85 protein-coding genes, 1 pseudogene and 1 riboswitch are annotated in these 115,343 nt (G+C 53.4%); of the genes and pseudogenes, 48 read left to right on the top strand and 38 right to left on the bottom strand.

What is annotated here, in order from left to right; all coding sequences use genetic code 11:
- Positions 1-68: 68 nt before the first annotated feature.
- Together PXG97_RS09095 and PXG97_RS09090 are read right to left on the bottom strand one after the other, a co-directional pair.
- The gene (locus PXG97_RS09095; RefSeq protein ID WP_276497447.1) at positions 69-779 is read right to left on the bottom strand and encodes an SIMPL domain-containing protein; all 711 of its coding nucleotides are present in this window, start codon (positions 777-779) and stop codon (positions 69-71) included.
- A gap of 160 nt (positions 780-939) precedes the next feature.
- Positions 940-2,244 carry a M20/M25/M40 family metallo-hydrolase gene (locus PXG97_RS09090; RefSeq protein ID WP_276497446.1) on the bottom strand — a complete coding sequence of 435 codons (1,305 nt, stop codon included), beginning with the start codon at positions 2,242-2,244 and terminating at the stop codon, positions 940-942.
- 86 nt (positions 2,245-2,330) lie between these two features.
- Between PXG97_RS09090 and PXG97_RS09085 the strand changes: the two genes are divergently transcribed.
- Positions 2,331-3,383 carry an AI-2E family transporter gene (locus PXG97_RS09085; protein WP_276497445.1) on the top strand — a complete coding sequence of 351 codons (1,053 nt, stop codon included), beginning with the start codon at positions 2,331-2,333 and terminating at the stop codon, positions 3,381-3,383.
- Positions 3,384-3,630: 247 nt separating this feature from the next.
- On the opposite strand, the gene PXG97_RS09080 is transcribed toward PXG97_RS09085, so the two are convergent.
- Both PXG97_RS09080 and PXG97_RS09075 read right to left on the bottom strand, forming a co-directional pair.
- Entirely contained in the window at positions 3,631-6,228 is a 2,598-nt protein-coding gene (locus tag PXG97_RS09080) for an ATP-dependent Clp protease ATP-binding subunit (protein ID WP_276497444.1), read from the bottom strand.
- Positions 6,229-6,346: 118 nt separating this feature from the next.
- On the bottom strand, positions 6,347-6,952 hold the full coding sequence (locus PXG97_RS09075) for a WbqC family protein (protein WP_276497443.1): 606 nt from the start codon (positions 6,950-6,952) through the stop codon (positions 6,347-6,349).
- Between the two features lie 221 nt (positions 6,953-7,173).
- Here PXG97_RS09075 and PXG97_RS09070 point away from each other — a divergent pair, with 221 nt between their 5' ends.
- Positions 7,174-8,076: a lysophospholipid acyltransferase family protein gene (locus PXG97_RS09070; RefSeq protein ID WP_276497442.1), complete on the top strand. Its 903-nt coding sequence runs from the start codon at positions 7,174-7,176 to the stop codon at positions 8,074-8,076.
- Positions 8,077-8,231: 155 nt separating this feature from the next.
- Here PXG97_RS09070 and PXG97_RS09065 read toward each other — a convergent pair whose 3' ends face one another.
- Both PXG97_RS09065 and PXG97_RS09060 read right to left on the bottom strand, forming a co-directional pair.
- The gene (locus PXG97_RS09065) at positions 8,232-8,861 is read right to left on the bottom strand and encodes an L-threonylcarbamoyladenylate synthase (protein ID WP_276497441.1); all 630 of its coding nucleotides are present in this window, start codon (positions 8,859-8,861) and stop codon (positions 8,232-8,234) included.
- A 60-nt stretch (positions 8,862-8,921) separates the two neighbouring features.
- A complete protein-coding gene (locus PXG97_RS09060) occupies positions 8,922-9,497 on the bottom strand; it encodes a GNAT family N-acetyltransferase (RefSeq protein ID WP_276497440.1) in 576 nt (191 codons plus the stop codon).
- 129 nt (positions 9,498-9,626) lie between these two features.
- On the opposite strand from PXG97_RS09060, the gene PXG97_RS09055 reads away from it, so the two are divergent.
- Genes PXG97_RS09055 through PXG97_RS09045 form a run of 3 tightly spaced genes read left to right on the top strand, consistent with a single transcriptional unit; the run spans position 9,627 to position 10,788 of the window.
- Entirely contained in the window at positions 9,627-9,800 is a 174-nt protein-coding gene (locus PXG97_RS09055) for a hypothetical protein (protein WP_276497439.1), read from the top strand.
- 6 nt (positions 9,801-9,806) lie between these two features.
- On the top strand, positions 9,807-10,220 hold the full coding sequence (locus PXG97_RS09050; RefSeq protein ID WP_276497578.1) for an outer membrane beta-barrel protein: 414 nt from the start codon (positions 9,807-9,809) through the stop codon (positions 10,218-10,220).
- Positions 10,221-10,239: 19 nt separating this feature from the next.
- Positions 10,240-10,788 carry an RBBP9/YdeN family alpha/beta hydrolase gene (locus PXG97_RS09045; protein ID WP_276497438.1) on the top strand — a complete coding sequence of 183 codons (549 nt, stop codon included), beginning with the start codon at positions 10,240-10,242 and terminating at the stop codon, positions 10,786-10,788.
- An 807-nt stretch (positions 10,789-11,595) separates the two neighbouring features.
- Here the strand turns inward: PXG97_RS09045 and PXG97_RS09040 are convergent.
- From PXG97_RS09040 to fabG, 5 genes are all read right to left on the bottom strand, one after another.
- Complete coding sequence (locus PXG97_RS09040) at positions 11,596-12,273, bottom strand: pseudouridine synthase (RefSeq protein WP_276497437.1); 678 nt, start codon at positions 12,271-12,273, stop codon at positions 11,596-11,598.
- A gap of 24 nt (positions 12,274-12,297) precedes the next feature.
- Entirely contained in the window at positions 12,298-12,885 is a 588-nt protein-coding gene (locus tag PXG97_RS09035) for a GNAT family N-acetyltransferase (RefSeq protein ID WP_276497436.1), read from the bottom strand.
- Positions 12,886-13,088: 203 nt separating this feature from the next.
- A complete protein-coding gene (locus tag PXG97_RS09030; protein WP_276497435.1) occupies positions 13,089-15,167 on the bottom strand; it encodes a vWA domain-containing protein in 2,079 nt (692 codons plus the stop codon).
- A 23-nt stretch (positions 15,168-15,190) separates the two neighbouring features.
- On the bottom strand, positions 15,191-15,820 hold the full coding sequence (locus PXG97_RS09025) for a hypothetical protein (RefSeq protein ID WP_276497434.1): 630 nt from the start codon (positions 15,818-15,820) through the stop codon (positions 15,191-15,193).
- 44 nt (positions 15,821-15,864) lie between these two features.
- Entirely contained in the window at positions 15,865-16,611 is a 747-nt protein-coding gene (fabG, locus tag PXG97_RS09020) for a 3-oxoacyl-[acyl-carrier-protein] reductase (RefSeq protein ID WP_276497433.1), read from the bottom strand.
- 281 nt (positions 16,612-16,892) lie between these two features.
- On the opposite strand from fabG, the gene PXG97_RS09015 reads away from it, so the two are divergent.
- The gene (locus PXG97_RS09015; RefSeq protein ID WP_276497432.1) at positions 16,893-18,230 is read left to right on the top strand and encodes a peptidoglycan DD-metalloendopeptidase family protein; all 1,338 of its coding nucleotides are present in this window, start codon (positions 16,893-16,895) and stop codon (positions 18,228-18,230) included.
- 772 nt (positions 18,231-19,002) lie between these two features.
- On the opposite strand, the gene PXG97_RS09010 is transcribed toward PXG97_RS09015, so the two are convergent.
- Positions 19,003-19,611, bottom strand: coding sequence for a tetratricopeptide repeat protein (locus PXG97_RS09010; RefSeq protein WP_276497431.1), 609 nt, complete (start codon positions 19,609-19,611; stop codon positions 19,003-19,005).
- 203 nt (positions 19,612-19,814) lie between these two features.
- Here PXG97_RS09010 and lpdA point away from each other — a divergent pair, with 203 nt between their 5' ends.
- The 6 genes from lpdA (at position 19,815) to PXG97_RS08980 (ending at position 28,330) form a co-directional block, all read left to right on the top strand.
- Positions 19,815-21,209 carry a dihydrolipoyl dehydrogenase gene (gene lpdA, locus PXG97_RS09005; protein WP_276497430.1) on the top strand — a complete coding sequence of 465 codons (1,395 nt, stop codon included), beginning with the start codon at positions 19,815-19,817 and terminating at the stop codon, positions 21,207-21,209.
- A gap of 436 nt (positions 21,210-21,645) precedes the next feature.
- Complete coding sequence (locus tag PXG97_RS09000; protein ID WP_276497429.1) at positions 21,646-22,758, top strand: fatty acid desaturase family protein; 1,113 nt, start codon at positions 21,646-21,648, stop codon at positions 22,756-22,758.
- A 78-nt stretch (positions 22,759-22,836) separates the two neighbouring features.
- Positions 22,837-23,955 (top strand): fatty acid desaturase family protein, encoded by a 1,119-nt coding sequence (locus PXG97_RS08995; RefSeq protein ID WP_276497428.1) that lies wholly within the window; start codon positions 22,837-22,839, stop codon positions 23,953-23,955.
- Between the two features lie 128 nt (positions 23,956-24,083).
- Positions 24,084-24,605 (top strand): GNAT family N-acetyltransferase, encoded by a 522-nt coding sequence (locus tag PXG97_RS08990; RefSeq protein WP_276497427.1) that lies wholly within the window; start codon positions 24,084-24,086, stop codon positions 24,603-24,605.
- 505 nt (positions 24,606-25,110) lie between these two features.
- Positions 25,111-26,091, top strand: a complete 981-nt coding sequence (locus PXG97_RS08985) for a YpdA family putative bacillithiol disulfide reductase (RefSeq protein WP_276497426.1) — start codon at positions 25,111-25,113, stop codon at positions 26,089-26,091.
- 895 nt (positions 26,092-26,986) lie between these two features.
- The gene (locus tag PXG97_RS08980) at positions 26,987-28,330 is read left to right on the top strand and encodes a DEAD/DEAH box helicase (protein ID WP_276497425.1); all 1,344 of its coding nucleotides are present in this window, start codon (positions 26,987-26,989) and stop codon (positions 28,328-28,330) included.
- Positions 28,331-28,718: 388 nt separating this feature from the next.
- Here PXG97_RS08980 and PXG97_RS08975 read toward each other — a convergent pair whose 3' ends face one another.
- Positions 28,719-29,615, bottom strand: coding sequence for a DMT family transporter (locus PXG97_RS08975; RefSeq protein WP_276497424.1), 897 nt, complete (start codon positions 29,613-29,615; stop codon positions 28,719-28,721).
- 63 nt (positions 29,616-29,678) lie between these two features.
- Here PXG97_RS08975 and PXG97_RS08970 point away from each other — a divergent pair, with 63 nt between their 5' ends.
- The 5 genes from PXG97_RS08970 to PXG97_RS08950 all read left to right on the top strand — a co-directional run bounded on the left by PXG97_RS08970 (position 29,679) and on the right by PXG97_RS08950 (position 36,331).
- Positions 29,679-30,821, top strand: coding sequence for an AI-2E family transporter (locus tag PXG97_RS08970; RefSeq protein WP_276497423.1), 1,143 nt, complete (start codon positions 29,679-29,681; stop codon positions 30,819-30,821).
- Positions 30,822-31,746: 925 nt separating this feature from the next.
- Positions 31,747-33,015, top strand: a complete 1,269-nt coding sequence (locus PXG97_RS08965; RefSeq protein WP_276497422.1) for a replication-associated recombination protein A — start codon at positions 31,747-31,749, stop codon at positions 33,013-33,015.
- A gap of 96 nt (positions 33,016-33,111) precedes the next feature.
- Positions 33,112-33,315, top strand: a complete 204-nt coding sequence (locus PXG97_RS08960) for a hypothetical protein (protein WP_276497421.1) — start codon at positions 33,112-33,114, stop codon at positions 33,313-33,315.
- A 157-nt stretch (positions 33,316-33,472) separates the two neighbouring features.
- On the top strand, positions 33,473-35,233 hold the full coding sequence (gene sppA / locus PXG97_RS08955) for a signal peptide peptidase SppA (RefSeq protein WP_276497420.1): 1,761 nt from the start codon (positions 33,473-33,475) through the stop codon (positions 35,231-35,233).
- Positions 35,234-35,518: 285 nt separating this feature from the next.
- A complete protein-coding gene (locus PXG97_RS08950; protein WP_276497419.1) occupies positions 35,519-36,331 on the top strand; it encodes a purine-nucleoside phosphorylase in 813 nt (270 codons plus the stop codon).
- 70 nt (positions 36,332-36,401) lie between these two features.
- Here the strand turns inward: PXG97_RS08950 and PXG97_RS08945 are convergent, their stop codons facing one another.
- The 9 genes from PXG97_RS08945 to PXG97_RS08905 form a co-directional block, all read right to left on the bottom strand.
- Positions 36,402-37,181 carry a CPBP family glutamic-type intramembrane protease gene (locus PXG97_RS08945; protein ID WP_276497418.1) on the bottom strand — a complete coding sequence of 260 codons (780 nt, stop codon included), beginning with the start codon at positions 37,179-37,181 and terminating at the stop codon, positions 36,402-36,404.
- 242 nt (positions 37,182-37,423) lie between these two features.
- Complete coding sequence (locus tag PXG97_RS08940; RefSeq protein WP_276497417.1) at positions 37,424-38,242, bottom strand: DUF4249 domain-containing protein; 819 nt, start codon at positions 38,240-38,242, stop codon at positions 37,424-37,426.
- Positions 38,242-40,542 carry a TonB-dependent receptor gene (locus PXG97_RS08935; RefSeq protein ID WP_276497416.1) on the bottom strand — a complete coding sequence of 767 codons (2,301 nt, stop codon included), beginning with the start codon at positions 40,540-40,542 and terminating at the stop codon, positions 38,242-38,244. Before PXG97_RS08935 ends, PXG97_RS08940 begins: the two co-directional genes overlap by 1 nt.
- Positions 40,543-41,242: 700 nt before the next feature.
- On the bottom strand, positions 41,243-42,595 hold the full coding sequence (locus PXG97_RS08930) for a TolC family protein (protein WP_276497415.1): 1,353 nt from the start codon (positions 42,593-42,595) through the stop codon (positions 41,243-41,245).
- A gap of 49 nt (positions 42,596-42,644) precedes the next feature.
- Positions 42,645-44,525 (bottom strand): M61 family metallopeptidase, encoded by a 1,881-nt coding sequence (locus PXG97_RS08925; RefSeq protein ID WP_276497414.1) that lies wholly within the window; start codon positions 44,523-44,525, stop codon positions 42,645-42,647.
- Between the two features lie 267 nt (positions 44,526-44,792).
- A complete protein-coding gene (locus PXG97_RS08920) occupies positions 44,793-47,201 on the bottom strand; it encodes an ABC transporter permease (protein WP_276497413.1) in 2,409 nt (802 codons plus the stop codon).
- Positions 47,202-47,227: 26 nt separating this feature from the next.
- Positions 47,228-49,657, bottom strand: a complete 2,430-nt coding sequence (locus tag PXG97_RS08915) for an ABC transporter permease (protein ID WP_276497412.1) — start codon at positions 49,655-49,657, stop codon at positions 47,228-47,230.
- A gap of 141 nt (positions 49,658-49,798) precedes the next feature.
- Entirely contained in the window at positions 49,799-50,500 is a 702-nt protein-coding gene (locus tag PXG97_RS08910) for an ABC transporter ATP-binding protein (protein ID WP_420851760.1), read from the bottom strand.
- A 150-nt stretch (positions 50,501-50,650) separates the two neighbouring features.
- A complete protein-coding gene (locus PXG97_RS08905) occupies positions 50,651-51,937 on the bottom strand; it encodes an efflux RND transporter periplasmic adaptor subunit (protein WP_276497410.1) in 1,287 nt (428 codons plus the stop codon).
- 257 nt (positions 51,938-52,194) lie between these two features.
- Between PXG97_RS08905 and PXG97_RS08900 the strand changes: the two genes are divergently transcribed.
- Positions 52,195-53,583 (top strand): sigma-54-dependent transcriptional regulator, encoded by a 1,389-nt coding sequence (locus PXG97_RS08900; protein WP_276497409.1) that lies wholly within the window; start codon positions 52,195-52,197, stop codon positions 53,581-53,583.
- The gene (locus PXG97_RS08895; RefSeq protein WP_276497408.1) at positions 53,573-54,952 is read left to right on the top strand and encodes a sensor histidine kinase; all 1,380 of its coding nucleotides are present in this window, start codon (positions 53,573-53,575) and stop codon (positions 54,950-54,952) included. The genes PXG97_RS08900 and PXG97_RS08895 overlap by 11 nt, the downstream gene beginning before the upstream one ends.
- A 74-nt stretch (positions 54,953-55,026) precedes the next feature.
- On the opposite strand, the pseudogene trxA reads toward PXG97_RS08895, so the two are convergent.
- Positions 55,027-55,335: pseudogene (trxA, locus tag PXG97_RS08890) on the bottom strand (thioredoxin); the annotation flags it as partial.
- Between the two features lie 215 nt (positions 55,336-55,550).
- On the opposite strand from trxA, the gene PXG97_RS08885 reads away from it, so the two are divergent.
- From PXG97_RS08885 to PXG97_RS08830, 12 genes are all read left to right on the top strand, one after another.
- Complete coding sequence (locus tag PXG97_RS08885) at positions 55,551-55,877, top strand: hypothetical protein (RefSeq protein ID WP_276497407.1); 327 nt, start codon at positions 55,551-55,553, stop codon at positions 55,875-55,877.
- A complete protein-coding gene (locus tag PXG97_RS08880) occupies positions 55,877-56,539 on the top strand; it encodes a hypothetical protein (RefSeq protein WP_276497406.1) in 663 nt (220 codons plus the stop codon). Before PXG97_RS08885 ends, PXG97_RS08880 begins: the two co-directional genes overlap by 1 nt.
- On the top strand, positions 56,536-57,351 hold the full coding sequence (locus tag PXG97_RS08875; protein WP_276497405.1) for a sensor histidine kinase: 816 nt from the start codon (positions 56,536-56,538) through the stop codon (positions 57,349-57,351). Before PXG97_RS08880 ends, PXG97_RS08875 begins: the two co-directional genes overlap by 4 nt.
- A gap of 22 nt (positions 57,352-57,373) precedes the next feature.
- Positions 57,374-57,790 carry a response regulator gene (locus PXG97_RS08870; protein WP_276497404.1) on the top strand — a complete coding sequence of 139 codons (417 nt, stop codon included), beginning with the start codon at positions 57,374-57,376 and terminating at the stop codon, positions 57,788-57,790.
- A gap of 233 nt (positions 57,791-58,023) precedes the next feature.
- Positions 58,024-58,452: a CsgE family curli-type amyloid fiber assembly protein gene (locus tag PXG97_RS08865; protein ID WP_276497403.1), complete on the top strand. Its 429-nt coding sequence runs from the start codon at positions 58,024-58,026 to the stop codon at positions 58,450-58,452.
- 38 nt (positions 58,453-58,490) lie between these two features.
- The gene (locus PXG97_RS08860; RefSeq protein WP_276497402.1) at positions 58,491-58,919 is read left to right on the top strand and encodes a curli production assembly/transport component CsgF; all 429 of its coding nucleotides are present in this window, start codon (positions 58,491-58,493) and stop codon (positions 58,917-58,919) included.
- 59 nt (positions 58,920-58,978) lie between these two features.
- Positions 58,979-60,385, top strand: a complete 1,407-nt coding sequence (locus PXG97_RS08855) for a CsgG/HfaB family protein (protein WP_276497401.1) — start codon at positions 58,979-58,981, stop codon at positions 60,383-60,385.
- A gap of 200 nt (positions 60,386-60,585) precedes the next feature.
- Complete coding sequence (locus PXG97_RS08850; RefSeq protein WP_276497400.1) at positions 60,586-61,785, top strand: hypothetical protein; 1,200 nt, start codon at positions 60,586-60,588, stop codon at positions 61,783-61,785.
- Between the two features lie 255 nt (positions 61,786-62,040).
- On the top strand, positions 62,041-63,459 hold the full coding sequence (locus tag PXG97_RS08845) for a hypothetical protein (RefSeq protein ID WP_276497399.1): 1,419 nt from the start codon (positions 62,041-62,043) through the stop codon (positions 63,457-63,459).
- A 76-nt stretch (positions 63,460-63,535) separates the two neighbouring features.
- Positions 63,536-64,108 carry a hypothetical protein gene (locus tag PXG97_RS08840; RefSeq protein WP_276497398.1) on the top strand — a complete coding sequence of 191 codons (573 nt, stop codon included), beginning with the start codon at positions 63,536-63,538 and terminating at the stop codon, positions 64,106-64,108.
- A 263-nt stretch (positions 64,109-64,371) separates the two neighbouring features.
- Positions 64,372-65,829, top strand: coding sequence for a carboxypeptidase-like regulatory domain-containing protein (locus PXG97_RS08835; protein WP_276497397.1), 1,458 nt, complete (start codon positions 64,372-64,374; stop codon positions 65,827-65,829).
- 154 nt (positions 65,830-65,983) lie between these two features.
- Positions 65,984-66,274, top strand: a complete 291-nt coding sequence (locus PXG97_RS08830) for an HNH endonuclease (protein ID WP_276497396.1) — start codon at positions 65,984-65,986, stop codon at positions 66,272-66,274.
- A gap of 40 nt (positions 66,275-66,314) precedes the next feature.
- Here the strand turns inward: PXG97_RS08830 and PXG97_RS08825 are convergent, their stop codons facing one another.
- Positions 66,315-67,781, bottom strand: a complete 1,467-nt coding sequence (locus PXG97_RS08825; protein ID WP_276497395.1) for a nicotinate phosphoribosyltransferase — start codon at positions 67,779-67,781, stop codon at positions 66,315-66,317.
- 147 nt (positions 67,782-67,928) lie between these two features.
- Between PXG97_RS08825 and PXG97_RS08820 the strand changes: the two genes are divergently transcribed.
- The gene (locus tag PXG97_RS08820; RefSeq protein ID WP_276497394.1) at positions 67,929-68,984 is read left to right on the top strand and encodes a DUF6687 family protein; all 1,056 of its coding nucleotides are present in this window, start codon (positions 67,929-67,931) and stop codon (positions 68,982-68,984) included.
- 983 nt (positions 68,985-69,967) lie between these two features.
- Here PXG97_RS08820 and xseB read toward each other — a convergent pair.
- Positions 69,968-70,231, bottom strand: coding sequence for an exodeoxyribonuclease VII small subunit (xseB, locus tag PXG97_RS08815; RefSeq protein ID WP_276497393.1), 264 nt, complete (start codon positions 70,229-70,231; stop codon positions 69,968-69,970).
- The gene (xseA, locus tag PXG97_RS08810; protein ID WP_276497392.1) at positions 70,224-71,780 is read right to left on the bottom strand and encodes an exodeoxyribonuclease VII large subunit; all 1,557 of its coding nucleotides are present in this window, start codon (positions 71,778-71,780) and stop codon (positions 70,224-70,226) included. The genes xseB and xseA overlap by 8 nt, the downstream gene beginning before the upstream one ends.
- Positions 71,781-72,833: 1,053 nt before the next feature.
- Positions 72,834-72,943: riboswitch (SAM riboswitch) on the top strand.
- A 297-nt stretch (positions 72,944-73,240) separates the two neighbouring features.
- On the opposite strand from xseA, the gene PXG97_RS08805 reads away from it, so the two are divergent.
- The 4 genes from PXG97_RS08805 (at position 73,241) to PXG97_RS08790 (ending at position 77,765) form a co-directional block, all read left to right on the top strand.
- Positions 73,241-74,563 carry an O-acetylhomoserine aminocarboxypropyltransferase/cysteine synthase family protein gene (locus PXG97_RS08805; protein WP_276497391.1) on the top strand — a complete coding sequence of 441 codons (1,323 nt, stop codon included), beginning with the start codon at positions 73,241-73,243 and terminating at the stop codon, positions 74,561-74,563.
- Between the two features lie 8 nt (positions 74,564-74,571).
- Positions 74,572-75,633, top strand: coding sequence for a homoserine O-acetyltransferase MetX (gene metX, locus PXG97_RS08800; protein ID WP_276497390.1), 1,062 nt, complete (start codon positions 74,572-74,574; stop codon positions 75,631-75,633).
- Positions 75,614-76,873, top strand: coding sequence for a homoserine dehydrogenase (locus PXG97_RS08795; protein ID WP_276497389.1), 1,260 nt, complete (start codon positions 75,614-75,616; stop codon positions 76,871-76,873). The genes metX and PXG97_RS08795 overlap by 20 nt, the downstream gene beginning before the upstream one ends.
- A 367-nt stretch (positions 76,874-77,240) precedes the next feature.
- On the top strand, positions 77,241-77,765 hold the full coding sequence (locus PXG97_RS08790; protein ID WP_276497388.1) for a hypothetical protein: 525 nt from the start codon (positions 77,241-77,243) through the stop codon (positions 77,763-77,765).
- A 67-nt stretch (positions 77,766-77,832) separates the two neighbouring features.
- Here PXG97_RS08790 and lysA read toward each other — a convergent pair whose 3' ends face one another.
- From lysA to PXG97_RS08735, 11 genes are all read right to left on the bottom strand, one after another.
- On the bottom strand, positions 77,833-79,002 hold the full coding sequence (lysA, locus tag PXG97_RS08785; RefSeq protein WP_276497387.1) for a diaminopimelate decarboxylase: 1,170 nt from the start codon (positions 79,000-79,002) through the stop codon (positions 77,833-77,835).
- Entirely contained in the window at positions 78,980-80,299 is a 1,320-nt protein-coding gene (locus PXG97_RS08780) for an aspartate kinase (protein WP_276497386.1), read from the bottom strand. The genes lysA and PXG97_RS08780 overlap by 23 nt, the downstream gene beginning before the upstream one ends.
- A gap of 150 nt (positions 80,300-80,449) precedes the next feature.
- On the bottom strand, positions 80,450-84,787 hold the full coding sequence (locus tag PXG97_RS08775; protein ID WP_276497385.1) for a T9SS type A sorting domain-containing protein: 4,338 nt from the start codon (positions 84,785-84,787) through the stop codon (positions 80,450-80,452).
- 510 nt (positions 84,788-85,297) lie between these two features.
- Positions 85,298-86,566, bottom strand: coding sequence for a beta-ketoacyl synthase N-terminal-like domain-containing protein (locus PXG97_RS08770; protein ID WP_276497384.1), 1,269 nt, complete (start codon positions 86,564-86,566; stop codon positions 85,298-85,300).
- Positions 86,567-86,618: 52 nt separating this feature from the next.
- Positions 86,619-87,935, bottom strand: coding sequence for an adenosylmethionine--8-amino-7-oxononanoate transaminase (gene bioA / locus PXG97_RS08765; RefSeq protein WP_276497383.1), 1,317 nt, complete (start codon positions 87,933-87,935; stop codon positions 86,619-86,621).
- A 48-nt stretch (positions 87,936-87,983) separates the two neighbouring features.
- Positions 87,984-88,547 (bottom strand): hypothetical protein, encoded by a 564-nt coding sequence (locus PXG97_RS08760; RefSeq protein ID WP_276497382.1) that lies wholly within the window; start codon positions 88,545-88,547, stop codon positions 87,984-87,986.
- A gap of 194 nt (positions 88,548-88,741) precedes the next feature.
- Positions 88,742-89,356, bottom strand: coding sequence for a dethiobiotin synthase (gene bioD, locus PXG97_RS08755; RefSeq protein WP_276497381.1), 615 nt, complete (start codon positions 89,354-89,356; stop codon positions 88,742-88,744).
- A complete protein-coding gene (locus PXG97_RS08750) occupies positions 89,353-90,489 on the bottom strand; it encodes an aminotransferase class I/II-fold pyridoxal phosphate-dependent enzyme (protein ID WP_276497380.1) in 1,137 nt (378 codons plus the stop codon). The genes bioD and PXG97_RS08750 overlap by 4 nt, the downstream gene beginning before the upstream one ends.
- 72 nt (positions 90,490-90,561) lie before the next feature.
- A complete protein-coding gene (bioB, locus tag PXG97_RS08745) occupies positions 90,562-91,563 on the bottom strand; it encodes a biotin synthase BioB (RefSeq protein ID WP_276497379.1) in 1,002 nt (333 codons plus the stop codon).
- A 261-nt stretch (positions 91,564-91,824) separates the two neighbouring features.
- On the bottom strand, positions 91,825-92,610 hold the full coding sequence (locus PXG97_RS08740; protein ID WP_276497378.1) for a DUF4349 domain-containing protein: 786 nt from the start codon (positions 92,608-92,610) through the stop codon (positions 91,825-91,827).
- Between the two features lie 182 nt (positions 92,611-92,792).
- Positions 92,793-93,428, bottom strand: coding sequence for a hypothetical protein (locus tag PXG97_RS08735; protein ID WP_276497377.1), 636 nt, complete (start codon positions 93,426-93,428; stop codon positions 92,793-92,795).
- Positions 93,429-93,657: 229 nt separating this feature from the next.
- Here PXG97_RS08735 and PXG97_RS08730 point away from each other — a divergent pair, with 229 nt between their 5' ends.
- From PXG97_RS08730 to PXG97_RS08675, 12 genes are all read left to right on the top strand, one after another.
- The gene (locus PXG97_RS08730; protein ID WP_276497376.1) at positions 93,658-96,555 is read left to right on the top strand and encodes a ligand-binding sensor domain-containing protein; all 2,898 of its coding nucleotides are present in this window, start codon (positions 93,658-93,660) and stop codon (positions 96,553-96,555) included.
- 274 nt (positions 96,556-96,829) lie between these two features.
- The gene (locus PXG97_RS08725) at positions 96,830-99,808 is read left to right on the top strand and encodes a SusC/RagA family TonB-linked outer membrane protein (protein WP_276497375.1); all 2,979 of its coding nucleotides are present in this window, start codon (positions 96,830-96,832) and stop codon (positions 99,806-99,808) included.
- A 22-nt stretch (positions 99,809-99,830) separates the two neighbouring features.
- Positions 99,831-101,297 carry a RagB/SusD family nutrient uptake outer membrane protein gene (locus tag PXG97_RS08720; RefSeq protein WP_276497374.1) on the top strand — a complete coding sequence of 489 codons (1,467 nt, stop codon included), beginning with the start codon at positions 99,831-99,833 and terminating at the stop codon, positions 101,295-101,297.
- A gap of 171 nt (positions 101,298-101,468) precedes the next feature.
- On the top strand, positions 101,469-103,010 hold the full coding sequence (locus PXG97_RS08715) for a glucoamylase family protein (RefSeq protein ID WP_276497373.1): 1,542 nt from the start codon (positions 101,469-101,471) through the stop codon (positions 103,008-103,010).
- Between the two features lie 60 nt (positions 103,011-103,070).
- Positions 103,071-104,453, top strand: a complete 1,383-nt coding sequence (locus PXG97_RS08710; protein WP_276497372.1) for a glucoamylase family protein — start codon at positions 103,071-103,073, stop codon at positions 104,451-104,453.
- 190 nt (positions 104,454-104,643) lie between these two features.
- Positions 104,644-106,377 carry a family 43 glycosylhydrolase gene (locus tag PXG97_RS08705; RefSeq protein ID WP_276497371.1) on the top strand — a complete coding sequence of 578 codons (1,734 nt, stop codon included), beginning with the start codon at positions 104,644-104,646 and terminating at the stop codon, positions 106,375-106,377.
- A 124-nt stretch (positions 106,378-106,501) separates the two neighbouring features.
- Positions 106,502-107,158 (top strand): SGNH/GDSL hydrolase family protein, encoded by a 657-nt coding sequence (locus tag PXG97_RS08700; protein ID WP_276497370.1) that lies wholly within the window; start codon positions 106,502-106,504, stop codon positions 107,156-107,158.
- Positions 107,159-107,173: 15 nt separating this feature from the next.
- Positions 107,174-109,528 (top strand): beta-glucosidase BglX, encoded by a 2,355-nt coding sequence (bglX, locus tag PXG97_RS08695; protein ID WP_276497369.1) that lies wholly within the window; start codon positions 107,174-107,176, stop codon positions 109,526-109,528.
- Between the two features lie 81 nt (positions 109,529-109,609).
- On the top strand, positions 109,610-111,130 hold the full coding sequence (locus tag PXG97_RS08690; RefSeq protein ID WP_276497368.1) for a sulfatase family protein: 1,521 nt from the start codon (positions 109,610-109,612) through the stop codon (positions 111,128-111,130).
- 250 nt (positions 111,131-111,380) lie between these two features.
- The gene (locus tag PXG97_RS08685; protein WP_276497367.1) at positions 111,381-113,123 is read left to right on the top strand and encodes a family 43 glycosylhydrolase; all 1,743 of its coding nucleotides are present in this window, start codon (positions 111,381-111,383) and stop codon (positions 113,121-113,123) included.
- Positions 113,124-113,132: 9 nt separating this feature from the next.
- Positions 113,133-113,948 carry a carboxylesterase family protein gene (locus PXG97_RS08680; protein WP_276497366.1) on the top strand — a complete coding sequence of 272 codons (816 nt, stop codon included), beginning with the start codon at positions 113,133-113,135 and terminating at the stop codon, positions 113,946-113,948.
- Positions 113,949-114,311: 363 nt separating this feature from the next.
- Positions 114,312-114,581, top strand: coding sequence for a hypothetical protein (locus tag PXG97_RS08675; RefSeq protein ID WP_276497365.1), 270 nt, complete (start codon positions 114,312-114,314; stop codon positions 114,579-114,581).
- A gap of 44 nt (positions 114,582-114,625) precedes the next feature.
- On the opposite strand, the gene PXG97_RS08670 is transcribed toward PXG97_RS08675, so the two are convergent.
- A complete protein-coding gene (locus PXG97_RS08670; protein ID WP_276497364.1) occupies positions 114,626-115,288 on the bottom strand; it encodes a YczE/YyaS/YitT family protein in 663 nt (220 codons plus the stop codon).
- Positions 115,289-115,343 lie beyond the last annotated feature (55 nt).

Below are 115,343 nucleotides of genomic sequence, written 5' to 3'. Positions count from 1 at the left end.
TGTTATGGTGAAGCGCTGGTAAAGCCTGTGCGGGTTAGGCTCAAGCAGGGCCAATCGACTGAGAACTGCTATTCTAATTTAAACTTTACGTTTACACTGCTCTCTACTTTGATTTTTTCAAACTGGATATCAGCTGGTTTGGGCTCTGATTTACTTGCAGTACCGTAACCCCTTACCACAATTCCGGCAACCCGACCCTGAAGGTCGTTATGTACGGCGTTATCGCTTTGGTCGGAGATATAGAGAGCAGCCCCCACTTTCTGGTTTAAGGGGGAGACTAAGTACTCTGCCTGCATTTTGGCTTTTGCAATAGCTTTGGATTTGAGCGCCAATTTGAGTTGATCAATGCCTGAGAACTCTGTTCGGTCGAGGTGAATATTGGATATTTCGATTTTCTCCAGCTCCAGAATAACCAGACCCGCTGTTTGCGCATCCTTAACCTTCAGCGAGTAAACTTTGGTCTTCAAAACATCCTGCCCTTTAAGGAAGTATTTTTTGAAATTACTTCCCAGGTCATTAAGCGATAGGCTTTCCTCTGTGTTGACCCCTAACTGCTGCAGCCTTGCTTCCATCTTGGACTCTAACTCCTCGATAGAAATTTTACCTTTCGTGTCCTTTTCATTGATCAAGATGCTCAGGTAAATCTCATCAGGAGTTACCAGTGTATCCACCGATGCGGCTGTTTCTATAAAAGGTTGGTCTATGAAATTCTTTGTCTGCCCAAAGCTCATCATGCACTGAAGCATGGCAGGGATGATAAGGAAGTATAATTTATTCATGCGGCCAGTGTTTTGTGATGTGTTTGGTTTCCAAAGCCAGTTCTATTGCCTAAACCGATTTGCCAACTCTTATCGATGAGCCAAAGCTACCTTCACCCCAGCGCAGGCGGACGCCTGCGCTGGGATAAAAGTTAGTGCTAGTCTATCAATCGTGAAGGTTCTACCTCACCTGCGACTTATCCACCCTTGTAGGCGTATCCTCCCCGTTCACCACACCTTCAGAAGCCAGGGCTATGGCCCGGATCATATTGGTCAGGTGCTCCATGTTTAGCTGAGAAAGCTCGTCCTTAACGGTGTGGTAGGTTTTATCCTGGTCTATCTGCACCGAGGAGATAGTATGGGCCGGCACGCCAAGGCGGGCCAACGTGGCGTTGTCGGAGCGGTAGAACAGGTTCTGCTCCGGGTATGGGTCGGGGTGGATGCTGTAGGTGGTGCCTTTCAGTCGCTTTTGCATCAACGGGCCCAGGTCAGAGCGCTCGAAGCCGGTGAGATAAGCGCTGTTGGGGCCGAACTTGGATGGCTTGCCCACCATTTCGATGTTGAACATGGCCACGATCTGGTCGGGGTTCAGCTGCTCGGAGAAGTATTTGGAGCCGAAACCACCCATTTCCTCAGCCGTGAAGGCCACAAACAGCAAGGTACGCTCCGGCTGCGGCTGTTGCTTGTAGTAGTCGGCCAGTAGCATCATGGCCGTGGTGCCGGCTGCATCGTCGTCGGCGCCGTTGGCAATGCTGTCGCCCTCCACCGGGTCTTGTATGCCAATGTGGTCATAATGGCCCGAGAACACCACGAACTCATCCTGGCGCTTACCCTCGATCATGCCGCCCACGTTGGTCAGCTGCAGCTGCTCTACCTTGTTCTCCACCTCCAGCTTATACTTTCTGGGGTTGAGCTGATCTGTAAGGATAAACACTTTGCTGCCGCCATCTTTGCTGAGCTGCTGCTTTACGCTGCCGCGGTCCATGTAGTGCTTATAGCGGCCAAAGATGTCAGCATGCTTCGGGTGCACCAGCACCAGCACGTCCTGTTGTTCATTATTCAGTACCGGCTGCAGCGCTTTTCTGAAGTCGTCGTTCTCTCCGATCGTCACTACCTGCTGCTTGCCCTTCTGGCTCCACTCCAGCTCCTGCTTATCTGTCACGGCAAAGAGATGCTCCGGGGCGATTTTAGTTTTCTTCAGCTTCGCCTCCAGCTCCTTCGGGGTAACGCGGTACACGCTGAATGTTTGCAGGTAATCATCCTCACCGGGCAGGGGCTTCAGGCCGATGCGCTCAAACTCAGCCTGTATAAACCTGGCGGCTTTTTCGATGCCGGGGGTAAACGAAGCACGCCCTTGCATGTCGTCGTCGCTGAGGGTGGATACGATGCGGGTAACTTCCTGCTGGGTGATGGTGCCTGCATCCTGAGCAAAGGCAGCAGCCGAGAGCCCGCAGGCAAGGGTAAGCGCGGTAAATTTTAGTTTCATGGGGTAGAGTCTATGGATTCTGAGAAAATAGTAGAATATTGTTAGCGGAGGCTGGCAATGCCTGGCAGAACAAATATAGCATTTCTATGAACAAAAGCGTGGAGGTAAACTGGCTAAAGTGGCTGCAGTATGTGGTGCTGGTTTCAGTGATTTTATACTTTGGGAGCACCTTGTTCATACCGCTTAGCTTTGCCCTCCTCATCAGCTTTGTGCTCTACCCCGTTTGCCGGTGGCTGGAGCAGAAGGGGCTGCCGCGCTGGGCCGCCATTTCGCTGTGCCTCTTCCTGCTGGTGGTGCTGGTGGGTGGGCTGGGCTTCCTGCTGGTGCGGCAGGTGCTGCGTTTCGGGCAGGAGTGGCCACAACTGCAGGGTAAGATAAGCGCAGCCTGGAATGACATCAGCCTTTACCTGGAGCAGCATTTCGACATTGACACCGCCCGGCAAGTAGCCTGGATCGAGAGTATGGCCTCCGATGCGGTAGCCTCGGCTTTCTCCGTGGTGCAAGGGGTTCTCTATACGTCGGCTGTATCGCTGGTGCTTTTTGTGCTGATCCCGATTTACGTGGCGCTTATACTCTACAAGCGCGAGGCGCTGACAAAAGCCCTGTCTTCCTTTTTCCCACAGAGCGAGCATGGCAAAATACGCCAAATCCTGCACGAGACCATCACCACCTATTACAATTTCATAAAAGGCATGGCCATTGTCTATTTGGCTGTGGGTATCCTGAACAGCCTGGGGCTGCTGATCATCGGGGTGCCGCACGCTGTATTTTTCGGGGTTGTGGCCTCTGTGCTCACCTTCATACCTTATGTGGGCATTACGATCGGCGCCATATTGCCTATGGCGGTGGCCTGGATTACGTACGACTCGCTTTGGTATCCGCTGGGGGTGGTGATCGTGTTTGCAGTGGTGCAGTACCTGGAGGCGAACCTGATCTTCCCGTGGGCCGTGAGTGCGCGGCTGCAGGTAAACATGCTCTTCACGTTGCTGGCTATTGTGGCGGGCGGTATACTGTGGGGTGCCTCCGGCATGATTCTCTTCATCCCTTTCCTGGCTATCCTCAAGCTCATCGCTGATAAAAACGAGAGCATGCGCCCGATCTCTCTTTTGTTGGGAAGCGGAGAGAAGGGTAGGGCGTAACAATCTAAGTATAGAAACTCCTGCACGGTTGCGCCATCCTGAACGGTTTGTAAAGTGAGGGTTAAAGATAACACACCTCCGGTTTTTACACTTTTATACTTGGCCTGGATTCTGCGGCGGCTATGACTCACTGTGGCCTGCGCAAGCGGGATTTTATTGTAGCCTTCTTATTGATGCCATCACAGACCCATAGAAGCAAAAAAGGCTACCCATTTGGGTAGCCTTTTCTTTATCTAAAGTCTATACTTTATTCTTTTGTCTTATCAGTGTCGGATGACTTGGTAGGCTCAGTTTCTTCCTCTCCATCGTTTGCCGTCTTGGCTTTTTTGCCGCTAGACTTCTTCGATGTAAAGGTTAGCTTCTCTTCGCCTTCCTTGTAGTCCACCTGGATTACGTCACCCTGGTTTACTTCTGCTTTCAGAATCTCTTCAGCAATCGGATCTTCGATATACTTCTGGATCGCTCTGTTCAGCGGACGCGCACCATACTTCGGATCATATCCTTTCTCGGCCACAAAGTCTTTTGCCTCTTTGGTCAGCTCGATGGTATAGCCCAGTGTCTCCACGCGCTTGAACAGCTTGCCCAGCGAAAGCTCGATGATCTTGTGCATATCCTCACGGTTAAGCGAGTTGAACACGATCACGTCGTCCAGACGGTTCAGGAACTCTGGCGAGAACGTCTTCTTCAAAGCGCTGGCAATAGTGCCTTTCATGATGTCGTCCACGTTCTCCTGCTTGCTCTTCGACATAAAGCCGATACCGGCTCCGAAGTCCTGCAAGTCACGGGCACCGATGTTGGAGGTCATGATGATGATCGTGTTACGGAAGTCAACCTTACGGCCCAGTCCATCCGTCAGAATACCGTCATCGAGTACTTGCAGCAACAGGTTGTACACATCCGGGTGCGCTTTCTCAATCTCATCCAGCAACACCACAGAGTATGGCTTGCGGCGGATCTTCTCAGTCAGCTGGCCACCTTCTTCGTAACCCACGTATCCCGGAGGCGCTCCCACCAAGCGAGACACGCTGAATTTCTCCATGTACTCACTCATGTCGATACGCACCAGCGAATCTTCTTTATCGAATAGGTAAGTAGCCAGCACTTTGGCAAGCTCTGTTTTACCTACACCTGTCGGGCCAAGGAACACAAACGAACCGATTGGCTTCTTAGGATCTTTCAATCCAACGCGCGTACGCTGGATGGCTTTCACCAACTGCTGGATCGCCTTGTCCTGGCCAATCACCTTGCCTTTCAGCTCCTCGCCCATGTTCAGGAGTTTCACACCTTCGTTCTGAGCGATACGCTTCACCGGTATACCTGTCATCATGGCAATAACCTCTGCCACATTTTCCTCTTTTACCGTGTAGCGCTTCTTTTTCGTCTCCTCTTCCCAGTTACGCTTCGCGTTATCCAACTGGTCGATGAGTTTTTTCTCCTTGTCACGTAGCTGTGCCGCCTCTTCATACTTCTGGCTCTTCACCACGCGGTTCTTCTCTACCTTGATGTTTTCGATCTGCTCTTCCAGCTTCAGGATGTCATCCGGCACCACAATGTTGTTGATATGCACGCGCGCGCCAGCCTCGTCCAGGATATCGATCGCCTTGTCCGGAAGGAAGCGGTCGCTCATATAACGGTCCGAAAGCTTCACGCAGGCCTCAATTGCCTTGTCGGTGTAGTTTACGTGGTGGTGGTCCTGGTACTTGTCCTTGATGTTGTTCAGGATCTCGATCGTCTCCTCCGGTGTGGTAGGGTCCACCATAACAATCTGGAAACGACGGGCCAGGGCGCCGTCCTTCTCGATGTACTGGCGGTACTCATCTAGGGTAGTGGCACCGATGCATTGAATCTCACCGCGGGCAAGCGCCGGCTTGAACATGTTAGAGGCGTCCAGCGAGCCTGAGGCGCCACCGGCACCCACGATCGTATGCAGCTCGTCGATGAACAGGATCACGTCCGGAGACTTCTCCAGCTCGTTCATCACCGCCTTCATACGCTCTTCGAACTGGCCACGGTACTTGGTGCCGGCTACCAGCGAGGCAAGGTCCAGGGTTACCACACGCTTATTAAACAGCACGCGGCTCACCTTTTTCTGCACAATGCGCAGGGCAAGGCCCTCGGCAATGGCGGTTTTACCCACGCCCGGCTCACCTATAAGGATAGGGTTGTTTTTCTTGCGGCGGCTCAGCACCTGGGCTACACGCTCAATTTCCTTTTCACGGCCAACGATTGGGTCCAGCTTATCATCCTCGGCCAGCTTGGTTAAGTCGCGGCCAAAGTTATCGAGCACCGGCGTGCGCGATTTCTCACCCGGCTTCTTGCTCGCAGAGCTGCCTGAGCGGGATGATGAGCTACCAAACAGTTTGTCTGAATCATCAGAGTCGTCAGTGTCAGACGATGCCAGCGGATTATTGCTATGATAATCCAAAGAGTCTCTTATTGCTTCGTAGTTCACGTTGAATTTCGCTAAGATTTGAGAAGATATGTTGTCCTCGTCCCGTAGGATGGACAACAGAAGGTGTTCGGTGCCAATGATGTCGCTCTTGAAGATCTTCGCCTCCAAGTACGTTATCTTGAGCACCTTTTCGGTCTGCTTCGTCAGAGGGATACTGCCCGTGATGTTGCTGCTTTGCGACGCTGTATTTCGTGTAGCCTGTTCTAAAGCGTACTTTAACTCATCTATCGAAACGCCAAGCTTCTTGAGCAGAGAGATGGCTGTACCTTCTCCTTCCCGAATCATACCCAGCACCAAGTGCTCGGTGCCGATGTAGTCATGGCCAAGCCGGATTGCTTCCTCACGGCTAAGCGAGATGACCTCTTTTACTCGGTTTGAGAATTTTGCTTCCATGTATACTATACTCCGTGTATTCTTTTAATTCTGAAATGTTATAACTGATTGAGCTTAACAGCTATACCTTTAATCCAAACAAGCTTTTCAGTACAATTGTTCAGCTTGCGGAACGTCTTTAGTGAAGGAAAGAAATCGACGCTGGACCCTGTGTAAACAACAAGTCAATTATACTAAGCTCTGGTACAAATTGTTTGCCAAATACTTGTGTATATGGTATTACGTGCAAATTGTCAGGATAGATTTTAGGATGTATCCTGTTTCTGAGGTCGAGCACGTCTCCCGGGGGCTGAATCTGGTATGAATCTGTCAAACCCAGCGGTTTATTTAGTTTTAGTAATTTAAGATAAAGCTTCAAAAGTTCAACGTTCAGCTCAAACAAAAATTTCGGCTGACGCTCGTACACCTCGCGCAGGTAATCACTGTAAAATTCAAAATAGGGGGCGCGGCCGTATGCCGCCTGTATCGTACGCCAGTGCACCAGCTGCCACTTCTGGCTGTAATCGATCTCGATCTCCTGTATCGGGGTTTTCACCTTGCTGTTGCCGCGTAGCACCGGCACGCTCAGCGGCTGCACCCCATGGGCCGTCAGCACATGGCAGCGGTTGCGGTAGCTTTGCTTCACGTAGTTCTCGTGCGCCTCCAGCTGTATACTCTCACTACGAATAGCGTGCCAGAAGTAGCTTACAGGCGGGTTGTATTGTGTTTCGGTAAGCAGGATCAAGTTGAGGTAGAAAGTTAAAAAGTTAGAGGGTTAGAAAGTTTGTTTTGTGACAAAGGATCATTTGACAAAGGACAAAAGCGGATTGTTTAGCTACATGTCCTTTGTCTTTTGTCAAAAAAACCTTTGTCTGCAGCGACGCTGCTAATTGCTAAATAAGCACAAGTTACGAGATTTCATAATCAGGCTTGATGGTTGTACCTTTGCGCCTGCTCTGTTTGCCTGTGGATAAACGTATAAACATACCCCCGCTTTACTATCCGTTCTGGTTGCTGCTGAAGGCTGTTGCCGCCCTGCCGCTGCCTGTTTTATACCTGCTTGCCGATTTTCTGTACTTCCTGATGTACTACGTGACCGGCTACCGCAAAGCTGTGGTGCAGCAGAACCTGCGCATGGCTTTTCCGGAGAAGAGCGAGCAGGAGCGGGAAGGGGTGGCCAAGGCTTTTTACCGCCAGTTTGCCGACGTGATGGTAGAGATCCTGCACCTGGCGGGCATGCGCCGTGAGGAGATGCAGCGCCGCACCCGCTTCACCAACCCGGGGCTGCTGGCAAAGTATGTGGAGGCTGGTACGCCGGTGCTTATACTTGGCTCGCATGTGGGCAACTGGGAGTGGAGCCTCTCGGCCTCGGCCGTTACATTCGGCTTTCCCTCGGAAGGAGTATACAAGCCGCTCAACAATCCCTTCTTCGAGAGCTTCATGCTGCACACGCGCAGCCGCCTGGGTGCCCACCTGATTAAGATGAAAGACACGCTGCGGGAGTTCGTCGCCAAGCGGGAGGTGCCGCGGGTGGTCGCCCTGCTTTCGGACCAGACGCCGCTGCGTAGCGAAATCACCTTCTGGACGCAGTTCATGCACCAGGAAACCCCTTTCTACACCGGCGCCGAGAAACTTTCCCAGCGCTTCGGCTACCCGGTGCTGTTTCTGGATGTAAAGCGCACCCGCCGCGGACACTATGACCTTACGTTTGAAGAGATTACCGACGGCAAAGCGGTGCCTGTAGGTGTTGCCCCCGAAACAGAGTACCCCATAACGGTAGCCTTTGCCCAAAAACTGGAGGCCGCCCTCCGCCGCGCGCCCGCCGACTACCTCTGGACCCATAAAAGGTGGAAACACAAGCGGGTGTAGACCACAGAGTTCGAGAGTTTAGGCAAAGTATAAAGTATAACCAGTGGCGTATGAAAAAGGGAGAAGAAAGTATAAAACGCGTGTCAGGCAAAGTGTAAATCACGACATCTAAGCCACCACTTTCTGTCTTTTCAGCCTTCTAACTCCCAAAATTCCTAAAGATACTCCTCAATGTCGCCGGCGCCTTCGCGTAGCACCTCGAAGGTATTGTTGGTGGCATCCACCACTGTAGAGGCTATGTTGTTGCCAGGCCCCCCGTCTATCACGGCGTCCACCAGGTTGCGGTACTTCTCATAGATCAGTTCCGGGTCGGTGCTGTACTCAATCACTTCGTCATCATCGCGGATGGAGGTGGAGAGGATCGGGTTGCCGAGCTCCTTTACCAGTTGCAGGGCGATGTTATTGTCAGGCACACGGATACCCACCGTCCTCTTTTTGGCGCTGGCATACTTTGGAGCGTTGCTGGTGGCGTTCAGCACAAACGTAAATGGCCCAGGGAGTGCCTTCTTCATCACCTTATAGGTAGGCGTATCGATTTTGGCGTAGTCGGAGATGTGGGTTAGGTCAGAGCAGATGAAGGAAAAGTTCACCTTGTCGGGCTTCACGCCCTTTATCTGGCACACACGCTCTATGGCGCGGGCGTTATGAATGTCGCAGCCAAGGCCATAGATGGTGTCGGTGGGGTAAATGATGACGCCCCCGTTGCGAAGGATTTCCACGGCCTCAAGGATCTTACGCTCCTGCGGATTTTCGGGGTGTATCTGGATAAAGGCTGCGTTACTCATAGTTTCAGTGTTTAAGATTTAGTGTTAAGGTAGAGATACTGCTTTGGCTACAGAAGCGTTTCAATCTTGGCCGTTGGCACCGGCGCTGAACTCGTGACGCAGCAGGCTGTACACCTCCAGGTCGTGGAAGTGGTCGTTGAGGAACTCCCCGTGCCGCTGCACCCCCTCCAGCGTAAATCCAAGCTTCTTCGGGATGTTGCTGCTGCGCTCGTTGCCCACGCCTACCCGAATCTCAATGCGGTTCATGCGCAGTTTCTCGAAAGCGTACGTTATCAAGGTTTGGCAGGCGCGGCGCATGATGCCCTTGCCCTGCTTGTCCTCGGCCAGCCAATAGCCGATCTCCAGCTTCTTGTTGAGCTTGTCCATGCCTTTAAACCCGATCAGGCCACACACCTTCTGCTCGTGCACAATCACAAAAACCAAGTCAGACATGTTGCCGGGGGCGGTCACATACTTCAGGTAAGCCTCTGTGTCGCCTGGGCCCTGGCTAAAGTCTATAAAAGGAAGCCAACGGCGCAGGTAGGGGCGGTCGCGGTCTATAATATAATACAGTGCCTGGGCGTCGGCGGCCGTGGCACGGCGCAGGTATAGGTCAGGTGCAATAGGCAGTTGCAGGAGAGCGGTAGCAGTATTCATAGTTTTAGCATCACATGGTGTAGGCAAGTTAAGCAAATCAGCTGTATTGGAGGCAGGGAAGCGCAAACAAACCCAAAGCAAGTATAGTTTAAGGAGTATAAACCAGGCTTAGATAAACCATGCATTCCTATGAAAACAATTATACTCTTTGTGTTGATGCTTTGCTGGGGGGGTGCCGCCTTTGCTCAGGACGAGCCAAAGCTGACGATCGGCGCCAAGGCGGGCGTTAACTTCTACAGCCTCAGCAGCGACGAACTGGTGGAGGATGACGACACCGGCGTGAGCTACGAGCTCGGAATTTAGGGGCGGATAGGGGAGCGGCTCTTTGTGCAGCCGGAGCTAAACCTGGTAAGCCACAAAACGCACCTCATTACCCGTGTACAGCCCCGTGTGGGGGAGCGCGACGCGCTAACGGTGCGTTACCTTCGCATCCCCGTCCTGCTGGGTTACCGCACTGATTATGATGGGGGCGTAGCTTCGCGCATCAGGTTTATGGCCGGGCCTTCCATTTCCTACGCCTTCTCCGTGGCCGACAACAACCTCGCCATCGAACGCAGCGATATACACAAGGCGCAGTTTGCCCTCAACGGAGGCGTGGGGTTTGAGCTGTGGCTACTGCACCTGGACCTGCAGTACCATCACTACCTGACCTCCCTGTTCAACGATGGTAGGTCAGAGGGCAAAGGCAGGGCTTTCTCAATTTCTGCCGGATTGGGTTTTTAACACACTTTATACTTCTGCCATGCAGCATAGCACCGTTATACTTGTACCCGGCCTCGGCGACTCCGGCCCGGACCACTGGCAAAGCCTGTGGCAGGAGCAGTTTACAAACTTTGAGCGGGTGCAGCAGCAGGATTGGATAACCCCCAGGCGGGAGGATTGGGTAGAGGAGCTGAAAAGGGCGGTGCAGCGGCACAAGCAAGAGCAGGTGGTGCTGGTGGCGCATAGCCTGGCCTGCATCGCGGTGGCGTTCTGGGCCCAGCAGTATAAACCTAGAATAAAGGGAGCCCTGCTCGTAGCGCCCGCCGACACAGAGGCGCCAGATTTTCCGGAAGAGGCCACCGGGTTTGCCCCTATCCCCGTGCAGCAGCTTCCGTTCAGGAGTATACTCGTCAGCAGCAGCAACGATCCTTACATTTCCGCCAACAGGGCACAGCTACTGGCAAACGCCTGGGGCAGCCGCTACGTGAACATCGGCATGGCAGGGCACATCAACAGCGCCTCCGGCTACGGCCGCTGGGACGAAGGCCAGGAATTGCTCCGCGGCCTCTGCGGCACCCCGCGCTTGTAGTGCTGTAGTTAATTTAGCTTATGTGTAAGTTTTGTGGCTGCTGGTATTCACGACTTGGCACTATAAAGTATAACCCACCCCTAGCCCCTCCGAGGAGGGGAATTGCTCATGAACGATTTTCATCTCTTTATCCCTTCCAGGGAGACTACTAGCCCTACCCTGAAAACAGGGTGGAGTTCGCCTCAATCTCTGTCTGCAGTGGCTATCGAACCAGAACCCAGTCTTTGGGTTGAGCGCCTTCTAGATTTCCGGTGCCCGTAAGGGCATTGCGACAGCAAAGGAAATGTAGACAGCGCGATGCCCGAAGACGAGCCCTCTCGGGCTGGAGAGCACCAAAGCCAGCTATGGAACAAGTTGGTTGTAAAGCCGTGGATGAACAGGGGCTAGTAAGGCTAGCTAGGTTCAAGCTATGAAGCAGTAGCAACAGGAAAAGTACGAGCAACAAGTTCGAACCAGCGGGTGAAGAGCGGCTAAAAGAGGCACAAGCGGACGCTTGCGCCAGAGAAGTATAAAGTATAGCTCAAGTATAAGTGTGGCTTTTCAAGCCAGTTGAGTCTCAGACTCAACATTATTGGGAAGTCACAAATCTGAAGATTTGCGCCAGGAAAGTTAGGGCAGAGGCAGGTATAAAGTACGGCTTACGCGGGTCTAGAAATCCGCAACAGCGAAGGTTCCGGACACGGATGTCCCGGAACAGCGAGCGAGAGGCAATGGCTAAGGCAGGTATAGGCAAATGCGTCCGCTTGCGCCTGGGAAATAAACTGAGGCTAAAGCAGCAGTTGTGGATGTGTAAGCAACGCTCTACAACTAATTAATCTGTTTTCTGAAGCCTCCTTTGCCGCTGCTTTTGCGCCCCTTGCTGCCGGTGCCAAAGCTCTTGCCCCGCACATTGCTCTTACCGCCACTAGTGCCTTTCCCGGCAATGCTTTTCAGCTGCTCCACTTCCTCTGTGGTTAGCTCGCGCCACTCGCCAGGCTGCAGTTCGCCCAAAGAAAGGGGGCCTATGCTCGGGCGGATCAGGCGGAGGGTAGGATAGCCCACGGCGGCAGTCATGCGCCGCACCTGGCGGTTCATGCCCTGCGATATTTTGATCTCCAGCCAGGAAGTGGGAATGTTCTTCCGAAAACGAATCGGGGTGGAGCGCTCCCACACCTGTGGCTCCTCCTCCAGCAGGCGCACTTTGGCAGGCGTGGTTTTGCCTCCTTTTATCTGCACCCCCAGCCGCAGCCTGGTCAGGGCCTCCTCCTTCGGGATGTCATCTACTTGCACCCAGTATGTTTTCTCCACCTTAAATTGGGGGTCGGAGAGGCGGTGCTGTAGTTGTTTGTCGTCAGTCAGAAGCACCAAGCCTTCGCTGTCGTAGTCAAGGCGACCGACAGGGTAAATGTCGGGCACGGGCACAAAGTCCTTCAGTGTGGCGCGGCCGGCCTCGTCGGTAAACTGCGTGAGGACTTCGTATGGTTTATTTACTAGAATGTATCTCAAGGTATCAGAATAGTTGCTGAATGATTACTGCAAGCCGTCTTGCTTCTTGTGCTTTGCCAGCCATGCCTCAAACTCGGGCTTCAGGAGCGAGAATAGCACCGAGTCCTCCAGTTGCCCGTTTACGAGGTAATGGTTGCGCAGCAGCCCCTCGCGCTGAAAATCAAAGTGCTGCACCAGTTGCAGCGATGGCGTGTTGTAGGGCGCGATCAGCGCCTCCACCCGATAAAGGTCCATCTGCCGGAATCCAAAGGTAAGTATACTTTCCAGCGCTTCTGTCATCAGCCCTTGGTTTTTATACTTCTTATCAGTGATGGCGTAACCCACTTCGGCGCGCCGATGGCCGGGCACCCAGGTATGGTAGTCGCAGTGGCCGATTACCTGTTTCGTGTCGCGGAGCAGCAAGTGGAACCCTTTAAAATCGTGAAAGTAGGTCGTGATGCCTTTGGTGTAGCGCTCCTCCATTTCCTCAAACTGCTGGTCGGTCTGCAGGTGCAGGTACGCCATGATCTCCTCCTTCGTCTTTTTCAGGAACAGCTGGTTGAAAATAGCCGGAGTCAGCTCGCGGAGCAGCAGACGCTTGGTAGTAAGTATAAGAGGGGAGGCGCTGAACATGTGACAAAGTATAAACCCGGTCCTCCTTTATACTTCTGCCACAGCCGTACGTTGCCAGGACCAGGTAGCTTTACCTTTGCCATGCTCCCTCCGGCAAGTAAGATTTTTCGGGATGTTAAGTGTTGGTGAAAACACCACAATGGCAGAGGAAGTATAAACCCTGCGGAAGGGTAGAATCGAAACCAACAACGAATAACCGAACATTAATAGCTGCCGTTATACTTGCGCACAAACCACTCCACTATAACCAGGCCCAATAGCAGGAAAAACAGCCACTTCAGGTCTACCAGGTCACTAAGCTCTTCCTGGCTGTAGATCACGTTCTTGTGGTCGGCCTGCAGGATGTCCTGCTCCAGTAGCTGCAGTTGCTGCGGGTAGTACAGCCTGGATCCGCTGTTGCTGGCCAGTTGGAACAGCAGGTTATGGTCGGCTACGGCGTTCAGGGCCTCCAGCTGCAGCTCCTCCACCACAAACTCGCCCTCGTCTTTCTGCTGCTGCCGGTTTATACTTGCCGTGGCGGTGTAGGTATAACGGCCGCCGGGCAGGGTGCCGATGTTCACGCCACTCTGGTTCTCGCCGTTAGCAAAGGTAAAGGTACGCGTTTGCTCATCCTCCCCTGTAACCTTTAAGGTGATGTTCTGGCCATAGATTGGCTCGAGTGCCTCGTTGTAAGCCTCAGCGTTGAAGCGGATTTCATCGGAGCTGGTGTACTCGGTTTGGGTTGGGTACACGTTTAGGCGCTTCTTGTTGCGCGGCGCACTCAGCAGCTGCACCAGGTTTGTGATAAGCTGGTTGTACACCTGCGGCTGCTTGTGGTTGGCAGCCTCCTGCAGGCGCCACTGCCAGGTGCCGGAGGCCAGCAGCACGGCATTGCGCTTGTCGCCGGAGGTTTGCACGGCCAGTAGCGGCTTGTTTGTGCGCACACGCCCCACCTGCTGGTAAAGTATAACCTCAGTGTTTGGGGCAAGTCGCATCTCCCCGAAGGGCACCCGCGCCGGCGGGTACTCCTGCAGCCGCTCCGCCGCGTTCTCGGGCAGCTGAAAATTGCTGAAGCTTGAGTTTGGCACCGCCGTTACCTCGTCGGTTTGCCCGCTGCTGATGAGGGTAACGCCTACGTTAAGGCGGTTGAAGTTGGGCAGATCGCTCTGCGGACCCAGAATATAGAGGGCAGGCAGGTTTTTCTGGCGCACCAGGTTCAGGGCTGGCTCGGCACCGGCCATGCGCCCGGGCAGTTGGTGCAGCACCGCCACGTCATAATCCTGCTGCTGCAGTTCGTTCACGCTGGGTATAAACAGGGTCGTTTCGTAGTTCTCGTTCGATTCTATGGCCGCGCGGATGGCTTTGATGTCGGGGTGTGGGGCAGCAGCGGCGATGAGCACTTTTATCTTGCCTTTCACTACATCGATGTAGGCATGCTTGGTGTTGTTGAGGGTGGTGAACTCGCCCTGCAGCGGCTCTACCTGCACCACGTAATGGCGCTTGCCCAACCCGCTGGCCAACACCTGGAACGGTACCTGCTGCACCGGCTGGTTATCCCTGAAAAGGACTTTCTTGCTGGCGATGGTCTTGCCGTTTTCCTGCAGTATGACGTTAGCCGTTCTGCCGCCAAAGCCGTCGTGCTGCAGCTCCACCTCCAGAGGGAAACGGCTGCCGCTGTAGTTTACCTTGTTATAGCGCAACGAGGCCACCAGCACGTCTTTCTTTGGGATAGTATCGCCTACAGCCACCGGATATAAGGTATAGCCGTAGTTGGCGTAGGTCGGCGACATGCCCTGGTTCACGATGCCATCCGACAGCAGCACCACACCGGCCAGGTTTTGGTCGGCGTAGTTTTCCTGCACTCCTTGCAGCAACTGGCTCAGGTTCGTGGTTTCGGAGCCATACTTCACTTCGTTTATACTTTGTAGTTGCTCCTCACCGAGCGTTCTAACTGCCGTTGTGTAGCCCTCTGCTTCCAACCGCTCCCGCACCTGCTGCAGCCGTTGCTGTGTGGCCTGCAGCGCCGCAGAGTCAGAGAACAGCTCCACCGACTGCGAGTTATCCACGGCAAACACAATGGTGGGCGGCACCGTGGTGTTAGACACGTACCGCACCAGCGGGCCCATCAGCAGAAAACAAAGCACGCTTACCACCACGAACCGCAGGGCCGCCAGCGCATAGTTGAGCGGTTTGGGCCAGGGCGCTTTTTTGCTGTAGAGCAGCCACGCATACAGCGCACCCGCTGCCAGGCAGGCAAGTATAAGCCAGGGTGAGGCGGTGGTGATGAGTTTAAAGGAATTCAATTCTTTTAGTTAAGAATTACAGACTATGACTTAAACTGCAGCGCAGCGTTTCCGAACCTTATCTTGGATTCAGGAATATCCACATATTTGCTGTGGCCAGTGATGATAACTTCTTCCTGTTCATGCCGAACCTCCACCAACTCTGCCCCAAACCAATTGCCGCAGGATCTCAACAGCTTTTTGTCAGACTCCAGTACTGTATTGCTACCGGTTACGGTTTTGGCGCGGAGGCCGTTTTTCTGCAGCAGCTCCACCGCCCAATCAGCCACCTGTGCTGCGTTATCAACACCGTAGATTGTTAGCTGATGCTTACGGGAGGCAAATGCGAAGGAGCCCGCATTAAACAGGGGCAGGAAAAAGTATAGAACAGCTGCCGACCTGAAATACTCTAAAAAAGGTTCTCCCTGATTGAAAATCAAGTAAAGAACCGGGACTAGCACGGATACAAACCCTAGCATCACGGCAAAATACTGTAAGAATGCCTTCAGGCTCGGTTTGTGAGTTATAAGTTCTGTTTTCATGCACAACAGCAAAGGTCTGGGTAAGGGTGGGTGAGCTACTAAAGTTAAAACAAAAAGACCAATGCTACTAACGTAAACGCTGCAACATTGGTCTTTTAGGAGTTGAAAGTTAAAAGCTTTGAGTTGGTTCAAGCTACGCTGATACGAACTTTTAACTCATCACTCTTAACTATTAATTATGTTAACATGCCGCCATCTACCTGCAGCACCTGGCCAGAGATATAGGCCGAGTCATCTGAAGCCAGGAACACGGCTGCTTTGGCCACGTCTTCCGGCGTACCGCCACGCTTCAGCGGAATAGCCTTGCGCCACTCGTCTACCACCTTCTGGTCCAGCTCGCCGGTCATCTCGGTTTCGATAAAGCCTGGGGCAATGGCGTTGCAGCGGATGTTGCGTGAGCCCAGCTCCAGCGCCACCGACTTGGTAAAGCCGATGATGCCTGCCTTAGAGGCCGCGTAGTTGGCCTGGCCCGCGTTGCCTTTGATACCCACCACGGAGGTGATGTTGATGATAGAGCCGCTCTTGGCGCGCATCATGTGCTTGGTGGCCGCCTTGGTCACGGAGAACACCGACTTCAGGTTCACGTTCATCACGGCGTCCCACTGCTCTTCGTTCATGCGCATCAGCAGGCCGTCGCGCGTAATGCCGGCGTTGTTCACTACAATGTCGATCTTGCCGAATTCCTTCACCACGTCCTCTACCAGCTGCTCGGCCTGGGCGTAGTCAGAGGCGTCGGAGCGGTAGCCTTTTACCTTGCCGCCGCCAGCCGCCAACTCCTGCTCCAGCTGCTGTCCTTTTTCCACGCTCGAGAGGTAGGTGAACGCTACCTGTGCGCCCATCTCCACAAATTGTTGTGCAATGGCGCGACCTATTCCTTTTGATGCCCCGGTGATGAGGGCTACTTTTCCTTCTAGTGCTTTCATGGGAGCCAAAGTTAAAAAAGATTTCCGTAAACAGAAGCGGGCGCGGTGCAGGCTACAGAAGTATAAAGAGAAGCCTTTGGGGCAGAGTTTGTTGCTGAGAATATGGTAAAGTAACCATGAAAGGAAAAAAGAGGCTTCTTTGATGCTTTGTGCTATGTATAATTCCGCTGAATCTATTGTAACATATTTATAATCTGAATATTGTGGAGAAATTGACTTTTATTTTTATAGGTTAAAGTCTATTTTCGTGGCGATTATTAACCAAAGGTACCCCAAAAATCATGTTGAAACGCAGAAAAGGACTTACCATCCTGATCGCGTTGTCGTTGTTGATCTGCATTACGGCTGCGCAAGTATTGGACTTTACCCCGGCTGCTTTATTTGGCGCCAGAAGGGTGGAAGCAGCTGCAACTGAGAAGGTTGTGGCAAAAGTTGAAAGGTTGAAATTGCTCGCCCCCGTGGTCTACGGTATCGCTACCGACTCCCTGGAGATAGTGGAAGCAAAGGTGGCGCGCGGCGAGGTACTTTCCGAAATACTGGGACAGTACAACATTGATCCGGCAACGGCTTACAACCTGGCCCAAAAAGCAAGAGACGTGTTCAGTGTTCGAAAGATTGCCGCTGGCCGAAACTACACCATCCTGCACAAGCGCGACGCCGCACAAACCGCCCAATACTTCATTTACGAGCCTAACCAGGTAGAGTATGTGATCTTTGATTTGCGCGACAGCCTGGCCGTTACGCTGAACAAGCGAAAGGTGGAGGTGGTTGAGCGCACAATTGCCGGGGAGATCAACAGCTCGCTGTATGTAAGTATGGTGGAGGCCGGGGGATCACCGCAACTGGTAAACAGCTTTGCCGACATCTTTGCCTGGCGCCTGGACCTGAACCGCCTGCAGCCCGGCGACAACTTTAAGCTGATCTATGAGGAGAAAGTGGTGGACGGCCAGACAATAGGCTTCGGGGAATTGAAGTCTGCCGTGTTTGAGCACGAGGGCGAGGAGATTTACGCCATTGGCTTTGACGAAGGTAACGGGCTGAATTATTTTGACCAGAAGGGGCAGAGCCTGAAGCGAGCTTTCCTGAAGGAACCGCTGGAGTATACGCGCATCAGCTCCCGCTTCTCTAAGCGCCGCTTCCATCCGGTGCAGAAGCGCTACAAGGCCCACCTGGGTACCGACTTTGCCGCGCCGCGCGGCACCCCGATACGAACAGTGGGCGATGGCGTGGTGGTAGCAGCGCACTACACCAGAGGCAATGGCTATTTCGTGAAAGTGCGCCACAACGATACTTATACTACGCAGTACCTGCACATGTCTAAATTTGCGAAAGGCATTCGCAAAGGAACTCGCGTTAAAATGGGACAGACGATTGGCTATGTGGGCAGCACTGGCCTTGCCACAGGCCCTCACCTCTGCTACCGCTTCTGGAAAAATGGCCGCCAGGTGGATGCCTTGGGCGTAAAACTGCCAGCTGCCAACCCTGTCAGCAAAAAGAACCGCGATAGATTTGACCTGGTAAAAGACGAGACCATGCAGCGCATGCAGGCAATCGACATTAAAAGTGTAAAGCAGGAGCTGTTAGCTTCTGGTAAAAACAAAGAGCCAAACGATGCCTAAAACTTTACTTTAGTGAATATTTGATTTTACAGGACAGGAGGCGCTATATATAGTGCCTCTTGTTGTTTTATGTAGCTTAAGGAGGTTATCTCTAATTTCTTGCCTAATGGCGCAAGCGTCCGCTTGTGCCTTTGCTTAGCCGCTGCTTTCTGCCACTGGACACAAGCTATTCTTACTAGCTATCGTTCATCCTCCAGCCCCATAAGCCTACAGTTGCACCTCCTGCTTTGGCTCCCTCCAGGCCGGGAGGCCTCGTCCTCGGGCATCGCACTGTCTACATTTCCTGCCCTCGTGCCTCGGGCTGCCTCGCCTCCAGCTCGTCACCGGAAATCCAGAAGGTGCTCAACCCAAGGACTGGGTGTCATTCCAATAGCTACGGCTTTAGCTGTGCAACAAGTATAAATTATACCCTTGCAAGGGGGCAGGGGGGTGATAATCGTTCACTGATTCCCCTCCTGGGAGGGGCTGGGGGTGGGTTTATACTTCTGCTGATGCTATCCCAGCAGCCATGAAACTTATACTTTAACTGCAGCAGTTACAGAGCTCCCCCCTTAGCGAAGAAGGGGCCGCGGGAAAGGGCAGTACAGGAAAACCGAAGCGAGGACATAAGTGCTAGATCAAAGGAGTATCTCATTTATACTTCATGCGGGTCTGGAGACCGCCAATTGCTATGTGGCACCGGCTGGATTGGGCAGAAAAGAAAAGAGGCGCAACACCTGCGCCTCTTCCAGTATACATTCAGTGTGTCTGTCAATCGCATTGACGAACTGCCTTACTTGCAATACTTCTTCAGGTAAGGTTCTGCCTCTTTCAGGCCTAGTTTCTTGGCTTTGGTCCAGTCGGCACAGGCGCTCGCTTTCTCACCAATGTTGTAGCGGGGGGCGCCGCGGTTATAATAAGCCTCTGCGTAGTTGGCATCCAGTTCAACGGCTTTGCTGTAGTCGGAGATGGCGCCGCTGTTGTCTTTTAAGGCATAGCGCACCAGGCCACGGTTGTTGTAGGCGCGGGCGTCTTTCGGCTTTAGCTCCACCCCCTTGTTAAAGTCCTGCAAGGCTGCTTTGTAGTCGCGCATGTTGTACCTCGACAGGCCCCGGCTCAGGTAAGCCTCAGCATACTTCTTGTCGGCTGCAATGGCTCTGGTAAAGTCATCGATGGCCCCCCGGTAGTCGCGCAGCCTATCTTTGGCCACGCCACGGTTAGTCAGGGTTGCGGCATGGCGCGGCTCCAGCTTCAGGACTTCATCGTATTGCTGTATGGCCTCCAGGTAGCGGCCGGCTTTAAAATGCGCGTTGCCGTTCCTGAAATAGTCTTTTGCCGCCTGCTGTGCGGCAGCGGAGAAGGAGAGCACTAATAAAAGGATAAAGGGTAGAATTCTGAGCATGGGCACTGGTGTTTTATACTTTCAGGGGCTAAAGTACGGCAGCAAGACAAACCCTCAAAATTAAATTAGGACTTTTAAGGTATGAAGTGCTTTCTAAGCGGAAGGTGCGCATCCATCCTGCTAAAAGTCAGTGGGGTAAAAGGTGGTTTTGCAGAGTTGGGATTATCGTTTAATTTTGTCTGAAAACTTATAATAAAGAAACTATGGCATCAAAATACGATTTAGTAGTGCTGGGTAGCGGCCCGGGTGGCTACGTGGCCGCAATACGTGCGTCGCAGCTAGGTATGAAAGTAGGTGTTGTTGAGCGTGAGTCGCTGGGTGGCATCTGTTTGAACTGGGGCTGTATCCCGACAAAAGCACTGCTAAAAAGCGCAAATGTTTTTGAGTACATCAACCACGCCTCGGACTACGGTATTACCATTGGCGATGCTTCGGTTGATTTCGATAAAGTGATCCAGCGCAGCCGCGGCGTGGCAGACGGTATGAGCAAAGGCATTCAGTTCCTGTTCCGCAAAAACAAGATCGATGCGATTATGGGTACCGGCAAAATTGTGGCCAAAGGCAAGCTGGAAGTAACAGATGCCAACGGTAGCAAAACCACGGTAGAGGCCAACAACATTATCATCGCAACGGGTGCCCGCTCACGCGAGCTGCCTAACCTGCCGATCGACGGCAAGAAGATCATCGGTTACCGCCAGGCCATGTCGCTGGAGAAGCAGCCTGAGAGCATGGTGGTGGTAGGCTCTGGCGCTATCGGTGTGGAGTTTGCCTACTTCTACAACGCCATGGGCACGAAGGTAACGATTGTGGAATACATGCCAAACATCGTTCCGGTAGAAGATGAGGAGGTGTCACGCCAACTGTCCAAGTCTTTCCGTAAGGCAGGTATCAACATCATGACGGACTCTTCTGTAGAGCGCGTAGACACAAAAGGCGACCTGTGCAAAGTTACCGTTAAAACGGCCAAAGGCGAGGAAACGCTGGAGGCAGAGGTGGTGCTTTCTGCCGTAGGCATCCAGACAAACCTGGAGGACATCGGCCTGGAAGAGCTGGGCATCAAAGTGGACCGCGGCCGCTTGGTAGTGGATGAGTTCTACAAGACAAACGTGGATGGTATTTACGCAATCGGTGACATCGTGCCGGGCCCTGCGCTGGCACACGTGGCCTCTGCCGAAGGCATCATCTGCGTGGAGAAAATGGCCGGACACGATCCGGAGCCGCTGAACTACGGCAACATCCCGGGCTGTACGTATTGCTCCCCGGAGATCGCTTCAGTAGGTCTTACCGAGAAGGCTGCCCGTGAGCAAGGCCTGGATATCAAGGTTGGCAAGTTCCCGTTCTCCGCGTCGGGTAAGGCAAGTGCCGCCGGTGCCAAGGATGGCTTCGTGAAAGTGATTTTTGACGCCAAGTATGGCGAGTTGCTGGGCGCGCACATGATCGGTGCCAACGTAACCGAGATGATCGCGGAGGTAGTGGTTGCCCGCAAGCTGGAGACAACTGGCCACGAGATCATCAAAGCCGTACACCCGCACCCAACTATGAGCGAGGCCATTATGGAGGCTACTGCCGCCGCTTACGACGAGGTGATCCACCTGTAAGCAGAAAGTATGGCAATATAAAAGGGGTTGGTCGGAAATTCGGCCAGCCCCTTTTTATATTTGCTTTAACCATGCTTATGTCTGCTGCCGGCATCACTACAGCCTTCCGTTGTGTGGGCAGGTGTACTTGTGATTTCTTCAACAACAGGGTTCCAGGCCTGTTTTAGCGAAAAGGCGGCCTGTATTAACAAGATTTGGCTAAATATCGCGTTTGGTATAAAAGTATTGTGTTTAGCTGGATATGCTATATTATATGTAACTTGTACACTTTTTAAGGCAGGCTACGGTCCGGCTGCCGTCTTGGTGCTGCTCAGGTTGGCACTGTTATGGCTCTACTTGCGTTAGCATATACCTGACGGGTGCTTTTACCCTCGATTCACTCTTTTGCTCTTTTAGGCTTTGTGTGAGTTCAGTTTTATCACATTAAATCCCTACTATGAAGCTAAAAGGCAAAGTGAAATTCGTTTCCAAAGATAAAAACCTCTTTTTCGCCACCCTCCGGAAGCGGGTGGACGCCTACTTTACAGAAAATAACCTCACCAAGACTGCTAACGCTGCCATGGTTATAAAGAGCGTGGTGTTGCTGTTAGGCTATGTTCTCCCGTTCATTGCCCTTCTGGCATTCCAGCCGGCGTTTCCACTCAGCTTGCTGCTTTGGTTCGTCATGGGGCTGGGCGTGGCAGGCATTGGCATGAGCGTAATGCACGATGCTAACCATGGGGCGTTCTCCAGCAACAAAAGAATAAATTTTCTGATGGGGCACACCCTGAACCTGGTAGGAGGCTCTGCCTTTAACTGGAAACTGCAGCACAACATCCTGCACCATACCTATACCAACGTGGTGGAGATGGACGAGGATATACAGGACAGGCTGGTGCTGCGATTCTCGCCACACACCAAAGTGAAGTTTTTTCATCAGCTGCAGTGGGTGTATGCGTTCGTTTTCTATGGCCTGCTGACGCTATACTGGGTCGTGGCGAAGGACTTTGTGCAGTATAGCCTCTTTATTAAGAACGGCGTGAATGCTAACTCGGCTGCCGAGAACAAGGTCATGCTCACGAAGATCGTTGTGATGAAGGTGCTGTACTTTTTTGCGGTGCTGGGGGTGCCTGCGCTGTTTTTCGGTATTCCTTTCCTGGAGGTTATACTTGGCTTCCTGCTGATGCACTTTGTGGCCGGCATTATACTTACGGTGGTATTTCAGCTGGCCCACACGGTAGAGGGCACCAGCCATCCAAGGCCAGACGAGCACGGCAACATTGAGAATGACTGGGCCATTCACCAACTGAACACAACCGTGAATTTTTCGCGCCACAATAAGTTGCTGTCGTGGTACGTGGGAGGCCTGAATTTCCAGATCGAGCACCACCTTTTTCCGCGTGTCTGCCATGTGCACTACCCGGCCATTGCCAATATCGTAAAGGAAACAGCCGCTGAGTATGATATACCATACCTGGAAAACGAAACGTTTGGGCAGGCCGTACGCTCCCATATAACTACGCTGCACCGCTTCGGCCGGCTCCCAAACATGAATGAAGCGATCGGCTAGCATTTTTGCCCCGGACACCAGTACTGCTACCCAATAACCCTACACGGAAGCCCATATTATCAACTATCAAAGGATTACATGAAGTTAAAAGGCAAAGTAAAATTCGTTAATAAAGACAAAAACCTGTTTTTCGCCACCTTGCGAAAACGCGTAGACACTTACTTTACAGAAAATAATTATTCAAAGTCAGGTAACGGTAAGTTGCTAACGAAGAGTGTTTTATTGCTGCTCTTGTACCTCGTTCCATTTGCCGGGATTCTGGCTTTTACACCCTCGCTGGGAATTAGCTTAGCACTCTGGTTTGTGATGGGACTCGGCGTAGCAGGCGTGGCGATGAGCGTGATGCACGATGCTAACCACGGTGCTTTCTCGAAGAACAAAACCATTAATTACCTGATGGCCCACTCCGTGAATCTGCTGGGCGCCTCTGCCTTTAACTGGAAACTGCAGCACAACATCCTGCACCATACTTACACCAACGTGGTGGAGATGGACGAGGACATAGACGATATCGTGTTCATGCGTTTTTCGCCACACACCAAGGTGAAGTTCTACCACAAGATACAATGGGCCTATGCCTTCATGTTCTACGGTTTGCTCACGTTGTACTGGGTTATTCTAAAGGATTTTTTGCAGTTCTTCAGGTACATCAATAATGGAGTGAACGCCAATTCAAAAGCAAAGAACAGGGTGGCCTTCTCTAAGATCGTGGCGTTCAAGCTACTTTATTTTTTCTCCCTGCTCGTGGCCCCTACGCTGTTCTTCGGCATCCCGTTCCTGGAGGTGGCGCTAGGTTTCCTGCTGATGCACTTCGTGGCCGGCATTATACTTTCCACGGTGTTCCAGCTGGCCCACACCGTGGAGGGCACCAGCCATCCGTTGCCCAGCGGAAACGGCACGATAGAGAATGACTGGGCCATACACCAGTTGAACACGACAGCAAACTTCTCGCGTAAGAGCAAGCTGCTGTCGTGGTACGTGGGAGGCTTGAACTTTCAGATCGAGCACCACCTTTTTCCGCGCATATCACACGTGCACTACCCGGCCATTGCCGACATCGTAAAAGACACCGCTGTTGAATACGGCATCCCGTACATTGAAAGTGAAACGCTTGTGCAGGCCGTAAGGTCGCACCTGGCCACGCTGCACCGCTTCGGCAGGCTGCAGCTGCCGCACCTGAGCGAGGTAATGGCTTAAAAGCGGTTTTATACTGTTAAGAACGGCAGGAAGGTAACTTTCTGCCGTTTCTGTTTTATACTCCTACCGCACATTTTTCCAGACGTTGGTGTTTTTGAGTATTTTTGCGCAGAAGAACCGCTGTACCCATGCCCGAAACCCGCATCGTTGCCTGCACCCTTGCAGAACTCCATACTTTACAAGACATTGCCATACGCTCTTACAACGACCACTATCTGTACTTGTGGTTTGACGGGGGCGCCTGGTACGTAGACCGCAGCTTTAAGGAAGAGACGCTGCGAGAGGAGCTAACCGACCCCAATGCCGCCTTTTACCTGATCTACCATGAAGCGAAGCTGGTGGGCTTCCTGAAGCTGAACCTGCACAAAGAACTAGAAGGCTATACTGCGGATGAGGCGCTGGAACTGGAGCGGATTTACCTCACCAAGGCAGCCTCCGGCAAAGGCATAGGCCGGGAGGCGGTAACATTTACCAAAGAGGTGGCAGCCAAGTATAATAAACGCGTGATCTGGCTCAAGGCCATGGACAGCAGCCGCTCCGTAGATTTTTACGAACAGAACGGCTTTGAAAAGTGCGGCACCTACACCCTGCCCTTCGAGCAGATGAAGCCGGAGTACCGCGGCATGTATGTGATGAAGCTGGAGCTATAGCTCAAATGGAGCCAAACACTGAAACGGGGCAACAGGATGGCACTGAAGCACAAAATGTACTGGGGGATTGCCGTCGTTGCCGGAGTTGTTGTGATGGAGTTGCTCTCTCGACCAGCTTCGCCTCCATTGTTTGAGGAGATACTGGAGCAGTGTAGGAGGGACGAAGAACTGATGACTTCGATAGGAGGCTACCAGAGCTATACGTATGCGTACAACAGGCATCAGTTAGAAAAAGATACATTTACCACCTGACTGTCTATGGCCGCCACGGCAAGCTTACGTTGAAAGGAGTGGCCGTTAAAAAGAATGATGCATGGCAGGTGATGAAACATGCTTCCGAAACAGAGGATAAGCTGCACTGACAGGTACGATTGCCGAATGTTGAATGCGCCACACCTAGCAGTAAGCTGGAGTCAGTTAAATGTACCTACCTTAAACTTTGCGGACTTGCCGCCTGTTGTAACAAGAACGCACGAAGTGGCGCTTTATCAGAAAAAAATAGAATTTGGAAACAACTTACGATATACTCATTGTTGGAGCGGGGCCTATTGGGTTGGCGGCGGGGCTGGAGGCTAAGCGCGCCGGGCTCAGTTACCTGATCGTGGAGCGCGGCTGTTTGGTGAACTCCATCTATAATTATCCGCTCAACATGACTTTCTTCTCCACTTCCGAGAGGCTGGAGATTGGAGGCATCCCGTTTACGTCACTCAATGCCAAGCCTACCCGTGCAGAGGCCCTGGAGTACTACCGTCGTGTGGCCGATTCGGCAGATCTGAACATCAACCTGTTTGAAGAGGTGCAACACCTGCAGCCGGAGGAGGATGCCTACCGCATTTTCACCAGCAAGGGCGAGTACCTGGCCCGTAAGGTAGTGGTGGCGCTGGGCTTTTATGGTATCCCGAACTTGCTGCACGTACCTGGCGAGGAGCTGCCGAAAGTACGCCACTATTACTTCGACCCGCATTATTACTTCCGCCAGAAGGTAGTGGTGGTAGGGGCCAATAACTCTGCCGCCGATGCCGCCCTGGAAACCTGGCGCAAGGGCGCCGACGTGACCATGGTGGTGCGCCAGCCGGAGCTCGGAAGTATAAAATACTGGACTAAGCCGGACCTGGAGAACCGCATCAAAGCCGGAGAGATTAAAGCTTACTTTAACGCAAGTATCACCGAGATAAGAGCGCGCGAGGTCGATATCCAGACGCCGGAAGGGAAGCTGACGCTGGAGAATGATTTTGTGCTGGCCATGACCGGTTACCAGCCGGACTTCAGCTTTCTGGAGAAAATAGGCGTGAAGCTGGGCCAGGATGAAAAGCGCTACCCGCAGTATGATGCAGAAACCATGGAAACGAACCTGCCGGGCGTGTACCTGGCCGGTGTAGTGTGCGGTGGCATGGATACCCATGTGTGGTTTATCGAGAACTCCCGCGAGCACGCTGTGAAGATCGTGAAAAACATCAAGGAAGAACTGCAGTCGGAGAAAGTATAAACCACCGTGGCGCAAGAATCGGCTAGTGCCTGGATCAGGAGTAGATTTTGCTGTACGCCTTGGTCACGACTCTGCCCTCAGAGCTGGGCTCATTACCTTCGCACTCCCATTCTAGGTAATTTGAGGAGGGGAGTTCTGAGCATCGATCAACCCACCCCTAACCCCTCCGAGGAGGGGAATCTCCTGCAGACGATAACATCCCCCTGCTCCTACTAAAGGGAACTTGTTTTAAGCTCCGTCTGCCTTAGCTATTGGAATGGATCCCAGTCTTTGGGTTGAGCGCCTATGCGAGTTTTTCCGGTGCCGAAGGCATTGCGACGTTAGGAGCAAAGGAAAAGCTCGCAGCGCGATGCCCAAAGATGAGGCCACCCGGCCTTGAGGGAGCCAAAGCATGAAGTGCAACTGTAGGCTTGTAAGACTGAGGATGAACAGGGGCTAGTAAGGACAGCTTGGTTCAAGCTACGGGAAGCAGCAGCAAAGGCACAAGCGGACGCTTGCGCCAGAGAAAGTATCCTAAGAAAGTATAAAGTGCAGAAGTATGGTCTATGCGGACGTAGAAGTTCGCAGCAGAAAGACTCCGGCCAAGTATATCCAAAGCAGCGAGAGTTCCTGGACAGAGAAATCGTTACAGCGGAAGTATAAATCAGCAAGCATGAAGTATAGCGCAAGTATAAATCCTGCCAAAATAGGATGTGACCAAACCTGGCGCTATCTTTGCGGCTTGTGTTTCGCTCAGTATCCTAAAAGAAACTATACGTTCAGTTTTTAGGTTGAAGAGAACAACACCGGTCGGGAATGGCCTTTTGTAGCTTGCTGCATCTATTTCAAATTCCGGCCACCTTACCGCAAAGCAGCGCACAAGGCGTTGCGCGGTTTTTATTTCAAAAACCATTTAATGACATTCGAGAATCTAAACCTCATTGAGCCAATCCTAAAAGCTCTCAAAACAGAAGGATATACCACCCCAACTCCCATCCAAGCCAAATCCATTCCGCTTATACTTCAGAAAAGAGACCTGTTGGGTTGTGCCCAAACGGGTACCGGTAAAACGGCGGCGTTTTCTATTCCGATCCTGCAGTTGCTGCACGAGAAGCAGGGAAGCGACAGGGGGCAACGTAAGATCAAAGCACTCATCCTGACGCCTACACGCGAACTGGCGCTTCAGATTGCAGACAGCATAGAAGCTTATGGTAAGCATACGGGCCTGAAGCATACCGTTATTTTCGGTGGTGTGCCGCAGAAAAAGCAGACCGACGCACTGCGCGCTGGCATAGATATACTAGTGGCCACACCGGGTCGTTTGCTCGACTTGATGGCGCAGAAGTATGTGCACCTGCAGCACCTGGAGCTGTTCGTGCTGGACGAGGCGGACCGCATGCTGGACATGGGCTTTGTGAACGACGTGAAGAAGGTGCTGAAAGTGCTGCCGGAGAAAAAGCAATCGCTGTTCTTCTCGGCTACTATGGCCCCGGAGATCATGAAGCTGGCCGACACTATCTTGGTGGATCCCGCCAAGGTGGAGGTAACGCCGGTGTCGTCTACCGCCAACACCATTCAGCAGTCGGTATACTATGTAAAAGGGCCGGACAAGCGCAAGCTGTTGCTGCACCTGCTAAAGGACGAGGCCATGGAGAGTGTGCTGGTATTTACCCGCACCAAGCGTGGCGCCGACCGAGTAGCTAAGGATATTGCCAAAGCCGGTGTAACCGCAGAGGCTATTCACGGAAATAAAGCACAGAATGCCCGCGTGCGTGCGCTGGATAACTTCAAGTCGCGCAAGACGCGCGTGCTGGTAGCCACCGACATTGCCGCCCGCGGTATTGACGTAGACGACCTGAGCCACGTGGTAAACTATGAGTTGCCAAACGAGCCGGAAACGTACGTGCACCGCATTGGCCGTACGGGCAGGGCAGGGGCGAGCGGTATTGCCTATTCCTTCTGCGGAGCCGATGAGGTGCCTTATCTGGCCAGCATCCAGAAACTGATCTCCAAAAACGTGCCGGTGGTGGATAACCATCCGTTCCCGCTCACAGCCAAGGATTTTGCCGAGGCAGCCAGCACTGTAAAAGAGCAGAAGAAAAAAGGTGGCAGAGGCGGCCGCAGCCGTTGGGGCGATAAGCCAGCCGGTGACGGCCAGCGCAGTGCAGGCAGCGCCAATGCCAACAGGCCAGCCGGCGGAGCTCGCAACGGAGGCAATCGCAGCAACGGCAACCGAAACAGAACGCACCAATCAAGCTAAAGAAGCTGCGTATAAAGTATTAAAAGCCCTGCCGGAGAAATCTGGCAGGGCTTTTTTTTGGCAGCAGGGTAAGGTTCGCTGCTGATTTGTGCTGTTGCGATGTTAGCCTTTCTACAGCACCGGAGCAGGAGATCGCCACTGTTTCGTAACAAAAGCTATAGCGGTTTTGCACCCATCATGCAGCAAATCAGAAGCTGCTTAACCAGCAGTTGGAGAAAGGCCTTCAACAGCTAGAGATAAATGCCGGTGGCTTGCCAACCGGGGTATATGTGTGCGAGGTGTCGGTAAACAACCACCTGTACCGCGAAAAGCTGGTGCTGACAAAGTAACCAGTAAAGCTGAACAAAAAGGGGACCCATTGAAGCGGGTCCCCTTTTATGGTCTAGGCTTATCCCTCCGTCACTGTCTGCCGTGTGCGGCTCACCAGGTATACGCCGGCAAAGATCAGCAAAGCATAAAGCGCCTTCTGAAGTGTAAACACATCCTTGCCCACCCCGATGGCTATACATATAGCCAGCACCGGCTGCAGGTAAATGTAGGCACCCACCAACGAGGGGTTGGCATAACGCAAGGCCCAGGTGTTAAACAGGTAGGCAATGATGGTTACCGCAATCACCATAAAAGCAATAGCCACCCAGATTGAGGTAGGGAAGGAACCATAATTTGGCGCCAGCACCTGCTGCCAGCCAAACGGAACCACAATGATAGCGCCAACCGTGAAAATGCGGCTTACGACAGTAAAGGCATTATACTTCTGCATCAAGGGTTTTACCAGCACCAGGTATAAACCAAAGGAGGTAGCATTCAGGATGATGAGCAAATCGCCCCAAAGGTTGCCGGTCGTATGTTCGCTGCTGGACGTGTAAATGAGCAGAAAAGCACCTGTAAAAGCCAGCGCGATACCCCCCACTTTCCGCTTGCTGATGCGCTCGCGCAGGAGAATGGCTGAGAACACCAGCACCACCACCGGCACGATGACCATGAGCAGGGCCGCGTTGATGGGTGCCGTTAGGTTTAAGCCGGCAAAGAAGCAGAGTTGGTTAATGGCCACGCCCGTTACGCCGCAAAGTATGGCGCGCAGGTTGTCGTTCCAGCCTACGATTTTCTCTCTTGTCACCAGCCTGCTGAAAAAGCCAAAGAAGATCGCTGCCGACACCACCCGAATCACGATCAGCCCGAATGGCCCCATGTAGGCAGGCATTACTGCTTTGGCTACGCTGTAGTTGCTTCCGTAGATCAGAGCCACCAGAAAAAGAGCCCCGTGCACCTGTAATTGTTTGTTCATCCAGCAAAGGTACGTGCTATTTCTGTTCCCGCCGTATAAGGACAAAAGAGAAGAGATACACAAATGAACCAACTGCCGCTGACGGTCCGGAGGGCCATTGAAATAACCGGGCTTTTTTTCCTGGGGTGGATCATTGTTTTAGGCAAAGACTTGCTCGCCCCGCTGCTGATGGCATTTTTTATCAGTATTATGCTGCTCCCAATCTACCGGTTTTTCCGGCAGCGCCACTTCCCCGATGCCGTGGCCATTGGTATCAGCCTGCTTGCGCTCATCATCATCCTGGGGGGCATCGTCTGGTTTTTCTCGTCCCAGATGAGCATTCTGATCCGCGACTTCCCCACCATCCAGAAAAATGTGATGAACCACCTGAACGCCCTGAGCGAGTGGATTGGTAGCAAAACGCCTATCTCTACGCAGGAGCAAACGGCGTTTATCCGGGAGCAGAGCAATAACCTGCTGAACTACGCTGGCAACCTGCTGGGGGGCGTGGCCGGAAGTGTTACGGGCACGCTGGTGTTCCTTGGTTTGCTGCCTATCTATATTTTCCTGCTGCTGTTTTACAAGAATCTGCTGCTGCGCTTTGTGTTCCTGTGGTTCCCGAGGGAGCGGCACGAGAAAGTAGAGGAAACGCTGGATGAGATACAGGTGATCATCAAAAGCTACCTCTTCGGCCTGCTGATACAGGTTACCTACATGACCATTCTTCTGGGCGGCATCCTGATGATCATCGGCATAAAGCATGCGCTACTGATCGGGGTGATCTTCGCTTTTCTGAACCTGATCCCGTACGTGGGCGCACTGCTGGGCAACATCATTGGGGTGCTGCTGACGCTGGCTTCTTCGGAGGAGCTCTGGCCGGTGCTGGCGGTGCTGGGCACCATTGCGGCGGTGCAGTTCCTGGACAACAACATCCTGATGCCGCGCATCGTGGGCTCCAAGGTAAGGATCAACGCGCTGGCCACCATTGTGGGGGTGGTGCTGGGCGGCGAAATTGCAGGGATAGCCGGCATGTTCCTCTCCCTCCCCGTTATTGCCATGCTGAAGGTGGTGTTCGACCGCACCGAGCAGTTTAAGCAGTGGGGTGTGCTGTTCGGCGATGAGCGGCCGGAGCACAGCCCGATGGACCTGCCGGTACTGCGCAGGCGCAGCGACAGTGTGCGCAAAAAGCTGGAGGAGCAAAATAAGATAGAGCCCCCGCATAAGTAAATTTACCCATTTATTAAGTAGGGGGAAGGGAGCGTTGCGGCACCGGGTCCAACCACCCCAGCCCCTCCTTAGCTTTTTCGATGGCCCCCACCCCATGAGGAGAGCTTGTCATTGCTGCTGCTCAAGTCATAAGTTTCATGGCAGTTGGAGTAGCATCAGCAGAAGTATAAACCCACCCCTTGCCCCTCCCAAGAGGGGAATTGCCCGCAGGAGATTACCATCCCTCTGCTCCCTTCCAAGGGGGGCTTTACCCCACCCCGACCCTCCCCTAAAAACAGGGGAGGGAGTATGGTTCAAGCTCCGTCAGCTGTGGCTATCAAAATGTTCCCAGTCTTTGGGTTGTGCGCCTATGCGAGTTTTTCCGGTGCCGAACGCCAGTGAGGCATTGCGACGTCAGGAGCAAAGGAAAAGCTCCCAGCGCGATGCCCGAAGACGAGCCCTCTCGGGCTGGAGAGCACCAAAGCTGGCTATGAAAAGAGCCGCTTGTAAGGCTGTGGATAAGCAGTAGCTAGTATGGATAGCTTGTGTCGAGTTGTAGGAAGCAGTGGCAATAGAGAAAGCACGAGCTACAAGTTCGCGCTAGCGGGGAAACAGCGGCTAAGCAAGGCACAAGCGGACGCTTGCGCCAGAGAAGTATGAAGATAACCAAAGCAAGTATGGCTTACAGTGATTAAGAAATCCGCAGTAGAAAAGTTACGGAAAAGGATGTTTGAAACAGCGAGGAAGGCACCGGTTACATGCCCACGGCAGCGAAGGGATAACCTCGTTCCGGTTGTAGAGAGCGGCAGCTAAAGCAGCAACAACACAAGCGGACGCTTGCACTTCGGAAGGCCGGTTGAAACAAACCACGCGGTTTTATACTTACCTCTTTGCCTGCAAATTCGTAGCTTTGTCTTTAACCGATTCCGGAGAAAGAAGAGAGCAGATGAATCACCCGAACATACCTTTGGCCGAGCGCATGCGGCCCCACAACCTCGATCAGTACTATGGGCAAAAGCATTTGGTAGGGCCTGATGGCATCCTGCGCCGCTACATAGAGGGCGGTGTAATACCAAGTATGATCTTGTGGGGACCTCCTGGCGTGGGCAAAACCACATTGGCTAATATCATCGCCAACCAGATGAAAGTGCCTTTTGTGGCGCTGAGCGCCATCAACTCCGGCGTGAAAGACATCCGGGAAGTGATCGACCAGGCCAAGAAACGGCAGGGCACGGTGCTGTTTATCGACGAGATCCACCGCTTTAACAAGTCGCAGCAGGACGCGCTGCTGGGGGCCGTGGAAAAGGGCGTAGTAACACTAGTAGGCGCTACGACTGAAAACCCGTCGTTCGAGGTGATCTCGGCTTTGCTGTCGCGTTGCCAGGTATATATTCTGAAGCACCTGAGCAAGGATGAACTAATAGAGCTGGTGGACAAGGCGCTGGCGCAGGACGAGTGGATGCAGTACCGTAAGGTTCGGGTACAGGAGTATGAGGCGCTGCTGACCATCTCCGGCGGCGATGCCCGCAAACTGCTGAACCTGCTGGAGATCGTGGCAGAGGGCGTGAAGGCCGATGAAGTCGTGATCACGAACGAGCTGGTAAAGCAGGTGGCGCAGCAGAACATCGTGATGTATGACAAGAGCGGGGAGATGCATTATGATTTGGTTTCCGCTTTCATCAAGTCTATCCGCGGCTCCGACCCTAATGCGGCCGTGTACTGGCTGGCCCGCATGATCGAGGGCGGCGAAGACCCCAAGTTCATCGCCCGCAGGTTGCTCATTGCTGCCTCCGAGGATATCGGCCTGGCAAATGCCAACGCGCTGCTGATGGCTACCAACTGCTTCCAGGCAGTGCAGATGATCGGGTACCCGGAGGCGGAGATCATCCTCTCGCAGTGCACAATATATTTGGCTACCTCACCTAAGAGCAATGCCAGCTATAAAGCGATCAAGACCGCGCGGGCACTGGTGCAGCAAACCGGAAACCTGCCCGTGCCGCTGCATATCCGCAACGCCCCAACCAAACTGATGAAGGAAATCGGCTACGGCAACAACTACAAGTACGCCCACGACTACGAAGGCAATTTCGTGCAGCAGGAGTTCATGCCGCAGGAGCTTAGCAACACCGCCCTTTACCAGCCCGGCAGTAACGCCCGCGAGCGCGACCTGCTCAAGCAGCTGCAGGCACAGTGGGGGAAGAAATACCGGTATTAGTTTTTGGGTATTTGTTGTTCGAACTCAACGAACTATAACAGTGCGAGCAGGAAAAGAACGGGCGAAGGACCATCTACCACCAACCAACAACCAAACATGAGCAGAGTGGTGTTTATACTTTCTATTGTAGCGCTGGTTGCCTTCTACATTGTGTGGGGGCTGCTGGGCTACGCCTTTGGCGGTATCCTGACGGTGGCAGGCACTATTGCGCTGATATACTTCCGGAGGCGCTACCTGGGCATGCGGCCTTATTGGGCGGGAAGCTTGTCCGATATTCCAAAATACTTTACATTACCATAAGTTCTCGGTTTTTAGTGGCATAGGTTTGTCTATAAATAGGCGTGGTTGGTCGAGTTGGGGCGGGGCAGATGAACTTTAAGCTCTAAATTTGCTTAACAAGTATAGGAGTATAGTACTCCTGAAGTAAAACGAACCAATTTTAAACCATTAACATACCATGCTAAACTTCCTGAAATATGTGCTGGCTACCATTGTAGGCCTGCTCATATTCTTCTTCATCAGCATTCTGTTGCTGATTGGTATTGCTGCCAGCGTAGGCTCCGGCGACGAAGTGAAAATAGCCGACAACGCTGTGCTGGAACTCAAACTAGACAAACCCATATCGGAGCGTGACCCGAAAGACCCGCTCTCTGAACTTGGCTTTTCGTTTGGCGGTTTCTCCAGCACCGACGGCCTGGACCAGATCAAGGCCTCTATCCGCCGCGCCAAGAACGACGATAACATCAAGGGCATCTTCCTGAACATGACCTATGTCGATGCCGGCATGGGCAAGCTGGAGGAGATCCGAAACGACCTGATCGACTTTAAGGAGTCCGGCAAGTTTATCGTTTCCTACACCGACCTTTCAACTGAGAAAGCCTATTACCTGGCTTCTGTGGCTGATAAAATCTACATGAACCCCATGGGCACCGTAGAGTTTAACGGCATGAGCTCCGAGCTGTACTTCTTTAAGCGCCTGCTCGACAAGCTGGACATCGAGGCTCAGATCTTTAAGGTAGGAACCTACAAGAGCGCTGTGGAGCCTTTCTTCCTGGAGAAGGCCAGTGAGGCAAACCGAGAGCAGCTCAACTCCTTCCTGAACTCCATGAACAACTACCAGCTGCAGCAAATAGCCAAAACCCGCAACATTGCGCCTGCGGAGCTGAAGACCGTGCAGGATAACCTGTTGGTGCGTGATCCGGAGGATGCGAAGAAGTATAAGCTCATTACCGACATCGGCTATTTCGACGAGGCTGTTTCGTACATGAAGGAGCAGATCGGCATCGAAGACAAGGACAAACTGGAGCTGGTGCAGCTCTCCAAGTATAAGAAGGTGAAAGACGAGAACATCAGCACCTCCAAAAACCGCATTGCCGTGATTTATGCCGAAGGCGATATCGTGGATGGCGAGGGTGATGAGGACAACATCGGCGGCCGCCGTTACTCCGAGGCGATTCGGGAGGCCCGCCTGGATAAAAATGTGAAGGCGATCGTGCTGCGCATCAGTTCTCCGGGTGGTAGCGCCCTGGCTTCGGATATCATCTGGCGTGAGGTGCAGCTGGCTAAAAAAGAGAAGCCTGTTATTGCCTCCATGTCGGATGTGGCGGCATCGGGCGGTTACTACATTGCCATGGGCTGCGATACCATTGTGGCGCACCCTAACACCATTACGGGTAGCATTGGCGTATTCGGCGTGATTCCTAACATGCAGGGCTTCCTGAACGATAAGCTGGGCATCACGGTGGACCACGTAAGCACCGGCAAGTTCTCGGACATGCCGACCATTAGCCGCCCCATGACGGAGCAGGAAAAAGAAATCATGCAGCACCAGATCGACCAGATCTATGAGGTGTTCACAAGCAAAGCCGCCCAGGGCCGCAACATGACGCAGGACCAGCTGAAGGAGTATGCCTCCGGCCGTGTTTGGTCTGGTACCGAAGCCAAGGAGCGCAAGCTGGTGGACCTGTACGGTGGCCTGGATGAAGCCATTGCCATCGCTGTGAAAAGGGCAGGGGTAGAAGACGATTACCGCCTGAAGGAGCTGCCGGCCCGCAAATCATTTTTCGATGAGCTGATGGGCGATATGGGGTCCAAAGCCAAAGAACAGGCCATCAAGGCAGAGATGGGAGAGCTGTACCCATACTACAAGCTCTACAAGAAAGTCTCCACGCTGGTGGGAGCCCAGGCCCGCATGCCGTACGAAATGACGGTAGAGTAACACGGATTGAGTGTAACTCAGGATCTCTGTACAAGTATAAGAAGCGCCTCCAGGACACCGACCTGGAGGCGCTTTTGTTTTCAGGGCTTGCTATTTTTTTGCAACTTGCCCACCTATACGGGTGGCTGCATCTGATGGTAGCTCACTAGTATGAATTTTAGGCAGAGCGTATATAAGGGGCATGATGAAAGTCATTTTAGCAGACAAGGCAAACGTGTTACTTCGTCTTGCGAAAGGTAGGAACTGATTCACCCATTCGCTCATTCACTCATTCAAAATTATACGATGCAGCAACTACGGGAATCCACAGAGCATATTAAAAGACTGATTGGCGACTTTGCGCCGGAGTTCGGAATTATACTTGGCACCGGCCTGGGGGCGCTGGTAAACGAGCTGGAGGTGGCTCATGCCATACCTTACGCCGAAATCCCGAACTTCCCGGTTTCTACGGTAGAGAGCCATTCTGGCAAACTGATTTTCGGGCGGCTCGCGGATCGCCGGGTGGTGGTAATGCAGGGCCGCTTCCATTTCTACGAAGGCTACAGCATGGAGCAGGTGGTGTTTCCGGTACGCGTGATGAAGCTGCTGGGGGTGCAGAAGCTCTTTGTGTCCAACGCTGCCGGTGGCCTGAACCCGCAGTTTAACACCTCAGACCTGATGGTGATCACAGACCACATCAACCTGCAGCCAAGCAACCCGCTAATTGGTAAGAATGCGGACGAATTGGGGCCGCGGTTCCCGGACATGAGCGAGGTGTATGACGAGCACATGGTGCGTGAAGCCATGGTAATTGCCGAGGACGCCGGCTTTACCGTACAGGAGGGGGTATACGTAAGTGTGCCTGGCCCAATGCTGGAAACACCGGCCGAATACCGTTACCTAAGCATCATAGGTGCGGACGCCGTGGGCATGTCTACGGTGCCGGAGGTAATTGCGGCCCGCCACATGGGTATGCCCGTTTTCGCTGTTTCTGTGATCACGGATATGTGCACGCCCGACCGCATCAAGAAAGTGGTGCTGGCAGATATTTTAGAGGCCGCCGCTATTGCGGAGCCCCGCATGACATTGCTGATTCGCGAGCTGGTGAGACGTGCGTAGCAGGAGTTTTTGAGGAACGATCTCCTAAAAGGCCTGAGGCATATGTATGTTTCAGGCCTTTTTTATATGCTTAGATTCTCGCCCAGTACCCCAGCAGCAGGAGTAGTATAACAAAGTTACTGAACATGTGTAGCGCTACGGCCCAGCCTAAGCCCAGCCGCAGGCGCGCGTAGCCTAAAAATATGCCTGCCAAAAACTTAGGTAACAACAGCGGCAGGAGCATAACGAACGGTAAGGTGCTGCCTTGGTAGTTAAGCAGGTGCAGCAGTGAGAACACGGCTGTGGAAGTATAAAAGACAAACCCAAAGTGCTTCCTCCAGAACAGGTGGAGCCTTACCCGTAACTGCCGCGAAACCAACAGCCAGGCACCCATGGCCAATAGCAGTGCCGCAGCAATAAAATAATACAGCAAAGGCACTCCAAAGGCATGTGCTAAGGACGGACCAAAACTCACCAGAAACGTAATGCAAGCGACCAGCAGATAGCTTCCGGAAAAGACCAGGGGCAGCCTGAAAATGAGTTCCTCCGTAACCGGGGCCAACAACACGGCAGCTACAAAAAGCGGTAGAAAAGGAAAGCTAGCGTCGAAAGACTTTGAAAGACCGGCACCCAAATACTCTAGCCCCAGGGTGCTGTACAGCAACGCAAGCGCAACAAACAACAGCGTTTGCAGTACCAATTCGACCAACGCAAGCTGGAAAATGAGCGGCAGCTTAACCTCCACCACATTGTGCTCGCGCCTGAGCAACCTTGGCCGCCGCGCAAACGCCCAAAGGCTCTGAAGGGTTTCTTTAAAGGCCGGTGGAGCGACAAAGGCAGGCGGGGCCGTATAAAACAATGGTGTTTTCATAGGTTCGATGTTGTACTTGCGTATGGTAATATATAAATAAAAAATAATATATTTATATATTTAAAGTGTGAAGTACTTTTTAAAACGTCTGTAGTAGTTGGTGTGAGTATGGCATACAGCCGGTAAGAACAAGTTAACTAGCAGATATTTATACTTTTGCTGAACGCTCAAGGTTAGGAGGAACAAAAAAAAGCGGCTCCCGTTGGGTGGAGCCGCATGGAAATTCTTGGCAGGGACCGTAACTATTTCCTGATCACAACAGCCTTTCGGTTATAAGCCAGGTTCGTAAATATACCGATACCTCCATCAACCGATGACTTTATTTGAGACGGCTGGGCAAAAGGGTTCCCGTTCGCATCCTTGGCATCCGAGATTGACGCCAGGAAGTCGTGGTACTGCCTCTCAATGTGGTAGAGCGTGACGATCAGGCTGTCGCCCTCGTCATACCGATAAGAAGAACCTAACGAAACGCGCTTGCCATTTGTCAGCTCGTCTGATAGCACGATGTCGCGGTCGGAGCCGCCACTGAGGCTGTCTACGTGCACCATGTAACGGTAATAGTTGGCGATGTTCGGGTCATCATGAAAAGAGGTGAGCAGGTAAGCCTCGTCTTTGTCGTTAAACTTCCAGGTTATTTCCTCTATGGGTACTTTGGCCTGTACTTTAGTGAAGCCGGTTACCCTGCGGCCCCTGCGGTCCATTACTTCCAGCTGATAAATGTCTCCTGGCTTGCCCTTCATGATCTCAGAGGAGTTGTGGGTGTAAAAGCGGCCGGTGCTCTTTACCAGAACAGGCTTGTACTCCAGCTTGATGCGCCTGCCGGAGGGAGTGGTGATGTATACTTCCGCATCAGGCACCAGGGGCGGGGTAGGCTCCTCAAAATATCCCGAGCTTTCCAGCACCGATGCCCGTATATGCTTGCCCTGCTCCAGGTAACACTCCACCACCAACTGTGGCGTATGGTTCGGCAGGTCCACATCGATGTCCTTCTCCAGGTCGCAGGCTGTGAGGAAGGCCGGCAGCGGAAGTACCAGCAAGTATAAAAGCAGCTTTCGCATCATCAGAATCTGAAGTTATAGGTAACCGACGGAATAACCGGAAACAGCGACACCTGCTTTGCCTGAAAGCCGATGGTCTGATCGTTATTCTTTTGTTGCTCGAAGTACACAAAGTATGGGTTGCGGCGGTTGTACACGTTATATGCGCTAAAAGTTAGGTCAGCCTCGCCCCGTTTTGGCTTCAGCTTCAGCACCGCACCCAGGTCCAGGCGGTGGTAAGCAGCCAGCCTGTAGGAGTTGCGGTCTTCGTAGATGGGCACCACACTGGGCTCCTTCCCCTCCACATCCTGAAAAGCAAACCTGGCGATCGGTACCGAGTAAGCGTTTCCGGTGGCGTAGACGAAAGCGCCGGTGAGGCTAAGGCGCTTGTTTAGCTGGTGTATGAGCACAAGGCTGATGTCGTGCCGGCGGTCGTAGCGGGCCGGGAAGCGCCTGCCGCTGTTGATGCCGTCGAACTTGCGGTAGGTCCAGGAAAGGGTATAACCCAGCCAGCCAGTGGTCTTGCCTCTTACCTTCTCCAGGTACAACTCGTTGCCGTAGCTTTCGCCTTTGCCGAACAGAAACTCATTTTCCAGGCTATCGTTCACAAAGAGGTTGGCGCCGTCCCGGAAATCGATCTGGTTCTGCATCCACTTGTAGTACACTTCGTTTGTGACCAGGAATCTGCCCCTGCCAAACAGGTGGCTTACCCCCAGCGCCGCCTGCTGCGAGCGCTGGGGCCGCACCTCGTCGTTGGAAGGGTACCAGATATCGGTAGGCAGTGAGGCGCCGGAATTGGTGAGCAGGTGCACGTACTGCATCATGCTGGCATAGCTGGCCTTCAGAGAGGTTTGCTCGTTTAAAGTATACTTTACTGCTGCCCGCGGCTCCAGGGCCGCATACGTTTTGCCACTGCTGTTGAAGCCGGACAGGCGCAGGCCGTAGTTAAACGAGAGCATCGGGCTAAGTACAAAGTCGTCGGAGGCGTAGAGGCCAAACTCACTGCCACGGTAGGAGCTCCCGGAGCCAAAGTTCAGGGTGCTGTCCTCAGACTCAAAGTTAAGGCGGCCCACCGTGAAGCCGTGGTGGGTGGCCTGTGCCCCAAACTTAAGGCTGTGCCCGTCTCCCAGAAACCAATCGAAGTCGGTCTTAAAAGTATAATCCTGCACCTCCGACGTAAGCTTGAGGCTGAAGATGTCAATCTTGTTGTTGATGTTGTACTTGTAGCCGGTGGAGGTGAGGGAGGTGGTGGTGTAGAGGTTATCGTTAAACTTATGGCGCCAGCGCAGCGTGCCCATGGTGTTGCCCCAATCAAAGCCAAAGCTGAAGCCGCTGTCGTCGAAGCCGAAGAAGTCGCGGCCATAGTAGCCGCTCAGGCTCAGCTCGTCCTTCTCTCCCAGGGTGTAGTCTAGCTTGGCGTTCAGGTCATAAAAGTAGTAGTCAGGGATGGGGTTATAGTCTTTGTCGCCTTCCTTCATGCGGTTCAGCTGCCGTGTGAAAATGTCTACGTAGGTGCGCCTGCCCGAAACAGAGAAGTTCAGCTTGTCTTTTACGATAGGGCCATCCACCGTGAGGCGCGAGGAGATAAGCCCAATACCGCCATTGCTGCGGATGCGCTCGTTGTTGCCCTTGTTCATCTCCACATCCACCACAGAGGACAGCCTGCCCCCGAACTGCGCCGGAAAGCCGCCTTTATATAACTCCACGCTCCTCACCGCATCCGGGTTAAACACACTGAAAAAACCGAACAAATGGGATGGGTTATAGATCATGGCATCGTCGAGCAGCACCAGGTTCTGGTCAGGGCCGCCGCCGCGCACATACAGCCCGGAAGTGCCCTCTCCGCCGGATTGAATCCCCGGCTTCAGCTGCAGCGTCTTTATCAGGTCCACCTCGCCAAAAAGTGCCGGCAAGAGCTTGGCCTGCTTGGCAGAAAGTGTTTCCACGCTCATACGGGTGTCGTTTAGCTTCTGCTCCAACGAGCTAGCCTGGATCTCCACCACTTTCAGCTCATTGGTGGCCAGGTCCAGCGCAAAGTTCACGCTCTTCGGGTTCCCTTTCAGGTTGATCGTGCGGAAACTGGTGGTGTAGCCAATATAAGTGGCTTGCAAGGTATGCTCACCCCGGGGCAAGCTTAGGGAGTAAAAGCCTGTTTCATCCGTGATGGTGCCAATGCCAGCCTCCGGGGCGGACACGGTGGCGCCAACCAGGGCCTCACCATTGCTGCTGGCACGCACGTACCCCTGCACCACTTGCCTCTGAGCCCAGGCAGGCAAGGCAATCAGCAGCAAGAGAAGCAGTAGGGATGTATGGTAGGTGCGCATTGGATATAGCTATTACGCCTGTGGTTGCATAAGTTAGCCAATCGCGGCATAACCTGAAATACTTTATACTTGATATAGGTAAACCCTGGCTAAACATATTTGGTTTAACCGCAGGCTTAATTATCCTAAAAAGCAAAAGCCATTGCCAGTAGCAACAGCTTTTACGGAAGTATAGGTAGTAGTCGATAAGTTTCTTTGGTTACATGTTTTCAGGTGATTTTTCACTGGTCGCATCACTTGCCTGGCGGATGCTTGTGCCTCTCTTAGCCCCTGCTTCCTGCAACCTGATTCAAGCTATCCTTACTAGCTGCCTTTCCTCCACGGCCTTACAGCCTTGATTGTTTCATCTCTGGCTTTGGGGCCCTCCAGCCCGGGAGGGCTCGTCCTGGGGGTAGGGGCCCTCTATAAGGGCATCGCGCCTTCTACATTTCCTTTGCTCCTTGCGTCGCAATGCCCTTTCGGGCACCGGAAATCTGGAAGGCGCTCAACCCAAAGACTGGGATCACATTCGATAGCCACAGCTGACGGAGCTTGAACCGTACTCCCTCTCCTGTTTTTAGGGGAAGGTCGGGGTGGGGTGAGGTGAACTCCCCTCCTTGGACTACCAAGAACGCGAGTTCGAAGGTAGCGAGCGCAGCTCTGAGGGGCAGGGGTGGTTAAACCCGGAACTGCAAAATCACACGCCTCTACCTTACCCGGGCTACCCCTGATACAGCTCCAGAATCCGCTTCTTGAGATAAAACTCACACTTGCTCTGCAGCAGTTCGGCCTGCGTCTTGTTCATGTTGTTGAGCGATTCCATGTAGGCGAAGAAGTCAAGGGTGCCCAGCTCGTAGCGGCGCTTAGCCGACTCAAAAGCGCGCTGCGTGTATTCCAAGTTAGCCGTAACGGTGTTGTACTTCTCGCGAGCTGCCAGCACATCCTGGTACGCCTGCTGTACTGTTTGGCGCAGTTGGTTCTGGCTAGCCACATAGTCCAGCTCGGCATTGCGTAGGTCCAGGCGGGCGGTTTGGGCATCAAAATGGCGGCTCAGACCATTAAACACCGGGATGCTCAGGTTCAGGGCCACTACCTTGCGCTGGTTCAGGTCCAGTTGATCGAAATAAGGCATCGTTTTCAGATTGCCGTTCTCTGGGTCTTTGTAAATGTTGCTGGAGTAGTTCGAGCCAACCATACCCTCCAGGGTAAGGGTGGGGGAGAAGTTGCTTCTTGCTACCTTTAGTTCCGTTTTGGCGGCATCCAGTGTGGCGGCAGAGGATTTAACCAGCGGCGAGTAGGCCAATGCGTTGGCCATCACCTCTGCTTCTGCAGGTAACTCCATGCTTATCTCGGTAGGCGTGGCGGGCATTTCCAGCGCATAGTCCGGTGTGCCTTCTACGTTCATCTCCTGCACGAACTGCAGCATGGCCTTGCGGTAGTTGTTCTGGTGCGTGATCAGGTTAAGCTTTTCAGTGGCCAACTGCGCCTTGATCTGGTATACCTCATCCATGGCCCGCACCCCGGCACGCTCCAGCTTCTCCATCTGGCTCAGCTGCCCTTCCAGCAGCTCAATCCTTCCCTCCGAAATATGAATGTTCTCGCGATCTACGAGCGCCTGCAGGTAAAAGCCAGTCACGTTTGTTTCCAGATCTATCCTGGCTTGCTCCTCGGCAAAAGCGCTGGCCTGTGCCTGCTGTTTGGCTTGCTTTAGCTCGTGCAGCTTGGTAAAGCCGTCGAAGAGCACCACCTGGCCGGCAAGGTAGGGGTAAGATGCTGTGGTGTTGCCACGCTTCACCTCACCAGCCACATTATCGAACACTAGACCATTGGTGCGGCTTATATCGGTATTGGCGGAGATGCTGGGCAGGTAAGCATACTTGCTCCGGCGCACGTTGATGTCTGCCTTGGTGTTGTTGTAGCGAGCCTGGCGCAGCGCCACATTGTTCTGGCGGGCCAGCTCCAGGCTTTTTTCCAGCGTTAGGGGCTCCTGCGCATTGGCGGCTGCAGCTAAACTGAGGCATAAGGTTAGCCCTCCCAGCTTTTTGAGCAGGGCTCTGGTCAAACAATTTTTCATAGTTTTATTTTATACTAGTGGCAATGATCGTTATGCAAAGTATAGCCTCTTAGGCTTCCTCCAACCCAAGCCAGGCATTTCGCAGCTGCACTTGCTCCGGCGTGGCCATTGGATCTAGCTCAAGCAAGTGCTGTTGCTCCCGCTTCACGGCGGTTGCCCTGCCCTTCAGTTTCTTCTCCTTCCGCTCGCCTTTTTCGTTCACACGGCTCACTGTAAAGGTTAGCTTCGTGCCGGGCTTCATGTTCTGCAGGTCTTCGGTGATGATCTGGCGCACGTTGGCCGGGGTGATTTCGGTACCGTTGAAAGCCAGCAGCAGGTCGCCGGTCTGGAAGCCGATTTTCTTGCCAAACGCATCCATGTCGGCAGTATCAGCCACTTTTATCTTGCTTGTTTCCTCGTCAAAGCCAGGGGTAAAACCGCCGTAGGAGATCACCTGTTGCGTACCCTTGGGTTTATAGATAATGCCCACCTTGCGGAAAGTTTCCTCCAGCGGCAGTGGCGCAGAGCCTTCTACATACTTGGCGAAAAACTCCCGTATCTCCGGAGAGGTCATCTCTGCAATCTTGTCGAACAGCTCCTCATCCTTAAAGGCGTTGTGCTTGCCGTAGGTCTTGGAGAGGTCCAGCATCAGGTCGCGCAAGCCATACTTGCCTTGGCTTAGCTCCCGCAGCTTCACGTCCAGCACCAGGCCAATCAAAGCCCCCTTCTGGTACACGTTGCCGTACTCCTTCTCATACTTCTCCAGCACCTGTGCGCTCATGGTAGTAAAGGGCAGCGTGTCGTTGTAGTAGGTTTTGGAGGTGAGGATGTAGTCGCGGATCTTCTGAAGGAATTCGTCTACATCATACAGGTTTTCATACACCTGCACATGCGAGGCAAAGTACTCCGTTACACCCTCGTACAGCCACAGGTGCTTCGACATCTTTGGGTTAATGAAGTTGAAGTTGCCGATCTCCTCAGAGTGGATGTTCAACGGCGTTACGATATGGAAGAACTCATGGGCCGCCACGTCGCGGATGGTGCTGCTGAACTGTGCCTCTGGCATCTCCGGCAGAAAGTATACGGAAGAGTACGAGTGCTCCAGGGCACCGAACGAGCCCGACTTACCCACGCGCTCCGGTACGTAGATCAGAAAGGCATACTTGTCCACGGGCAGGGTGCCACCCAGGTAGCTGCGCTGCGCCTCCAGTATACTTTGCACGTTGGCTGCAATGGGCTCTGACGTAACACGCCCCGAAGGAGAGTACACCGACACCAGTACTTCTGTTCCTCCCAGGTCCAGCACCGTAGTGTCCGGCACGTTATACATCAGCGGCGAATCGGCCAGGTCCACGTAGTTCGGCAACTGGTAGGTATCCAGAGAGTCGTTAGAGGCCACGGCCTTCAGCGGCGTGGAACCGTAGAAGCCCTGCGGTTTCGTGATGTTCAAAGTATAAGGCACCTGTTTCATGCCATCGAAGTAGCCCACAAAACCGAAGGTGTTTAACAGAAAGTTTTTGCCTTCCTCAATGTTGGTGCCGCCCGGCTCAAACACCACGTCCTCTCGCTTGGCGGCATCAAACGTGTCGTCTACCCAGTAGGTAACTCTGTCCAGCCTGTCGGCATTGCTGATCTGCCAACGGTTGGTATCCAGCCTTGCCACGGCCAGCGTATCGCCATTTTTAGCGTAGGCTTTAAAGTCTGTCACAAACTTGCCAAAATCAGAAACCGAGTAGGTGCCCGGCACGATCTTGGGCATGTTGTACACTGCTTCGCTTTCTTTTATCGGCGGGGCCTGTACCGTTACCTGCACCCGGTCGTTCTGAACGTTCTTCAGGTTGATGGTGATGTTATACTTCTGGGCAGGGGTAGTCTGGGGCGCATCGCCAGCCAGGGCCACCGTATGCAGGCCGAGGCAAAGCGCTAGCGCAGTGAGTGTGTTTTTTAACATAGTATGTTCAGTTTCTATCAATATAACTTATACGAAGTATAAAGGATAGCTTTTTTAGACCAATGGGCACTTTTTGTAGACCAGCCTCCCGGGCATGTTTTTCTGTTACTCATGGGTAGATGCCGCTTCTGAATGAAAGGTTGCCTCGCCTGCCGGGAGGATTGCCCCGGCAGCGGCAGGCCATGCCGCAAACGCCGGGGTTCTCACCATATACAAACAACAAACAACTAACTTTATAAGAAATAGCTTATACTTTACTCTTGGTGTTTACTGCGTCCGGATCGCCTTTACCGGGTCCAGCAGGGCTGCCTTTACGGCCTGGAAGCTTACCGTGGCCAGGGCGATGACCAGGGCCAACAGGCCAGCCAGGGCGAAGATCCACCAGCTCAGGTCGATGCGGTAGGCAAAGTCCTGCAGCCACTGGCTCATGCCGTACCAGGCCACGGGGCTGGCCAGCACAATGGCGATCACCACCAGCAGGGCAAAGTCCTTGGAGAGCAGCAGTACAATGTTGCCCGTGCTGGAGCCGAGCACCTTGCGGATGCCGATCTCCTTGGTGCGCTGCTCGGCCGTGAACGAGGCCAAGCCAAAGAGGCCCAGGCAGGCGATGAGGATGGTTAGGCCAGCGAAGTAGCCGAACACGGTCAGCATCTTCTCCTCAGCCTGGTACTGGCGGTCGAAGAACTCATCCAGGAAAAAATACTCCATAGGGTGCCGCTGGTCGAAGGTGCGCCACTGCTCTTCTATAAAGCTGATGGTACTGGCCTGGTTCTCCGGCGAAAGGCGGGCCAGCAGGTAACCAGGCGACTGTGGAATGAGGCGAATGGCGAGCGGCTGCACATCCGTATGCAGGGAGCTCATGTGGAAGTCTTTTACCACCCCAATCACTTTGGCGCTGTTGCCCGTAATCGTTTCATCACCTGTTTCTACCTTCTTGCCTACCGGATCGCTCCAGCCAAGCCATTTGGCAGCCGCCTCGTTGATGATGATGCCTTCTTTTTCATCTGTTTTCATGTCGCGGGAGAAGTTGCGGCCGGCCTGCAGCTCAATCCCCATCAGTGGTAGAAAGTCATAGTCCACGGCAATCACGTCAAAGGTCTTTTCCACCATTTTATCTCCTTGCTCCACCAGCATCAGGGTGCGGCTGGAAAGTTCTGCCGGAATGCTATAGGAGTTGGATACCTGAAGCACGTTCGGGTTCTGCAGTAACTTCTGTTTGATGATTGGCAGGCGTTGCACCAGCGTGGAATCTCCTCCCGGCACATCGATTACCATTACCTGCTCTTTGTTAAAGCCCAGCTCCGAGTTTTTCAGGAAGTGCATTTGGGCAAACACCACAATGGTGCCAATGATCATGATCAGGGAGATGCTGAACTGCACCACCACCAGCGCGCGGCGGAGGGTCGCGCTGCCACCTTTGGGCTGCTTGTCTGATTTAAGCACATCGGCGGGCTTAAAGCCGGACAGGAAGAAAGCCGGGTAACTACCTGCTACCACACCTACCAACAGTATAATGGCAAGCAGTACCACCAGGAACTGCCACTGCAGGAAAAAGTAGGAGGTGAAGTTCTTTTCGGTCAGGTTGTTGAAGCTGGGGATAAAGATCTGCACCAGGGCCAGCGCCAACAGCACCGCGATCAAGGTAAGCACCACCGACTCGCCCAGGAACTGGCGGATAATCTGGCTGCGGTCGGCGCCCACCACTTTGCGGAGGCCAACCTCTTTGGCACGTTTGGCAGAGCGGGCAGTGGCCAGGTTCATATAGTTTATACTTGCTATCAGGAGCAGGAACACGGCCACAGCCCCAAAAATATACACGTAAGAGATGTTACCGTGGGGCGTAGTGTCATGGTTAAACCGCTTGTCGAAATGAATGTCCTGCAAGGGCTGCACGATCAGGTTCATGTGGGCGTTCAGCTGGTTTTCCTTGATCCAGGGGTTGATACGGTTTTCTGCCAGGGCATCAACCTGCTTCTGCAGCGCGGGTAGCTGCTCCTCATGGCGCAGCAGCACGTAGGTGTAGTTGTTGAGATTAAACCATTGGTTGTTCCGCTCTTCTGCGCTGATGCGCGCATCGATCGTGGCCCGCGAAAGAAGCCCCGAGGCTTTGATATGGGAGTGCCCCAGGTCGCGGTAAACACCGGTAACGGTGTAAGAGTCGCGGCTAAACTTAAGTGTTTCGCCCATGGCCTGCTCATAGCCTCCGAAAATCTTGTCTGCCAGTGCTTCTGTCAGGACAATGGTTCGGGGGGCATCCAAGGCGGTAGCCGGGTTGCCGGCCAGAAATTCATAGTCAAAAATCTGGAAAAAAGCGCTATCCGCAAAGAGAAGGTCCTCTTCGGAGAACGTCTGATCGTTGTACCAGATCGTTTGCTTGCCGGCCTGGTTGAACTGTGTCACGGCTTCGATGTCCGAGAATTCGCGCGCGGCCTGAGCCAGCGGCAGGGCCGTTACGGCAAACTGGTCTTTGTGCCCCTCGAACACCACCTCCCCTACAAGGCGCGCAATGCGGTCTCTTTTGCTGAAGTGGTTCTCATAGCTGAGCTCGTCCTGTACATACAGAAAGATCAGAATACAGGAAGCCACCCCGATGGCCAGCCCTACGATGTTGATGGCTGAGTATACCTTGTTGCGGACAAGGTTACGGAGCATGACGGTTAAGTAATTGCTTAACATGGTTTCAGTTTCTGGATAAGATCGTTTTATTCTGTTCGTAGCGCATCCACCGGGTTAGATGATGCGGCTTTTATGGCCTGGTAACTTATGGTGAGCAGCGCCACCACAAAGGCAACCACAGTAGCCAGTAAAAAGATGTCGGTGCTGATGTCGATGCGGTAGGCAAAGTCGGAGAGCCACTGGCGCATGGCATACCAGGCAATTGGCCAGGCAAGCAGGTTGGCAAACAACACCAGCTTTAGAAAGTCTTTGGAGATGAGCGCTACGATGCCGGAGACGGAGGCCCCGAAAACCTTGCGTACCCCGATTTCCTTGGTGCGCTGTATGGTGGTGAAAGAGGCCAAGCCAAACAGGCCGAGGCAGGCGATCAGGATGGCGATGCCGGAGAATATCGTGAATATCTGCCCTTTCTTCACCTCATCCTGATAGCTCTTCTCGTAGAGATCATCCATGAACTGGTAGGAGAACGGTACTTTGGGCAGGAACTTCTGCCAGGTCTCTTCTATGTGCGCAAGCGCCGCTTGGGTATCGCCTGCCACTTTTACAGAGATGTTGCTATACCCTTGCGAGTCAGAGATCAGGAACACCATGGGGGAGATCTCTTTGTGCAGCGACTCGAAGTGGAAATCCTGAACCACACCCACAATGCGCCCGTTGTTACCGCCGTAGCTCAAGGTCTGCTCCAGGGCCATGTTCGGGTCGTGCCAGCCGATCATGCGGGCGGCAGCCTCGTTGATGATGTAGGCGGCCGTGTCGTCGCTGGCAAACGTGCGGTCGAAGTTGCGCCCGGCTGCCAGTTTCACCTTGTATACGTCCAGTAGGTCGTGGTCTACAGTGACAAACTTTATCGTAGCCGAGGTAGGGGCCATACTGCCGCCTTTGCTCACCTGTGCGCCCATGGAGTTCAGTAGCTGGTCGGTGGGCACCAGCGAAGACCTGCCCAAGCCCTGTATCGCGGACGACTTCATCAACTCAGCTTTAAAGGCTTCATACTTCGGAGTGAGGTTGCTGCTGTTTGGCAGGACCACCAACTGATCTGAGTCGAAGCCAAGGTCTTTCTGCTGCATATACATCAGCTGCTGGTAAATAATGCCGGTGGCGATGATCAGCACAGTGGAAATAGAGAACTGCAGTACTACCAGCGACTTGCGTAGCATTGGGTTTTTAGAGCTGCTGCTCAGAGAACCCTTCAGTACGGTGGCCGCCTGGAAGTGCGATAAGTAAAACGCCGGGTACAAGCCTGCCAGCACCCCCACCACAAGCGGAAGGGCAAAAACAAGCACTAGCACCCATTTGTCAGACAGCAGCGTGGTGGTGATGTGTTTGCCTGTGAATTCGTTTAGCCAGGGCAGGGCAAGCTCTGTGATGCCGAGTGCCAGGATCGTGGCAATGGTAGTGATCAAAACTGACTCCAGCAGAAACTGCAGCACCAGGTTATGCTTGGCCGCTCCGATCACTTTCCGCACGCCTACCTCCTTGGCCCGGCTGGTGGAGCGGGCCGTACTCAGGTTTACATAGTTGATGCTGGCGATCAGAAGTATAACAATGGCCACAGCGCCCAGAACCATGATGCTGTCAATGTCGCCGTTTACCTCCAGCTCAGAATCCAGGTTAGATTTCAGGTGGATGTCTGTCAGCTTTTGCAAGTATAAGTTTGTGAACTCAGACGGCTTGCGGCTCCGCGCGTGGTTGGTGCCGCTCAAGTGGCGGTCCAGGAAGGCGGGGAGCTGGGCCTGCAGGCTTTTTGCCTGCTCCTCCGACTGCAGCAGCAGGTAGGTAGGAAAGGAGTTGTTGCCGTAGTTTGTTTTCAGGGCCTCGGCCCCATACACGGTGGTGTCGTTCAGAGTGGAGAAGGAAGCCAGAAAATCGGGGTGCATGTGCGAGTTCTCCGGAAAAGATTCGAATACGCCGGCAACCTTGAAGGTGAGTGTCTCATTCAGCTTTAGCACCTTTCCGACAGCCTCTTCGTGCGGATAGTACTTCTCTGCCATTTTATCGCTGAGCAGGATTGAAAAAGGCTCCTGTAAGGTTTTATGGGCATTGCCCCTAAGCATGTTGACGTCAAAGATGTCCACGAACGCAGGCTCGGCAAAGAAAATGCCCTCTTCCCGGAAAGACTTCTGCTTCTCCACATCCTCCACAGTCAGGGTAGTCTGCAGAGTTCTGGCTATGGCCTCAATATCAGGAAAGTCCTGCTGCAGCAATGGCCCAAAAGGAGGGGCCACACGAGCCAAGTGAAGGCTGACAGAGCCGTCGTCGGAAAGGAAGTCGCGGGTTATGCGGTAGATGTTGTCTGCCTTGGAGTGGTGGCGGTCGTAGCTAAGCTCATCCTTTACATAAAGAAAGATGAGCATGCAGGCGGCTATCCCGATAGCCAAACCACCAATGTTGATTGCAGAGTATACTTTGTTGCGGGCAAGATTGCGCAAGGCCACCTTCAGGTAATTTTTTAGCATAGTCTTATTGGTAGAGTGGTTTGGCTTTACAAGGCAAATAGCAGGCTTTTACAGCAGAGGAGACAGAGCTGTTGTAGAGGCGCGAGTTATCGCGCCTCCTTCACAACAAACAGCACTTTTACTAAATACTATGAAAATACCCTACAGCAGCTCCGCGGCGTGGCGCTTTACGTTCAGGTTCTCGGTCACGATCTGGCCGTCGAAGAGGTTCACGATGCGGTGGGCGTACTCGGCGTCGGTAGGGGAGTGGGTTACCATTACTACCGTGGTGCCGGCATCGTTTAGCTCCGAAAGCAGCTGCATCACCTCACGGCCATGCACCGAGTCGAGGTTACCAGTCGGTTCGTCGGCAAGTATAAGGGCAGGCTCTGACACCACGGCACGGGCAATGGCGGCACGCTGCTGCTGACCACCCGACAGCTGCTGCGGGAAGTGGCTGCGGCGGTGGGCGATGCCCATGCGCTCCATGGCCTGCAAGGTGCGCTGCGCCATCTCGGATTTGGAGTAGCCCAGGTACGCCAGCGGCAGGGCAATATTCTCCTCCACGGTCAGCTCGTCGATCAGGTTAAAGCTCTGGAACACGAAGCCCAGGTTCTGCTTGCGCAGCTTGGCACGCTGGCGCTCCGACACATTCGCTACCTCCTGGCCCAGAAACTTGAAGCTGCCGGCCGAAGGGCTATCGAGCATGCCCAGAATGTTGAGCAGCGTAGACTTGCCGCAGCCCGACGGGCCCATGATGGCCACAAATTCGCCCCGTTTGATTTTCAGGTCTACCCCGGCCAGGGCAGTGGTTTCAACCGTATCGGTAATGTACTTTTTCTGCAGGTTTTGAGTGTCGATAATAAGTTCTTGCGTGCTCATGGTTCTTGCTGTTATAAGTGATGCGTTAGTTTTATCTTGTACTAATGGTTAATAAATGGTTGGTTGTTAATTGTTGATGGTTGTTTTTATGTAGGTAAAAGGAAAAGCTATCAACAATCATCAATCAACTATTTACTTTAGCTCCAGCCGGTCGATGTCGCCGTAGCTGTCGTAGGAGGAGATGACCACCTTGTCGCCTGGCTGCAGGCCATCCAGCACTTCGTAGTAGTTCGGGTTCTGGCGGCCCAGCTTGATGCTGCGCTTCACGGCGCTGCCATCCGACTCATTCACCACAAACACCCAGCTACCGCCGGTGCTTTGGTAGAAACCGCCACGCGGCAGAAGTATGGCCTGTGCCCCATCGTTCAGGTTCAGCTTTATCTGCAGGGTCTGGCCGCGACGGATGCCTTCCGGAGCGCCATCCGCAAACTCCATGTCCACCTGGAACGTGTTGTTCTGCACCTCCGGGAATACCTTCACCACCGTTACTTTGTAGTTCTTGCCGTTGAAGTCGAAGGAGCCGCTCAGGCCTGGGCGCACTCTGGAAATGTAGTGCTCGTCTATGTTAGCCTTTACCTTGTAGCCGTTCAGGTCGTCAATCTGGCCGATGTTTTCGCCAGCCGCCTTCGACTCGCCCACCTCTGCCTTCAGGGTAGAGAGCTGGCCGGTAAAAGGAGCCGTCACATACAGGTTGTTGAGGGTGTTGCGGGCCATGCCGATGTTGGCCTCCATGCGGCGGATCGACTCATCCAACTGCTTCAGGCGGTCGTTCATCAATTGCGCGTCCTGCTTTACCGAGCGCTCCGCCAGCGTCTTGCGTGTGTTCAGGTAGTCATACTCGTCTTTGGCAGATTCGTACTCCTCCCGGGAGATTACCTTCTCCTCAATCAGCATTTTGTTGCGCTCATACTTGCGCTGGGCCAGGGCCAGTTGGTATTTTATCTCTGCCAGGTCATTCTCTTTGCGGATCAGGTCCTGCTTCATGGTGATCTCTGAGTTCTGGCGCTCGTTCATCAGGTCGTAAAGCTGCGTCTCGCGCGTCATGAAGTCGATCTGGAGCGTGGTGTTGGACAGTTTCAGGATGGTATCACCTTGCTCCACCATTTTGCCGTCATCAGTATAAATTTTCTCTACACGACCGCCCTCTGTAATATCAAGGTAAAAAGTCTTGAGTGGTTCCACGGCCCCGTCAATGGCGATGAACTCCTGAAACATACCCTCACGTACCTGGCCTACCGTAATGCGCTTGCTGTCTACATTAAGTTTGGAGCTATGCTCGGCGAACAGCAGGTTATAAAGAACCAGTACCAGTACCAGGGCTCCGGCTGCGATGAGTATGATCTTCTTCGGCGTTACTTTCTTCTTCTCGATTACGCGATCCATAGTAGTAGATTGAGGTCGTGGATTCATGTCTTTCATAGTTTCATGTCGCTATTGCCAATTAATGTGCCATAAAACTTAATTAACTGTAAATCAATAAATTGTAAACATGTATAGCTGTGATGCTATGTCTGCAGTGTCCGGTTCCGTACACTTGGGTGTCCTGTAGCGAACAGCAAGCAGGCGGTGAGGCAGGAACTTCGTAGCGAGCATTTTATACTTAGCAGGAAGTATGGCATATTGCACAGAAAAAACGTAGTTTTACATATACATCCGTGCTAAACCAACATAAAACTATGAGTAAAATCCCCTGCAAAGTATTGGTGGTAGATGATGAGGAAGACATTCTGATGGCAGGAAAGCTCCTGCTAAAACAGCACTTCGAAACAGTTACAACCACCTCAGACCCCTACCGCATTCCAACGCTTTTGCAGGAGCACGCTTTCGATGTGGTGCTGTTGGACATGAACTACAGCACCGGCGCCACCTCCAGCAAAGAGGGCCTGCACTGGCTGAAGCAGATCCTGCAGCTCGCCCCAAACACCACCGTTATCCTGATGACGGCCTATGGTGACATTGAGCTGGCCGTGCGCGCCCTGAAGGAGGGGGCCACCGATTTTGTGCTGAAACCCTGGCAGAATGAGAAACTGGTGGCCATTTTGAAGACTGCCTGCCAAAACCGTAGCGCCTCCGTAAGCGGCAAGCGCAGCGCGGAGAAGGCAGAGCGTGAAAACACGGCCTACCACTTCGATGGCTTTATAGGTGTGTCGCCGGCGATGCAGCGCGTGTACCAGACCATAGATAAGGTGGCCGGCACGGATGCCAATGTGCTTATACTTGGCGAGAACGGGACAGGCAAAGAAGTGGCGGCAAGGGCCTTGCACCGCAAGTCGAAGCGGGCCAACCATGTATTCGAGATCGTGGACCTGGGAGCCGTCAGCACGACACTGTTTGAAAGCGAGCTCTTTGGGCACGCCAAAGGCTCATTTACCGATGCCAAAGAAGACCGGGCCGGAAGGTTGGAGGCAGCATCAGGCGGCACACTTTTCCTGGACGAGATCGGTAACCTCTCGCTGTCGCTGCAGGCAAAGCTGCTCACGGTGCTGCAAAGCAGGCAGGTTATCCGGTTGGGAACCAACAAGCCACGCCCTATCGATATCCGGCTTATCTGCGCCACCAACATGCCGCTCTACGACATGGTTCGCGAAGGCACCTTTCGCCAGGATTTGCTCTACCGCATCAACACCGTAGAAATACACCTGCCACCGCTTCGGGAGCGGCGGGACGATATCAGGCTCTTGGCCGAGCACTTCCTGAAAGTATACCAGCAGAAGTATGACCGCCCCAAGCTGCGCCTGAACACCGAAACGCTCCGCCGCCTGAACGACTACCACTGGCCGGGCAACATCCGGGAGCTGGACCATGCCATGGAGCGTGCCGTTATACTTTGCGATGGCAATGAACTGCACCCCGACGATTTCTACTTCGCCCCGAGCGAGGACGGGCAGCACAAGCAGCAAGGGGTGAGTGGCATCAGCGACAGTGATTATACGCTGGAGGCCCTGGAAAAAATGATGGTACAAAAGGCGCTGGTGAAGCACGCCGGCAACATCACCCATGCCGCAAAAGAGCTGGGCATTACGCGCACCGCCCTTTACCGCAGAATAGAGAAACATGGTCTATAGCGGATTCAGGGTAAGGCTGCTGGTGCGCCTTTTCCTTCTGGTGTGTATTGTTTTGCTGCTTATGCTCGTGCTCTACCGCACCGATTGGTACGTAACGGCACTTTGCTTATTCTTCCTGGTGCTGTTTCAGCTGTACGACCTTGTTCATTTCGTGGAGCGGACCAACCGGGACATCAGCAGCTTTCTGCAGGCCATGCGCCACTCCGATTTTACCCAGCGCTTTGCCACTGAAGGCGTAAACCCATCTTACAAAGAGCTGTACCAAAGCTTTAACGACGTTTCTGAGGCTTTTCTGCGTGTAAAAACAGAGAAGCAGGCACACTACCATTACCTGCAGGCCATAGTGGAGCAGGTAGGCGTGGGCATCCTTTCTTTTGATGAGGAGGGGGAGGTGCAGCTGGTGAACAATGTTTCCAAATCCCTGTTGCGGGTGCCGCACCTGCTCCACGTAGACTCCCTTGAGCGCCTGAGCCCAGACCTGGTGCAGGCGCTCTACAGCATTGGCCATGAAGAAAAACGGCTGGTAACGCTGCAGGTAAATGAGGAGGAAATTCTCCTGAACCTAAGTGCCACCGAGCTGCTCTCGCAGGGCAGGCAGATCAAAATCGTGACGCTGCAAAACATCAAGCCAGAGCTGGAGGAGCAGGAGCTGCAGACCTGGCAGAAAGTGATACGGGTGCTGACGCATGAGATCATGAACTCCATTACGCCGGTCGTGTCGCTAACCTCTACGGTAAACAACCTGTTGGAGGAAGAGGTGGTTGCGAAACTGGCAAAGGGGGAAAGTATAGATGAGGAAGTCCTGGAAGACATGCAGGCCGGACTCAAGACCATTGAGAAGCGCAGCGCCGGCATGCTGCACTTCGTGAAGAACTACCGCCGCCTGATGCGCCTGCCTGCCTCAGAGCTAAGGCCGGTGCGGGTGGTGGAGCTGCTGCGCAACGTGCACACGCTGTTGCTGCACCAGTTGGAAACGCAACGCGTCAGCCTGAAAATGTACCTGCCTGACGAGAAGACAGAGGTATTGGCGGATGCCGAACAGCTGGAGCAGGTGCTTATCAACCTGATCAAGAACGGCGTGGAGGCTTGCCAGGGGCAAGGCGACAAACCTTGTGTGGAAGTGGTGGCCTTTGTTCCGGAAAACGAGCGCGATCGGTTACGCATCGATGTAACCGATAACGGCCCTGGCATACCGGAGGATGTGCTGGACAAGATCTTCATCCCGTTTTACACCACCAAAAAGCAAGGGTCAGGCATTGGCCTTAGCCTCTCCAAGCAAATCATGCGGCAGCACGGCGGCTCCATACGCGTGCACACGCAGCCCGGCGAGACAACCTTTAGCCTGGGGCTCAGGAGAGTGAGTGGATGAGTGATTGTTTGTATGAGTAAATAAAGTATACACTAAATTGCACATTCACTCATCCACTCATTCGAAATTGAAGGCTACACATACTGCTGAATTACCTGTGTGAGCTGTTGCGCCGGCATCGCCCCGGACTGGCGCCATACCTGTTGGCCCTTATGGAAAAGTATAAAGGTAGGCACGCCCTGTACTCTAAACTGCGAGGCAGCCGCCTGGTTGTTGTCGATGTTCACTTTTACCACCTTCAGCTTGCCGTTAAACTGGCTGGCCACTTGCTGTACCACTGGCGACATGGCCTTGCAGGGCCCGCACCAATCGGCGTAAAAGTCCACGAGCACCGGCATACCCGGGCTGTTAATCAACTCCTGAAAAGATTTCTTTGCCATGGCAGTAACAAAAGTATAGTGCTGCTAATAAGTACGGCCTTTGCGCAGAACCGTTTGCCGGGGCAGTTGCTGACCTAAGCAGAACCCGCAGCAGCGGGCGGCAAAACAAAGAAGGCATGATGACACCTCTTCATTTTCTTAAACTTATAAAGCTGGCAATGATACTATTAAATTAGGAAATGACTATATTTAGAAGTTCAACCTTTAGCCTCCTTTATATGCCAACTTTTGATGGATCGGAAGGCGTAGCCATAGATCTGGCTACCGCCGCCAAGTGGACCAAAAACTATCGCGAGAGAGCCACTCCAGACCCTAGGGGGTTTGTGGTGAAAGGCCATTTCTTTGGCCGCGAAATCCTGCAGGAGATCCTGGACCAGCCAGGCTGTATGGGCATCCGGATGTACCATGCCCGCGATGAGCGAGGCCAGCGCCAAGTTGTGCTGGTAGGCGCCAACGCTGACGGGGAAGACATGGTGTCGGGCACGGTTGCAGACGGGGCAAAAGTATGTCCTCCAGACTGTGTGGTGGGTGAGCTAAACAACTAATGGAATTTTATATCCGGGAGATTTACCCCTGGGTGATAGAGATATCATCCATTAGTTTTAGCATACCGCTTATTGCCGCAATTTGGCTTATAGGAAAGCGGAGCAGCCTGTTGTTTAGGCTGCTTCTGCTGTACACTATATTTTTAGCCCTGATCGAAATAACCGGGCAGCTAACCGTGTACCTGGGTACCCAGAACAACCATTGGATCCAGCATATTTATACTCCCTTAGAGTACGTGTTGCTGGCCATGGTGTACTATGGCAGTTTAAATAACAGGTATGTTAAGGTCGGGGTCTTGCTGAGTATAGTGGGGGTTGGGGTGTTTAGCGTTTTGACCGTGGCGCTGGGCCAGGACATGTCCCGGATGAATGCCCTCCCGCGTATGGTGGCCGGAGCCTTGTTGGTTACCATGGCCGTACTATACCTTTACCAGGCCGCCCACGCGCTACGTTTTACCTACCTGGACCGTGACCCGATGTTTGTGTTGAGCAGCGGCATTATCATATACCAGGCCGGCACAGCAATGGCGTTCAGCATGTTCAATACAGCTTTGCAGGAGTCTTACGACGCTGCCCGTATCTGTTTGACGATTATTGTAGTGCTCAACATCTTTTTTAGAGTTATACTGATGATGGCCATTAGGCGGTCACCTGTGAAATGAGAACCCTGGATCCCCTTATTCTGATCACACCTGTCATGCTGGTGCTGGCCGTGGGCATTATTGTGTTCGTGGTGCTTTACCAGCGGCGCATGTTGCAGCACCAGGAGCAGCTTCGGCAGCTACAGTCGGTCAAGCAACAGCAAGTGCTGGAGGCCACGCTGCACGCACAGGAAGAGGAGCGTCGCCGGGTTGCCCGTGACCTGCATGACGAGGTGGGGGCCATGCTGTCCCTTGTTCGCCTGAACCTGCACCAAATGGTGAGCCAGGCGGAGTGCAAGGATGATAAAATGCAGGAGAATGCCCAGCACATGAAGCAACAGCTGGATGAGGTGCTGGGCAGCGTACGCCGCATCTCGCACGACTTGATGCCGGTGGTACTGGAGAAACTTGGCCTGGCCCAGGCTCTAGAGGCGCTGCGGAAAGCCTTGGCTGCCAGCGGGAAGATGGAACTGGTGATCAGCTGCAACGACAAAACAAAACGCCTGAAACCACAACATGAGCTTTTGCTGTACCGTATGGTGCAGGAGTTGCTGAACAACACCATCAAGCACGCTAAGGCTACCCAAGTAAGTATAAACCTGCAGTTTACACCCTCAGAGACAAGCTTGGTTTACATGGATAACGGTGTCGGGTTCGATATGGCAGCCATGCAGCAGGAGAAGGCAATGAGCGGAGGGCTTGGCATTATGAGCCTGCAGAGCCGTGCAGCGCTGCTTAACGGCAGCATCACCATCACGTCTGCTCCGGGGGCGGGGACCACTGCCAGCATTAGCGTACCCACTACATCACCCGAACTATCACATACAACCTAATAATATAAACCCGTTACTGCCTATGGAGTATCAGCCGCTAACATTGGCTATTGCCGATGATCACAACCTGTTCCGGAAGGGGGTTCTGGAACTGCTGAAAGCCTTTGACGAAATTACACTGCTGGCAGATGCCTGTAATGGTGCTGAGCTACTCGAGAAAATTGAGGGCAATTTACCCGATGTGGTGATGCTGGACCTGGAGATGCCGGAAATGGATGGGGTGGCGACCTCCCGTTATCTGTTGTCCAAATACCCCGATGTGCGCATTCTGGTGATGTCTACCTACGGCGATGAGGCCTTGGTGGAGAGCCTGCTGGACGAAGGGGTTAAAGGGTACCTGCTCAAAAACTCGGAACCGGACGAGCTGCGGCAGGCCCTGCAGGCCATCCATGCCGGCAGAGGTTATTTCTCCTCAGGCATTGGGATCGATTCCCTTTAGCAATAGGTGCAACAACGTCTCCTAGGCCCGGCTCTAAACGCCGGGCCTTTTTGTTGTTATGCATTGTTATTTTTCTAATAATTATATAAACTTTTTAGTTGACGAAGAGTATAAAGCCTATATTGAACTGAATTAATATAAGCTTGGAATATTTTTCTTTTTCTTCTGTGGGTTCTAGTTTCTGGCAGCAGGTTGCAGCGGCTTTTCTACTCTGCTGCACAATGCTTGTACCAGTGGCAGTAAAGGCACAGCAAGCCGAGGCAAAGGACACCACCCAGCAGCAGGCCCCTATACGGGCCAATCAGTTCGAGGAGAACATCCGTAGCTCCGCTGATTTGGAAGTAGACGGCCTCATTGTGGATGAGACAATCACCAAGATAGGGCGTGACTTCTACGAGGTCTTCCACAGGCAGTGGGAGGCGCCTCCTGCAGCCAAAAACTTTACCATACTTATAAAAGAGCGCCCTACCCGTGGCAATGGCGCCCTGATTCAGGTAGCCTTGAACGACGAGCTGTTGTTTGAGCAGCAGCTACAGCCCCGGTACGATGTGATTGAAGAAACAGCCACCTATGTAGCGACGGGCCTGTATGAATACCTGGTACGGAACCAACTGCAGCAACAGCTGGAGGCAGAGGGGAAGCAGGCGCGGGAGGTGTTCTAGGTAAGGAATAATGCTAAAATGCTTATATGTATCGATCTATGAAAAATGTTATTTGCTCTCTGGTAGCGTTTCTTTTGCTCTTTTGGGTTGGTCTTGGGAATGTGCAAGCGCAGGATATGGTGTACACGCCCAAGAACCCTGCTTTTGGCGGTAACCCTTATAACTACTCCTGGCTGCAAAGCTCAGCCCAGGCGCAGGATAAGCTAAAGGACCCCGACGCCGAGAGCGGCTCCATCTACAACCGCGACCCCATGGAGGATTTTAAGAACAGCCTGAACCGCCAGATCCTAAACGAACTGTCGCGCAAGCTTATCTCCAACCAGTTCGGTGAGGACGGCGTCACCCCAGGCAGCTATACCTTGGGCGATTACCAGATAGAGGTGACAGAGGGGCCGGGCGGGATCAGCATTGATATTGTAGACATGACTTCCGGTAACCGCACCTCTGTTACGATCCCGTACTATTAAGCTCTTTCAGACCAATTTTCTCGTTTCTAGCCTACTACCTCCATTCTGCACCCTTTGCTATGGTTCAAAAGCTTTACACCTATACTTGCATTTCTGTTCTGCTGCTTGGCCTTTGCCTCGTGCAGAGCTGTTCGCCATACTTCCAGCAACCCCTAAAAAGCTCCAAAGCTACGTTGGGAGTGCCATCTCCGGCCTATAAGGATCTGGTAAGCCTGCCCGAGCCGCAGCAGAAAGTGGTGGCTGCCGTGTATAAATTCAGGGACCAGACGGGGCAGTACAAACCCTCTGAGATCGGCACCAGCTGGTCTACCGCGGTGACGCAAGGGGCAACCACTATCCTGATCAACTCGCTGGAGGAGTCCGGCTGGTTTACCACCATAGAGCGCGAGAACCTTGGCAACCTGCTGAACGAGCGCAAAATCATTCGCTCCACCAGAGCTGAGTCCGAGGCCATGACTGGCAAGAAGGAGCCTAACCTGCCCGGTCTTCTGTTTGCAGGTATCATTCTGGAGGGGGGGATCATCTCATATGATGCCAATGTGGTGACAGGAGGCGCAGGCTTGCGCTACTTTGGTGCAGGCGGCTCAGGGCAGTACCGCGAAGACAAAGTGACCGTATACCTGCGGGCCATCTCCACAAGCACCGGAGAGATTCTGAAGACAGTGTATACTTCTAAAACCATACTGTCACAGGCTGTTGACTTTGGGGTTTTCCGGTACGTGCACTTCAAACGACTGCTGGAAGCCGAAACGGGCTTTACCTATAACGAGCCTTCCGAGATTGCGGTGAAAGAGGCCATAGACAAGGCTGTGCAGGGTATGGTGATCGAGGGGATGCTGGCCGGGTACTGGCGCCCGAAGAACAAGGCCGACCTGGAGTCGGAGGTGGTGCAGGCTTACCTGCAAGAGAAGCAGGACATCCTAAACAGCGACATCCATGGCAATCTGATGGCCGAGCGCCGCAGCCTTGTTGGTGTGGCAGGCGCTGCGGGTGCTATGTATTACAAAGGCGATTTCCCCGACCCCGAGTTTAAGTTTATGGGAGAGGTGGGGCTAAAGATTAGTTCGCGGCAGAACATTGGCCTGGACTTGCGCCTCGGCAAAGGCAAACTAGCTACAGAGAACGGCTTTGATACAAGTATAAACTATGCCGAGCTAAACCTGAACTACCTCCTGTTTCCGAAGTTGCGCTACAGCCCCTATGTGCAGCTTGGTGCGGGGGGGCTTGTACAGGGCAGCGGCCTTGTGGACATCTTCGATAGCTTTGGCGACAGCGGCCTGAATCCTTACGTGAAGGCAGGGGCTGGCCTGGAGTACCTCCTCACCCGGAACATCGGGCTGGACGTCAGCCTCGCCAGTTCTTACTTGTTAGACGATGACCTGGATGAGGTGGAACAGGGCCGTTTTAACGACTACTTCTGGACGGGTAAAGTTGGCATCAACTTTTACCTGGGTTTGTACAAGTAGTTGCTAAATTCCTTATTCTGTAACACAGGCCGCATGTAAGCGGACTGTGTTGTTCTATAGATTCAGCGACTTTATGATCTTAACTAATATTTATTATGTGTATAATTAAATAAAAAATATTAATAAATTTTGAAACATTAATATTAACGATGGGTATAGTGCTAATGTAAATCATCTTAAAAACCTCAAAAATCATTAGCATGAAAAAGAAAGTAATGTATGCTGCAACGGCAGCATTAATGTTCACAGCAGGTTCTGCCTTCGCACAAGGTGTAGGCAACTTGGCTACGTCAACGCAAACTGGTACTACTAACGTTGGTACCATTTCACAAACAGGCGGTGTAAACAATGCGGCAGAAGTTGGGCAGGCTGGCGTCTCAAACATGGCTACTGTTGTCCAAGATTATGGCATGGACAATGAAGCTTCTGTTTCACAAGCTGGTACCGAGAACGCTGCTACCATTTGGCAGAATGGCGGCATAAGTAATGATGCCGATGTTGATCAGGAAGGTTTGCTAAACAACGCTTATATTGAACAGTCGGAAGGCGAGGGCAATGATGCTGACGTAGACCAAAACGGCGAAGGTAATTACGCAGAAGTGCTGCAGTTATTTGGCGAGGACAACGACGCCGACGTTGACCAAGAGGGTGCCTACAATGAGGCTTATGTGACCCAAGAAGAAGGCGAGAATAACGATGCTGACATCGATCAGGATGGTGATTACAATGTAGCTGCCATTGACCAAGTATCTGGCGAAAGCAATGATGCTGACATCGATCAGGATGGTGACTTCAACTCTGCGTATATCAACCAGACAGATGGTGAAGACAATGACGCCGACATTGAGCAGGATGGTGACGGTAACTTAGCCGAGATCTATCAGCAAGGTGGTGAGAACAACGATTCTGACATTGATCAGGACGGTGATATGAACATCGCTCTTGTTGTACAGCTTGGCGGCGAAAGCAACGACGGTGACATTTATCAGGATGGAGCTCTCAACTCCGCCTATATCGAGCAGACTGAAGGTTTCAGAAACGATGCTGAAATCAGACAAGACGGTTTAGCTAACGGAGCTGCGATTTATCAGTTTGGCGGCGACCACAACACAGCAGCTGTTGCACAGTATGGCGTTGGTAACGTTGCGCTTGTTGAGCAAGATATGGCTTCTTACAATACTGCTAGTGTTACGCAGAGTGGCTGGTTCAATGGCGCGGCAGTATCTCAGACTGGCTTGTTAAACACAGCTTCGGTTTCGCAGGCAGGTATGCTGAACGGTACCAGTGTGATGCAGGCAGGCGACAGCAACACCGCCACCATCAGCCAGATGGGATGGGGTAATGGGGCCTCTGCTACCCAGAGTGGTTCCGGCAACGTGAGCACCATTACGCAGCACTAATATAGAGTTGTTTTGATCCTAAACATGGCACCCAACGCAGTTGGGTGCCATGTTTGTTTATGCCGTTCCCAAAGAACGGCATAAAGTATAAATCCGATACAAAGTACAAAAATCTTATTTGTGATGTGTTGTGATATAGTGAAAATGTATAATTAAAAAAATATAAATTTTAAATAATGTATATGCAACTAATGAAAGTTGTTAAAGTATAATAAACCTGTAAATCATTTTAAACCTTCTAATAGTAACAACACTATGAAAACCAACTTTATCTGTGCGGCGGCACTATCAGCTGTGTTGCTCGCATCCGGAGCGGCCTTTGCTCAGGGCGAGGGCAACCTCTCTACAACACAGCAAGCCGGCACTAACAACAGAGTAGTAGCCACTCAAGTTATGGGGACTGCAAATGTACAATCTACTGTGCAGGAAGGGGATAACAATTTAGTAGGAATATTCCAGACAGGAGGTGTGGACAACAGGGCTACGGTCACTCAAACAGGTATGGCTAACACCACAGGCGTTTGGCAGACATTGGGGCAAGGCAATGAGGCAGAGGTAAACCAGCAAGGCGTTGGCAACACAACCTGGGTGGAACAGTATGGTGGTGTCGCCAAGGGAGCTGTGGTAAGCCAGGATGGGAACTTTAACAGTGTGTATATCAACCAGCCTGATGGGGAAGGCAACACAGCGGAGGTAAGTCAAAGCGGAAATGAGAACGGAGCCTTTGTGCAGCAGGCTGGCGGCCAAAACAATGATGCCAATGTTACTCAGAACGGAGATTTAAACAGCGTATTCCTGGATCAGTCTCCGGGCGTAAGTAATGAAGCAGATATTGTTCAGAACGGAGTTGAGAATTACACCTTCATTGGCCAGTACGGAGGCGAAGACAATGATGCAGAGGTAAGCCAGAACGGTAATCTAAATGGAGCATCTGTGGGGCAATATGATGGTGAAAACAATGATGCCGATGTAGTACAGGAGGGGGAAGCCAACTACGCCCGTATTCTGCAGAATGGGGGAGAAAGCAATGATGCGGATATTACACAGCAAATCAGCATTGAAAACGAAGCCTTGATAGTGCAGGAAGGTGGATTAAACAATGAAGCGGAGATAAACCAGCTACACGATTACAACAATGCATTTATCACTCAGTTAGGAGGTGAGAATAATGAGGCATATATAAGCCAAAGAGGTGATTATAATAATGCAGACGTTACTCAGATAGGAGGTGTAGGAAATTATACAAATCTCGATCAGGGAGGTGAAGGTATGATGAGCGAGATCCTGCAAGATGGAGGCCAGGACAACAGTGTTATGGTAGTGCAGTCTGGCCTGGGGAACTATACCCATGTAGAGCAGATAGGGGGATTAGCTAACACAGCTGTTGTTGACCAAACGGGCGGGTTTGGTGATGGCGCAGTAGTCACCCAGAATGGTGGTGACAACAATATAGCAACGATAGATCAAGACGGTTACTTTTCGACCTCAACTATCATACAAGAGATGGGGTCTTCCAATAATGCTGCGATATCTCAGTATGCAGCAGACAGTATGGCTGATATTTACCAGACAGGTGTGCTAAACTCAGCATCGCTAACACAGAGCGGTGAACTGAATAATGCATCTATTTCACAAAGTGGCACAGGCAACAGCAGTGTGATCAACCAGCAATAAAATGTACAAGAACTTCTCCGCAGTGGGTGTGCAGCCCATTGCGGAGATTTTATAACGTTATTCCCCGACAGGCATTATGAAAAAAGCGACATTAGCTGTGGTAGCCATCACCATGCTGGTGCTGAACCAGGCAACTGCGCAAAACAGCAGAAGCGAGGAGGCGCTGCTTGAAAACCTCCGTTCAAAAAGGATACAAAACAGGCCGTCAGGCGGAGAAGTAGCCATTACGGAGCAGGAAGGGGAGGCCAATGTCTCGCTGGTGCAGCAGGTGCAGACAAGTACTGTGGCGAACCAGGCAAACGTGCTGCAGGTGGGAAGTTACAACCATACCTCACTGCAGCAGCACGGTTCGGGTATAGGTGCCACCATAAGCCAGTACGGCAACGGCAACGCTTATGAAGGCAGCCTGTTGGGCAATAACCTGCAATCTGAGGTAGTGCAGCAAGGCAATGGTAATGCGGTGAACCAGCAGGTGCGTGGCAACAACCTTGATTACAGCCTGATACAACTGGGAAACAACAACACCATCAATCAGATTGAAATAACCCCTGCCTCCAAATCATACCAGGTGGTGCAGGAGGGCAATAACATGAACATCACGATTGAGCAAAGCCGGGGCTTTGTTCCCGTAACTGTTCAAAAGCAGTAGCAAGAAGAGCAGAGGCACACAAGCTTCTGCTCATTTGCCATGCTCAGCTTTCCCATAATTGCCTGTTTCGGAGGTGATAGCTTATACTCTTTTGAGCTTTCTTGCTTTAAAATATAATAATTTTAATTAAAAGCATAACAATTATATTGTTATATGAGTATAACTATGTGCCATTAGATCAATCAGTAGGCTGCATTAAATCACCTCAACTTATCTCTCACATGCCCAAAGCTGCTTTCATCCTTAAGCTTTTTTGCTTTTTTGTGTTTCTTACCGTCCTGACCTCCTGCAACGAGGAGACCGTAGAGCCCGAAGGAGGAGGCTCTATCAGAGGAGTCGTGATCCATGCCGAAACGGACGCACCGATTGCCGGCGTGAGCATCAGCACCAAGCCTGCTACTGCGGCCGTTATCACCGACCAGGAAGGCAACTTCTCCATTGCAGACGTGGATGCCGGAGAGTATAACATCGTGGCGCAAAAAACGGGCTACAAAGTGAAAGGCGTAACGGTTGCGGTGAAGAGTTTTAAGAGCAGCCATGTCACCATTGTGCTGGAGGAGGCTATTGGGGGCGGATTGGCACCAGGCAAGGCGAGCAATCCTGTTCCAGCATCGGGCACAACCTCTCAGCCTACCGATGTTACGCTACGCTGGAAAGCACCCAAGGCCAATAGCGGCGATACCCTTTCCTATGATGTGTACCTGTACGAGTCGGGGAATACGGAGAGAAGGCGCATTGCCGAGGGGGTGGCAGACACGAGCGTGGTGGCTCGGAACCTGAAGTATAACACGACCTATTTTTGGCAGGTGGTGGTGAAGGACGTAAGCGGTAGAGCCACGAACAGCGATGTGTGGAGCTTTACGACTATGGCCCTGACGAATGCCCGCTACCTGTTTGCCCGTGCCGTGGACGGCGACTACAACATTTACCGGTCTGATGGCACAGAAGCCAACACCTTCAGGCTAACCTCCGGCCTAAGCCGCGACTGGTGGCCGCTCCTAAACCCCAAGCGGGATGTCATCGCCTACTCCTCAAACGAGAACATAGAGCCGCAGATCTTTACCATGCGGTTGGACGGCACAGATAAGCTGCAGGTTACCACCGTGCCCATTGCAGGGTACCATAACCAAGGAATAGGGTTTGTGTGGTCTCCGGATGGAGGGCAGCTGATCTACCCGCACTACGATAAGCTGTACCGTATCGAGCGCGACGGCTCTGGGCTTACCGTGCTGGCCACTGCGCCGGAGGGCCGCCACTTCCGCATGCTCGACTGGACAGACCGGGGCAATAAGATCATCGCACAGACGATCGGGCAGAATATCAACGACTCCGAGCTCTACATCATGGACTCTAACGGGGCTAACATGACCCTGCTGGTGGAGAACCTGCCAGGACGTGTGGAAAGTCCGGCTTTCTCGATAGACGGCAGAAGTATACTGTATACCCGCGACGCCGCCGGCTTTGAGAATACAGAGGGCCGCCAGTTGAACTCCCGCATCTACAGAAAAGATCTGGAAATGAACCGCGTGGTGGACCTCTCTGCAGGAAAGCCCGCTGGCACCAACGACCTGTTCCCGCGTTACTCGCCCACCGGAGATAAGATCATTTTCGTGAACACGCCAAACGATGGCTTCGGCCCCTATGATATCTATGTGATGGACGCCAATGGCAGCAACCGCACCAAGATTTTCTCCAATGCCACCATGCCGGATTGGAAATAAGCATCATCTTAAACCACTCAAAAGCAAAGAGCCATAGCAGAAGCTGTGGCTTTTTCTGTTTATGCTTCTGGAGCAGGAGCGGAAACTTTACAGGGTGTCTAGGGTTGGTAAACCATACTTCTCTTGCCGTTGTTTATAGTATAAAACACAGGCTATGGCAAAAAATCAGGAGGAGCAGGTTTGTGAATTGTGTGGCAGAGAGGTGCAGCACCTGTCGCGGCACCACCTGGTGCCCCGCGAGGAGGGAGGCCGCTACGGAGCCACCGCCGACCTTTGCCAACCCTGCCACAGCACCCTGCACCTTACCTTCAGCAACCGCGAACTGGCCCAGGTGTACAACTCCATTCCTGCGCTGCAGCAGGCCGAGCCGCTGCAGAAATACTTGAAGTGGGTGCGCGGAAAACGCATCGAGAAGATTTCGAACCGGCGCGGCAAGCGCAGGTAGGATAAAAAAGAGGCACCGTTGTCGGTGCCTCCCGTTATACTTATTTCAACTCTATCTCCCGAAGCTTCAGGATCAGATCCATTTTAAAGTGATGCAACCCGCTTTCGAGTCCGGCAGGGTAGCTGTGCGGGTTCAGGTAGCGGCGTATACTTTCGTGCAGCTGCGCTATTTCCTCGGAAGTATGTTTTTTTATACTTAGCAGGTCGGGCAAAGTATAAACCAGCTTGCCCTGCTTAAACACGGGCACCAGCAGGTCTTTGTGCTGGGCATCCTGCTCCACGTTGCGGCGGCGGGTAGGGTCCAGCGGGTCTACGATCTGCGGCTGCGGCGGCAATTGCTCCAGTTCGTTGTAGATCATGTCAGCCAGATAGCGCTCCTGGTTAAAGTAACGGCGCACTTGCAGCACGCCGGGGTTGGAGGTCTTCGCAAGCTGCTCCGATAGCTTGATCTTGTATTCCCACGCCCCGTTTTTGAGCGCGGCCAGCTTGTACACGCCGCCCAGGGCAGGCTGGTCGTAGGCCGTGACCATTTTGGTGCCGATACCCCATACGTTGATCTTGGCGCCCTCCTGCTTCAGGTGCGTGATCAGGTTTTCGTCCAGGTCGTTACTGGCCACGATGTTTGTCTCCTTAAACCCAGCTTCGTCCAGTAGCTTGCGGGCCTCCTTGCTTAGGTAGGTCAGGTCGCCGGAGTCGAGGCGGATGCCCCCGAGAACGAAGCCTTTGGGTTGCAGTTTTTTAGCCACCGCGATGGCTTTCTGCACACCCTCCAGGGTGTCGTAAGTGTCCACCAGAAAAACAGAGTCGTGCGGGAAAGCATCGCCATAAGCCTCAAAAGCAGCTTCTTCCGAATCAAAGGCCTGCACCCAGCTGTGGGCGTGCGTGCCTTTTACCGGAATGTTATAAAGCTGCCCCGCCAGCAGGTTAGAGGTGGCATCGGCGCCGCCAATGTACGCGGCGCGTGCTGCCGATAAAGCGCCATCAATGCCCTGGGCCCGACGCATCCCGAACTCGATCACGGTATCGCCTTTGGCAGCCTCCTTGATGCGCGCCGCCTTGGTGGCAATCAGCGTCTGGAAGTTCACGATCGTGAGCAGCGGTGTCTCGATGAGCTGTGCCTGCAGCAGCGGCCCTTTTACCCGCACCAGCGGCTCGCTGGGAAACACGACCGTGCCTTCCGGCACGGCATCCACATCGCAGGAGAACTCCAGCTGACTCAGGTATTGTATAAACTCCTTCTCAAAGAGCGGTTCATTCTGGCTGCCTTTCAGGTTGCTCAGGTAGGCCAGGTCATCCTCGGTAAACTTTAAGGCCTGCAGGTACTCTACCACCTGCTCCAAACCGGCCGCCACCGTGTAGCCGCCGCCAAACGGGTGCTTCCGGAAGTACAGGTGAAACACAGCCTCCCGCTCGGCCATGCCTTGCTTCCAGTAGCCGTAAGCCATGGTGAGTTGGTAGAGGTCGGTGAGGAGGGTAAGGGAGGTGCGGTAGATTTTCTGTAGTGCCATGGGGCTTATACGTGTTGTTTCTGCCGGTAAGTTAGCAAGTATAGCGCAAAATAAAAGGATGATCGGCCGGGGCGGCTGCGAAGCGTTTATACTCAGAAGGCTATAAAAAAACTTGCAGGTTGGCCCACGTATCTGCAACTTTAGGCCATGCAGCAACGACAGTTTATACCTTTCTCGGAGGTTAAGGATAAGAAAGCTATTGTGGTAGACAGTACCCATGCCAACGGCGTAATGCTCTCGCACTGGAAAGGTGCCCCCACACCCGCATCCGTAAAGGATGACACCAGCGCAGCCATTGTGCTAAATGCGATGCGCCAAAACCTGCCCGAGCTGGACCTGCCTTACGTAACGGCCAACCACTTCGACATAGATGGTTTTGTGGGCGTTTGGGCGCTACTGAACCCGGAGCTGGCACTGGAGAACGAGGAACTGCTTCGCCAGATGGCCTTGATAGGCGACTTCCGGGAGCTGGACCTGAACCACCCGCTGGCTGGCGAGGCCCTGAAGCTGGTGTGCTGGCTAAATGCCAAAGAGCGCGACCTGTTCTACAAGCCGTTTGAGGCAGATGAAATGGAGGAGAAGGAGGCGGCGCAGTGCGTGCAGAAGTTCCGCTATTTTCTGCGCGAGTTCGCCCGTGTGCTGCAGGACCCGGACTGGGAAAAAGGAGCGTGGGAAGACGAGGTGGCCAGTGTGTTGCTCGGCTACCGCGACATGTACAAGCCGGATACCAAGATCACGCGCCACCCGGAGATCGGCCTCATCATCATCGAAACGCCACATCCCATCCACTACTACGCCCTTTTTAGCCGCACGCAGGGCTTTGATATGGTGCTGGCCTGCTACCAGGGCAGCAAGTATGAGCTGGAGTACAAGTATACTACCTGGGTAGACATTACCTCCCGGCCGACACTGCCGCGCCTAAGCATGGCGCCGCTGGCTGCTCGCCTGAACGAACTGGAAACCTCCGGCCGCCGCTGGACTTACGATGCTATCACCGAAACCGGCCCCCTGCTCCGCCTTGATGGCGACAAGTTGAACCGCTCGGAGACTTATGCCAACCCTACGGAGCGCGAGATTTATACTTCGTCTATACCCGCAGCGCAGCTGAAGCAGGAGGTGGTAGCCTATTACCAACAGGCATACCAGGACATCCAACCCAAGTATAACTGGACCTGGAAAGAGGTGAAGGAACTGAACAAGTAATCGCCGGCCTGGGTTAAGTCTGAATCAATTGAATTTGCCAGTTGAAGAGACGCAATACGTTTCGTCTCTTACTTTTTTCATTAGCACCGCTAGGTGAGGAACGAGCTTTGTTGTTCACCTTTCGCAGTGCCGGGTCCAGTTATCTTTGCCCCTCTTTGACTGAGAAGGAGGGAGTGTAACTGCTGATGCTGAAGTATAAGTTTCATCACAGCTGTCCTGGCGCGACATGTTACGACCTGACCCCACAATTTATAAACTTACCCCCAGCCCCTCTGAGGAAGGAAATTCACCTCGCCCTGTCATCCCCTAAGAACAGGGGAGAAAGCTAAGTTCAAACTTCGTCAGCGGGAGCTATCGAACCAGATCCCAGTCTTTGGGTTGAGCGCCTATGCGAGTTTTTCCGGTGCCGGAGGCAGCCCGAGGTACGAGGGCAGGAAAAGCTCCCAGCGCGATGCCCGAAGACGAGGCCTCCCGGCCTTGAGGGAGCCAAAGCCAGAAATGCAACAAGTTGGTTTTAGGACTATGGATTCGCAGTAGCTAGTAAGGATAGCTTGGTCAAACTACAGGAAGTAGTGGCAATGGGGAAAGCACGAGCTACAAGCTCGCGCTAGCGGGAAGGAAAACTTAGTACAGACAGCGGGACCAGCAGCTAGACACAGACAGAGGCAATGGCTATGAAAGTATGGCCGAAGTATAAGTATGGCTTTTCAAGCCAGTCGAGTTACAAACCCGCGCCAGCGGGGGACCACAAAACTATAGCCGAAGTATAAGACGGCACAAGCGGACGCTTGCGCCAGAGAAGTATAATGTATGGCTTTTCAAGCCAGTCGAGTCACAGACTTAACATCATTAGTAAGCCACAAATCTGAAGATTTACGCCTGGCAGGTTAGTAAGTATAAAGTTTGGTTCATGCGGATCAGGAACTCCGCAGCGGAGAAGGTTCCGGACTAGGTTGTCCGGAACAGTGAGCAGTTAAGATAGTTTAAAACAACGTGCCGCTTGGCGCCTTGCCTTCCTGCGGCTTCGTGGGCGCCGGGGCTTCGCAGTTCTCCTCGTTAAATACCTGATCGATGGCTTTCTCGGCTTTGCGGAGCTTCTCCTTGCACAGCTTTATCAGCTGAGACGAACGCTGTACTTTCTGCGTCAGTTCATCCACATCCACGGCATCGTTCTCAATGGCGCGTAAAATCTCCTCCAGCTCCTGGGTCGCCTCGCGGTAGGTCATGTCCTTTAGGTCCTTATTCATCGGTATCAATATTTACAACGATACTGTGGAGGCTGCCATCCTGCATTTTGGTCTCCACCACATCGCCTTCTTTTACTTCTTTTATACTTTTAATGATCTTGCCGTCGATGAGCGTAAGCGTGTAGCCCCGCAGCAACAGCTTCTCCGGGTTGTTGGCTTCTATACTCATTTCCAACAGTCTCAGGCGGTGATTCTCCCCCTGAAGCTTGCTTTTGGCCGTATATTCCAGCTTGTCGCTGTACTTGGTAAAGCTTAGCTGCTCTTTCTTCAGTTTATCCTTTGACTCTGTCTCCACACAGTGCACTAGGTGGTTAAGCTCGTGCTCCTTCAGGTGCAGGTAGCGCTGGCTTTTGCCCTCCACGCACACCGATAACTCCTGCAAGTAACGCTGCCGTTCATGCAGCAGGTCTTTGGTGCCGGCATTCACATCCTTCTCCAGATCGCTTACCAGGTGCCGCTGCGCCTCCAGGTAAGCCTTTGGTTTGAGTAATAATCCCCGCGACAGCGTTTCGAGCTTGTCTTTACTGCCTTGCAACAATTGCCTGGTCGTGTTCTGGAAGCGCAGGCTGAGCCGTTCCAGTTTGTCGTCCGTCAGCTTCAGTTGCTGCGCCGCAAACATCCGGATGCTGTCGAAAAGGTCTTCGGCATGCTCCTCTGCTTCCCGAAATTTGTCAATGAGGAAACCGGCCACGGCGGTGGGCGTTTTCAGGCGCGTGTGGGCCACCAAATCGGCTATACTTTCGTCGCGCTCATGGCCAATGCCTGTGAGCACCGGCAGCGGCGAGTTGCCGATGGCAGCCGCTATTTTATAGTCATCAAAGCAGCTTAGGTCTGTCTGAGAGCCGCCCCCCCGTATCAGCACAATGGCATCGAAGGTAGCGCTGTTTTGGGCCACCTGCGCGAAAGCCTGTGCCACGGAGGCCGGTGCCTCGTTGCCCTGCACCGTGGCGGGGAAAAGCCTCGTCTCGAAAACATAGCCGTAGCTGTTGTTCTCCAGTTGGTGCATGAAATCCTGGAAACCAGCCGCGGTGGCGGAGGAAATGACCGCCAGCCGTTTCGGCACCAGCGGCAGCTCCAGCTCTTTGTTTGCCTCCAGCAGCCCTTCTGCCTCCAGGCGTTTCAGCGTTTCGAGGCGCTGGCGGGCCAGATCGCCGATGGTATAGTTTGGGTCGATGTTGGTAATATCGAGGCTGAGGCCGTAAAGCTCATGAAAGCGGACGGTTGCCTGCATCAGGACCTTTAAACCTGCTTTTAGCGGCTGCCCCGTTTTCTCCTCAAAATAGCGCCCCAGCATCTGGTAGCGCGATCCCCAAATAGTGGCCCTGGCCTGCGCCAGCATTTGCCGCGCATCGTCGCCTTTGTCCACCAGTGTCAGGTAGCAGTGGCCTTTGCGGCGGTCCACGTTCACCTGCGCCACCTCCGCCGCCACCCAATAGCTGTCCGGGAAAGCCACCTCCAACTCCTCGCGTATCTGCTGGTGCAGCTCATACAGCGAGAGCGGGGCCTGCTCCTCGTACACTACCGTCTGACGAATAAAGATTTGGGACATGGGCTCAACAACGTTTCAATCTCCTGCACAGCCGGCAGAGCACCGGCTCCTAAAATTCGAAGATAGGATTTTTTGGCTAAAATAATTAGTATGGTAGCGGAGAAAAAGTTTTTAATCACCAGGATCAGGGTTGCAGGATAGTTGGACGCCTAGAGTTTTTCTGCGGAATCAGCTTGATATCCCTGCCTCTCAGCGCTGCATCTAAAAATTTCAAGCTCACGCTCTCGGAGAGCTAAGGAGAGAAACCTGCAGTTGCTTCGGCGGAAGTATAAGTTTCATGGCATCAGGGGTAGCATCAGCTGAAGTATTAACCCATCCCTAGAGAGCTTCGCTCGCTCAAAACTCGTGTTTTGGCTAGTCCACGAGAGAGGAATTGTTCGCTGTGCCGGTTCCAACCACCCCTACCCCTCACAGCTACGCTCGCTACCTTCGAACTCGCGTTCTTGGTAGTCCAAGGAGGGGAGCTCGGTTCAAGTTCTGTAAGCTCTGGCTATCGAACTAGAACCCAGTCTTTGGGTGGGGGTAGGGGCCCTCGAAAAAGAGCGCCTTCTAGATTTCCGGTGACGAGCGAGAGCGAGGCATTGCGACAGCAAATGAAATGTAGACAGCGCGATGCCCTTATCGAGGGCCCCTACCCCCAGGACGAGCCCTCTCGGGCTTGAGAGCAGAAAGTATACTATGCAACTATAGGCTCGTAAGGCCGTGGATGAACAGTAGCTAGTAAGGGTAGCTTGTTTCAAGCTAGGGGAAGCAGTGGCTAATAGAGGCACAAGCGGATACTTGCGCCAAAGCACCATAAAGTATGGCTAAAGCAAGTAAGGTGCTGCAGTCCTCCCAAGTCAAAAAACTACTCTAGCCTGACACAAACCTAAAGATTGACGCAAGTCAGTGTCTAAGTATGTTGTTGTATATCAAACAGAAGTAGAAGAGGTGCCCTGGAAATTCAGAGGTAATATTTTTTGATTTTCAAAAAATATCAGCGATATGTTTGGCTTTTTAAAAAGTCGCGCCGTATACTTGCAACATCAAGTCAATACGCCCTTTGCGGTTATTGATTTATAAAGAAGCGTGGAGAGACAGGCTCTGTGAAACGCTAGCAACCTAACCATCGGTGTTAAGGTGCTAATTCCTGAGTTCGGCAGGGTGCCGGACGAATATAAATTGATACGGTCATGAAAAAGGGAATCAAGCCAACACAGCACGTATTATTAGTTTCACCGACAGAAAAGTCACTGTCGCGTAACCGCATTTTAGCTCCTGCTAATGCTTTCGTCATACGCACGTCCATGTGTGTCATGTGCAGCTGTTGTTGCTGCTAATCAAGGTATAACGCTCCTGTTTTCATACATGGCTTAGTGGCAGATCCCGGATCTGCTGCTACAGCCTACTTATACCTGCATAACCACCTGTCTTCGTTAATTCATGTTTTTTCTTTCTACATACTATAAATCAACATAATCATGTCTCAAACACTGCACTTCGAAACGCTACAGCTGCACGCCGGCCAAGAAATAGATCCCACCACACAGTCGCGCGCTGTGCCTATCTACCAGACCACTTCCTATGCCTTCAAGAATGCTGAGCACGGGGCCAACCTGTTTGCCCTAAAGGAATTCGGTAACATCTATACCCGTATCATGAACCCGACCACCGATGTGTTTGAGAAGCGTGTAGCAGCGTTGGAAGGCGGAGCGGCGGCAGTGGCCGTGGCATCGGGGCAGGCGGCGCAGTTCCTGGCGCTCACCAACATACTGGAGGCTGGAGATAACTTCGTGACGACCAGTTACCTGTACGGCGGCACCTATAACCAGTTTAAAGTTTCCTTCAAGCGACTGGGCATTGAGGTGCGTTTCGCCGAGAACGACGAGGTAGCCAGCTATGAGAAACTGATAGACGAGAAGACAAAGGCCATTTACGTGGAGACGATTGGCAACCCCCGCTTTAATATTCCGGACTTCGAGGCCATTGCCGCACTTGCCCGCAAGCATGATATTCCGCTGGTGGTGGATAATACCTTTGGGGCCGGCGGTTACCTGTTCCGCCCGCTGGAGCACGGGGCCAACGTGGTGGTGGAGTCTGCGACCAAATGGATCGGCGGCCACGGCACCAGCATCGGCGGTGTGATTGTGGATGGGGGCAACTTTAACTGGGGCAACGGCAAATTCAAGCAGTTTTCAGAGCCATCCGAAGGCTACCACGGCCTTAACTTCTGGGAGGTTTTCGGGGAGAACGGCCCGTTCGGTAACATTGCCTTTGCTATCAGAGCGCGTGTGGAAGGCCTGCGTGATTTTGGCCCGGCGCTGAGCCCGTTCAACTCTTTCCTGCTGCTGCAAGGGCTGGAAACACTCTCGCTGCGGGTGGACAGAACGGTGCAGAACGCACTGGCGCTGGCACAGTGGCTGGAGCAGCACGAGCTGGTGGAGAGCGTAAACTACCCGGGCCTGGAGAGCAGCCCCTACCATGAGCTGGCCAAGAAGTACCTGAAGCGCGGCTTTGGTGGCGTGCTATCCTTTAAGCTGAAGGGCGACAAAGAGCAGGCGGAGAAGTTTGTGAATAGCCTGCAACTGGTGAGCCACCTGGCTAACGTGGGCGACGCCAAAACGCTCATCATCCATCCAGCCTCTACCACCCATCAACAGTTAAGCGATGCCGAGCAGCTAAGCGCCGGCGTTGACCCAACCTTGCTGCGCGTTTCCGCCGGCCTGGAACACCTCGACGACATAAAAGCAGATTTTGAGCAGGCCTTTGCCAAGGTAAACGCGGCAGAGCTAGCCATAGATTAAAGTATAAAATGCCAGAACAGCACGTTTTTCATTACCAACAGGAGTTTCAGCTGGAGTCCGGGGCTACGCTACCGGGTTTCCAGCTGGCTTATACCACCTACGGCACCTTAAACCCGCAGCGCAGCAATGTGGTGTGGGTGTGCCACGCCCTTACCGGCAGCTCCGATTTTACCGACTGGTGGTGCGACCTTTTTGGGGAGGGCAAACTCTACAACCCAAGCGAGTGGTTTGTGGTGTGCGCCAATACGCTGGGCGGTTGCTACGGCTCCACGGGGCCGCTGTCTGTAAACCCTAAAACCCTGAAGCCATACTTCCATACGTTCCCGCAACTTACCAACCGCGACATTGTGAGCGCCTTCGACCTGCTGCGGCAGGAGCTGGGTTTGGAGCGGGTGCACAGCCTGATCGGAAGCTCGCTGGGCGGGCAGCAGGCGCTGGAATGGGTACTGCGCAGGCCAATTGTGTTTGAGCGGCTAATCCATGTGGCCAGCAACGCGCGCCACTCGCCGTGGGGTATTGCCTTTAACGAGAGCCAGCGCATGGCTATCCGGCAAGACCCTAGTTGGGCCGCCAGCACAGAGGATGCCGGCAGGGAAGGGATGAAAACGGCCCGGGCCATTGCCATGCTGTCTTACCGCCACTACAACACTTACCAGGAGGCGCAGCAGGAGCCAGGCCATAGTATAACCGATAACTTCCGGGCCTCCAGCTACCAAGTGTACCAGGGCGAGAAGTTGGCAAAGCGCTTTAACGCCTATACCTACTGGCTGCTTTCCAAAGCCATGGACTCGCACAACGTGGGCCGCGACCGGGGAGGCGTGGAGCGGGCGCTGGCGCAGGTAAAGACGAAGTGCCTGTTTGTGAGCGTGGACTCGGACTTACTGTTTCCGGTGGAGGAGCAGCGCTTTCTGCACGAGCATGTGGCTGGCTCGTCCTTTCACCTCATCCGCTCCAACTATGGCCACGACGGCTTTCTGGTGGAGGTGGACCAACTGACAGAGGCCATCCAGCAATTTTATCAACAAGAACAATTAGTAGAAGAGTTAAACTATGAAAAGCAAGAGCGCTAAACGTATAGGAATTTTCGGCTTTGGCTGTGTGGGGCAGGGCCTGCACGATGTACTACAGGATAACCCGCACCTGGACCTGGCCAGGATCTGCGTGCGCGACCGCGAAAAGCTTCGCACACTGCCAAGCCATAGTTTTACCTACGACCCGCAGGAGCTGCTGCAGGACGAGAGTATAGACCTGTATGCCGAGCTGATCAGTGATCCGAAGGAAGCGCTGCAGATAGTGCGGCAGGCGCTGGAGGCGGGCAAGACCATCGTGTCTGCCAACAAGAAGATGATCTCTGAAAATTTGACGGAGCTGGTGGCACTGCAGCAGGAGTTTGGCGGTACGTTGCTATACGAGGCGGCTGTGTGCGGCAGCATTCCAATTCTCCGGACGCTGGAGGCCTACTATGGCAATGAGCCCCTGCAGGAGGTGAGCGGTATCCTCAACGGTTCTTCTAATTACATCCTCACCAAGCTGGACCGCGAAGGCATTTCTTACAACCAGGCGCTGGCACAGGCGCAGGAGCTTGGCTTTGCCGAGGCCGACCCGACACTGGATGTGGGCGGCTACGATGCGCTGCATAAGATAAGCCTGATTGCCGCGCACGCCTTTGGGGCCGTGATAAAGCCGGAGCAGGTGCTGCGGTCCGGCATCCAGCACATTTCCAGGCAGGATGTGGCGCTGGCGCAGGCACTGGGTGCACGCATACGGTTGGTGGCCTCAGCTAAACTGAATAAAAACAACAAACTGCAGCTGCAGGTGCTACCCACGCTGGTGTTCCCTGACTCAGAGTTATACTTTGTGGAGGCCGAGTTTAACGGGGTGCAACTGCAGGCCCGTTACGCAGGTGACCAATTCCTGAAAGGCCGTGGCGCTGGAAGCCACCCAACTGGCTCGGCAGTGTGGGCCGATGTGTCGGCGGCACTGGCTGGCTACAAGTATAACTACCCTAAGTTTAAGTACAACGACGAAGAGGAGCTGAAGCCGGTAGCGTTAGAGGAGGAGGATGAGCTAAAAATCTACGTGCGCACCACCATGCCGGAGTTCTTGCCGCAGCTGCCGTGGCGCGAACTGACCACCTTCGGGGACGATGCCAAAGTGGGGCAACTGGTGGGTACCATCCGCCGAAAGGACCTACTGTTATACTTGCCTGCCCTGAAGCAAACCATTGCGTTTATAGCACAGTTACCGGCGCACGTGTCGGCCGAGCAGGTGGTAAACGCAGCAAGCCTCACACTGGAAGAGGCAGCCTGAAAGATGCTGTGATTTTGCACTCTATTTTGCCGGGAACACGCCAGCAGAACATATAGTAAAGGATAGGTATATATAAATTATACTATAGTTATTTTTAATTTAATAAATTTGCAGCTATTGTCAAAGTCTCACCGTACAAATAATCAGTCTGTTACAGAATTTTATTTGTACCTATATGAGAAGCATTTCTATACACTTATTCACCTTCCTGATGGCAGTCATGGTACTGTCATCATGCAGACAGGATGGGGCTTCACCCATCCGGAACATAAAGGCTGGTCCAACCCTGCTGAGGGTACAAGCCGGCAATGGCCCCTGTGACACCTACACGTACTACTATAACGACGAACAGAAAAACCTAGGCGGAGTGTTTACAAAACAAGTGTTGGTAGCCTTTGCCAGCGGGTTGAGTGCTGAGGAAGAGGCAGAGGTAGTAGCCGCCTACGGATTTGTGCAGGGGAAGAAAGGGCAGATAAGCTCTAACTCAGCGTTGCTGCACAACATTGAACTGGTAGACGGATTAAACTGCAAGCAGGTGGAGGTGGCCATGGAACTATTGGCCAAAGACCCTGCCGTTACGTATGTGGCACCTTACTTCATGAACGGCGACGGCTTGCTGGGCATCAGCAATGAGGCCATCGTGACGATAAATGAGGGCATGGAAGAGGCACTGGCTGCACTCGCCGCCGACTACAACGCCGAAGTATTGATGCCTCTGAGTGGGCATACTTACCTGGTGCGCGTGGACAAGAATTCTAAGGGCAATGCGCTGGAGCTGGCTAACCATTTAAAAGGCAAGGCCGGGATAGCGCAAGCCGAGCCAGATTTTATCGTCACCTCTGAGGTGCCGCTGGCAGATAGCAGAAGGAGAAGCCACGGCTCATACCGCTAAAACCTGAAGTATAAAAAAAGGCCTGCATTGACGCAGGCCTTTTTTTATACTTTGATAGGTGTGCTGCCTACACGTAAATCGTCTGTGCCCGGTCGCGTAGGTTGTAGGCTGAGGCCATCACCTCACCGTAAGCCCCGGCCGTGCGGATCGCGATCAAATCCCCGCGGCTGGTCTCGGGCAGCATCACCGCCTTGCCAAAGCAGTCGCTCGACTCGCAGATAGGGCCTACCACGTCGTAGCGCACCTCCGGCTTCTGGCTCGTCAGGTTCTCGATCTTATGATACGACTGGTACAGGGCAGGGCGGATCAGCTCCGTCATACCGGCATCCAGTATGGCAAAGTTTGTGGATACTCCGTTCTTGATGTACAGCACCTTAGAGACCAGCGTACCGCATTGCGCCACCAGGGCGCGGCCCAGCTCAAAGTGCACCTGCTGCCCTGGCCGCAGCTCCAGGAACTGGTGGAACAGCCCAAAGTAGGCGGCAAAGTCAGGGATAGGCGTTTCGTCAGGTGCGTAATAATCCACACCCAGGCCACCACCTACATTAACATGCTCTAACACGATGTTGCGGGCCAAAAACCACTCCTGAAACTCATTTACGCGGGTGCACAGGTTCTTGAACACCGTCAGGTCCGTAATCTGGGAGCCGATGTGGAAGTGGATGCCGATCAGCGCCACGTGCTTCAGCTGCTGCAGCAGCTCTATCACGCTCTCCAGCTCCCAGGAGTTGATACCGAACTTATTCTCCTCCAGCCCGGTGGTAATGTACTTGTGCGTGTTGGCGTTCACGTTCGGGTTGATGCGCAGGGCCACACGGGCAACGGTGTCCTTCTTCTCCGCCAACTCATTTATCACCTCCAGCTCATGCTTCGACTCGCAGTTAAAGCAGAAGATACCCTGCTCCAGTGCGTAGTTTATCTCCGCATCTGATTTTCCCACACCGGCAAACACGACCTCCTCTGGGGAGAAGCCATTCTCGATAGCCGCTTTCACCTCATTGCCGCTCACGCAGTCGGCGCCGAAGCCATGCCGGCGCATCTCATCCAGAACAGGCGCATTGGCATTGGCCTTCAGGGCGTAATGCACATGAAAATTATACTTTTCAGCCTCCTGCCGGGCGCTTTGCAGCGTCTGGCGCAGCAGGTTCATGTCGTACACGTACAGCGGGGTAGCGTGCTGCTGCAGTTGCTCCGGGTTAAGGTTGAGCTTATACTTAGTTTCTGTTAAAGATGCCATCGTTCAGTTTTGTTAGCGCTTCTACTTTGTCGGCTGTGCTTACCAGGAAGCTGATGTTGTTCTTGCTTCCGCCATAAGAGATCATGCGCAGCGGGATGTGCTGCAACGACTCAAAAACAGCCAGCCCGGAACCACTGCGCTCAGCGATAAAGTCGCCGACCACGCAGATAATGGTCTGGTCACGGTCTACTTCCACTTGCCCGAACTCCTTCAGCTCCGCCAGGATCTCATTCAGATGCCTGTCGTTATCAATCGTTAAAGACACAGCCACCTCTGATGTGGTGATCATGTCGATCGGCGTCTTGTACCGCTCAAACACCTCAAACACGCTGCGCAGGAAGCCATAGGCCAGCAGCATGCGTCCTGATTTTATCTTAATGGCCGTGATGCCATCCTTGGCCGCCACAGCCTTGATCTTGCCGCTCTCTGTGTTGGTGCTGATGGTGGTGCCTTTCGCCTCCGGCGCCATGGTGTTGAGCAGCTTTACCGGTATGTTTTTCTGCTTGGCCGGCTGCACGCTGCTTGGGTGCAGGATCTTGGCACCGAAGTATGCCAGCTCCGCCGCCTCGTCAAACGACAGCTCTGCAATCGGATAGGTGTTCTTCACGATGCGCGGGTCGTTATTGTGCATGCCGTCAATGTCGGTCCAGATCTGGATTTCGTCCGCATCCACGGCAGCGCCTATCAGGGAGGCAGAGTAATCGGAGCCACCGCGCTTCAGGTTATCAATCTCGCCAAAGGCATTGCGGCAGATGTAGCCCTGCGTGATGAACAGCTCCACACCCGGGTACTTCACCAGTTCCTGCTTCAGTTGCTGGGCGATGTAGGCAGTGTCCGGCTCCTCGTTCTCATCGATCTTCATGAAGTTGAGGGCTGGCAGCAACACAGAGGTCTCGCCCTGTTCCTCCAGGTAAAACTGGAAAAGCGCCGTGCTCAGCAACTCTCCCTGCGCCAGCACCGCGCGCTCCTCGTGTATGGTGAAGAGGTCTAGGGTAAAGGCCGTGATGTAATCGAAGTGCTGGTGCAGCAGCTCGTTTGCCTGTTTCTTTTTATCTGCGGAGGTGTAGAGTTCCTCTACCACCTGTTTATACTTATCGTGCAGCGCCTTGATCAGCGCCTTGGCTTCTTCGTGCTTGTTCTGGTACAGCGTTTCTGCAATCTGCACCAATGCGTTGGTAGTGCCGGACATGGCCGAAAGCACCACCACTTTAGGCTCACCGTTACGTATGAGCGAGGCTACCGCCTTCATTCTCTCAGCTGACCCTACGGAGGTGCCGCCGAACTTGAGTATTTTCATTAAGGTGATAAAAATGAGTGATATGAAGCTGCAAAAATAGTAAAAATCAGCGGAATAAGCTCGCTTTGCTTTAGGCGGATGCACCTAGGGCCAAAAAATAAAAGACCGGCACCTGTGGCCGGTCTTTTAAATATGTATAAGCAATGTATTTTACTTTTTAACCACTTTGGTGGACTCACTTAAAGCATTGTTCTGGAGCTGCAGGATGTACATGCCCTTTGGCAGGCTGGTTAGGGGCAGGGAAAGCCTGTTAAAGCCCGGTGCCAGTTGTATGTTTTCTTGGTAAACGCGTTGGCCCTGCAGGGCGGTAAGGATTATACTTGCCTCGCCGGCCTCGTCAGCAAAAACCTCGATGTTGATTTCCTGCACAAATGGGTTCGGCCACACTTTCAGGCGCTGTGCTGATGCCTCTGAGCTGAGGCGCACCGCCACCACTTTGCTGTAGGCAAAGTCTCCGTCGTTATCCACCTGCTTCAGCCGGTAGTAGCTTACCGAGCCTAAGGGGGTGGGGTCGGTAAAGGTGTATTGCTGTTGCTGGGCAGTAGTGCCGGCACCAGCTACCGTGCCAATTGGGCTAAACTGTTTGCCATCGCTGCTTCGCTCCACAACAAACTCCAGGTTATCCTCTTCGGATGCAGTGAGCCACCTTAGTACTACCTGCCGTTGCTGCACAGCTGCCCGGAAGTATACCAGCTCGACTGGCAGAGGGACTACCTCGGGAGAATCACCGTAGATGCGCAGTACAATGTTGGTGACGGTAGCTTTGTTAAATTGATCTACTAGCTCTATGGTTAGCGGGTAGGTGCCTTCCACCAGTTGATCTGCTCTTGCTACCGAGATAGTGCCGTTCTGGACGTTTATTGTCACACCAGCTGGGAGCGCCCCCTGAAGTATAGTAGCCCTGGTAATGGAGCCGTCAGGGTCTGCAGCTGTGGCCAGTATATCGCCGGAAGTATATTCATCTCTGTACTGCGGAACGGCAAGGGTATAAGCCGCATCGCAATTCACATTTACTACGACGTCATCAAAGGCCGTGGAGGTGGTGCCTCCGCAGTTAACGGTCACTGTCCAGCGGAAGGTGTAGGTGCCAGGCTGTAGGTTCTGTGCCGTAGCGTTGGGGTTGCTTGCAGAGCTGAAGGTTGCTGTGGTAGGTCCACTTTGCTGGCTCCAGGTGCCTATGCCTACCGTTACAGCGTTGGCCTGCAGCACCGCAGTTTTACCGCACACCGCCATATCGCTCCCGGCATTAGCTGTCGCAGCTTGGTCGCTTACCTCCACCTGGGCTGTGTTTACCAATGTCAGTGTGCCGCAGGAGCCTGTTGAGCTCCTAACTGTCACATAGAAGGTCTGAGTGCCAGTGTTATTTAAAGGACCTGTTGTTACGGGCTGAGAAGGGCTACCACCTGTTAGTGTGCCAATTACAGGGTCTCCTGTAGCTGGTTCACTTCCCACTCTTCGGTATATAGTATAGGTAAGGTTACTGTTAGGCTCTGTAGATACATTAATGGTTGTTGCGCCACCTATGCACACTTTGCTACTTTCAGCATATACAGCCCTGGTGACAGAAGGACTTATGATCGTAACTGACACCTGGTTCGGCAACGTGGTAGAACAAGCGCCTGAGCCACCGGTTCTTGAGGTGATGCGCAAGCTGTAAGCCGTGTTGGTGGTAACAGTTCCTGTGGATAGAGAGATCGAGCCAGCGGCGCCTTGCACAGCCGAGCCAACCAACTGGTTCGTCGCCTGGTTCACCAGCTGATAGTTATAGTTCGTGTTCGTGCCACTAAGTGAGAAACTTGCAGATGAATTGGCGCAGACACCCTGGCTGATACTTTCAAATGTAAGGGCTGTTATGACAGGCTGTGGTTGCACTGTTATGGTTGCCGCGTTAGTAGGTGTGGCATCGCAGGCGGTTCCGCTTACTTTTCTGGCTCTGTAGGTAATGTTGGCATTGGTGTTAGTAGCGGTATAGTTGGTGATCGGGCCTGAGGTTAACGTAATAGGGCCGCCAGTACCTAGTACAGAGCTACCCGATTCTGCACCATTCACCAACAGTCTATAGGAGATTCCATATTCTGAACCTTGCAAAGAAACAGTAATCGTGCTGCCACCACAAATAGTAGTAGGAGAGGCGGAGAAGGTAAAGGAGGAGTTTGGGGCCTTGCAGCTTACTGTAACCGCGCTTGCTCTGGGGCTTTCGCACCCGTTAGCAGGCGTATAGGTTGCCGAAACCTTTGCTCCCGCAAACAGCTCCTGTGCATCAATACCAGTAACTTTCCAGCTACCATCACTGCTCACTAAAACTGATGTGGGGAAAGGCGTGCCCTCAATATACAGTGTTACCTTGGCACCAGCAGCACTGGCAGGCCCGGTACCAGATACTTCGGTGGAGCCTTCTGTAATGGGGTTAACCGTTAATACGCCTGTAGGGCCAGCTGTAGAGGTTACCATATTGGAGTTTACGCTTCGTACTTTTCCTGGTGCTTTGGCTCTTGCTGTGATGGCTGATCCGGCCGCAATACCACCACCGGCAGCGGGTGATAAATCTACAGCCCAGGCGCCAGTGCTGGTTACTGTTGCTGTGATAGGCGTACTTGTGCCACTCTGGGTAATCAGTGTACCGTTTCGTTCGCCTGCAGTGCCACCGGTGTAGAATTGCAAAACTGTTCCCGGAGCCTCTGTAGAGGTACCGCTAAGGGTTGTTGCCAAACCACATTTAAGAGGATTGATGGTTGGAGCAGTAGTGGTAGCCTGTACTGTTAAAAAATTAGAAGGAGTGGACGCTCCGGCACAGCCAGCCGTTTGTACGGTTCGTACACTGAGTACATCTCCAATTGCTAATGCAGGGGCAATACTGGATACATTTAGGATTAGAGTAGTCGTTCCAACTGCATAAGGTGCTGAGATATTTGTGGCGGCTCCATTTCTATAAAGTACTAGGTTACCAGGCTGTGTGCCTCCGTTATAATTTATTGAAACAGTTACTGAGCTCAGGTTTGTAGGCACTTCGGTTGTGCTGTTAGCATTTGTGCTGTTCGTTACACTGTTGTAGGTTACGCCAGTGATTGACACTGTATGAGGGTTTACAGTGAAGTTACCCCCCGAACTATAGCATAGTTGGTTCGATCGTAAGGATTGACAGCCAGTAATGTTTCCAGCGGCATCGGTTGGAGTTGCTGAAATTGCATAATTGTTGTTTTGAGCAACAAGAAATGCACTAGGTGCTCCACTTGAAGATGCTGGGAATGCTGATCCAGCAGTGAGGTTCAGCACCGAGGTCGTTTGTGAGGTGCCTGTTGTGAGGTTATAGACCGTGATAATTTGGTTACCGCTATAGCTTGGAGTAAGCACCAAGTATCTGCTTCCCGTTGTACCAGTGACGCTTGTAAGCTTTGGAGTAGGTGTAGACAAGCAGATACCTGCGGTAACAGTAACCGCGTTTGAAGATGAAGAAACTGTTTTACCGCTTGCCGTTACAGTTGCGGTAATTACGTCCCCTGCTTTCAGTAATGTGCTTGATATCCCGGATAATGTCCAGGTGCCGTTTGCAGCTATTGTAGTTGTACCAATGGCTGTAGGTGTTGCCCCGCCAACGCTTCTATAAACGGTTATGGTAGAGCCCACGACCTCAGTAGATGTGCCTGTTATAGAGGTGCTGTTAGCTAGTATTGGGCCAGCCACAACAGGAGGCGTGGCTGCAATTGCTGGGAAGGCGGAAGTCTGCAGGGTATTCAATGATGTAGCCGGAAAAGCCCCGATCAACGCACGCCAGGCCGAAGGCGCATCGTAGTCATAAGCCTGAAAGTTAACGCCGCCCACATCAGAGACGGTGCCCGTGATGCCACTTTGCGCACTGGTGATGGTAATGCCGCTCATGCGTAGCGGCGTAGACGCTGTGATTCCTCCATTGAACGCAGTAAGCGGAACGTAGAAATCATAGAAATAATCTGCGTTTCCACCCGAGGCAGAGGCTGCCACGGCCCGCTGGGAGTACTGATCTACAGAGCCAGTGAAGATTGTGCTGCTGCTGGAGCCGGAGTGCTTGATAACCTGCACGGCAAAGTTGGAGGCAAGCAACACCTCATACTCAAAGCCAGGGTTAGCGCCGGTGCCATCGAACTTTCCGTCGGAGTCTATCAGTACGCTGTAGCCCTTGGAGGCCGTAGAGGAACTGCCCAGCCTGATGCGGAACAGCAGGTTGGTGCCGTCGAAGAAAGCCGCAACTGGAGAGCCGGTAAAGGCTGAAGTGCTTGAGGGGGTAGCCAGGTCGGTATGCCCACCACTGGAGCCGGTGTTCAGGTCCCCGAGTGGTTCCGTGGTTAATGCAGGAAAGGGTCTATACGGAACCTCACTTACGTTTACTCCCTCGTCGTTGGTGCCACTAAAGCCGGAGCGGGATGTGGAAACATAACCGTCTCCGTTAGGGTCCAGTACTTTGGCGCCCCCACTTGTGGCCGGTTTATAAATGAGGCCAGGCGTTTGTGCCATAGTGGGCAAATACATTAAAAGACAGAGTAAGAGTATAAGTGCTGAAACACTTTTGGGGTATAAGGTTGCTTTCATAGGTTAATGTTTAGGGGCAAGCTATTTGTTATGATGCGTGATCTTTTATGATTTTTAGGTGCAAACGTTTGCTTTGATTCTTGATCAAATTGCTTGATGGTGCTTGTGTCGTAATGGGTAGGACCCACAAAGATGTACTTGGGTGTACAGAAGTTGTGTGATATTTATGCTTAGCTTTGAACTGAGTTGGATCAGTTGTACGGGGGATTTAGCATAAAGGGGAGAGGGTGCACGTAGACTGCAATCATATACTTCTTATGGCATGTTTAGAAAAGGCTATTGGGGCATAAAACAGTGGTTTGGTATATGCATTACAGAATATAGCTAATGCCGATATTGTACTTATTTAGAGGAGAGTAAGTTGCGGAAATTGCATAGGACGCGACTTATTTTATGGTAAAGCGCATCAAATTGGAAGTGGATAGTAAGGGAGGGTTATTCAATTTTGCCGACAACGACACTTGCCGCGTTACCACCGAAGCCTGCTGCATTTACCATGACACGCTTAATAGGCCGCGGCTCCGGTTGCTCCAGCAGGGTTGGGAAAGGGATAAACGCGTACTGTTGCCGCTGCAATACATGCAGGGCATACTGCAAGCTTAAGGCACCGGAGGCCCCTAGCGTGTGGCCAAGAAGCCATTTGTTGGTAGTGATGGCGGGTGTGCTTTCGCCGAAAACTGCCCGTATGGCTGCCAGTTCCGCCTTATCGCCAGCGTAGGTGCCGGGGGTATGGGTGATGATCAAATCTACGGTGCGCTCCTGCTTCGGTAGCTGCTCCAGTGCCTGCCGCATAGCCTTCTGGAAGCTCTGCCCATCTGCGCTGATGCCTGTCTTGCTCACGAGTCTCTCGAAGCCAACGCCAACGGCCTCCAGCACCAGGCTGCCTTTTACGGGCTGCTGTACCTGTTCCAGTGCAAACACGGCTGCACCTTCTCCTAGCGTAAACGTGTTCTGCTTTTCGGCAGCATAAGGCTGGCAAGGGTAGGGATGAGCAGCGAGTTTGGAGTAAATACCCACGGCCTTCATCTGGGCAACGGTAAAATCTGTGAGGGGAGCCTCGGTGCCACCTGCCAGGAAGCGCTTGGCCATGCCCGCTTTTAACCAGGCCATACCATTTGCCACCGCCATAAGGGCCGTGCTGCAGGTGATGGAGTGGCTGATCTGGCCGCCGCCTGCGTTTACAGCATGCGCCACCCAGCTCGAGAGATTGCCTAACGTGGTTGTGGGGGAGGCGCTGGAAGACAAGTTCTCCTGTTGGAAAGCCTCGAAGTGTTGTTCAAAAAGGCCCGTTGCCCCGCGAGAGGAGCCAATGTTCACAGCCAGGTCATCATCCGCCGGGGCATGCTCTTTCAACCAGCCTGCCTGCGCTACGGCCTGCCTGGCGGCATACACCGCCATCAGCACCGTCCGGTCTAACTGCCTGTAAGCAGGGTTTGACTCCAGGAGTAGCTGCAACTGCGCTTCTGCCTCAGCCGGCAAAGCGGCTACTGGAGTCGGCTGCCCCTGGTGAGGTATGGTTTTAAAAGCAGGCTTACCGGCCATGTAAGCAGAGGCTGTGCTGGCAGCATCAAAGCCGAGAGGCGAAATTGCCCCACAGCCACGGATAACGATATGTTTCTGCTCCTCTCTCAAACCGGCTGCAAAGGTAGGCACGAAGGGCGAAATATGGAATGAAGGAGAGACAATACTTTGCCCGCCGTTCATAACTCCAGGACCTCACAGGGTTAGGTGACGCTGTGAGGCCCGGTGAAGCTACTCAATCGTGCAGCATGTCCAGGTCAGGGCGCGGATGATAGCGACTGCCCACCACGATCTCCTGCATGCCCCTGATCGTTTGGTACACCTGCTCCAACTGCCCGTCGGTGATGCAGTACGGCGGGATAACATAGATGATGTTGCCTAGCGGACGAAGGATCACTCCATTGTCGATGCCGAAACTATAAAGGGTATCCCGCAGATTGCTGAAATAGGAGGTGCCACCATCCTCAAACTCCACGGCCAAAATGGTGCCTTGCTGCCGTACCTCCAGCACCTGCGGCAGGTCTTTTATACTTTGGGCAAAGGCGGCGTGGCGTTCTGCGATGCGGTTTATACTTTCCTGCGTCTGGGGTTGCTGCAGCAAATCCAGACTGGCCAGGCCGGCTGCGCAGGCGACAGGGTTAGCCGTGTAGCTGTGGCCGTGGAAAAGGGTTTTGCTCTTATCATCGTGCAGGAAGGCTTCATAGATCTTCTCGCTGCAGGAAGTGGCCCCCAGTGCCATTGTACCGCCCGTAAGCCCCTTGGATAAGCAGACCATGTCCGGCTTCTGCTGCAGGTAATCGGTTGCGAATGTGCGGCCGGTGCGGCCAAAGCCCGTCATCACCTCATCGGCAATGGTCAGGATGTCGTGCTTCTGGCAGAGCTCCAGCAGGTTGTCTAGCACCTCCGGCTTATACATCACCATGCCGGCTGTGCCCAATACCAGGGGCTCGTAAATAAAGGCGGCCACATCACCCTGCAGCGCATGCGCCTCCAGTTGCTTTATGCTTTCGGCCTCGTTGCCTGGAGTGGGCACATCTATAAAAGCCACTTCGAACAAGTAAGGCCAGAAGGGGGCGGTAAAGGCACTGCGCGCGCTCACCGACATCGCCCCAAAGGTATCGCCATGGTAGCTGTCGCGGAAGGCAATGATTTTTTTCTTCGGCATGCCGAGGTTGTTCCAGTACTGGATGGCCATTTTCAGGGCCACCTCCACGGCAGTAGAGCCGTTGTCGGAGTAGAAGATGCGGCTTTGGCCCTGCGGAAGGATCTGGAGCAGGCGCTCGGCAAAGGTGACAGCGGCAGGATGCGTGAAGCCGGCAAAGATTACGTGCTCCAGCGTTTGCAGCTGCCCGGCTACTTTTTCAGCGATGTAAGGGTGCGCGTGCCCGTGCAGGTTTACCCACCATGAGGCCACGGCATCGATGTATGTTTGGCCATCCTCCGAAAACAAAAGCGCCCCCTTGCCCCGGACAATCGGAATAGGAAGCGCCGCGGTTTTCATTTGGGTGTATGGGTGCCAGATAGTATGTTGGTCGCGTTCGGCTAAGTTCATAACAATGGGATTTAAGTTGGTGGAATTAGGGTGCAGCTAGCGTTGCTTTTATACTGCGGGCAGTTGCCGCAGTATCTTTCTGCCTCGGGCCAGCATGGCAGGGGAGCCATTCTGGAGATAAAATTCGGTCTGTGCCTGTAGCTCTCCTTTGATCCAGGGGAAAGTGCCTGAGAAGTTCAGAAGAATGTCCAGGCAGTTTACCCTGACAGCCACCGGTGTCTTGGGATTGATGAGCCAATCGAAGATTACCTCCACGATGCACTCCTGGTTGGCTATACTTGCCAGCGCCTTGCGGCAGGCCTCGGATGCTTTGTGGCTGGAAAGGTGCATCAGGATCTTAGTGAAATGGCGCTGGCAACTGGGATTCTGCTGCTCCGGCAGCCGCTGCACGAACAGTGGAACGTATGGCAGAAAGCGCTCAGGATAGTAAACCGCTATATGCTCCAGCACCCAGGCGGCCCGGAAGGCAACGGTTGGTGGTGCTGTTAAAAAGCAGGCAGTTAGTATCTCAGAAACTGGTAGCTTTTCTGCTCCTGCCAAGGCCGCTAAAGCCTGTGCCTTGGTTTTTGTGAGTGTAGATGAGAGGGCCTGTAGTAGTGCTTCTTTGGTCATAGGCCGGTGCCACGAAGTATAAAAAATTACTGCAACAGCTTTTCCTGCAGCTACAAAGGTACAGGCTATTTGCCAGAAACGCACCCCATCTTCTGAAGAAAGGAGTACTGTTTCCGAAGCCCGGCTTTCGATAAAAGAAAAGGTGTTGCAGTAAAGTATAAATTTTTTGTAGAGTCTCTGCTATAGGCAAACGGCTATAAGTATCCCTCAAATGTTTTCGCGTACTCGGCCACAGTATCCTTGCAAAAATCGGCTTCCTGGCGGATAGACGGCAGTCGGCGCAGGCCCGTGTACTTCACAATGAAATCCTCTGACGTGGCGTTCTCCTCCCCGTTAAAAATGATGCCGGCCACCGGGATTTTGCGGTAACGCAGCACCTCAGCGGTAAGCAGGGTGTGGTTTATACTTCCCAGGTAGTTGCGGGACACCAGTATCACCTCCAGGCCCAGCTGCTGCACCAGGTCCAGCACGAGGTAGCGCTTGTTCAGGGGCACCATCAGGCCACCGGCTCCCTCCACAATCAGGTTGTTCTGGGTGTCGGGCAGGCGCATGCCTTTCACGTCGATCTCCACACCCTCGGCAGCGGCAGCCTTGTGCGGCGACGCAGCCATTTTGAGGCGGTAAGCCTCCGGGTGAAAAACCGAGCGCTCATTAGAAACCAGACTCTTTACAGTGTCTGTGTCGGTGAAGTCCAGGCCGCCTGCTTGCACAGGTTTCCAGTAGTCGGCCTGCAGGGCTTCGGTAAGTATGGCCGCGGCAACCGTCTTGCCCACATCCGTACCGATTCCTGTTACAAAATATTGTTTCATGTACCTTTGGCTATGGCCTGCACGAGGCCCTCAATTTCTTCTTCTGTATTAAAAGCATGCACGATCACGCGCAGCCGTTCGGTACCTTGTGGCACGGTGGGCGGCAGCACGGGGCGCACGTCAAAACCTTGTTGTTGCAGCGCAGCCGCCAGCGCCTTAAGCTGCTGTGGCTGTTGCTGGAAGACAGAAAGTATAACACTGCCTTCCGGGGAGCAGCTGATGCCGCTGATGTTGTTTAGTTTCCGGTACAATAGGTGCGCCAGCCGTTTTACCTTTTCCCGCTCCTGATTTAGCTCGGGCAGTAACGTATAGGCACACTTCAGGGCTACCAGCGCATGCGTCGGTAGCCCGGTGGTATAAATAAAAGCGCGGCTGTAGTTGATGAGAAATTCGCGGAGCACCTGCGGGCCTACCACAGCAGCGCCGTGCAAACCCATGGCCTTGCCGTAGGTCAGTACCCGGGCAAATACCTCCTGCGCCAGCCCCAGGGCCGAGACAAGTCCCTCGCCTTTCGCACCATAGAGGCCCACAGCATGTGCCTCATCCACAATAAGCGCCGCCTTGTGCGCGTTACATACGTGTGCCAGCTCCCGCAAGGGCGCCTGGTCGCCATCCATCGAGTACACCGACTCTACCAGCACGTATACCTGCCCGCTTGTGCGTTCCAGCTTTTGCCGCAGATCCTCCACATTATTATGGCGGAAGGCGTAGCTTTTGGCAAAGCTCAGCCGCAGCCCGTCTTTCATCGAGGCATGGCTGGCCTCGTCGTACAGCACGGTATCACCGCGCTGGGGCAGCGCCGACAATAAACCCACGTTAGCGGTGTAGCCGGAGTTAAAGAGCAGCGCCGCCTCCGCGTGGTGGTAGCGCGCAATCATCCCCTCCAACTCCTCAAACAGCGGGTGGTTTCCTGATAAAAGTCGGGAGCCGGTTGCGCCCAGTGGCAGATGTTTATACTTGTCCTCTTCCTTGTGGATAAGTGCCCGCAGTTTCTCAGAGCGAGCAAGGCCGAGGTAATCGTTGGAGCAGAAGTCAGTAAGGCCGGAGGTGGTTTTCAGCGCCCGCAAGTTTCCCTGCGCCGCGCGCTCCGCCAGCTTCTGCTGTAGTTTTATGGACAAAGGATCTTGTGACAAAGGACAAAGGAGTTAATAGCAACAATACCTTAAAGTATAAGTCTTTTGTCTTATGTCAAACAGTCTTTTGTCTTAAGAGCAAACGTGTTGCTTCTCTTCTTTGAATGATTTTCTAGGGTTCAGGCCCAGTAGTTCGAACATGGCTTTGTCCGCGTCGAAATCCGGGTTAGGGGTAGTGAGAAGCTTCTCACCGGTGAAAATAGAGTTGGCGCCGGCCAGGAAGCACAGGGCCTGGTCTGTCACGCTCATGCGCTCACGTCCGGCCGACAGGCGCACCATCGACTTCGGCATCAGGATACGGGCCGTGGCGATCATGCGCACCATCTCCCACACCGACACCAGCGGCTGGTGCTCCAGCGGCGTGCCTTTAACCGGCACCAGCGCGTTTACGGGCACCGACTCTGGGTGCTGCACCATGGTAGACAGGGTATGCAGCATCTTAATACGGTCCTCATCGGTCTCGCCCAAGCCAATAATACCTCCCGAGCATACTGATATACCCGCTTTGCGTACATTGTCGATCGTGTTCAGGCGGTCGTCGTAGGTGCGGGTGGTGATGATGCTGGCGTAGTTATCTTCTGATGTGTCGAGGTTGTGGTTATAAGCGTAAAGGCCGGCTTCTTTCAGCTTCTCGGCCTGGTACTCGTTTACCATACCCAGCGTGCAGCATACTTCCAGGCCCAGGTCGTTTACGCCTTTCACCATGTCCAGCACCTTGTCGAAGTCGCGGTTATCGCGCACCTCGCGCCAGGCCGCGCCCATGCAGAAACGGGTAGAGCCTCCTTCTTTGGCACGCTGTGCCGCCGTCAGCACCTGCTCCTGGCTCATCAGCTTGTGCACATCCACGCCTGTGTGGTAGCGGGCAGCCTGTGGGCAGTAGGCACAGTCTTCAGAGCAACCACCGGTTTTCACGGATAACAGCGTGCATACCTGTACCTCGCCAGTGGCCTGGTACTGCTTGTGCACGTTGGCTGCCTCTACGATCAGTTCCAGTACTGGCTTAAAGTAGATCGCCTCTATTTCTTCCAAACTCCAGTCGTTGCGGAGAGCTGTGTTTTGTCCGTTCTGCGTCATGGTCCTCGTATTTAGGGTTACGAAGGTAATTTGAAGATTTAGGATTTAAAAATCAAAAGTATGGGCAGTTTCGGTGGATAAATAGTTAACTTGTTCAGCTTGTGTAGGTTCTTTGTGGATAAATTACTTTGTTGATTTGTTGAGAAAAATTGTTTAGCGGGTTGGTTGTGGAAAACAAAAAGCCCCTGCTGGTGGGCAGGGGCGAGAGAAGTGTAGCAAGAAAAGTAGAGTGTATAAGTTGAACTCTGGCAAAGCATATTGTTAGTTTGTCAACCGCCTGCTCCTGTAAACCCTAACTGAAATCAGTAATACAACGCCAAGGAGGATAAACGGCCAGAGGTTAATCAAAGTGACAAAGAGCCAAACCAGATTATCCCAACCACTTCTGATGCCGCTCTTAACCTGATGGCTGAACTCTGCCTGATAAGGGATACTCTTGTAAAATGTAATGGTCAGCGTGGAGTATGATACTTGGGTTTGGAGGTACTTCAGGCGCCCTTCCATGGACTCTATTTCTGCGCGTAACTCTCCGAGATGCTTTTCAATTTCAAGCATCTCCGTTACATTCTTAGCCTGCTTGAGTAAGTCTAAATATCTGTTTTCAAGCTCCTTTTTTGTTCTAAGCCTCGCCTGCACGTCCAGAAACTCAGTGGTGACGTCAACGATTTTGATTTCTTTGCTGTCGAACCGCTTTACACCTGTAGTAACATCACTCAAGAACTTGTCAAAATGTTCTGCCGGAACCCGAACAAACATAGTGTTACTTTGCCGTTCCGGGGAATTTGACTCTTGGTCTGAAGAAACGTAAGCACTATATCTTTCTACAGCCTTCAGAACGGTTTGCCTTGTAGCGTTCAGGTCATGTGTCTCAAACGCTATATTCCCTTCTTTGATTAGCTTTCTTTCAGTGGTCTCCACACCTCTTTCCGTTGGAGGAGGAGCAAGCGCCAATTCCAGTTTTTCTACACCTGCATATTCTGCTTGCTCGCCACCGCCGCACGCGGTCAGCAGCAGTAGAAACCACATGTACTTTACAAAATCTCTCATATTCGTGTATAGCTACAGGACCCAGTGAGCAGGCGAAGGGCCACTTTGTACTGCCTGCCAGTTCTATAGTTTATTTAGTATTTACTATATATTAAATAATGCAAAACTATCCAAACAAAAAGAGCACCCGTTGCCAGGCGCTCTCCCAATGCCGAAACCATACTTTATACTCTATCTATACTCTATTCTTCCTTCTTCTCCTCCAGGTGCACCAGGTAGCGCGTTAGCTTGTCCCATTGCAGTTCCTGGAACATGGCCCAGCCGCCCTCGGCTACAAAGGTGTTCAGCACGGCACGGTCGCCGGCCTCTTCGCCCTGGTTGTTGATGCCCTCGTTCCTGCCGATCTCATACCCGTGAATCGTGTTGCCCTCGCGCGTTACCCGAAACGTGCTGCTGGCCTCTTTCACAAAAAAGTGCTTAATGGCAGCCTCCTCGCCTTCCCCTGGCGCTTGCGGTTTCTCGCTGGGGTGCACCACAAACTCCGCCAGGTTGTCTTCCTCGCGCAGGTCCGTAATCTGCACCCAATTCTCGATGGTAGAGGCAGGCAGGATGATCTTCAGGTAATACCCGATGCTGGGCTTAGGCTCGGAGGTACGGTTGCCGAGGTTGTCGTAGAGCTCAAAGGTAGAGTTAACGCCTGAGAGCTTCGTCCACTCGTTTACATGGAAGAGCTTTTGCTTAGAGCGCTCGAACGCTGCGATGGCTTCCTGCTCGGAGGGGTAGCTGTTCTCGTTCTGATAGACTTTATCTTTCGTTTCTTCCCCCTGCAGCACTTTCGCCTCCTTCTTCACCTTGTTAAATAAATCCTTTATCGACATAGCTTTCTCTTCTTTAGTGTTGAATAAGTATAGAAAGTACGCGTATGCGGAGCGGATGTTGATGCATGGATGCTGTTTGAGCTCCGGGGCAGCGTAGGTCAGGCCTTTGGCAAGGCACCGCGGGCCGCTTGAAGCATAGGGCGGTGTGGGCGGGGCCGGTTTCCAGTTTGTGCTATTAAATTCCTATCTTAGCACTTTAAGATCATAAAGAAGCTGCATGGTATCTTTTATGAAAGAAGGGCGAGGCTGGCTAATTTCGATCCTGCTGCTCCTGCTGCTTTCCTTGGCGGCAAGCGCAGGAGGAGCCGGCAGGTTAGGCTTTCCCTATGTACAGAATTACTCAAAGCAACAATACAAGGCAGGGAACCAGAACTGGTCGGTCACCCGTGGCGCCGATGGCGTGATGTACTATGGCAATTCAGCCGGTTTGCTTGCCTTTGATGGCAACAACTGGCAGCTTTACCAGATGCCCAACAACGTGATTGTGCGGGCGGTGGCTGCCGATGGCAAAGGCCGCATCTATGCGGGGGGCTTTGGCGAGATGGGGTACTGGGAGCACGACAAGCAAGGGCGCTTCCGTTACACCTCGTTGGTAAGCCTGTTGCCAAAGGAACACGGGCTGCACGACGAAGTATGGAAGATTTACGTGGATGACGGAAGCGTGTACTTTCAGTCGTTTGCCAGCATCTTCAGGTTCCGGGACGGGAAGGTGAGTGTCGTGAAAGCCCGCCACCCGTTTCTGTTCCTGCACCAGGCGGGAGGGCGCTATTTTACAGAGGTGATCTCTGAAGGCCTCTATGAGCTAAGGGGCGACAGCCTAAGCTTTTTACCCAACAGCCAGAAGCTGGGCAACTCCGGAGTGCTAACCATACTGCCTTTTACAGAAGGCCGCTTTATTGTAGGCACGGCGAAAGATGGCCTTTTTCTGTATGATGGGCAGGACTTTACGCCCTGGCAGAATGAGGCCGATAGCTTCCTGAAGACGTATCAGCTGAACAACGGCACCCGCGTAAACGGCAATTACTATGCCTTTGGAACGATCCTGAACGGGGTTGTGGTCCTGAATGAGCAGGGGCGGATGGTGCACCACCTCAACAAAAGCAACGGGCTGCAGAACAACACGGTGCTCAATCTCCACACAGATAACACGCAAAACCTGTGGGTAAGCCTCGACAATGGCATCGATAGGGTAGAGGTGAACTCACCCTTATACTTCTACTTCGATAAAGTAGGAGACTTCGGCACGGTATACAGCAGTATCATCCATGGCAGCAAAATATACCTGGGTACCAACCAGGGTTTGTACTATAGCCCCTGGAACCCCAGCGACCCTAACGCCGCGCAGCACCTGGACTTCCGGATGATTGATAACTCGCAGGGGCAGGTGTGGGAGCTCACCAACATAGATGGGGAGCTGCTCTGCGGCCACAACGAAGGCACCTTTAGGGTAGAGGGCAGTAAACTGGTGAAGATCTCCAATGCGAAGGGCGGGTGGACCATCAAAAAATTGCGTACGGACCCAGGCACACTGATCCAGGGGACTTACACCGGCCTGGCAGTGTACCGAAAGGGTAAAAGCGGCCACTGGGCTTTCTCGCATCTGGTGGAAGGATTCAATAAGCCAAGCAAGCATGTAGAGCAGGACCAAAACGGCGACCTGTGGGTTAGCCACGCCTATAAAGGCCTGTACAGGCTGTCGCTGAGCCCCGATCTGCGGCAAGTGACCAGGATCCAGGATTTTGATGAGAGTCACGGCCTGCCAGGCACACATAACGTGTACATCTCGCGCTTTTTCAACCGGTTGCTGTTCTCCACGGGCGAAGGCTTTTACTCCTACCAGGAGGCTAACAACGTGTTTGCCCCTTATGCTGAATTAAACAGCAGCATCGGGGGGCTGGCTGCCTCCAGCCGTATACTTCCGGCCACCGATAAAAAATACTGGTTTATCAACCATGGCAAGATAGCCCTGGTAGATTTTGCCAACCTAAGGCAGCCGCACATTAACACCAGCCAGTTCAGTATCCTGGACGGCCGCATGGTGCAGGAGTATGAGAGCATCAGCAAAATAAGTGACAGCATCTATTTGATAAGTATAGACGACGGGTTTGTGATCTACAACGCCCAGACCAGGCAGCAGCAAAGTATAGCCTTGCCCCAAGTGCTTATCCGGAAGGTGGAGAACACCACAGGGAAACAACAGCTGCTGAGCGAAACCGGGCACAGCGAGGTGCTGCAGGAGCTTCCTTACAGCGAAAATAATGTGCGCATTTCCTATGCCTTGCCATACTTTAAGCAAGCGCAGGTCGAGTTCCAGTATTTGCTGGAGGGGTATACGAACAAGTGGACGCCATGGAGCAGCGCCACGCAGAGCGAGTTCACAAACCTGGGGCATGGGGAGTATCGCTTCAAGGTCCGTGCCCGCATAAACGGCGCGGATGTAACAGAGGATACAGTATACCATTTTATTGTGTTGCCCCCGTGGTACGCCACCTGGTGGGCCTATGCGCTTTATACTTTGCTGGCGGCGCTGGTGCTCTGGCTGGGCCGCAGGTTATACTTCAGGAAGCTGCAGCGCGACCAACGCCGCATACAGCAGAAGCTGGAGCGGGAGCAGCAGGAGCAGCTACGCCAGAAGGCGCTGCAACACGAGCAAAAGCTGGTGAAGCTGCGCAACGAGCAACTGAAAGCGGAGCTATCGAACAAGAGCCGTGAACTGGCCAGCACCGCCCTGAATATTGTGAACAAGAATGAACTGCTGCAGAACATCAGCCAGGAAGTGAGCAAGCTGCAGGATGCAGAGGGCAACAGGCTGCCGGAGCGCCAGCTAAAGAAAATACAAAAAATAATCGTGGATGCCATGAGCTCGCAGACAGATTGGGAGCTGTTTGAGAAGAGCTTCGATGAGACCAATGCCAACTACTTTAAAAAGCTAAAAGAGGGCTACCCGGAGCTTACGCCGAATGATATGAAGCTGTGTGCCTACCTGCGCATGAACATGTCGAGCAAGGAGATCGCCTCGCTACTGAACATTACGGTGCGTGGGGTGGAGCTGCGTCGCTACCGCCTCCGCAAAAAATTGAACATGGACCCGGACAAGAACCTGGTGGAGTTCTTCATGGAGATGTAACACCACATCATTACTACATCATTCACCTTTCATGCCGCCTGGAATGCGTTCCAGGCGGCATTTTTTGTGCTATCACTTCATCTATAACAACTGCTCAACGTATACATAGCTATGCGCTACCTGTGGCTTATCCTGTGCGGCAAGGTTTAAGGTAAGTACTCACTATTTTTCCTGATGATGTGGCTTTGTAGTGGTGGGAATTTTGGGTGCCGGCGCGCTTATCCTGACATTTAAACCATCAACCTAACCTAAATTAAAAACTTCTATAAAACGTATGAAGAGAAAACTTTTACTACTCGTCATGTGCTTGCTGACGGTTCACCTTTCATTTGCGCAGAATACAATTTCGGTGCAGGGCAGGGTAACTGATGCTCAGACCGGGCAGCCGCTCATAGGGGCGGGTGTCGTGGTGCAGGGAACAACGACAGGCACACAAACCGATGCCACCGGCAATTATACGCTGAATGCCCCGGCAGACGGTACACTTTCTTTCAGCTACCTGGGCTATAAAAACCTGCAGGTACCAATTAATAACCGTACGACAGTAGATGCGCAGTTGCAGACAGACGCAGAGGCGCTGCAAGAGGTGGTGGTAGTGGGCTACGGTGTGCAGGAAAAGCGCGACATCACAGGCTCCATTAGCTCTGTGGAAGGAGAGGAGATTGCAAGGCAGGCTTCTCAGAACCCGGTTAGCAACATCCAGGGCAAAGTAGCAGGGGTGCAGATCACGAACAGCGGCCAGCCTGGGGCGTCGCCTACCGTGCGCATACGTGGTACAGGATCCGTGTTGGGAGATGCGGGGCCTTTGTATGTAGTGGATGGTACCATTGTCGAGAACCTTAGCTTTCTCAACCCCAACGATATTGCCTCCATGGAGATTTTGAAGGACGCCTCTAGTGCTGCCATTTACGGCTTACGTGCAGCAAACGGCGTGGTGTTGGTTACGACCAAACGCGGAAAGGCCGGAGAGGCACGCATCAACTACAACGGGTTTGTAGGGGTGCAGCGCGTGACAAACAAGGTTGAGTTGGCAAATGCGCAGCAGTACGCGGAGTTAATTAACCAGAAGCAGGGCTCCGAAATTGTAGACCCTAATTTGCCCTCTACAGATTGGTATGATGAGATTTTGCGCACAGCTACCATCCATAACCATCAGGTGAGCCTTTCCGGAGGATCGGACCGGGTGACCTATAGCGCTAGCGGTGGCTACCTGAACCAGGAAGGCATTATAGACGGCAACAAATACGAGCGCATCACGGCGCGCCTGCAGACGGATTTCAATGCCACAGAGCATCTAAAGCTGGGCTACAACGCCATATTCTATGATTATAACTCGGATGATGTGCCTAATGGGGTAACCTACCAGGCCTTCGTTGTTCCTCCGGTCGTACCGGTGTTCAAAGCTGACGGAAACTACGGTGACCCCGCTAACTTTAACCTGGGCACGTTTGGTAACCCAAGGGCTACGCTCGATAGCTACAACCAGGAGTCTAGCGGTCAGCGGCTGACAGGTAACACCTATGTAGAGGCAAATTTTCTGAATAACTTTACCTTCCGCTCCAGCCTTGGCCTGGACTATGCCATTAACGAGTTCTGGAACTACCAGGCTGTGGACTCACTTACCACTTCGCAGGTTGTGCGCCGCAGTTTGCTTACAAAATCCAGGAGCAAATTTACCCGCTGGCTCTGGGAAAATACCTTGACCTACGATAAGCAGTTCGGAGATCATGAGATTACTGCACTGTTAGGTTACTCAGCTCAGGAAGACAGACAGGAGGACTTCTCCGGCAGGGCCAACGATGTTCCCTTCGAGTCGGAGGCTACGCTCTATTTGAGTTTAGGAGACCCGGAGACGTTTTTTATCACCAACACAGCCGATAAGCTCGCTTTGCTATCCTACTTTGGGCGTGTGAACTACAACTATAAAAACCGCTACCTGCTTACTGCCACGCTGCGCAGAGACGGGTCGTCAAAGTTCCCGGAGGATGAACGTTTTGACTACTTCCCCGCTGTAGGCTTAGGCTGGGTAGTTTCGGAAGAACCTTTCATGCAGAACCAGCAGGTGCTAGATTACTTTAAACTGCGTGGTAGCTGGGGTAAGCTGGGTAACAGCCGTATTCCTTCCAACATCACTATCTTAAGGCCGGACCTGGACAACCCAATCTATACAGCTGTTTTTGGCGGGGTGGTGTACCCGGGGGGTACCATCAACCTGGCAGTTCCACCAACTCTGTTTTGGGAAGTGGTGAAAGAAACTGATATCGGGGCGGAATTTGCTTTCCTGAACAACAGGCTTACGGCTGAAATCGACTGGTACAACCGTGAAACGGAGGATGCCATTTTTAACACGCCTTTGCTTGCCACACAAGGTACGTTGTCCAGCGATATACTGGGAAACTTTGCCAGCTTCCGTAACCGTGGATTGGAGTTTATAGCCACATGGAACCACGATGCCACCTCTGACTTCAGCTATTCCATAAGCGGAAACTTCTCAACCAACAGAAACAAAGTTACCGAGGTAGCTACAGGTCTGCCCCAGTTTGGCGGTGGCCTTCCAGTTGGCCGTATCTTCACCAGTGTTACCCGTGTAGGTGACCCCATCGGAGCTTTTTATGGCTATGAGGTGGAAGGGATCTTCCAGAATGAGCAGGAGATTGCCAACTCTGCCCAGGCTAACGTGACAAACATTGCGCCCGGAGACTTCCGCTACCGCGACCTGAACGGCGACAATGAGATCGATGCGAACGACAAGACGATCATCGGTAACCCTAACCCTGGTTTCTACTATGGCTTGAACACGAACTTCAGGTACAAGAACTGGGATTTCCAGCTAGACTTTCAGGGCGTTGGGGATGTCGACGTGTACAATGCAAACAAAGGCGTGAGGTTCGGCAACGAGAACTATACAGAAGACTTTTATGAGAAACGCTGGAGTGGTCCGGGGTCTACCAACGCTTATCCAGGACCAGACCTAAAGGATGCTAACATCCAGGCTAACAGCTGGTTTGTGGAAGATGGTAGCTACATGCGTATCCGAAATCTGCAGTTAGGTTATACGTTACCAAGCGCACTTACCAGTGGCTGGAAAATGGAGCGTGTAAGGTTCTATGTAAACGCACAGAACCCGGTAACCTGGTTTGACTATACCGGCTTTACCCCTGAGGTGGGAGGAGCTCCCAACAGCGCAGGTGTGGACTTGAACGTGTACCCGCTTTCTGCCACATATAACTTTGGTGTAGATGTTAACTTCTAAAATGGAATTAAGAGCAAATCATATGGAAAAGAACAGAAAGAGGGGCAGAGGAAAGGCAGTTGTTATGCTAGGCGTGCTGCTGCTCAGTGGGTTGTATGCCTGCAAGGAAGATGAGTTTCTAGATGTGCCACCTCAGGGTGAGACAACCAGTGAAACGTTCTTTGTAACCCCAGAGGATGCCAACAGGTCGGTGAACGCGATTTATGGCAACCTGCGGGAATGGAAAGTTTCTGCATTCGCCAACCTGGCCCTTACAAATATTGCCTCTGATAATGCCGAAAAGGGAAGCGACCCTGGTGATGCGGCGTTCATGAACGATTTCGATAACTTCACCATCTCCCCCACGCAGTTTATTCTCGATGACTACTGGACTGGCCAATACCAGGCAATTAACCTGACAAACCAGGCCATCACAAATATTCCGAACATTGAGATGGATCAGGCGCTGAAAGACCGCCTGATTGCGGAGGCGAAATTTCTGCGGGCCTATCATTACTTCAACCTTGTAAGAGCCTTTGGCGATGTGCCACTGCTCACGCGTGTTCCAACAGAAGCTGAGGAGCTAAACCCGGTGCGCACTCCAAAAGCACAGGTTTATGAGCAGATAATTCAGGATTTGCGTGATGCGGCGCAGGTGCTGCCACGAAGCTACGATGCGGCGAACGTAGGTCGTGCGACCGAGGGAGCAGCACTTACCCTGCTGGCAAAGGTGCAGCTATACCAGGAAAACTGGCAGGAAGTGTACAACCTGACCGGCCAGGTGATGAGCATGGGCTACGCCTTAACCCCGAACTACTATGATATCTTCCGTATTTCAGGGGAAAATAACAGTGAGTCTATCTTCGAAGTGCAAGCCATGACCATTCCCGGAAACTGTGGGGCATCTAACCTGCAGTGGGCGGAGGTACAAGGAGTGCGTGGTCAGTTTGGCTGGGGGTTTTCCACACCTACCGAAGACTTGGTGAATGCCTATGAAGAAGGAGATGAGCGCTTGGACGCCACCATTCTGTTCAGAGGTGAGGTAACTCCCGAGGGTGACAAAATCAACGAGACTGCGCCGAATCCGCGCTATAACCAAAAGGCTTATGTGCCTAGTTATGTAACGCAGGAGTGTGGCTATGCGAAAGATCAGAACATGCGTATTTTACGTTATGCTGAGGTGCTGTTGATGCATGCCGAGGCCGCCAATGAGCTAGGTATGACGCAGGAGGCGCTGGATGCACTGAACCTGGTGCGCGAAAGAGCCGGTTTAGATCCGATAGAGTCTGCGTCGCAGGAGGAACTGCGCAACATCATCTGGCACGAACGTCGTGTGGAGCTAGCGCTGGAAGGAGACCGCTTCTTTGACCTAGTGAGACAAGGCAGAGCCGCCGAGGTGCTGCAGGCACAAGGGAAACAGTTTACCGAAGGCGTAAACGAGGTGTACCCAATACCGCAGCGCCAGATAGACCTTAGCAACGGTACCCTTACCCAAAACCCTGGCTATTAATCTTTAAATACTTTAAGTGTGGGGCTGCTGTAAAGGCGGCTCCATACTTTCTTTTCTATCAAAACCCCACCCTTACCACAAAGGATGAGAAAAAAACAGCTTCGGTACTGTTGCCTGTTATTGCTATGCGCGTTGCTATCCTGCAAAGGCGAGGCGGAAGACGGGCAGCCTGTGCCAAAACCAACTGATCCTCTAGCCCCCTCAGAACCCACGGCAGCAGAAGATAGAGCCCTGCTGAACGAAGTGCAGGAGAGTACCCTCCGCTATTTCTGGGACTTTGCCCATCCAACCAGCGGCATGGCGCGTGAGCGCAGCAGCTCCGGCGATGTGGTAACCACCGGTGGAACCGGCTTCGGGGTGCAGGCGATTATTGTCGGGGTGCACCGTGGCTGGATAACCAGGGAAGCGGCTGTAGAACGACTAAACAAACTTACCGACTTCTTGGGCCGTGCCGATCGTTTTCACGGGGTATGGCCGCATTGGATAAATGGCACTACCGGCGCCACCATTCCTTTCAGCCCGAAAGACAACGGCGGGGATCTGGTGGAAACCTCTTTCCTGATGAATGGCCTGCTGACGGCCCGCGCTTACTTTAACGGAGCCGGAGCAGAGGCTGAACTGAGAGAGAAGATTACGCAATTGTGGGAAACCGTGGAGTGGGATTGGTATGCCTCGCGCGGTGACGGTAAACTCTACTGGCACTGGAGCCCGAACTATGGCTGGGAAATGAACATGCCCATACAAGGTTGGAACGAGGCACTGATCACCTACGTGCTGGCGGCCGCCTCGCCCACACACCCTATCGCGCCGCAAGTATATCAGAACTCCTGGGTGAGCGCCAATTTCGGGGCCGCACAGAACAATGGCGGTTATACTTTGAAGATGGGTCCTGCTTACGGCGGGCCGCTGTTCTTTGCCCATTACTCTTTCCTGAGCCTGAACCCGCGGCAGCTGGAGGATAACTATACCAACTATTGGGTGCAAAACCTGAACCACACGATGGTGAATCGCTCCTACAGCCTCAGTTCTGCGCCGCAAAGCTACGGCTACACCGAAAGTTTCTGGGGCCTCACCGCTTCCGACGATCCGGACGGTTACGCTGCACACTCGCCGGCAAACGACAACGGTACCGTGGCGCCCACGGCGGCGCTGGGCTCTTTCCCTTACACGCCCTACTATAGCATGCAGGTGTTGCGCAACATGTACAAGGGCCTCCGCTCCAGGATGGTGGGGGAGTATGGCCTGAGAGACGCGCACAACAAAGCCCGCAACTGGACGGCCACCGATCACCTGGCGATAGACCAGGGGCCAATTGTGGTGATGATCGAGAACTACCGCAGCGGCTTGCTCTGGAGTCTGTTTACCGATCTGCCGGAGGTGCAGGCGGGGCTGGCCAAATTAGGCTTCCGCGAGCCGGTGTACGAGACGGGCTTTCCGCTGGTAACGCCCGATATCCGGACTGGACTGGTGGACCTGCTGCGCCACCCGGACAAGGACAACTACTTGATCGAGGTGGCCACCAAAGATGCCGGAAGCTATACATTAAAACTGCTGAAGGAGGATGGGTCGGAGGTTAAAACCCTATGGGATAACCAAAGCAAAAACCCAGGCCTAGAACAGGTGGCGTTGGGGCAGGAACTCGTGCCGGGCAAGTATAAGCTGGTGCTCAGCTCTGGAGCGACATCCAAAGACATCAAGCTTTACTTGCACTAGCCAAAAATGTAACACAAGTATCAGAAATAAGTTTTTTACTGAAGCGAAACCAACACAGACATGAAGCGAACCTTACTCGCCATACCACTGCTGGCCGCCCAGCTTTTCTACGGGTGCCAGAGCTCTTCCGAAACCGCCACGGCAAGTAAAGAAGCAGCTGCTGACACAACAGCCACTGCAGATAATCAACTGACAGATGAGGAACTGCTGACGCTGGTGCAGGAGCAAACCTTCCGGTATTTCTGGGATGGCGCAGAGCCTAACTCCGGGCTTGCCCGGGAGCGCATCCACATGGATGGGGTATACCCTCAGAACGACCAGAACGTGGTTACCACCGGGGCCACGGGTTTTGGGCTGATGGCCATCATCGTTGGGATGGAGCGTGGGTTTATTACGCGCGAGGAAGGCGTAAAGCACCTGCAGAAGATGGTGAACTTTCTGGAGAAGGCAGACCGCTTCCACGGTGCCTGGAGCCATTGGATACAGGGTGAGACCGGAAAAGTAAAGCCGTTCGGGCAGAAGGACAACGGGGGCGACCTGGTAGAGACCGCCTTCCTGGTACAGGGCATGCTGACGGTGCGCCAGTACCTGCAGGATGGCAACGCGCAGGAGAAAGCGCTGGCCGCCCAAATCGATAAGCTGTGGAAAGAAGTGGACTGGAACTGGTACCGCAAGGGTGGCCAGAACGTGCTGTACTGGCACTGGAGCCCGAACTATGGCTGGGAGATGAACTTCCCGGTGAGTGGCTACAACGAATGCCTGGTGATGTATGTGTTGGCAGCCGCCTCGCCCACACACGGTGTGCCGGCTGAAGTATACCACGAGGGCTGGGCGCAGAATGGAGCCATAAAATCTAATGCGAGCAAGTATGGCCATGAGGTGGTGCTGAACCACAACGGGCACAAGGGCAGCGTGGGCCCGCTGTTCTGGGCACATTACTCTTACCTGGGCCTCGACCCGCGCAACCTTACCGACAAGTATGCCGACTACTGGAAGCTCAACCGGAACCATGCCCTTATCCACCACGACTACTGTGTAGACAATCCGAAGGACTATGAGGGCTACGGAGAAGATGCCTGGGGCCTGACCTCCAGCTACTCCATGAATGGGTATGCTGGCCATAGCCCTGAGAACGACCTGGGTGTGATTTCTCCGACAGCCGCCCTGTCCTCCTACCCTTACACCCCCGAGGAATCCATGAAGGTGATGCGTCACCTGTACGAGGACCTGGGGGGTAAGCTGTGGGGAGAGTATGGCTTCTACGATGCGTTCTCGCAGGAGTATGATTGGTACACGCCGCGCTACCTGGGCATAGACCAGGGGCCGATTGTGGTGATGATCGAAAATGGCCGTACCGGCCTGCTGTGGGACCTGTTCATGAGTGCCCCCGAGGTGCAGACCGGCCTGAAAAAGCTTGGCTTCCAGAGCCCGCAGCTGAAGTAAGTGTAAAAGCAGGTGCGGAAGTTACTTCAGTGCCTAGCTGTAAAACCTGGTCTGTTAAGTGCGGGCAAGCTGTAAAGAAACTTAGAAAGGGAAATGATACCCGATACCAAGATCCCTGCGGGATGACAGAAAGTTATTTTTAACAGAGAAGCGTTACACAACAGAGATAACAAAGTATAAAACGATACGCATGAGAAGAGCCTTACGAGCTATACTTTCACTAGCCATACTTGCTTGCAGCAGCATGGGTGCACAGGCACAGAGCACGCAAGCGAGCACTTACTGCAACCCCATCAACATCGACTATACTTATGCGGTGTATGATTCCTACCGGGATATCTCGTACCGCTCCGGGGCCGACCCGGCCGTGGTGGAGTTCCGCAACGAGTACTACATGTTCGTAACGCGCTCTATGGGCTACTGGCACTCCACCGACCTGCTGAACTGGAACTTCATCAAGCCGGAGAAATGGTATTTTCAGGGCTCCAACGCTCCTGCGGCCTTCAACTACAAAGACTCGGTGCTCTATGTGGCTGGCGACCCATCCGGCTCGATGAGCATACTGTATACCGATGACCCCAAGCGGGGCGACTGGAAAGCTACGGCCGGCATTCTGAACGACCTGCAGGACCCGGCACTTTTCATCGACGACGATGGCAAGGCTTACATGTACTGGGGATCCTCCAACACATACCCCATCCGGGTAAAAGAGCTGGACAGGAAGAATCGCTTCAAGCCATCGGAGAAAACGGTGGAGCTGTTCACCCTGCACGGTGACAAGCACGGTTGGGAGCGCTTCGGGGAGAACCACTCGGATACGGTGCTGGCTGGCTACATGGAAGGGGCCTGGATGACGAAGCACAACGGCAAGTATTACCTGCAGTATGCCGCCCCAGGTACTGAGTTCAACGTGTATGGCGATGGCGTGTATGTGGGCGATTCGCCGCTTGGGCCGTTTACCTATGCCCCCAATAACCCGGTATCCTACAAGCCGGGCGGTTATATGAACGGCGCTGGCCACGGCAGCACGGTGGTTGGCCCGGCTGGGGAGTACTGGCACTTCGGTTCGGCTTCTGTGTCGGTTAATATCAACTGGGAGCGCCGCATCAACATGTTCCACACTTCGTTTGATCAGGACGGGCTGATGCACGTGAACACCTACTTTGGCGACTATCCGCACTACGCACCGGCCGTGCCGGGCAAGGCGGGAGCTTTTAGGGGCTGGATGCTGCTGTCTTATAATAAGCCAGTGAAGGCTTCCTCTATGCTGGAGAACTTCAAACCGGAGGGTATGCTCGACGAGAGCACCAAGACCTTTTGGGTGGCCGAGCAGAACAACGACCAGCAGTGGGTGCAGATAGACCTGGAGAAGCCGGGCAAGGTACACGCTGTGCAGGTAAACTACCACGACTATAAATCTAACCTCTACGGCAAGGTGCCGGGGCTGTACCACCGCTATGTGGTAGAGGGCTCTACAGACGGTAAGAACTGGCAGATGCTGGTAGACAGGAGCGACAACTATAGGGATGTGCCTAATGATTACGTGGAGCTAGGCACCCCGCAGACAGTGCGCTACATCCGTTTCCGAAACCTGCATGCACCCACGCAGAACCTGGCTATTTCAGGGCTGCGCGTGTTTGGGGTGGGGCAGGGCAAGGCACCAGCCCGCCCGAAGAACTTTAAGGTAAACCGCCAGCAGGACCGCCGCGACGCCATGATCACTTGGGAGAAGCAGGCCAACGCGCAGGGCTACAACGTGCTCTGGGGCATTGCCCCGGATAAGCTCTACAGCTCCTGGATGGTGTACGGCGAGAACAAGCTGAACCTGAAAAGCCTGGGCGTGGATCAGGGATACTACTTCGCCGTCGAGGCCTTCAACGAGAATGGGGTATCGCAGCGGACGAAGGCGGTAAAGGTGGATTGAGGGGCTAGCTAAAAGCCGACTGATCTGAAAAAGCTAAAGGCAAAAGCGGACGCTGGCGCCAATCAAGTATAAAGAAGTATAAAAGCATAGCAAGGAATAAACAGCAAGTATAAAACTAGCAAAAATGTACAGATACCTTCTTCTGATCGTTGCGCTGGCGTGGCAGCTGCAGGCAAAGGCGCAAAACGATCCTCCGTTCTGGAACGAGATCCAGGCCTTTAAGCAGCAGGACAGCGTACAGATGCCGCCGCAGAACGCCGTGCTATTTGTAGGCAGCTCTTCTTTTAGGCTGTGGGACAACATGCAGGAGATGTTTCCTGGGCATACCGTCATTAACCGTGGCTTTGGCGGCTCCAACCTCCTCGATTTGAAGCGTTACCTGAACGACATCGTGCTCCCGTACCAGCCCAGGCAGATCGTGATCTATTCCGGCGAAAACGACATTGCCTCCGACACGGTGCAGGCGCCGGAGGTGCTGCAGCGTTTTCAGGAGGTGTTTCAGCGTATAAGGCAGGAGCTGCCGCAGGTGCCAGTGGTGTTCGTGTCGATCAAGCCCAGCCCTTCGCGCAGCAAGTATAAACCGGTTATGGAGGAGTCGAACAGGCTGATAAAGGCCTATCTGCAGACGCAGCCGAAAACAAAGTACGTGGATGTGTACACACCGATGCTGCAGGCCAATGGCAAGCCTAAGCCCGAGATTTTTACGCAAGACAGCCTGCACATGAACCAGCAGGGCTACCAGATCTGGAGGAAGAAGATTAAACCACACTTGACCAAATAACTAAACGTAGTATACATGAAACGAATCATACGCACAGCCTTCGTAATGTCTATCGGGTTAATGAGCACGCAGTGTAACACAGCCCAACAAGGCACCACCGCAACGCAATCCGAAACCATGGAACAGGCAAAACCAACAGCTGTGGCAAGCAACACAGCAGACCCACGCATGCGCCAGTTTGTGGACAGCCTCCTGAGCCAGATGACGCTGGATGAGAAGATCGGGCAGCTGAACCTGGTGTCGGTGGGCTTCGATGTGACGGGGCCGGTGGTAAGCCAGAACGTGGACGAAAATATCCGCAAGGGCAATGTGGGCGGCGTATTCAATACCTACACGCCGGTTGCCGCCCGCAAGCTGCAGGAGTTTGCCGTCAACAACACGCGCCTTAAAATCCCGCTCTTGTTCGGGTATGACGTAATCCACGGGCACCGCACCATTTTCCCGATCCCGCTGGGCCTTTCGGCGAGTTGGGACATGGAGGCTGTGGAGCGCAGTGCCCGCATCGCCGCCGACGAAGCCTCTGCCGATGGCCTGAACTGGGTGTTCTCGCCGATGGTGGATATTGCCCGCGACCCACGCTGGGGCCGTGTAGCGGAAGGCGCCGGAGAAGATCCCTACCTGGGGTCCAAGATAGCCCGTGCCATGGTGCGCGGCTACCAGGGCGATGACCTGACAAAGGAAAATACCGTAATGGCCACCGTAAAACACTTTGCCCTGTACGGAGCCTCCGAGGCTGGCCGCGATTACAATACGGTGGACATGAGCCTTAACCGCATGTTCAACGAGTACCTGCCGCCCTACAAGGCAGCCATAGACGCCGGTGCAGGCAGTGTGATGACCTCTTTCAACGACATCAACGGGGTGCCGGCCACCGGCAACCGCTGGCTGATGACCGAGCTGCTGCGCGAGCAGTGGGGCTTCGACGGGTTTGTGGTGACGGACTATACGGCCATCAACGAGATGATCGCGCACGGCGTGGGAGATGAGGCCAAAGTGGCCGAGCTGGCCCTGGAGGCTGGCGTGGACATGGACATGGTAGGCGAAGTGTTCCTCAAGCACCTGAAGCAGGCCGTAGCAGCAGGCAACGTGACCGAGGAGGACATCAACACAGCGGCGCGGCGTATCCTGGAGGCAAAGTATAAATTGGGCCTGTTTGAGGACCCATACCGCTATGCAGAAGAGCAGCGTGCCAAAAACACCATCATGAAACCGGAGTACCGCGAGGCCGCCCGCGAGATCGCCCGCAAAAGCATGGTGCTCCTGAAAAACAGCAAGCAGACGCTGCCGCTGAAAAAATCCGGCACCATTGCGCTGATTGGCCCACTGGCTAACAACCAGCGCGACCTGATCGGTAACTGGAGCGGCGCCGGCGATTGGAAACAGGCCGTGTCGGTAGAACAAGGTATAAAGAATGTGGCAGGGAACGGCATCAAGATCAACTATGCTAAAGGCGCCAACATCACCGACGATGAGCAGATGATCAAGCGCCTGAATGCCCACGGCGGCGAACTGCAGCTCGACAACCGCACCTCCGAGCAGTTGATTGCCGAGGCCGTGAAAGTGGCGCAGAAATCGGATGTGATCGTGGCCGTGGTAGGGGAGTCGCAGGGCATGAGCGGGGAGGCTGCCAGCCGCGCCTCCATTGGCCTGCCCGGCAAACAGCAGGAGCTGCTGATGGCGCTGAAGAAAACCGGCAAGCCGCTGGTGGTGGTGCTGATGAACGGCCGCCCGTTAACCCTGACCTGGGAAGACCAGAATGCGGATGCTATGCTGGAGACCTGGTTTGCCGGCACCGAGGCCGGGAACGCTATTGCCGATGTGCTGTTCGGTAACTACAACCCGTCAGGTAAGCTAACCGCTACCTTCCCGCAGGTGGTGGGCCAGATTCCGCTGTACTACGCACACCGAAACACGGGTCGCCCCTTCAACGGAGACCTGCTCAACAAGTACACCACCCGCTACATGGACGTGACCAACGAGCCGCTGTACCCCTTCGGCTACGGGTTGAGCTATACCACCTTCAACTACTCCAAACCGCAGTTGAGCAAGACCAGCATCAGCCCCAGCGAGAACCTGGAGGTAAGCGTGCAGGTGCGGAACACCGGCAACTACGATGGCGAGGAAGTGGTGCAGCTCTACATCCAGGACGTGGTGGCCAGCATCACACGCCCGGTAAAGGAGCTGAAGGGCTTTCAGAAGATCAACCTGAAGAAAGGCGGCAGCCAAACCGTGACCTTCACCATCACCCCGGACGATCTGAAGTTCTACAACAACGACCTGGAGCGCGTGCTGGAGCCAGGAGAATTTAAGGTATTTGTTGGCACCAACTCCCGCGACGTGCAGGAGGCCAGCTTTACCGTGACACCATAATTGGTTAGGTGAGTTGGTGCTGCCGGACCTCTAAGGCCGGCGGCGCCACAACCTCACTCTTGTATACCTTAACAACACACCATGATGAACTTATACCTGCACAGAAAGTGGCTGGCAAGTATACTGGCGCTGCTGCTGTGGCTACCTGCGGCACAGGCCCAGATAAAGAAGCAGGCCAAGCCCATGAACGTCATCTTTATACTTAGTGACGATCACCGCTACGATTTCATGGGTTTTATGAACAAGGTGCCGGAGCTGGAAACACCCAACATGGACCGGATGGCCAAAGAGGGCGCGCACCTGCAGAATGCGTTTGTCACCACCTCGCTCTGCTCGCCCAGCCGCGCCTCCATCCTCACCGGCCAGTACGCCCACACCCACCAGATAGTGGACAACAGCGCACCGCTGCCCGAGGGGCTCATCTTTTTCCCGCAGTACCTGCAGAAGCAGGGCTACCAGACCGGCTTCTTTGGCAAGTGGCACATGGGCAACACCGACGATGAGCCGCAGCCGGGTTTTAACAAATGGGTAAGCTTCAAGGGCCAGGGCGAGTACTATAGCCCTACCTTCAACATTGATGGCCAGGAGGTGAAACAGCCGGAAGATAGTTATACGACCGACCTGCTCACCGATTACACGCTGGAGTGGCTGCAGAAGCGTGATAAAAGCAAGCCTTTTTTCGCCTACCTCTCGCACAAGGGGGTGCATGCCGAGTTCATGCCGGCTAAGCGCCATGAGGGCAAGTATAAAGACATTGAGATCGTGAGCCCGCCATCCATGTACCTCACTGCCACCGATTCGAGCAAGCGCTACGGCAAGGTGCAGGAGCCGCAGGGGCCGGTAAACGTGCGCGACATCCCCAAGTGGGTAAAGGCGCAGCGCAACAGCTGGCACGGCGTGGATGGCATGTACGACGGTGCTATTCCGTTCGATAACTTTTACCGTCAATACCTGGAAACCCTGCTGAGCGTGGACGAAAGCATTGGCCGCGTGCTGGACTGGCTCAAGAAGGAGGGGCTGGATAAGAACACGCTCGTCATTTACATGGGCGACAACGGCTTTCAGTTCGGGGAGCTGGGCCTGATCGACAAGCGCGACATGTATGAGGCCTCTATCCGGGTGCCTTTGCTGGCGCGCGCGCCCGGCCTGATCAAACCCGGCACCAAGGTGGAACAGATGGTGCTCAACGTGGACATCGCCCCCACCATTATGGAACTGGCAGGCATGGAAAAACCGGCGCAGATGCAGGGTAACTCCTTTCTGCCGCTGTTGCAGCGCCAGAAAGTGCCGTGGCGCGACAAGATCTTTTATGAGTATTACTGGGAGTGGGCTTTTCCGCAAACGCCCACTATTTTCGGCATCCGCACCGATAGGTACAAGTACATCTACAACCACGGCGTCTGGGACATCAACGAACTCTACGACATACAGCAGGATCCGGAGGAGATGAACAACCTGATCCGGGACCCGGAGTACGCGAAGCTTGCCGGAGAGCTAAAGGCGGAGATGTGGAACTGGCTGGAGGCGACCAACGGGCTCCAGATCCCGCTCAAGAACGTGCCCTACAAGCGCATCGACTTACCATACAAAGGAACTTACTAAACATAATAAGCAAACTGTGTAGTTTGGAGCGCTCCCGCCATACCCCTGCCGGTGTGGCTATACCACTGCGGCAGCGGGGAAGGGTAGGGAGACAGGAAGCGGTGTGGCGCGCAGCGGCTCGTTGAAGTCCACAGCAGCCATGGCAATGGCTCATGCGTTGCCTCCCGTAGATACGGGGCTGGAGGTACAGGCGTAGGGGAGTGACTTCTTGACAACAAAGATGAAGTATGACCGCAAGAATATCAAAAGTATGAAAACCGGGAGACGGCCGAAAGCGCTACTGGCGGGGCTGGTGCTTTGGATGCTGTCTTTTTATACCCTGGCGCAGGGGCAGCAGACCTATTGCAACCCCATCAACATAGACTATACTTACAGCGTGGTGCATGCCAGCCGGGGCCTGTCCTTTCTCTCAGGCGCCGACCCTGCCGTGGTGCCTTTCAGGGGCGAGTATTATATGTTTGTCACCCGCTCCCAGGGCTACTGGCACTCCAAAGACCTGCGCAGCTGGCAGTTCATCAGGCCGCAGAGCTGGTATTTTGAGTCCTCCAATGCGCCGGGGGCCTGGCCTATGGGTGACTCTATCCTGCTGGCACTGGGGAATCCGGCATCGGCGCAGTCTGTTATCTATACCGGTAACCCCAAGGTAGGCACCTGGCGGGGAGTGCCGTCTGTGCTGCCGCTGACGCTGCACGACCCGGCGCTTTTTGTGGATGACGATGGCAAAGTATACTTGTACCATGAGTCCTCCAACACGCAGCCGCTGCAGGGGCTAGAGCTAAATCCAAGGCACTACTTTCTGCCTGCCGGCGAGAACAAAAAGCTCATTACCCTTCATCCGGGGCAGCATGGCTGGGAGCGCTTTGGGGAGAACCACTCCGACACCGCGACGGCCGGTTACCTGGAAGGGGCCTGGATGACCAAGTATAAGGACACCTATTACCTGCAGTATGCCGCGCCCGGCACGGAATGGAATGTATACGCGGATGGGGTTTATACTTCAGACGCGCCGCTTGGCCCTTTTACTTACCAGGAGTACAGCCCTTTCTCCTACAAGCCCGGCGGCTTTATCAGGGGGACGGGCCATGGCAGCACCGTGCAGGACCCCTGGGGCAAGTGGTGGCATTACGGAACAATGGTGATCGGGGTGAACTTTAACTTTGAGCGCCGCATCGGGCAATTTCCCGCAGGCTTCGACCAGGACGGGCAGCTCTACGCCAACACCGCCTACGGCGATTACCCGCACTATTTGCCCTCACCGGATAACAAGGACCGCCAGAGCCTCTTTACCGGCTGGATGCTGCTCTCTTACAACAAGCCTGTGAAGGCCTCTTCCGTACAGGGGGACTTTACTCCTGAAAACGTGGTGGACGAAAGTATAAAAAGCTTTTGGGTGGCCCGGACAAACAAGCCCGGCGAGTGGCTGGAGGTGGACCTGGAGCAGGTGAGCGAGGTAAGGGCCGTGCAGCTCAATTACCACGACCACAAGTCCAACATCTTCGGAAAACCGGACACGCTCTACCACCAGTACCTGCTGGAGTACTCCCTGGACGGGAAGAACTGGAAGGCGCTGGTAGATAAAAGGGATCACCGCGGGGATGTGCCAAACGAGTACGTAGAGTTGCCGCAGCCGCAGAAGGCGCGCTACATCAGGTTCACCAATCACCATGTACCAACGCCCCACCTGGCCATCTCGGGGCTGCGGGTTTTTGGGAAAGGCGCTGGTAAAAGTCCCGCCACACCGGCCCGGTTCAGCGTAAGCAGGGCCACCGACAGGCGACAGGCAAAACTGGCGTGGCAGCCGGTAAGAGGGGCGCAGGGCTACCACCTGTACTATGGCATTGCGCCCGATAAACTCTACAGCTCGGTCTTGATCTATCAAGACAGCGCCTATAAACTGAATGCGCTGAACGTAAACCCCGCCTACTACTTTCAGGTAGAGGCCTTTAATGAAAACGGAATCAGTAAACGAACCAAGGTGGTGAAAGTGAAGTAGGGACCAACTATGGAGTATAAGAACCTCGACATGACAAAGTATACACAACTTTTGCTGGCGCTGCTGCCCTTGCTGCTGGCAAGTATAAGCACGCAGGCGCAGGGCGAGCTGGACGCATACCAGCGTAAAGTTTATGTGCAGGGCAACGACACGCTGCCTTACCGTATCCTTTACCCGAATAACTTCGATCCGAAGGAAAAATATCCGCTGGTGCTGGTGCTGCACGGAGCCGGCGAGCGCGGCAATGACAACGAGTCGCAGCTGGTGTATGGGGCCAGCCGCTTTCTGGAGGAACAGGAGCAGTACCCGGCCATTGTGGTTTTTCCGCAGTGCCCCAAAGACAGCTACTGGTCGAATGTGGATATTGTGACAGGAGAGAGCGGCAAGCGCACCTTTAACTTCCGGGCGGGCGGGGAGCCTACCAAGGCCATGGATGCGCTGCTGGGCCTGCTGAAGAAATTGCGCAAGAGCGGCAGTGTGGAGAAGGACAGGATATACCTGGGCGGCCTCTCGATGGGGGGCATGGGTACCTTTGAACTGTTGTGGCGCCGGCCCAAAACCTTTGCCGCCGCCTTCCCAATCTGTGGCGGCGGAGCCTCTGAAACAGCCCGCAAGTATGCCAAAAAGGTAGAGAGCATCTGGGTCTTCCATGGCGAGGAGGACAGCGTAGTGCCGGTGGAGCACTCCAGGGTAATGGCCGGAGCCATAGAAAAGGCCGGCGGCGACGTAAAGCTGACGGTGTACCCGGGCGTGAACCACAACAGCTGGGACTATGCCTTCCAGGAGCCGGAGCTGTTGCAGTGGCTCTTCTCACAGGAAAAATAAGACATGCCGCTCTCACGAGCGAAAGAGTTTATCTCCAGGGAAAGGGGTAGAAGTTTCTTCTACCTTTTTTTGTGCCCCTCAGAATATAACATAAGCTTAACAGGGTATAAAAGTGTTTGACGTCCAGCTGCTTGGCATGGCGTGGCATATCCAGCCATAGGGTTGAGCTGAAACATCTTCCCGCACCCGAAAAACTTAATCCCATAACTACAGTATAGCAAAACTCGAATTGAATCTATCAGAGGTTCATTCACATTATTTCTGGAGCTGTTCACCCATTTCAAAAAAATGTTTGTGATATTCTACTCTATATTTGAACTATAAGCTTCTGTAGCTTGTATATCCCTTTGAAACAATATTACTATGAAAGATCTAGAAAGAATCGAGAGCGGATTGAAGAAAAGTAACACATTACTGTACAAGCCAGAGAACAAAGGACTTGCTTGCTCTTTCGTGAACGGGGGCCTGGTGGTTGATTCCTTTGTGGTTGAAGACGAGGTGATTGCCAGTGCGCTCTCCAAGAAAGGGGTGAACGGCGTGGTAGAGGGGAGCAACTTTAACATGCTGCGTAATAACTACGACTGGTTTTCACTGCACGTGAAGTCGAAAAAGCTTTACGAAACCCTGAAGTAACAAAAAAAGCAGCCAACTGGCTGCTTTTTCGCTTTTAGAGGGCTTTATACCTTCACTTCCTCTGGCCGCTCCTCACTTAGAGCCTCCCGCAGTTTTACGAACACACCCATGGATACCTGGAAGACCGGGCTTAGGATGAGTGTGTACAGGAACGTAACCACGTGGATCGGCCCGCCCAGCAAGAAACCCACCACCAGCACCATGCTTTCTACGATCATCCGGGCCTTGCTCACCGACAGGCTGGTCCGGTCGGCAATGGTAAGCATGAAGCCGTCGCGGGGACCGGCGCCGATGCCGCCCGCCACATACAAGCCTCCTGCCGTGCCGATGATCAGGATCGCGAACAACAGCCACACATAATCAAGCCAGGTATAGGTTGCCTCCGGCAGAAAATCGAGCCAAAGGAAAAAGTCCATGAAGGGGCCTATGAGCAGCGCATTCAGAAACGTGCCGATGTTGATATACTTCCTGCTGACCAGCAGCGAGGAGAATATGACCACCATGCCCACAATCACGCTCCAGGTGCCGATGCTCCAGCCGAACTTGTCGGAGAGGGCAACATTCAGCACATCCCAGGGGTGCAGGCCCAGGTGCTGCACCTTTACGGCAATGGCAATACCGAGGCCGAATAAAATCAGCCCCAGAAAAAAGAAGATATAGCGAATAACCCAGTTGCGCAGGGTATCTGATTTTAAAGACAATGCCATGCTGCAAGTTTAGCAATTCTGCCCGTACTGCGGCCTACCTTCACCAAAAAACAAA

This window comes from Pontibacter litorisediminis (assembly GCF_029360645.1).
GTDB lineage: Bacteria > Bacteroidota > Bacteroidia > Cytophagales > Hymenobacteraceae > Pontibacter > Pontibacter litorisediminis.
Note: the sequence above shows the minus strand (reverse complement) of the source record. Positions and strands in the feature narration are given on the sequence as shown.

What these genes read in the sequence shown, in the direction of transcription:
- PXG97_RS09035 (WP_276497436.1), bottom strand. Translation starts at nt 12,885, where the DNA reads ATGTTCAGCGCCTCCCCTCTTATACTTACTACCAAGCGTCTGCTGCTC.
- PXG97_RS08845 (WP_276497399.1), top strand. Translation starts at nt 62,041, where the DNA reads ATGAAAACCAACTTTATCTGTGCGGCGGCACTATCAGCTGTGTTGCTC.
- PXG97_RS08880 (WP_276497406.1), top strand. Translation starts at nt 55,877, where the DNA reads ATGGAATTTTATATCCGGGAGATTTACCCCTGGGTGATAGAGATATCA.
- PXG97_RS08970 (WP_276497423.1), top strand. Translation starts at nt 29,679, where the DNA reads ATGAACCAACTGCCGCTGACGGTCCGGAGGGCCATTGAAATAACCGGG.
- PXG97_RS08875 (WP_276497405.1), top strand. Translation starts at nt 56,536, where the DNA reads ATGAGAACCCTGGATCCCCTTATTCTGATCACACCTGTCATGCTGGTG.
- PXG97_RS08990 (WP_276497427.1), top strand. Translation starts at nt 24,084, where the DNA reads ATGCCCGAAACCCGCATCGTTGCCTGCACCCTTGCAGAACTCCATACT.
- bglX (WP_276497369.1), top strand. Translation starts at nt 107,174, where the DNA reads ATGAAACGAATCATACGCACAGCCTTCGTAATGTCTATCGGGTTAATG.
- PXG97_RS09085 (WP_276497445.1), top strand. Translation starts at nt 2,331, where the DNA reads ATGAACAAAAGCGTGGAGGTAAACTGGCTAAAGTGGCTGCAGTATGTG.
- PXG97_RS08725 (WP_276497375.1), top strand. Translation starts at nt 96,830, where the DNA reads ATGAAGAGAAAACTTTTACTACTCGTCATGTGCTTGCTGACGGTTCAC.
- bioD (WP_276497381.1), bottom strand. Translation starts at nt 89,356, where the DNA reads ATGAAACAATATTTTGTAACAGGAATCGGTACGGATGTGGGCAAGACG.
- PXG97_RS08945 (WP_276497418.1), bottom strand. Translation starts at nt 37,181, where the DNA reads ATGAAAACACCATTGTTTTATACGGCCCCGCCTGCCTTTGTCGCTCCA.
- PXG97_RS08920 (WP_276497413.1), bottom strand. Translation starts at nt 47,201, where the DNA reads ATGTTAAGCAATTACTTAACCGTCATGCTCCGTAACCTTGTCCGCAAC.
- PXG97_RS08900 (WP_276497409.1), top strand. Translation starts at nt 52,195, where the DNA reads ATGAGTAAAATCCCCTGCAAAGTATTGGTGGTAGATGATGAGGAAGAC.
- PXG97_RS08730 (WP_276497376.1), top strand. Translation starts at nt 93,658, where the DNA reads ATGAAAGAAGGGCGAGGCTGGCTAATTTCGATCCTGCTGCTCCTGCTG.
- PXG97_RS08770 (WP_276497384.1), bottom strand. Translation starts at nt 86,566, where the DNA reads ATGAACGGCGGGCAAAGTATTGTCTCTCCTTCATTCCATATTTCGCCC.
- PXG97_RS08935 (WP_276497416.1), bottom strand. Translation starts at nt 40,542, where the DNA reads ATGCGCACCTACCATACATCCCTACTGCTTCTCTTGCTGCTGATTGCC.
- PXG97_RS08675 (WP_276497365.1), top strand. Translation starts at nt 114,312, where the DNA reads ATGAAAGATCTAGAAAGAATCGAGAGCGGATTGAAGAAAAGTAACACA.
- PXG97_RS08940 (WP_276497417.1), bottom strand. Translation starts at nt 38,242, where the DNA reads ATGATGCGAAAGCTGCTTTTATACTTGCTGGTACTTCCGCTGCCGGCC.
- PXG97_RS09015 (WP_276497432.1), top strand. Translation starts at nt 16,893, where the DNA reads ATGTTGAAACGCAGAAAAGGACTTACCATCCTGATCGCGTTGTCGTTG.
- PXG97_RS08995 (WP_276497428.1), top strand. Translation starts at nt 22,837, where the DNA reads ATGAAGTTAAAAGGCAAAGTAAAATTCGTTAATAAAGACAAAAACCTG.
- PXG97_RS08820 (WP_276497394.1), top strand. Translation starts at nt 67,929, where the DNA reads ATGCAGCAACGACAGTTTATACCTTTCTCGGAGGTTAAGGATAAGAAA.
- PXG97_RS08720 (WP_276497374.1), top strand. Translation starts at nt 99,831, where the DNA reads ATGGAAAAGAACAGAAAGAGGGGCAGAGGAAAGGCAGTTGTTATGCTA.
- PXG97_RS08885 (WP_276497407.1), top strand. Translation starts at nt 55,551, where the DNA reads ATGCCAACTTTTGATGGATCGGAAGGCGTAGCCATAGATCTGGCTACC.
- PXG97_RS09095 (WP_276497447.1), bottom strand. Translation starts at nt 779, where the DNA reads ATGAATAAATTATACTTCCTTATCATCCCTGCCATGCTTCAGTGCATG.
- PXG97_RS08960 (WP_276497421.1), top strand. Translation starts at nt 33,112, where the DNA reads ATGAGCAGAGTGGTGTTTATACTTTCTATTGTAGCGCTGGTTGCCTTC.
- PXG97_RS08840 (WP_276497398.1), top strand. Translation starts at nt 63,536, where the DNA reads ATGAAAAAAGCGACATTAGCTGTGGTAGCCATCACCATGCTGGTGCTG.
- PXG97_RS08975 (WP_276497424.1), bottom strand. Translation starts at nt 29,615, where the DNA reads ATGAACAAACAATTACAGGTGCACGGGGCTCTTTTTCTGGTGGCTCTG.
- PXG97_RS08915 (WP_276497412.1), bottom strand. Translation starts at nt 49,657, where the DNA reads ATGCTAAAAAATTACCTGAAGGTGGCCTTGCGCAATCTTGCCCGCAAC.
- bioB (WP_276497379.1), bottom strand. Translation starts at nt 91,563, where the DNA reads ATGACGCAGAACGGACAAAACACAGCTCTCCGCAACGACTGGAGTTTG.
- PXG97_RS08670 (WP_276497364.1), bottom strand. Translation starts at nt 115,288, where the DNA reads ATGGCATTGTCTTTAAAATCAGATACCCTGCGCAACTGGGTTATTCGC.
- PXG97_RS08850 (WP_276497400.1), top strand. Translation starts at nt 60,586, where the DNA reads ATGAAAAAGAAAGTAATGTATGCTGCAACGGCAGCATTAATGTTCACA.
- PXG97_RS08775 (WP_276497385.1), bottom strand. Translation starts at nt 84,787, where the DNA reads ATGGCACAAACGCCTGGCCTCATTTATAAACCGGCCACAAGTGGGGGC.
- PXG97_RS08690 (WP_276497368.1), top strand. Translation starts at nt 109,610, where the DNA reads ATGATGAACTTATACCTGCACAGAAAGTGGCTGGCAAGTATACTGGCG.
- PXG97_RS08760 (WP_276497382.1), bottom strand. Translation starts at nt 88,547, where the DNA reads ATGACCAAAGAAGCACTACTACAGGCCCTCTCATCTACACTCACAAAA.
- PXG97_RS09080 (WP_276497444.1), bottom strand. Translation starts at nt 6,228, where the DNA reads ATGGAAGCAAAATTCTCAAACCGAGTAAAAGAGGTCATCTCGCTTAGC.
- PXG97_RS08740 (WP_276497378.1), bottom strand. Translation starts at nt 92,610, where the DNA reads ATGAGAGATTTTGTAAAGTACATGTGGTTTCTACTGCTGCTGACCGCG.
- PXG97_RS09090 (WP_276497446.1), bottom strand. Translation starts at nt 2,244, where the DNA reads ATGAAACTAAAATTTACCGCGCTTACCCTTGCCTGCGGGCTCTCGGCT.
- PXG97_RS08705 (WP_276497371.1), top strand. Translation starts at nt 104,644, where the DNA reads ATGAGAAGAGCCTTACGAGCTATACTTTCACTAGCCATACTTGCTTGC.
- PXG97_RS08685 (WP_276497367.1), top strand. Translation starts at nt 111,381, where the DNA reads ATGAAAACCGGGAGACGGCCGAAAGCGCTACTGGCGGGGCTGGTGCTT.
- PXG97_RS08710 (WP_276497372.1), top strand. Translation starts at nt 103,071, where the DNA reads ATGAAGCGAACCTTACTCGCCATACCACTGCTGGCCGCCCAGCTTTTC.
- PXG97_RS08700 (WP_276497370.1), top strand. Translation starts at nt 106,502, where the DNA reads ATGTACAGATACCTTCTTCTGATCGTTGCGCTGGCGTGGCAGCTGCAG.
- PXG97_RS09055 (WP_276497439.1), top strand. Translation starts at nt 9,627, where the DNA reads ATGAAAACAATTATACTCTTTGTGTTGATGCTTTGCTGGGGGGGTGCC.
- PXG97_RS09000 (WP_276497429.1), top strand. Translation starts at nt 21,646, where the DNA reads ATGAAGCTAAAAGGCAAAGTGAAATTCGTTTCCAAAGATAAAAACCTC.
- PXG97_RS08680 (WP_276497366.1), top strand. Translation starts at nt 113,133, where the DNA reads ATGGAGTATAAGAACCTCGACATGACAAAGTATACACAACTTTTGCTG.
- xseA (WP_276497392.1), bottom strand. Translation starts at nt 71,780, where the DNA reads ATGTCCCAAATCTTTATTCGTCAGACGGTAGTGTACGAGGAGCAGGCC.
- PXG97_RS08805 (WP_276497391.1), top strand. Translation starts at nt 73,241, where the DNA reads ATGTCTCAAACACTGCACTTCGAAACGCTACAGCTGCACGCCGGCCAA.
- PXG97_RS09060 (WP_276497440.1), bottom strand. Translation starts at nt 9,497, where the DNA reads ATGAATACTGCTACCGCTCTCCTGCAACTGCCTATTGCACCTGACCTA.
- PXG97_RS08980 (WP_276497425.1), top strand. Translation starts at nt 26,987, where the DNA reads ATGACATTCGAGAATCTAAACCTCATTGAGCCAATCCTAAAAGCTCTC.
- PXG97_RS08870 (WP_276497404.1), top strand. Translation starts at nt 57,374, where the DNA reads ATGGAGTATCAGCCGCTAACATTGGCTATTGCCGATGATCACAACCTG.
- PXG97_RS08860 (WP_276497402.1), top strand. Translation starts at nt 58,491, where the DNA reads ATGAAAAATGTTATTTGCTCTCTGGTAGCGTTTCTTTTGCTCTTTTGG.
- PXG97_RS08825 (WP_276497395.1), bottom strand. Translation starts at nt 67,781, where the DNA reads ATGGCACTACAGAAAATCTACCGCACCTCCCTTACCCTCCTCACCGAC.
- PXG97_RS08965 (WP_276497422.1), top strand. Translation starts at nt 31,747, where the DNA reads ATGAATCACCCGAACATACCTTTGGCCGAGCGCATGCGGCCCCACAAC.
- lpdA (WP_276497430.1), top strand. Translation starts at nt 19,815, where the DNA reads ATGGCATCAAAATACGATTTAGTAGTGCTGGGTAGCGGCCCGGGTGGC.
- PXG97_RS08950 (WP_276497419.1), top strand. Translation starts at nt 35,519, where the DNA reads ATGCAGCAACTACGGGAATCCACAGAGCATATTAAAAGACTGATTGGC.
- bioA (WP_276497383.1), bottom strand. Translation starts at nt 87,935, where the DNA reads ATGAACTTAGCCGAACGCGACCAACATACTATCTGGCACCCATACACC.
- sppA (WP_276497420.1), top strand. Translation starts at nt 33,473, where the DNA reads ATGCTAAACTTCCTGAAATATGTGCTGGCTACCATTGTAGGCCTGCTC.
- PXG97_RS09045 (WP_276497438.1), top strand. Translation starts at nt 10,240, where the DNA reads ATGCAGCATAGCACCGTTATACTTGTACCCGGCCTCGGCGACTCCGGC.
- PXG97_RS08895 (WP_276497408.1), top strand. Translation starts at nt 53,573, where the DNA reads ATGGTCTATAGCGGATTCAGGGTAAGGCTGCTGGTGCGCCTTTTCCTT.
- xseB (WP_276497393.1), bottom strand. Translation starts at nt 70,231, where the DNA reads ATGAATAAGGACCTAAAGGACATGACCTACCGCGAGGCGACCCAGGAG.
- PXG97_RS08780 (WP_276497386.1), bottom strand. Translation starts at nt 80,299, where the DNA reads ATGAAAATACTCAAGTTCGGCGGCACCTCCGTAGGGTCAGCTGAGAGA.
- PXG97_RS08930 (WP_276497415.1), bottom strand. Translation starts at nt 42,595, where the DNA reads ATGAAAAATTGTTTGACCAGAGCCCTGCTCAAAAAGCTGGGAGGGCTA.
- lysA (WP_276497387.1), bottom strand. Translation starts at nt 79,002, where the DNA reads ATGGCATCTTTAACAGAAACTAAGTATAAGCTCAACCTTAACCCGGAG.
- PXG97_RS08855 (WP_276497401.1), top strand. Translation starts at nt 58,979, where the DNA reads ATGGTTCAAAAGCTTTACACCTATACTTGCATTTCTGTTCTGCTGCTT.
- PXG97_RS08795 (WP_276497389.1), top strand. Translation starts at nt 75,614, where the DNA reads ATGAAAAGCAAGAGCGCTAAACGTATAGGAATTTTCGGCTTTGGCTGT.
- PXG97_RS09010 (WP_276497431.1), bottom strand. Translation starts at nt 19,611, where the DNA reads ATGCTCAGAATTCTACCCTTTATCCTTTTATTAGTGCTCTCCTTCTCC.
- PXG97_RS08905 (WP_276497410.1), bottom strand. Translation starts at nt 51,937, where the DNA reads ATGAAAGACATGAATCCACGACCTCAATCTACTACTATGGATCGCGTA.
- PXG97_RS08925 (WP_276497414.1), bottom strand. Translation starts at nt 44,525, where the DNA reads ATGTTAAAAAACACACTCACTGCGCTAGCGCTTTGCCTCGGCCTGCAT.
- PXG97_RS08735 (WP_276497377.1), bottom strand. Translation starts at nt 93,428, where the DNA reads ATGTCGATAAAGGATTTATTTAACAAGGTGAAGAAGGAGGCGAAAGTG.
- metX (WP_276497390.1), top strand. Translation starts at nt 74,572, where the DNA reads ATGCCAGAACAGCACGTTTTTCATTACCAACAGGAGTTTCAGCTGGAG.
- fabG (WP_276497433.1), bottom strand. Translation starts at nt 16,611, where the DNA reads ATGAAAGCACTAGAAGGAAAAGTAGCCCTCATCACCGGGGCATCAAAA.
- PXG97_RS08830 (WP_276497396.1), top strand. Translation starts at nt 65,984, where the DNA reads ATGGCAAAAAATCAGGAGGAGCAGGTTTGTGAATTGTGTGGCAGAGAG.
- PXG97_RS09065 (WP_276497441.1), bottom strand. Translation starts at nt 8,861, where the DNA reads ATGAGTAACGCAGCCTTTATCCAGATACACCCCGAAAATCCGCAGGAG.